We start from the raw sequence: 102,695 nt of genomic DNA, 5'->3' as shown, positions 1-102,695 counted from the left end.
GGGGGGTGGTGGTGGCGTGGGGGGGGGGGGGGGCCGGGGGGGGGTGGCCGGGGGGGGGGTGGGGGGGGTGGGGGGGGGGGGCGGGGGGGGCGGGGGGGGGGGGGGCGGGGGCCGCGCCGGGGGGTGTCCGTCCTCGGAACGGCGCGATCGACTTGCGTACCGACTCACTCCCCGTCGACGCGCCAACCGCTGCGGGCGGACACCCCCCGGCACGGCCCCTTCCGTCGTCCGGCGGGTGCGGGTCCGCTTGGGCTGCGGGCATGCGTGCCGCCCCAGCGGCAGCGCCGCGGTGGCTACAGGCTGACGCCGACCGTCACCGGCTCGTTCACCAGCGTGATGCCGAACGCCTCCTGGACACCGGCCACGACCTCGCGGGCCAGGGCGAGGAGGTCCTCCGTCGTCGCGTCACCCCGGTTCGTCAGCGCCAGCGTGTGCTTCGTGGAGATCCGGGCCGGACCGTCGCCGTAGCCCTTCTCGAAGCCGGCCCTGTCGATCAGCCAGGCCGCGGACGTCTTGGTACGGCCCTCGCCGGCCGGGTACGCCGGCGGCTCCACCCCGTCGCCGAGCCGCTCGCGCACCCGCGCACGGAACGTCTCGAAGTCCGCGTCCGTGAGGATCGGGTTGGTGAAGAACGACCCGGCCGACCAGGTGTCGTGGTCCTCGGGGTCCAGGACCATGCCCTTGCCGGCGCGCAGCTTGAGCACCGTGTCGCGGGCCGAGGCGAGCGGGACGCGGTCGCCGGGCTCCACGCCGAGGGCCCGGGCGGTCTCGGCGTACCGCAGGGGCGCGGACAGGCCGTCGGCGTCCTCCAGGGCGAAGCGGACGCGCAGGACGACGTAGCGCTCGGGGTCGGACTTGAAGCGGCTGTGGCGGTAGGAGAAGGCGCAGTCGTCGTTGGAGAGGGTGACCGTCTCGCCGGAGCGGCGGTCGTAGGCGACGACCTCGGTGATCGTGGCGGAGACCTCCTGGCCGTACGCCCCGACGTTCTGGATGGGCGTCGCGCCGGCCGAGCCGGGGATGCCGGCCAGGCACTCGATGCCGGCCAGGCCCGCCTCGACCGTGCGGGCGACGGCGTGGGTCCACACCTCGCCGGCCGCCAGTTCCAGGCGGGTGCCGTCGAGGGAGAAGCCGCGGGTGGCGATGACCAGGGCGGTGCCGTCGAAGCCCTTGTCGCCGATGACCAGGTTCGAGCCGCCGCCGATGACCAGCAGGGGCGTCCCCGTCTCGTCGGCATCGCGGACGACGGCGATCACCTCGTCGTCCGTCGTGGCGGTGACCAGCCTGGTCGCGGGGCCGCCCAGCCGGAAGGTGGTCAGCGGGGCGAGGGGGGCGTCGTGGAGTTCCTGCACGGGCTCAAGAGTACGAGACGGCGTCGGCGGCTCCCCGCACGCGTGTGTGCGGCCCCCGCCGGACGGACGGGGACCGCACGCGCGCGGGGTGGCGGTCAGGGCAGGCGGCGCAGCGCCTCGGACCAGGAGATCGGAAGGTCCTCGCTGCTCGCCTGCCAGGAGGTGAAGGCCGCGTCCCTCATCTGCGGGGAGAGGCCCCGGGCGGCGGGCCGGTGTGCGCCCGCGCGGGCGAAGGCCTGCAGCGCGTCCTTGGACTCCCAGGCGGACAGGGTCCAGAAGGTCCGCCGGAAGGGCTTCGCCCTCAGCGTGGCCCCGTAGGCGCCGGGGCTGCGGCGGACCTGGCGCCACACGGCGGGCGTGCCGGCGAGGAACTTCAGCGCTCCCCACAGGGTGCGGGTCTCGAACCGGGAGGCGAAGACGTGCACCTCGGTGCCCTGGGGCGGGGTGTTCGGGACGGTCCAGGGGAGGGTGGGCATGGCCGTTTCTCCTTGTCGGGATCCTGAGTCCGAGGGGTCAGCGGGAGGCCGTCTCCAGGACCGGTGCCGGTTCGGCCGGGGCGGCCTGAGGGCCGGTGCGGCGGCGGCCCGGGATCAGCAGGGCCGCGACGCCCGCCAGGGCGACCACCGCGGAGCCCGTGACCAGGGCGGGCCGCATGCCGTCGACGAAGGTCTGGCCGGTCTCGTAGCCGCCCTGGGCGGAGAAGATCGACGCCATGACGGCGATGCCGAGCGCTCCCCCGACCTCGCGCAGGGCGTTGTTCGCGCCGGAGGCGATGCCCTGCTCCTGCGGCCGGACGCTGGACATGACCAGGTGGGAGGCGGGGGCGAAGAACAGGGCCATGCCGATGCCGCTGATGATCAGGGCGGGCAGCTGGGCGGCGTAGGAGGCGTCCGCCGTGGCCACGACGGCCATGTAGCCGAGGCCCAGGGCCTGGAGGAACAGGCCCGCGGCGACGACCGGGCGGCCGCCGACGCGGTCGGCCAGGATGCCGGCGACCGGGGCGACGAGCATCGGCATGCCCGTCCAGGGCAGCATCCTGAGGCCCGCCTCGGTGGGCGAGTAGCCGAGGACGCCCTGCATGTACTGGCTGAGCAGGAAGATCGAGCCGAACATGCCGAGGAACATCAGCAGGCTCGCCGCGTTGATGCCGGAGAAGGCCCGGGAGCGGAACAGCCGCATGGGGAGCATGGGGTTCTTGGCGCGGGTGCTGTAGAGGACGAAGCCGGTCAGCAGGGCCGTGCCGGTGAAGAGGCCGGTGAGGACCATGCCGCCGGTCCAGCCGTCGACGGGGCCGCGGACCAGTCCGTAGACGATGCCGAAGAGGCCGCCGCTGGCGAGCAGGGTGCCGGGGAGGTCGAGGGGGGCTCCGGTGCCGTGGGACTCGGCGAGGCGCAGCCGGGCCAGGGGCAGCAGGGCCAGGCCGAGCGGGACGTTCAGCCAGAAGATCCACTGCCAGGAGATGTGTTCGGTGAGGGTGCCGCCGACCAGCGGCCCGGAGGCGACGGCGAGTCCGTTGACGGCTCCCCAGATGCCGTAGGCCATGCCGCGCTTGGCGGCGGGCACGGCGGCGGTCAGCAGGGTGAGGGTCAGCGGCATCATCACGGCCGCGCCGGCGCCCTGGACCGCGCGGGCGGCGATGAGGGAGTCGATGCCGGGTGCCATCGCGGCGGCGGCGGAGGCGCCGGTGAAGACGGCGAGACCGGCGAGGAAGAGCCGGCGGCGGCCGAAGCGGTCGCCGAGGGCCGCGCCGAACATCAGCAGGACGGCGAAGGTGAGCGTGTAGGCGCTCACGGTCCATTCCAGGTCGTGCAGGCCGCCGCCGAGGTCCTCGCGGATGGAGGGCAGGGCGGTGGTGACGACGAGGTTGTCGAGGGCCGCCATGAATCCGGCGACGCTGGTGATGACGAGGGCCCAGACGGCTCCCCCGCGGCGTGCGGTCTGCTGTGACATCGCTCCCCCAGGAGTGTGTGCGTGTCGCTGCGATGATCGATTAGTTATTGATTACTAACTTTCGCGGTCGCAGAAGAGCGCCGGTTTCCGCTCCCCCCGGTTCAGTGCTCCAGCCGGCCCTTGGCCCGCGCCGAGGGGTACATGCCCTCCCACACGCGGTGGTCGGCCGGGAATCCCATGGCCACCAGGCAGTTGATGAGCATCCCGTACGCCATGAACTGCGTCGTCTCGGCGGCGTCCGCCCCGAGCGGCAGATGGACGGTGTCCCACAGCCGCATCCAGCCGTCGCGCACCGACTCGCCGAACTCGTGGTCGCCCTCCTCCTCGGCGGCCTTCACCGCGACGTACATCTGCATCTGCATCATGAGCCGCTCGGGGTGCTTCTCGATGACCGTGGTGTACGCGTTGCCCATGGCGTGCAGGGCCTCTTCGCCGTGCAGGCCCTCGGACGCCTCTTCGAAGGTGCGGACGGTGTCCTCGATGCAGCGTTCGACCGCCGCGAGGAAGATCGCCTTCTTGCCGGGGAAGAGCCGGAAGAGATACGGCTGCGAGACGCCGACGCGGCGGGCGATCGCCTCGGTCGAGGTGCCGTGGTAGCCACCCCGGGCGAATTCGGTCGTCGCCGCCTGGATGACGCTCTCGCGCCGTTCTTCCGCACTCATCCTGGCCATGCCCAGAAGTTAGTGCTCAATCACTAACTACGTCAAGCGGTCGGCGCCCGGAGGAACCGGAGAGGAGCGCCCCCCTTTTTGGGAGACGCCCCTCACCTGATGTTTCCTCCGGTTCAGGCCAGCCGTACGACCGCCCGCGACATGCCCAGGACCTTCTGCCCGGCGCAGGTCGCCGTCAGGTCCACGCGCACGGTGTTGTCGTCGAGCTTGGCCGCGACCTTGCCGCCGACCTCGATCACGGCGCCCTGGTCGTCGTTCGGGACGACGACGGGCTTGGTGAAGCGGACGCCGTACTCGACGACGGCACCCGGGTCGCCGGCCCAGTCGGTCACCACGCGGATCGCCTCGGCCATCGTGAACATGCCGTGCGCGATGACGTCCGGCAGGCCGACCTCCTTGGCGAACTTCTCGTTCCAGTGGATCGGGTTGAAGTCGCCGGAGGCACCCGCGTACCGGACCAGGGTGGCGCGGGTCACGGGGAAGGTCTGGGCCGGCAGTTCGGTGCCGACCTCGACGTCGGACCAGGAGATCTTCGCCGTCATGGGATCGCTCACGCCTCCTCGGCCGCGCGGGCCACGAGCTTGGTCCAGGCGGTCACGACGTGCTCGCCGGCCTCGTCGTGGACCTCGCCGCGGATGTCCAGGATGTCGTTGCCCGCCAGGGACTTGATCGACTCGATGGTCGAGGTGACGGTGAGCCGGTCACCGGCCCGGACCGGGCGGCGGTAGGCGAACTTCTGGTCGCCGTGCACCACGCGGCTGTAGTCCAGCCCGAGCCGGGGGTCCTGGACGACCTCGCCCGCGGCCTTGAAGGTGATGGAGAACACGAAGGTCGGCGGGGCGATCACATCGGGATGGCCGAGCGCCTTGGCGGCCTCCGCGTCCGTGTACGCCGGGTTGGCGTCCCCGACCGCCTCGGCGAACTCACGGATCTTCTCGCGGTCCACCTCGTAGGGCGCGGTGGGCGGGTACGTCCGCCCCACGAAGGACTGGTCGAGCGCCATGGCTCGGCACCTCCTGGTAGCTCTACTGACCGGTACTGGGTCACTCAACGACGCGAGGCCGCCCCCGATTACTCGGGAGCGGCCTCGTGTACGAGCCTGTTTTATCGCGTTTCGCGGTGCGCGGTGTGCGCGTTGCAACGCGGGCAGTGCTTCTTCATCTCCAGGCGATCCGGGTTGTTACGCCGGTTCTTCTTGGTGATGTAGTTCCGCTCCTTGCACTCCACGCAGGCCAGCGTGATCTTCGGGCGGACGTCGGTGGCAGCCACGTGAGTGCTCCTAAGACGAACGGATGGACTGTTTAACGCAAGAAGAGTAGCCGATCGAAGGACCGACCCCGCAATCGGCTACTGTGAGTAGCGGTGACCGGACTTGAACCGGTGACACAGCGATTATGAGCCGCTTGCTCTACCGACTGAGCTACACCGCTTTGATGTGGTCCGGCCCCGCCTCGCGACGGAACCAGTCACACCAGAGCCCCAAAACGGAATCGAACCGTTGACCTTCTCCTTACCATGGAGACGCTCTGCCGACTGAGCTATTGGGGCGAGCGATGAAGACATTACACGGTCGCCCGCCGTTCGCCCAAATCCGTTTCGGGGCACCTGCCCGGTCCGCCCGCACCACCCTCCCGGCCGCCCCGCCCGTGCCTCCCGCACCCCGTGTTTCCCGCCGTCCGGCACGGCGGACCACGCCGGTACGACTATTGCGCTCCTCCCCGCCCCGGACGGGAGGCCGCCCTAGGCTCGTCTCACTCTGAGTGATCATGCGTCCTCGCGTGCACAGCCCGAGCCCCTGGAGCGCGATGCCCGACAGCCAGCCGCAGCCGCCACGCCCCCCGTCGTCCTCGCCGGGTCCGGTGGAGCCGTCGTCGTTGCTGCTGTGCGGGGCGCGGCTCACCGACGGCAGGACCGTGGACGTACGGCTGGGCGACGGGCGCATCGAGGCGGTCGGCACGGCCGGCAGTCTGGGCGGCACGCGCGCGTGCGGGGCCCGGGTCGATCTGCGGGGCTACCTGCTGCTGCCGGCCCCGGCCGAGCCGCACGCGCACGCCGACACCGCCCTGTCGGCCGACACCGAGGGCCCCGCCTCCCCCGCGCCCCAGGACGTCCAGCGCCGCGCGACCGAGGCGGCGCTGCTCCAGCTCGGGCACGGGGCGACGGCGCTGCGGGCCCACGTGCGCGTGGGGGACGTCCAGGGGCTGTCCGCGCTGGCGGCAGTAATGCAGGCGCGGCGGGCGCTGCGGGGGCTCGTGGAGCTGACGACGGTGGCGATGCCCCGGGTGCTGACCGGGGTGGCCGGGGCGGACGGGCTGGCGGTGCTGCGGGACGCGGTGAAGATGGGCGCCTCGGTGGTGGGCGGCCGGCCCGACCTGGACCCGGATCCGGCGGGGTACGTGGAGGCGGTGCTGGAGGTGGCCTCCGAGCACGGCATTGCCGTGGACCTGCACACGGACGCCGGGGATCCGGCGCGGCTGGCCCGGCTCGCGGCGATGGCGGGCGGGCTGCGCCCCGGGGTGACGCTCAGCCCGTGCGGGGATCTCGGCCGGCTGCCCTCCGAGGTGGCCTCCCGGACGGCGGACCAGCTGGCCGCGGCCGGGGTGGCGGTGGTGTGCCTGCCCCAGGGCGGCTGCTGCGGCGCCGACCGGCGGGGCACGCCTCCGGTACGGCTGCTGCGCGCGGCCGGGGTGCGGGTGGCCGCCGGGAGCGGCGCGCTGCGGGACGTGTCCAACCCGGTGGGGCGCGGAGATCCGCTGGAGGCCGCCTTCCTGCTGGCCTCGCGCCACGGCCTGTCGCCCGAGGAGGCGTACGACGCGGTGAGTTCGTCGGCGCGGGTCGTGCTGGGGCTGCCCGAGGTGCGGGTGGAGGCGGGGTTCCCGGCCGAGTTGCTCGCGGTGCGCGGGGACGGGCTGGCGGGGGCGCTCTCCCTGGCGTACAGCCGGGTGGTCGTGCACCGGGGGCGCGTGGTGGCGCGGACCAGCGCGGTGCGGGAGTACTGCAGTTCGGCCGCCTCGGTGGAACTGGGACTGCCGCGGCAGGGGCGGGGCGAGGTGTCGTAGGGCAGGGGCGGACCGGCCGGGTTTTACGGGCGCGGGTGCGCGGGACGGTCGGACTTCGTGGGCGCGGGTGCGCGGGGCGGGCGGGACGGTCGGGGTGCGGCCCGGGTCGTGCGGCGGGCGGGGCCGTGCGGGCGTACGGTCGGAGACATGCGCATTGTCATCGCTGGTGGTCATGGTCAGATCGCGTTGCGGCTGGAGCGGTTGCTCGCCGGGCGCGGGGACGAGGTGGCGGGGATCATCCGCAAGGCCGGACAGGCCGACGATCTGCGGCAGGCCGGTGCCGAGCCGATCGTGCTCGACCTGGAGTCGGCGTCCGTCGACGAGGTCGCGGAGCGGCTCCGGGGCGCCGACGCGGCGGTCTTCGCGGCCGGCGCGGGCCCGGGCAGCGGGGCGGACCGCAAGGACACGGTGGACAAGGCCGCGGCGGTCCTCTTCGCGGACGCGGCGGTCAAGGCGGGCGTGCGGCGCTTCGTGATCGTGTCGTCGATGGGCGCCGACCCGGAGCACCGGGGCGACGGGATCTTCGACGTGTACCTGCGGGCCAAGGGCGAGGCCGACGCGTACGTGCGCGGGCTGGACGCCCTGGACTGGACGATTCTGCGCCCCGGTCAGCTCACCGACGACGCCGGCACCGGCCTCGTGCGTCTGGAGGCGCACACGGGCCGCGGGCCGGTCCCGCGCGACGACGTGGCCGCCGTCCTCGCGGAGCTGGTGGACACCCCGGCGACGGCCGGGCTCACGCTGGAGCTGATCAGCGGCTCGGCCCCGGTGTCGGTCGCCGTGAAGTCGGTCGCGGGCAACTGAGCAACCCGCGGGCCGGCCCCGGCCGGTCCCCCTAGAACAGCGGGAGTTGGCCCGGGAAGTCCGGAACCGTGTAGCCGTCCAGCGACGGCTGCTCGGGGCCGGGGCGGGCCTGGCGGCGGGAGCCCGGGCACGAGGTGAGTTCGCCGTGCTCGCGGGCGCCGGGCGGGTCGTGGCGCGCGTACCGCCCGGCGACGACGGCGATCTCGCGGCGGCACTCGGGGCACGTTCTGCGACGGGAGGACATGGGGCCAGTGTGCCGCGCGGGCGGCGCCGGTACGCCGCTCCCCTGCCGAGTCCGTCCAGTGCGCCGCCCCTCCGTCATCCAGTTGCTTAAGTCAATCAATTGGCTTAGCTTGGTCGGGTCGCGCTGCCCCTCACGCCCCTCATGGAGGCCCGGCCATGTCCCACGCCCACTCCCGACCCGGCGGCGACGGGAGATCCGCGCCGCCGCGGGCCGACGCCGTCGTCGCGGTGCTGGCCTTCGGCGGGATCGTGGTCTCGCTGATGCAGACCCTGGTGATCCCGATCGTCCCGGAACTCCCCCGGCTGCTGGACGCCCCCGCGTCCGACACCGCCTGGGCCGTCACCGCCACACTGCTCGCCGCCGCCGTCGCCACCCCCATGACCGGACGGCTCGGCGACATGTACGGCAAGCGCCGGATGCTGCTGATCAGCCTCGTGATGCTGGTGGCCGGATCGGTGACCGCCGCGCTCAGCGACTCCCTGGTCCCGATGATCGCCGGCCGGGCGCTGCAGGGTCTCGCCTCCGGCGTGATCCCGCTCGGCATCAGCATCATGCGTGACGAACTGCCCGCCGAACGGCTCGGTTCCGCGACGGCGTTGATGAGCGCCTCGCTCGGTGTGGGCGGCGCCCTCGGACTGCCCGCCGCCGCGCTCATCGCCGACCACTTCGACTGGCACGCCCTGTTCTGGGCCTCGGCGGCCCTGGGCGCCGTCGCCCTGGTGCTGGTGCCGCTGGTCGTGCCGGAGTCGCGGGTGCGCACCGGCGGGCGCTTCGACCTGGTCGGCGGCATCGGCATGGCGGCCGGGCTGGTGTCCCTGCTGCTGGCCATCTCCAAGGGCGCCGACTGGGGTTGGGGCAGCGGCACCACCGTGGGCCTCTTCGCGGCGGCCGTCGTCGTGCTGCTGGTGTGGGGCCGGTGGGAGCTGCGGGTCGCGGAGCCGCTGGTCGACCTGCGGACCACCGCCCGCCGTCAGGTGCTGGTCACCAACCTCGCCTCGATCGCGGTCGGGTTCGCGATGTTCGCGATGTCCCTGGTCATTCCGCAGCTCCTGCAGTTGCCTGAGGCGACCGGCTACGGCCTGGGCAGATCGCTGCTCGTCGCCGGGCTGACGATGGCCCCGTCCGGCCTGGTCATGATGGCCACGGCCCCCCTCTCCGCCGCCCTGTCCAAGTCCCGGGGCCCGAAGATCACGCTGATGGTGGGCGCGCTGGTGGTGGCCGCCGGGTACGGGCTGAACATCGCGCTGATGTCCGAGCTCTGGCACTTCGTGCTGGTCACGTGTGTGATCGGCGCCGGCATCGGCTTCACGTACGGGGCGATGCCCGCGCTCATCATGAGCGCGGTGCCGGCCTCGGAGACGGGTGCGGCGAACAGCCTCAACACGCTGATGCGGTCCATCGGCACGTCGACGGCCAGTGCCGTGGCCGGGGTGATCCTCGCGCAGATGACGACAGCCTTCGGGCCGGCCGAACTGCCCTCCCGGGACGGCTTCGAGGTCGTCCTGGCGATCGGGGCGGGGGCGGCGCTGCTCGCCTTCGCGGTCGCTTCGTTCATTCCGCGGCAGCGGGACGAGGTGCAGTCGGAGCCGGAGTCGGAGTCGGAGTCGGCGGGTGCATCGGCCGCGGGACCGTCCGGAGGTTCGGCCGCGGGTGCGGAGGGCGCCGAGCCGGCTGTGCGGGCGCCGGCTGCCGAGCGTGCCGCCGGGGCCCGGGCCGAGGGCTAGGCCGGGGCCGAGGTCACCGTGCCGGACGTGCGCGGCGACGTACCGGCGACGGAACGGTCCGGCGCCCCGGGCGAGTTCACGGTCACGGCCTGACCCCCGGCCCGGTGACGCCGGCGGTCGGCTCCGCCGAGCACCGGCCACTCGCCCCATGGCCGCGGCGGCCCACCGCCGTGACCGTCGCCGTGGCCGTGGCCGTGGCCGTGGCCAGGGCCCGGGCCAGGGCCAGGGCCAGGGCGGCGGCCACCGCCGTGACCGTTCGCCTCCCCGAGTGCGCTCGCCCGGACCCGTCCGTCACTCCACCGCCGTCACCGCACCGCCGTTCCGCCCGCCTCCGTCCGGTCCACCGCGGTCCCGCCCGCCGCCGTTCCGAACCACCGGGACAACCGGGTGCGCAGGTCCGCCTGGTCCTCGCCCACCCACGCCACATGGCCGTCCGGGCGGAGCAGGACCGCGGGGACGTCCCACTCGCCCCCGGCGTCCACGACGTGGTCGACCCGGTCCTCCCAGCCCGTCACTGACAGGCGCCCGCCGGTCCGGTCCAGCAGCAGCCCGCGGCCCGCGTGCAGCAGCTCGTAGAGGCGCCCGCGCTCCAGGCGTACGTCCCGCAGTCGCCGGCCGAGCAGTTCGTGGTCCTGACCGAAGTCGTAGCGGACGGAGACGGCGGTGACCTTTTCGATGAGGTACCGGTTCACCTCCTCGAACTCCATCAGCTCCGCCAGCAGCCCCCGCACGGCCCGCGGCCCCGGCTCGGGCGTCAGCAGGTGCATCTGCGCGCGGGTGTTGTCCAGCACGGCGGCGGCCACCGGGTGGCGTTCGGCGTGGTAGCTGTCCAGCAGGCCGTCCGGCGCCCAGCCGCGCACCTGGGCGGCCAGTTTCCAGCCGAGGTTGAAGGCGTCCTGGAGGCCGAGGTTGAGCCCCTGTCCGCCGGTCGGCGGGTGGATGTGCGCGGCGTCGCCGGCGAGCAGGACCCGGCCGGTGCGGTAGCGCTCGGCCAGCCGGGTGGCGTCGCCGAAGCGGGAGAGCCAGCGCGGTGAGTGGACGCCGAAGTCGGTGCCCGCGAACGTCCGCAGCTGCTGCCTGAACTCTTCGAGGGACGGCGGGGCCGTGCGGTCCTCAGCCACTCCCGCGGCCGGCACGATGACCCGGTACAGACCGTTCCCGGTGGGCATGGCGCCGAACCGGAAGTGCGTCCTGCGGACCCGCGCCGTCACCGCCGCCAGTTCCTCCGGTGCGGCGGTCAGCTCCATCTCGCCCAGAAGCGTCTCGACCCTGCTGGGCTCGCCGGGGAAGCCGACGCCGAGCAGCTTGCGGACCGTGCTGCGGCCGCCGTCGCAGCCGACGAGGTAGCGCGAGCGCAGGCGTGTGCCGTCGGACAGTTCGGCCGTCACGCCGTCGTCGTCCTGGCTCAGCCCGGCCAGCTCGTGCCCGCGCCGGATCTCGGCACCGGCCTCGGCGGCGTGCTCGGCCAGCAGGCGCTCCGTGACGGTCTGCGGGATGCCGAGGACGTACGCATGCGCGGTGTCCAGCCCGTCGGGCCAGGGCTTGGTGATGCCGGCGAAGAACCCGCCGGTCTCGTACTTCGTGCCGAGCCGCAGGAACCGCTCCAGCAGACCCCGCTGGTCCAGCACCTCGATGCTGCGCACGTGCAGGCCGAGCGCGCGGGTCTGCCCGGTCGGCTCCGTGAGCCGCTCCAGGACGACCACGTCCAGTCCGTGCAGCCGTAGCTCGCCGGCCAGCATCATGCCGGTCGGCCCACCACCGACGATGATCACATCGAACACGACAACCCCCCTGTTTTTTCGCCCGTTCCGGGCTTCGGCGGAGGATTCTGCGTCATGACGGGGGCCTTGCCGCAAGGCCCCCCGTGCGCTATATCTTGAGAGTGGCAGGGAGCACCGGCTCCTTGCCTTTCTGCTTTTCCGTTCTTTTCTTCCCGTTTATCGGCTGGGCCGCCTGTCTGTCTTTTCCGTTGACCGGGTGTTCCCGCGGCCCCGTGTCCGCGCGGTCCCAGATGATCTTCCGCATGGGATCTCGTGTTTCCGAGGTGGAACTGCCGCCTCTTTTCTGCCCGCTGGAATCCGCCGTCCACCCACGTGCCCGGCAGGTCGGGAAACGCGCCGAGGAGTGGATCGAGCGCAGCGGCATGTGCGCGTCACAGGAGGAGCTGGCCTGGGTCGTCGCGACGCACAGCACCGACTTCTACGCCCGGTTCGTCCCCGGCGCCGACGACGACCGGCTGCTCGCGACGGCCCTGTGGGTCTACTGGGGCTTCGGCTTCGACGACGCGCGCTGCGACGGGGGGCCGCTGAGCAGCCGCCCGGCGCAGTTCAACGCGCTGGCCTGCCAGGTGCAGCGGGTGTGCGAGAACGACACGGCGACCGGTGCGGACCCGTACATCGGCGCGCTGCGGGACATCGTGCGGCTGTTCCGGTCGCTCGGGACGCCCGCGCAGGTGGGCCGGTTCGCGCACGCGCACCGGGCCTGGCTGTCGGGCGTGGCCTGGCAGGTCGGCAACCAGGCGCTGGGCCGGATGCCCGGCCTGAACGACTTCCTGACGATGCGGCTGCTGTCGTCCGGCGGCGAGCCGACCTTCGCGATGCTGGAGATCGCGAACGGCGCCGAGGTACCCGACCGGGACCTGTACCGGCCGGCGGTCCAGGCGCTGAAGGAGATGGCCATCCTGGTCGCCGGACTCGACAACGACCGGCACTCGCTGCGCAAGGAACTGGCCCGGGACCAGGCCGACCAGAACATCTACACCGTCCTGATGCACGAGCGGGACCTGACGCTGCAGGAGGCGGTGGACGCGGCGAACGGACTGCGGGACCGCGTCCTGCTGCGGTTCCTGCGGCTGCACGACCGCGTCCGCCCGACGGCGGGCCCGGAGCTCGCCGCCTACCTCCAAGGGCTGCGCCACGGCATCCGCGGCAACAACGAGTGGGGGCTGCGCGTGCCCCGCTACCTCAGCCTCGGACGGTGGCCCGACGCCATGGAGGACACCGCCCTGACCTGGGCGGAGGAGCCGTCCGACACCCGACCGGGCCCACTGGAGGGCGCCCCCGACGTCGCCTGGTGGTGGGACGACGACCTGGCCTGACGACCGCCTAGCGGCCCGTGGCGAGGTCCAGCGTCCACCAGGGGCCGCCGGCACCGGGCGCGACACCGGCCCCCGCGTGGGTGTACCGGCAGGTCAGCAGGATGACCCGGTGCTCGGGGCTGTCGATCCAGGTGCGGACGGCGGCCTCGGGCGTGCGGGGGCCCGCTGCGATGTTCTCGGCGGTGTGTCCGGGGTCGTAGCCGGCGGCCCGCATCCGGTCGGCCGGGCCGCTGCCGTCGCCTCCGGTGTGCGTCAGGCGCTGCCTGCGCGCCATGTCGGCGCTGTGGCTCCGGGCGGCGCGGTTGAGCGAGGCCCGCAGCCGCACGGGGCGGCAGCCGGCCTGGACGCGGTGCCGGTTGACGGCGGCGACGACCTCGGCGGCCGCGCTGTCGGGGGACCGCTCCGGCAGGGCGTACGCCGTGCCGTCCCGCGGTGCGCTGCCGGGGCCGGGCGCGGGCAGGGGCCACGGGGGTGCCTGGTAGTGCGGTGGTGGTGGCGGCACGGGCGGTCCGGTCCACGCGAGGAGAGTGCCTCCCAAGGCGAGCGCGGCCCTGCGCATCCCGGTCATCTTGTCTCTCTTCTTTTCTCTCTTCGCTTCTCTGCGTGCGGCTCGGTGCGGTGCCACCGTACCGATATTCAATTCCGCTGTTGTGTCCAGCCGTTCCTTCGGGGGAAAACGGCATTTCCAGCGCCGGTACAAGTGGCTTTCGCGACTAGGCTGGGACGCGCTCGTTCACTCTTCCCTTTCTGCCCTTCCTGTCCTTCCCTTCCCGCTCTTCCCCTTCTTTTCCTCGTGGAGGTTTCTCATGTCGCTGCGGGTTCGCCGCATCGCTGTCGTGTCGCTCGCCGCACTGGCTCTCACCGCGGGTGGGACGGCGCTGGCCGCCGCCGCTCCGGCGCAGCCGGCGGCCGCCGCCATCGGCAACCCCGGCCCCGACGGTTTCGGGGGCGGCGGCCACGGCCACGACCGGCCGCTGCACTTCGGTCCGTTCGAGTTCCCCCGCTACGGCACCGTCTCGGGCGGCTTCTCCTGGGGCGTGCGCGACTAGCGGGACCTGACCCCGTGCCCAGGGCCGCCCCACGGGGCGGCCCTCGGTCGTCCGCGTGCCTCGGTCCTTCGCGGGCCTGGTCGTTCGCGCCGTGTCCGGGGCAGGGGCGGCCGGTCAGCGCTTCAGGGTGGTGGCGCTGGCCACCAGGACCAGGACCACGCACCCCAGGATGAGCAGCGCGTCGCGGACGAACAGCCCGGTGACCCCGGTGTGCGTGGCGGCCTCGCCCGCGGCCTGGACGGCGTACGTCATCGGCATGGCCTTGGCCACGGCCGACAGGGCGCCGTGCATCTCGTCGCGCGGCACGAACAGTCCGCACACCAGGAACTGCGGCAGCACCCCGGCGGGCAGGAACTGCACCGCCTGGAACTCGTTGCGGGCGAACGCGCTGACCAGCAGCCCCAGGGCCAGTCCGAGCAGGGCGCCGAGCATGGCGATGACCATCAGCAGATACGCGGGGCCCTTGATGTCCAGGCCGAGCGGGCCGATGGACAGCAGCGTGGACAGGACCGCCTGGAGCAGGGCCAGGAAGGCGAAGGCGAGGCTGTAGCCGAGCACGATGTCCAGCCGTCGCACGGGCATCGTCAGCAGTCGCTCGGCGGTGCCGGTGGTGCGCTCCCGCAGTGTCGACACGGACGCCACCAGGTACATCACGATGACCGGGAAGATCCCGAAGACCTGCGGCCCGACCCGTTCGAAGGTGGCCTCGGAGTCGTGGAACATCAGCTTCAGCAGCACCATGAGCATGCACGGGATGCCCAGCAGCAGCGCGGTGCTGCCCTTGTCCCGGGAGATCTGCTGGAGCACCCGGACCGCGGTCGCGCCGGTGATCGTGGGCGAGAACGGCAGCCGCTCGGCCAGTCCGAGGCCGCTCACCGCACCGTGTCCGCGGCGAAGTGGGCCCGTTCCGCCTCGGGGGCGCCGCCCTGGTCGAGCAGGCCGGGCAGCGTGGGCAGCAGGCTCTGCGCCGCCGCCCGCCGCCTGGCGCGCTCCTCGGCCTCGGTCGCGGCCTGCACCAGGTGCATGAACGCCTCTTCCACGTCGTCGCAGCCGGTGTGCTCCAGGAGCGTCTCCCGGTCGGCCCCGGCCAGCAGCCGCCCGGAGCGCATCAGCAGCAGCCGGTCACAGCGGTCGGCCTCGTCCATGACGTGACTGGAGACCAGCAGGGTGGTGCCCTCCTCGGCCAGCCGCTGGAACACCAGCCACAACTCCCGGCGCACCATGGGGTCCAGCCCGACGGTCGGTTCGTCCATCACGAGCAGGTCCGGCTTGTTCAGCAGCGCCACGGCCAGGGAGACCCGCGAGTACTGGCCGCCCGACAGCCGGGCGACCAGCTTGTCCGCGTAGGAGGCCAGGTCGACCTCCTTCACCACGCGCACCACGGCGTCCTCCCGGCGCCAGCCCCGCATGCCGAGGGCGGCGGCGAAGTAGCGCAGGTTCTCCAGCACGGTCAGGTCCGCGTAGACCGAGGGGGCCTGGGTGACGTAGCCGACGCGGGTGCGCAACTGGGGGGCGCCGGCCGCGTAGCCGAGGACCTGGACGTGGCCCGCCGTGGTCTGCTGGACGCCGACCACGGACCGCAGCAGCGTCGTCTTGCCGCAGCCGCTCGGTCCGAGCAGGCCGACGATGCAGCCGCGGGGGACACTGAAGCTGACGTCCTGCAGGACCGTGTGGCGGCCGCGGACCACCCTCAGTCCGTAGGCGGCCACGGCGGGGAGGTTCCCCGGCAGCGCTGGGCTGGTCTCGGTCTGCTGCACGACTCCACTGTGTTTCGTCACGTTCTGTTCCGCTCGCAGCGGCCGGGGCGCCGGGTGGCGCCGCCCGGCTCGGCTGCGGCGGTGGGTCGAGGGCGGTCGGCCAGGGGCTGGTCAGGACGGCCGGCCGAGGGGTGGGGCAGGGTGGCCGGCCAGGAGGTGGGCGCGGCGGCGATGGGCCGCCGCACAGACAACGGCCCACTTGGACCGAAGTCACGGCTTTTGTCCCCATCCGTTCGGACGGCCCACCGCAGCACGCGCAGGTCAGGCCTCGCGGTGGGTCATCGCCCAGGCGATGTCCTGGAGTTGCCGGTAGGTGTCCGGGGTCGGCCGGGCCCAGGACAGCGCCCGCAGCGCGGCCGACACCTGGCGGCGGGCCTCCTGTTCGGCGGCCTCGCGGCCACCGGCCTGCTCCACGAGGGCGCGCGCGAGGGTGACGTCCCGTTCGTCGAGGGGGCGGGCCGTGGCGTACAGCGCGCGCAGCCGCTCGGCCGCCGCGCCCTCGCCGCTCAGGGCCAAGACGACAGGCAGGGACTTCTTGCGCGCCGCGAGGTCGGAGCCGACCGGCTTGCCGCTGCGCGAGGTGCGGCCCCAGATGCCCAGGACGTCGTCGGCGCACTGGAAAGCCACGCCCAGGCGGCGTCCGAACTCCCGCAGCCCTCGCACCCGTTCGGCGTCGGCTCCGGCCAGGATGCCGCCCAGGGCGCACGAACACCCGATCAGCGAGCCGGTCTTGCCCTCCGCCATGGCGAGGTACTGGGCCACCGACACCTCCGGCGCCTTCTCGAACGCCACGTCACGGCTCTGCCCCTCGACCAGTTCCAGCAGGGTCGTCACCAGTTCCTGCACCGCCTCGGCGGCCCGCTGCGCCGGCACGTCGGCGAGTGCCCGCAGCGCCGACACCAGCAGCGCGTCGCCGGTCAGCACCGCCGCCGGGGTGCCGAACACCGACCAGGCGGCGGGCCGGTGGCGGCGCAGCGCGTCGCCGTCGATGACGTCGTCGTGCAGCAGCGTGAAGTCGTGCACCAACTCGACGGCGACCGCGCCCGGTACGGCGAGTTCCGGGCTGCCGCCGACCGCCGCGGCGGCCAGCAGGGACAGGGCCGGGCGAACCGCCTTGCCGGTGCGGGCGGCGGTCTCCACCGGTGTGCCGTCGGCCTCGCACCAGCCGCGGTGGTAGCGCGCCACCCGGTTCTCGGCGTCCGGCAGCGCGGCCACGGCCGACCGCAGGGCGGGGTTCAGCAGGTCGTCGACCCAGCCCAGACGAGGGAACGAGCCGACCGGGGCGGGGATCGGGGCGGGACCGGTGATCTGCGCCATGTACTGCTCCTCAGAACTGCGAAGGGGACCGCGCCGGCAAGGCTGCCGCGTCAGGTGACCCGTCTCAGTCAATCGGTGGCCGCTCGCCCCCGCGAAGCCGCACCGCACCAGCCGCCGAAAGATCACTTGGCCGGACCAGCCCTACTACCGTGCATCAAGCCGACAATCGGCCCATGCCATCGCCGAGTTGGGCAACGAACCGCAGACCTCGTGGTCACAGCGCGTCCGCAGCGCGCCGCGCCGGGGTCGCCGTCAACGCCAGGCTGACGCCCGTCCCGGCGCGGCATCGTTTCTGCATACGGCCGCAGAGTGATCTCCGCGCGCGTCCGACCGGCCCCGTGGACGCCGGGTCGCCCATCCTGCAGGCGTGATCGCTTCCCTGGCACGCGCCTGTGCTGCCGCCCTGATGGGCACCGCCTGCACCTTCGCCCTGTCCTGCCCCGCCCACGCCGCCGCGAGATCCCTGCCGCTGGACCAAGCCGTCGCCGCGCTGCCCCAGGCCGCCGAGTCCCGCGACGGTTACGAGCGCGCCGAGTTCAGGTACTGGAACGCCGGCGCGAACCCCGACGACGACTGCGACACCCGCGCCGAGGTGCTGATCGCCGAGGCGATCGAACCACCGTCCACCGGCCCGGGCTGCAAGCTGAGGGGCGGCACCTGGTCGTCCTACTACGACGCCCGTCAGGTGACCTCCGCCGCGGCCATGGACGTCGACCACATGGTGCCGCTGCCCGAGGCGTGGGACTCGGGCGCGTCCCAGTGGACGGCCGCCCGCCGCGAGGCCTACGCCAACGACCTGGGCGACCCGCGCAGCCTGGTGGCCGTCTCCGCCGCCGCGCACCGCAGCAAGGCGGACCAGGACCCGGCTCAGTGGCTGCCGCCCAACACCAAGGCCACGTGCCGTTACCTGGTCGAGTGGACAGCGGTGAAACTGCGCTGGAGCCTCACCGCGGACACGGAGGAACGCGAATCCCTGACCCGCCTCGCCGAAGCCTGCCCGGACACGACGGTCACGTATACGCCGGCGCCGTAGGGAGGGGAGCCAGCGCCATAGGGAGGGGAGCCGGCTCCTGCGACGGACGCTGCGAGGGGTACGTGAGACACATCACTGCACTCCTCGGGACCACAGCGGCACAACGAAGAGACCCCCTCTCCTCTGCGTCTCGGCAGAGAGGAGGGGGTCTTCCCCAGAGTGGCGGCGCCAGGATTCGAACCTGGGAAGGCTGAGCCGGCAGATTTACAGTCTGCTCCCTTTGGCCGCTCGGGCACACCGCCGGGGTTGCTGCTCGTCGAACCGCTTTTTTCGGCGGTGCTCCGTGGCAACGACGTAAACGATACCCGATGTGGAGGGGTGCTTCGCCACCCGATTGATCGGCGCCCGGAGGGCAGGGGGTGGCTAGGCTTGTCCGGATGCGGCCGGGGCCTGAACGGGCCCGGCGGCCGCCCCGTACGCCGGTACGCAGTGACGCACCCCGATACAAGGAGCCACAGGACATGGCCGACTCCAGTTTCGACATCGTCTCGAAGGTCGAGCGGCAGGAGGTCGACAACGCACTGAACCAGGCCGCCAAGGAGATCTCGCAGCGCTACGACTTCAAGGGCGTGGGCGCCTCGATCGCGTGGTCCGGCGAGAAGATCCTCATGGAGGCGAACTCCGAGGACCGGGTCAAGGCCGTCCTCGACGTCTTCCAGTCCAAGCTGATCAAGCGCGGCATCTCGCTGAAGGCTCTGGACGCGGACGAGCCCCAGCTCTCCGGCAAGGAGTACAAGATCTTCGCGTCGATCAAGGAGGGCATCTCCCAGGAGAACGCGAAGAAGGTGGCCAAGACCATCCGCGACGAGGGCCCCAAGGGCGTGAAGGCGCAGGTGCAGGGCGAGGAGCTGCGGGTCAGTTCCAAGAGCCGTGACGATCTGCAGGCCGTCATCACCCTGCTGAAGGGCAAGGACTTCGACTTCGCGATGCAGTTCGTGAACTACCGGTAGGACCGCCGGGTCCCGCCCTCGGGGGGTGAGACAGGGCGGGGCCTGTGTTGCGGCGCCCGCCCTTCTCCGGCCCGTCGCCCGCGGTCTGCGGACGCGTCGGTCCGCGGGCGCGCCGGAGGCGTGCCGGCCGCGCGTCGGCGGGTGCGGTCAGTCGCGCGAGTTGCCGAACAGCAGGCGGTAGGCGATCAGGAGGACGAGCGATCCGCCGATCGCCGCCGCCCAGGTGGCGCCGTCGTAGAAGTCCTTGGTGATCGGGTGGTCCATCCAGCGGGCGGATATCCAGCCGCCGATGAACGCACCCGCTATGCCGATCAGGGTGGTGCCGATGAGGCCGCCCGGGTCGCGCCCCGGCAGCAGGAACTTCGCGATCGCCCCGGCCAGCAGCCCCAGGATGATCCAGCTGATGACGGTCATGCCGTGAACCTGCCCTTTCCGGCTGTGCCCGCACTGTCCCGGCCCTGTGATCCCGCTCCCCGCAGGCCGGGCCCGTGCGTCGTACGTCGGGCCCGGCGGGTGCGTCGTCCTTGCCGTGCCCGTTCACGCCCTCTTGGTGGGGAGGACGTCCTGGCCGCATCTCCCGGTTGCGCTGATCAGTAAGGTGCGACGTATGACCGCCTCCGGTTCCTCCGGCGCCCCGGGTTCCTCCGGTTCCGCGGATCCCGCGCTGCGCCGCACGCTCGGTGTCGGGGACGCCGTCGTCGTCGGACTCGGCTCGATGGTGGGGGCCGGCATCTTCGCCGCGCTCGCGCCGGCGGCGCACGCGGCCGGCTCCGGCCTGCTCATCGGGCTCGCCGTCGCCGCGGTGGTCGCGTACTGCAACGCCATGTCCTCGGCCCGCCTCGCCGCCCGCAGTCCCGCCTCGGGCGGCACGTACGTGTACGGGCGGGAGCGGCTCGGGGACTTCTGGGGCTATCTCGCGGGCTGGTCGTTCGTGGTCGGGAAAACGGCCTCCTGTGCTGCGATGGCGCTCACCGTGGGCACCTACGTCTGGCCGGGGCAGGCGCACGCGGTGGCGGTCACGGCCGTGGTGGCGCTGACCGCGGTGAACTACGGCGGCATCCAGAAGTCCGCCTGGCTGACGCGGGTGATCGTGGCGGTGGTCCTGGCGGTCCTCTCTCTCGTGGTGGTCGGATGCCTGGTGTCCGACGGGGCCGAGGCCGGCCGGCTGGGCATCGGGACGTCCGGTGGGGCGGGCGGTGTGCTGCAGGCGGCGGGGCTGCTGTTCTTCGCGTTCGCCGGGTACGCCCGGATCGCGACGCTCGGCGAGGAGGTGCGGGACCCGGAGCGCACCATCCCCCGCGCGATCCCGCTGGCCCTGGGCATCACGCTGGTGGTGTACGTGTGCGTGACGGTGGCCGTCCTTTCGGTCCTGGGGTCGGGTGGTCTGGGGAATGCGACGGCACCGCTGGCCGACGCGGTGCGGGCGGCCGGGATGCCCGGGCTGGTGCCCGTGGTGCGGGCGGGGGCGGCCGTGGCCGCACTGGGCTCACTGCTCGCGCTCATCCTGGGGGTCTCGCGCACGACGCTGGCCATGGCCCGGGACCGGCATCTGCCGGGGACGCTGGCGGCGGTGCATCCCCGTTTCCAGGTGCCGCACCGGGCGGAGCTGGCCGTGGGTGCGGTGGTCGCGGTCCTGGCCGCCGCGGTGGACGTCCGGGGCGCGATCGGGTTCTCCTCCTTCGGTGTGCTGGCGTACTACGCGGTGGCCAACGCGTCGGCCTGGACGCTGGATCGGGCACCGGCGGCGCGGGTGGTGCCGGTGGTGGGGCTGGTCGGATGCGCCGTGCTGGCCTTCTCGCTGCCCACGGTTTCCGTGGTGGTGGGCACGGGGGTGCTGCTGGTGGGGGTCGGCGTCTACGGCGTGCGGAGGTGGGTGCGGACCCGGGCGGGGGCCGGTCGGGCCGGTCGGGTGTAGGGGTGCGCGGGTGTTTTGCCGTCGGGTGGGTCGCCGGCCGCCGGTATGCAGGGGGATCGCAGCGTGTCTGCCGGTGCGTGGGGGGACGTACGGCCCCGCGGCCGGCCGGTGTGAGTGCCTGCCAGGGCTCGGGTCTGTGTGTGCTCGTTCGCGGTCATGGGTTCATCATGCAGACCGCCGCAGATCTCCGGGCGGGCCTGTGGATAACCCGTGGGCTGTGGAGAACGGGGCGGATCGAGGCGCGTCCGGCCGGGGATGCGGATGCCGTTCGCGTCGTCAGCGCATCGCGAACGGCTCGTTCGTCCGCACGATGTCGCGGCCCAGCGGGAGCAGCGAGACCGGGATGAGCTTGAAGTTGGCGATGCCCAGCGGGATGCCGATGATCGTGACGCACAGGGCGATACCGGTGGCGATGTGGCCGAGGGCCAGCCACCAGCCCGCGAGGACCAGCCACAGGACGTTGCCGACGCAGGACGGCGCGCCCGCGTCACGGCGTTCGACCGTGGTGTACCCGAAGGGCCACAGCGCGTAGACGCCGATGCGGAAGGCGGCCACGCCGAAGGGGATGCCGATGACGGTGATGCACAGGAGCAGGCCCGCCAGCATGTAGGCGAGGAACAGCCAGAAGCCGCTGAAGACGAGCCATATGACGTTCAGGATGGTCTTCACTGATTCCCACCTGCCATCTTCTCGAGCCGGGCGATGCGTTCCGCCATCGGCGGGTGTGTGGAGAACATCTTCGACAGACCCTGGCCGGGGCGGAACGGGTTGGCGATCATCATGTGGCTGGCGGTCTCGATGCGCGGCTCGGGCGGCAGCGGGAGCTGCTTCGTGCCGTGGTCGAGCTTGCGCAGGGCGCTGGCCAGGGCCAGTGGGTCGCCGGTGAGCTGGGCGCCGGAGGCGTCCGCCTGGTACTCCCGGGAGCGGCTGATGGCCAGTTGGATGAGGGAGGCGGCGAGGGGGCCCAGGATCATGATCAGCAGCATGCCGAGCAGGCCGGGGCCGTCATCGTCGTCGGAGCGTCCGATCGGGATCAGCCAGGCGAAGTTGACCAGGAACATGATCACGGAGGCCAGGGCGCCGGCGACCGACGAGATGAGGATGTCGCGGTTGTAGACGTGGCTGAGCTCGTGGCCGATGACGCCGCGCAGCTCGCGCTCGTCCAGGAGGCGCAGGATGCCGTCGGTGCAGCACACGGCGGCGTTGCGTGGGTTGCGGCCCGTGGCGAAGGCGTTGGGCGCCTCCGTCGGGGAGATGTACAGGCGGGGCATGGGCTGGCGGGCCTGCGTGGACAGTTCACGGACCATGCGGTAGAGGCCCGGGGCCTCGAACTCGCTCACCGGGCGGGCGCGCATCGCGCGGAGGGCCAGCTTGTCGCTGTTCCAGTACGCGTACGCGTTGGTGGCCAGCGCTACCAGGACGGCGATCACGAGCCCCATGCGGCCGAAGAAGCTGCCGATGACGATGATGAGCGCGGACAGTCCTCCGAGGAGGACTGCTGTTCTGAGCCCGTTGTGCCGGCGGTGCACGGTACGCCCTCCAAGTGGTGCGGCAGGGGGACCCTTGCTTGCTGTGCTGCGGTGTCACTGGTGCCGTGATGCCACGTCCAGTGGACCCTCCCGTACTGGTCAACGCCAGGCGGGGAGCACTAGTTCCCTTGTGCGCACGCGGCAGGGCCGTGGGCCGTACGGGTGACGGCCCTGTGCGCGCCGCGCGCGTGCGGGGCCGAGTGCCCACGCGCGCGTGGCGGAAGCGTGCCGGTGCCGCGTCCGGCGGTCGAGCGCACCCACGGCGGATTCCCGCACGCGGGGCGCCTTGTGCTCAGGGTGCCTTGTGCTCGGGCGCCCCGAGCACGGCTCAGAACGGTCGAGCACGGCTCAGAACAGTCCGGCGTCGGTGAACCGCAGGACCAGCTGGGGCGCCCCGGACAGGGCGATGCCGAGGACGCCGGTCAGGGCGAGCGCGGCGGTGAGGGGGACGGGCACGGGGTGCTTCCCGGTCTCGCCCTCGGGGGCGGCGCGGAAGAGCAGGGCCGTCCATTGGAGGTAGTAGAACAGCGCGATCACGACGTTGACGGCCATGATCACGGCCAGCCAGCCGAGGCCGGCGTCGACGGCCGCCGAGAAGACGGTGACCTTGGCGAAGAGCCCGATGATCCCCGGCGGCAGTCCGGCGAGGCAGAGCAGGAAGAACGCCAGGAGCAGCGCGGACAGGGGATTCGAGGCGTAGAGGCCGCGGTAGTCGGCGACGCGGTTGAGCACCTTCGTGCGGCCGACGAGCGCGGCCACGGCGAAGGCTCCGAGGTTCACCGCGCCGTACATCAGGGCGTAGGCGACGGTGGAGCCGATCGACCTCTCGGCGTCCCCGGAGTACGCGGCGGCCGCGATCGGCACCAGCAGGTAGCCGGCCTGGCCGACGGACGACCAGGCGAGCAGGCGCACCGCGCTGTACGCGCGCGTGGCCTGCTGGCGGAGGGCTCCGACGTTGCCGACGGTCATGGTGAGCGCGGCCAGGGCGGCCAGCGCCGGGCCCCAGACGTCGGCGTAGGAGGGGAGCGCCACGACCGTGACGAGGATCAGGCCGCTGAAGCCGACCGCCTTGCCGATGACCGACAGGTAGGCGGCGATCGGCAGGGGCGCGCCGACATAGGTGTCGGGGACCCAGAAGTGGAAGGGCACGGCGGCGGTCTTGAAGGCGAAGCCGACGAGGGTGAGGACGACGCCGGTGTCCGCGAGCGTGGTGAGCCCGCCGTCGACGTCCTGGATGCGGTCGGCGACCTGGGTCAGGTAGAGGGTGCCGGTGGAGGCGTACAGGAAGCTGATGCCCATGAGGCTGACCGCGGTGGCGGTGACCGAGGACAGGAAGAACTTCAGGGCCGCTTCGGAGGACTTCCGGTCGCCGTACTTCAGGCCGACCAGCGCGAAGGCGGGCAGGGACGCGACCTCCAGGGCGACGATCAGGGTGGCGAGGTCGCGGGAGGCGGGCAGGAGGGCGGCGCCGGCCGCGGAGGACAGCAGCAGGAACCAGTACTCCCCCTCGGGCAGCGCCTTGCGGCCGTCCTTGAGGGCGGTGACCGACAGGAGGGCGGCGAGGAGGGCGCCGCCCAGGACCAGGAACTGGATGACCAGGGTGAACCGGTCGGCCGTGTAGCTGCACACGGCGGCGTCGCGGGTCAGGCAGAAGGTGCTGCGGTCGCCGTCCAGGAGGGGCAGCAGCATCAGCGTGGCGGCGGCCAGACCCGCCACCGACGTCCAGCCGAGGAGCGCCTTGCGGTGTTCGGTGACGAACAGGTCGGCGACCAGGACGGCGAGTGCGACGACCGCGGCGATGGTGGGCGGCGCGATGGCGAGCCAGTCGACGGACTGGACGAGCGAGGCGGCCAGGGGCTGGGCCGGGGAGCTCATCGGGTGCCTCCTGCGAGGAGCTGCTGGACGGCCGGGTCGCTCAGGCCGAGGAGGGCCTTGGGCCACAGGCCCGCGACGACGGTGAGGACGACGAGCGGGGTCCAGGCCGCGAACTCGTAACTGCGGACGTCGGTGAGCTTCGGGGCGTCCTGCGGCAGGGCGCCCATGCAGACGCGGCGGACCACGACCAGCAGGTACGCGGCCGTCAGCAGCGTCCCGAACGCGCCGATCGCCATGAAGGTGAGGAAGGCGGGGCGGCTGAGGCCCTCGCCCGGCTGGAACGCGCCGAACAGGGCGAGCATCTCCCCCCAGAAGCCGGCCAGCCCCGGCAGGCCGAGCGAGGCGACGGCGGCGAAGGCGAGGAGACCGCCGAGGCGCGGGGCCTTGCCGTACAGGGCGGCGCCGGTCTCCTGGGCGAGGGTGTCGAGGTCGGTGGTGCCGGTGCGGTCCTTCAGGGCGCCGACCAGGAAGAAGAGCAGGCCGGTGATGAGGCCGTGGGCGATGTTGGCGAACAGGGCGCCGTTCACGCCGGTCGGGGTCATCGTCGCGATGCCGAGCAGCACGAAGCCCATGTGGCCGACGGAGGAGTAGGCGATGAGGCGCTTCAGGTCGCCCTTCGCACCCTGCCGGGCGAGGGCGAGGCAGGCCAGGGATCCGTAGATGATGCCGACGACGGCCAGGGCGGCGAGGTAGGGCGCGAAGGTGCGGAAGCCGTCGGGTGTGATCGGGAGAAGAATACGGACGAATCCGTACGTACCCAACTTCAGCAGGACACCGGCCAGGAGGACCGAGCCGACGGTGGGCGCGGCGGTGTGGGCGTCGGGCAACCAGCTGTGCAGCGGCCACATCGGCGTCTTCACGGCGAGCCCGATCCCGATCGCCAAAGCGGCGATGACCTGCACGGATGTGGTCAGAGACCGGCCGTTGTCAGTGGCGAGTGCCATCATGTCGAACGTGCCCGCCTCCAGCCCGATCAGGAGCAGGCCGAGCAGCATGACCACGGATCCGAGCAGCGTGTAGAGGATGAACCGCCACGCCGCCCGCGTCCGGTCCTCGCCGCCCCAGCGGGCGATGAGGAAGTACATCGGGATGAGGACCATCTCGAAGGCGAGGAAGAACAGCAGCAGGTCGAGGACGGCGAAGGTCGCCAGCGTGCCGGACTCGAGGACGAGCAGCAGGGCGACGAAGGCCTTCGGAGTCGGGCCTTCGGGCAGCTTGAAGTACGAGTAGAGCGCGCAGAGGAAGGTCAGCAGCGCGGTCAGGACCAAGAGGGGAAGGGAGATGCCGTCGATGCCGAGGTGGATGCGTACGTCGAGTGCGGGGATCCAGCTGATGTCGGTGCTGGCCTGCATCTTCGACGGCTGGCCGTGGTCGAAGCCGAGCGCGAGGACGATCGCCGCGACGAGGACGGCGCCGGTCACGGTGACGCCGTGCCGGAGCACGGCCTGCTCGGGTGACTTCCCCTTCAGCCCGGACGGGGCCGGCAGGAGAGCAGCGACGGCGCCCAGGAGCGGGCCGACGACGACGAATGCCAGAAGGAACTGCATCACGGACTCGTTGATATCGATCACGCCTGCTCACGCTCCCGTGGCGACGAGGACGACGGCGACCGCGAGGACGACGGTGCCGGCGAGCAGCGCGCTCACGTAGGTCTGGACGTTGCCGGTCTGGGACCGCCGTACGGCGGTGCCGAGCCAGCGGGGCAGCGCACCCGCACCGCGCACATAGGTCTCGACGACCTCGCGGTCGAGGAACCGGACGAGGCTCGCTCCGGCCCGGACCGGGCGGACGAAGAGGGCCGTGTACACGGCGTCCAGGTGGAAGCCGACGGCCGCGTGCCGGTGCAGGGGCCCGAGCAGCAGCCGTCCCGGGTCCGCGGGGTCGGGTGCGTGGGCGATGTCCCCGTAGGCCGGTTCGTGCGTGGCGATGGCTTCCGCCTCGACCCGGGCGGCGTCGCCGCCGGGGTGGGCCGCGACCGCGCCCAGCGGGACGCGTGCCGCGTGAGCGGTGGTGTGCCGCCAGGCGGCGTAGGTGACGATGCCCCCGGCCACGGCCAGGCCCGTGCCGAGCACGGAGGTGGTCAGGGTCGGGCCGAGGTCACGGCCGTCGAACCAGTCGGGCAGCACGCGGAACGCGAATCCGCCGAGAGCCAGGGAGGGGACGGCCAGCACCCACAGCACCACGGTCATCGTCAGCGGCTGCCGGCCGTGGTCGGGGGCCTCGGTGCCCCGGCCGCGGAAGGCGAGCAGCCACAGGCGCATGGCGTAGGCGGCGGTGAGGACGGCCGTGACCAGACCGGCGACGAGGACGATCCAGCCCGCGGCGGCGGGAGCGTGCTCCGTGTGACCGGTGACGACGTGCTCGGCGACGCCGAGGACGGCCTCCTTGGAGAAGAAGCCGCTGAACGGCGGGATCGCGGCGAGGGCGAGGAGCGCCACGGTCATCGTCCAGTAGGCGTCGGGGATCCGGTCGCGCAGGTTCCGCATGCGGGACATGGCGGCGAGGGAGTTGGTGCCGGCGGCGTGGATGATCACGCCGGCCGCGAGGAACAGCAGCGCCTTGAAGGCGCCGTGGGACAGGAGGTGGAAGACGGCGGCACCGCGGTCGGCGACGGCGAGGGCGCCCGTCATGTAACCGAGCTGGCCGATCGTCGAGTAGGCCAGGACGCGCTTGATGTCGTCCTGGGCGAGCGCGGCGAGGGCCGAGCCGGCCATGGTGACGGCGGCCATGACGGCCATGACCACCATCGCGGCCTGGGAGGCCTCGAAGACCGGGAGGAGACGGGCGATGAAGTAGACACCAGCGGCGACCATCGTCGCGGCGTGGATCAGCGCGGAGACGGGGGTGGGGCCCGCCATCGCGTCGGGGAGCCAGGTGTGCAGCGGGAACTGCGCCGACTTGCCCGCCACGCCCGCGAGGAGCAGCAGGGCGATCAGGGTGGGGTGGTCGAGCCCGCCGCTCGCGACGGTGCCGAGGATGCGGGTGACGTGGAAGGAGCCGGCGTCGGTGGCCAGGGCGAACAGGCCGATGAGGAAGGGGACGTCGCCGAGCTTGGTGACCAGGAAGGCCTTGAGGGAGGCGGCGCGGGCCTGAGGGGTCTCCCAGTAGTGGCCGACCAGGAAGTAGGAGCAGATGCCCATGACTTCCCAGCCGACCAGCAGCACCATCAGGTCGCCGGAGTAGACGACCAGGAGCATCGCGGAGGTGAACAGGGAGACCAGGGCGGCGTAGGAGGGGTAGCGCGGGTCGTCGCGCAGGTAGCCCGTCGAGTAGATCTGCACGCAGGAGGCGACCAGGCCGACCAGGACGGCGACGAGGGCGGCGAAGCCGTCGATGTGCAGGGCGAGTTCGATCGGGACCGAGCCGGTCGGGGTGAGCTCCGTGGCGGCGTCGACGGCCGCGTCACCGCCCTGGCGCACGGCGACCAGCGCGGCGAGCACCAGGGAGGTGAGCGTCGGCAGGACGGCGAGGGGGCGGACGAAGCCGGGGGCCGTGCGGCCCAGGAGCAGCCCGGCGACGGCGCCGAGGAACGGAAGGAGGGGGACGAGGACGGCGAGGGTGGTCGTGGTCACGCGGTGGCCTCAGCCTTCTGGGCCTCGCCGGCCGGGCCGGACGTGCGGGCGTCGCGGCCGGGTCCGTCCGGGCCGTCGGGGTCGTGCCGTTCGGCGGTGTCGCGGAGCTTGTCGATGTCCGAGGTGCCGCGGTTGCGGTGGACAGCGAGGACGATCGCCAGGCCGATGCCGATCTCGGCGGCGGCGATGGCGATGGTGAACAGGGTCAGGGCCTGGCCGGAGTGCAGGGTCTCCTCGGCGGTCCTGCTGAGCCAGACGTCGAAGGCGACCAGGTTGAGGTTGACGGCGTTGAGCATCAGCTCGACCGACATCAGGACCAGGATCGCGTTGCGGCGGGCGAGGACGCCGTACAGGCCGGTGCAGAAGAGGAGGGCGGAGAGCACCGCGGGATAGGCGAGGTGCATCAGCGGGTCCCTTCCGTGTCGCGCCGGGTGTCGGCGCCGCCCGGGGTGGTCGCCTCGGCCTTGGCCTTGCGGGAGAGGACGATCGCGCCGACCAGGGCGGCGAGGAGGAGGACGGAGAGGGCCTCGAAGGGGAGGACCCAGTTCTGGAAGAGGCTCGCGCCGGTGACCTCGGTGGAGCCGGCGGCCGGGCCGTCCAGATCGATCCAGGTGGTGCGGAACGCGTCGACGACGACCCACACCAGCGCGGCGGCCGAGGCGACGGCCACGGTGAGGGCCGCCCACCGGTTGCCGGAGTCGGCGTCCGGGGAGCGGCCGATCGGGGCCCTGGTGAGCATCAGACCGAACAGGAGGAGGACGACGACGGAACCGACGTAGATGAGGACCTGCACCCAGGCGATGAACTCGGCCGTGAGCAGGAGGTACTCCACGGCCAGGCCGCCGAGGGCGACCACGAGCCAGAGGGCGGCGTGCACCAGTTGCCGGGTGGTGACGGTGACGATCGCGGCGCCGAAGGTGACCAGGCCGACGAGGAGGAAGGCGATCTCGACACCGGTCGGGGAGAGGAAGCCGTGGGTTTCGGCGGCGGCGGTCGGGGTGTGAGCCGTGAGGTGGGCGGCTGCTGTCGCGAGGGTCATGGCGTGCCCCCCTGCCCCGGCTCCTGCTCCTGCTCCTGCTGCGCCGGTTTCGGCTGGTCCGTCTGCTGTTGGGAGTCGCCGTGCGGGCGGGTGGGGCGTTCGGCCGCACGGGCTTGCTCGTCGGCGTGGGCTTCCGTGGCCGGCGGGGTCTGCTGGGCGGCCAGCTTCTCGGCGGCCTTGCGGGCGGCGGTGAGTTCCTTCGGTTCCTCCGCGCCGGGGTCGAGGGCCGGCGGGGCCGGGACGGTCCACATCCACTCCCGGAGCTTGTCGCGCTCGTGGGTGAGGTCGCGGATGTCGGTCTCGGCGTACTCGAACTCCGGGGACCAGAACAGGGCGTCGAAAGGACACACCTCGATGCAGATACCGCAGTACATGCAGAGGGAGAAGTCGATGGCGAAGCGGTCGAGGACGTTGCGGCTGCGTTCGCGGCCACCGGGGGTCGCGGGCGGGACGGTCTCCTTGTGGGAGTCGATGTAGATGCACCAGTCCGGGCACTCGCGGGCGCACAGCATGCAGACCGTGCAGTTCTCCTCGAACAGGCCGATGACACCGCGGCTGCGCGGCGGGAGGTCGGGCTGGGTGTCCGGGTACTGCGCGGTGACGGACTTCTTCGTCATCGTGCGGAGGGTGACGGCCAGGCCCTTGGCCAGGCCACTTCCTGGGATCGGGGCCATGGTTACTGGATCACCACCTTGACGATGCCGGTGAGGGCGATCTGGGCGAGGGAGAGGGGGACGAGGAGGGTCCAGGACAGTTTCTGGAGCTGGTCCTCGCGCAGCCGCGGGTAGGTGACGCGCAGCCAGATGACGAGGAAGGCGAGGACGGCGGTCTTCAGCAGGGTCCAGACCCAGCCGAGGCCGTCGGCGCCCCAGGGGCCGTGCCAGCCGCCCAGGAAGAGGACGGTGGTCAGGCCGCACAGGACGACGATCCCGGCGTACTCGGCGAGGAGGAACAGGGCGAAGCGGAGGCCGGTGTACTCGGTGTAGGCGCCGAAGATGATCTCCGAGTCGGCGACGGGCATGTCGAAGGGCGGACGCTGGAGTTCGGCAAGGCCGGCGACGAAGAAGACGATCGCGCCGACGATCTGCCAGGGCAGCCACCACCACTCGAAGGCGTCGAGGATGCCGGGCAGCGAGACGGTGCCGGCCGCCATGGCCACCGAGGCGGCGGTCAGCAGCATCGGCAGTTCGTAGGCGAGGAGCTGGGCGGCGGTGCGCAGGCCGCCGAGCAGGGAGAACTTGTTCGCGGAGGCCCAGCCGGCCATCAGCGAGCCGAGGACGCCGACGCCCATGACGGCCAGGACGAAGAAGACGCCGGCGTCGACGACCTGCCCGACGGCTCCCTCGCCGGGGCCGATCGGGATGGCGAGCAGGACGAGGAGGTAGGGCAGGAGGGCGACGGCGGGGGCCAGTTGGAAGATGCGGCGGTCGGCGCCCGCGGGGACGACGTCCTCCTTCTGCGCGAACTTCACGCCGTCGGCGATCAGCTGGGCCCAGCCGTGGAAGCCGCCGGCGTACATGGGGCCCAGGCGGCCCTGCATGTGGGCCATGACCTTGTGCTCGGTCTGGCCGATGATCAGGGGGAAGGTGAGGAAGACGACGAAGACGATCAGGAGTCGCAGGGCGACGTCGAGCACGTCGTTCACTGCGGGCCTCCTGTGGATTCTGGGGAGTCAGTGGGGGGCTTGGGGGTCGCCGGGTCCGTCGGGCCCGTCGGGTTCGCCGGGTCCGTCGGGCCCGTCGGGTTCGCCGGGTCCGTCGGGTCGGTGGGCTTGTTGGGGCCCGTGGGGTTGGTGGTGTCCGTGGGGACGTCGGAGTCGGCCGTGGGGTCCGCAGGGACGTCGGAGTCGGCCGGTTCCGCGTCCGTCGGCGGGGACTGTTCGTCGTACGCGGGGCGGGCGTGGTGCCACGGGGCGTCCGTGCTGCGCGGAGCGCGCGAGGGCCGGCCCGGCTCGGTGCCGGCCCGGTCGGAGGCGGCCCGCTGGCTCGTACTGCCCTCCGACGCGCTGCGCGCCCGGCGCGGCGAGGCCGGGCCCGGTGCCGCCGGTTCGGAGCCGGGCGCCGGGGATCCGCCTTCCGGTGACGGCGGTTCGGCGGCGCGGGACGTCTGGCCGGCGGAGCCTTCCGCGGCGGTGCGGGTCCGGCGCGGCCCGGAGGGAGCCGCAGACGTCGACTCACCGGGAGCGGACTGGCTCGCCGAGCCCTCCGACGCCGAGCGGGTACGACGGGGTACGGACGGAGACGGCGTGGCTGTCTCGCCCGAGGCTGGCGCCTGGCTCGCCGAGCCCTCCGATGCCGAGCGTGTGCGGCGCACCGGGCGGTCCCCCGCCGCGCGCACCGGGCGGTCCCCCGCTGCCCGGGCTGGGCCGCGGGCCGGGCGGGTGGGGGCCGGGGGGAGTTGGCCCTTCAGGGGGCCCCATTCGTTCGGGTCGGGGACACCGGGCGGGAGCATCTGGCGGCGCTTGGGGCCGCCGTGTTCCGGCTCGCCGGGTTCCTTCGCGCCGGGCCAGGCCTTGGCGACCCGGGCGGCGAGGACGAAGTCCTTGCGCAGGGGGTGGCCCTCGAAGTTCTCGGGGAGGAGCAGGTGGTCCAGCGCCGGGTGGCCCTCGAAGGTGACGCCGAACATCTCGTGCGTCTCGCGTTCGTGCCAGGCGGCACCCGCGTAGACGCCGACGGCCGACGGCAGGGCCGGGGCGTCGTGCGGGACCGTCGTGCGCAGCAGCAGGCGGCGGACCGGGGACAGCGCGGCGACATGGGCCGAGACGTGGAAGCCCGTGCCGGGTTCGTCGACCGCGCTCAGCCAGTCGAAGTAGGTGCAGCCGAGGCGGTCGCGGGCGGTCTCCAGGGCGGTGATCCAGGAGGCCGGCGGCACGTCGACCGTCAGGACCTCGTAGGACTCCTCGGCGGTGGCGTCCGGGCCGAAGAGTTCCTCGACGTCGGCGGGGAGCCAGCCGACCACGGTCATCGTCCCTCCCCGGACGTCGAACCGGATGTCGTACCGGACGTCGAACCAGATGCGGAACCGGAGTCAGGACCGGAACCCGGCGCCGAACCCGAACCCGAACCCGCACCCGAGCCTGAGCCTGAGCCCGGCGCCGAACCCGAGCCTGAGCCTGAGCCCGGCGCCAAACCCGAGTCCGAGCCCGGCGCCGAACCCGAGCCTGAGCCCCGCGCGGAATCCGAGCCGGAGCCCGAGCCGGAGCCCCCGGAGCCCCCGGAGCCCTCCGAGCCCGGCGGCTGTACCAGGCCGCTCTGCAGTGCCGCCGTCGAAGGGCGCCCCGCAGGGGTCCCGTACCGCTCCCCCAGCGACTCCCGGGCGATCTTCTCCTGGAGCTTGAGGATGCCCTGGAGCAGCGCCTCGGGGCGGGGCGGGCAGCCGGGGACGTAGACGTCGACGGGGATGATCTGGTCGACGCCCTTGGTGACGGAGTAGGAGTCCCAGTAGGGGCCGCCGCAGTTGCTGCACGCGCCGAAGGAGATGACGTACTTCGGCTCGGGCATCTGCTCGTAGAGCCGCTTCACGGCCGGGGCCATCTTGTCCGTGACCGTGCCGGAGACGACCATCAGGTCGGCCTGGCGGGGCCCGGGCGCGAAGGGGATGACGCCGAGGCGGATGAAGTCGTGGCGGGCCATCGACGCGGCGATGAACTCGATCGCGCAGCAGGCGAGTCCGAAGTTGAAGACCCAGAGCGAGTAGCGGCGGCCCCAGTTGAGGATCACCTTCATCGGCTCGGGCGCGAGGCGCGCGAGGGCGCCGAGCCGCTTCGGCTCGGGCAGGGACACGGGCTCGGGGGTCACGTCCATGCCAGGACGCCCTTCTTGTAGGCGTAGAGCAGGCCCACGGCCAGGAAGCCGAGGAAGATGAACATCTCCACCAGGGTCGTCGCGCCGTAGCCGGGGGCGGCGAAGACGGTGGCCCAGGGGAACAGGAAGATCGAGTCGACCGCGAAGATCACGTAGAGGAACGCGTAGACGTAGTAGCGGACCTGGGTGTGCGCCCAGCCCTCGCCGACCGGGTCGACGCCGCACTCGTACGTCAGCAGTTTCTCCGGCGTGGGCACCACGGGCCGCAGCAGGCGGCCGGCGCCGAAGGCGACGGCGACGAACAGCACGCCGACGACGGCGAGCAGCCCGACGACCGAGTAGGACTGGAAGTAGTCCGCCGCGACGACGGTCGTGGTGACGACGGTCGGTTCCGGCACGTCCGTCCCTCGCTCCCTGAACTCGGACTGGATTGCGCGACGCGGCGACCCGGCCCGACCCGGTCCGGCCGGAGACGCGGACGCCGCTGTTCGACGATCTGTACGCACGGGAGTCTAGGCCCTGATAAGGGCAGGGTAAGCAGCCCGTCACACCCCGGCACGCGAGGGTGGGGTTTTCCTCAGTCCATCCTGGCGGTCCACCTCATGGCGCACTGCCGCGCCGCCCGGCACGCTTACGCGTATGACCGAACGCTTCCCGTCCCCCGGCCTCCCCGAGGGCACGCCGGCGGCCGGGCGGGACGACCGCCCGCCGCCGCCCCGTCTCGCCTACGACCGGCACACCTGGAAGGAGATCGCGCATCTCCTGGCGAACCTTCCGGTCGCGCTGCTCGGCTTCACCTATGTCGTGACGGTGCTGTTCACCGGACTCGGGCTGACCCTCACGGTGGTCGGGTTCCCGCTGCTGGCGGCCGGGCTCATCGGGGCGCGGCAGCTGGGCAGGATGGAGCGGGCGCGGGCCCGGGCGCTGCTCGGGGTGCGGGTGGACGAGCCGAGCCGGCTGCGGTTGCGCGGCGAGGGCGGTTTCGTCCAGCGGCTGTGGATGCAGCTGAAGGATCCGGTGGGCTGGCGCACGGTGCTGTACGAGTTCATCCGGCTGCCGTGGGGGGTGTTCACGTTCGCCTTCACGCTGACCTCGCTGTTCGTGCTGTGGCCGGTGCTGCCGTACGTCGCGCGGGGCCTGACGAACGTGGACCGGGCGATGGTGCGGGGCCTGTTGTCGCCCTCGGACGAGCTGGAGAAGCGCATCGCGGAGCTGGAGTCGGACCGGGGCGTGGTCGTCGACACGGCGGCGGCGGACCTGCGGCGCATCGAGCGGGACCTGCACGACGGGGCGCAGGCCCGGCTGGTCAATCTGGCGATGGGGCTGGGCCTGGCGAAGGAGAAGGTGCTGGAGGATCCGGACGCGGCGGCGGCGATGGTCGAGGAGGCGCACGGCGAGGTGAAGCTGGCGCTCCAGGAGCTGCGGGACCTGGCCCGGGGCATCCACCCCGCGGTGCTGACCGACCGCGGCCTGGACGCGGCCCTGTCCTCGGTCGCCTCGCGGTGCACGGTCCCGGTCAAGGTGACGGTCGACCTGTCCGAGCGGCCGGCCGCGGCGATCGAGGGGATCGCCTACTTCACCGTCTCGGAGCTGCTGCAGAACGTCAGCAAGCACAGCCGGGCGAAGTCGGCGTCGGTGGAGGTGTGGCGCGCGGAGGACCGGCTGCTCATCCAGGTGTGGGACGACGGCCGCGGGGGTGCCCGTCTCGACGGCGGTACGGGGATGAAGGGGCTGGCCGACCGGCTGGACGCCGTCGACGGCCTGTTCGTCCTGGAGTCCCCCGAGGGCGGCCCGACGACGGTCACGGCGGAACTGCCGTGGCGCGACCGCACGGGCGCGCGGGAACCGGACGCCCACCGCTAGCCCCGCCCGAGCCGGCCGGCGGCGCACCGCCCGCGTGCCTGGCCCGGACACCCACCGCTAGCCCCGCCCGAGCCGGCCGGCGGCGCACCGCCCGCCTGTCTGGCCCCGGCCGCCCACCCACCCCGCGGCAGAGCGCTCACACCGACCGTCAACCGCCCGGCCCGGCCCCTTTCCGGTGCCGGGCGGCGCTCGTTCCTCCGCGCCCGGCGACGGGGGTGGGGAAAACCCCCCGTCCAAGACGCCGACGGACTCCATGGTCCGCCGACCTGCGGCGGAGCAGGGTGGAGGTACGAGGGAACAGCCGCAGGACGAGGAGAAGGACGACGCCGATGGCCACGGAGTACGGACAGGGATACGGGCTCGACAGCGGGCCCGCCTTCCCCGGAAGCACCGAACGGCGGCACCGGCTGCCCGCCGCGCTGCGCGCGCCGGTCGAGGGCCGCACCTGGCGCGAGCTCGGATACGTGCTGCTGAGCCTGCCGATCAGCGTCCTGCTGTTCACCTACGCGGTCACGATGGTGTCGCTGGGGGCGGGCCTGCTGGTGACGTTCCTCGGCATACCGGTCCTCGCGGGGGCGCTGGCCGGCTGCCGCGGCATCGGGGCGCTGGAGCGGACGCGGGCCAGGGCGCTGCTGGGCCTGGACGTGGCCGACCCGGAGCCGTTGCGGATGAAGCGGCAGGGCGCCATGGCGTGGATGGGCGCCGTCCTCAAGAGCGGCACCTCCTGGCGGGCGTTGCTCTACTCGGTGCTGCACCTGCCCTGGGCGGTGTTCTCGTTCGTCGTCACCGTGAACGTGTGGGCGCTGGGCTGGGGGCTGCTGACGTACCCGCTGTGGTTCTGGGTGTTCCCGGCCTACGCCGGGCAGGACGGGATGCAGCTGTACGGGGACGAGACGCACCGGGTCTACCTGGACAACCCGTTCGAGATCACGGTGACGGCCCTGGTGGGTCTGCTGTTCACGATCGCCATGCCGTGGATCGTGCGGGCGCTGACGATGGTGGACCGGCTGCTGGTGCACGGGCTGCTGGGGCCCTCGCGGCTGGCGTCGCGGGTGGTGGAGCTGGAGTCGGACCGGGGGGTCGTGGTCGACACGGCGGCGGCCGACCTGCGGCGCATCGAGCGGGACCTGCACGACGGGGCGCAGGCCCGGCTGGTGGCGCTGGCCATGGATCTGGGCCTGGCGAAGGAGAAGCTCCAGGAGGATCCGGAGGCCGCCCAGCGGATGGTCGACGAGGCGCACGGCGAGGTGAAGACGGCGCTGCAGGAGCTGCGGGACCTGGCCCGGGGCATCCACCCGGCGGTGCTGACCGACCGCGGCCTGGACGCGGCCCTGTCGGCGGTGGCCTCACGGTGCACGGTGCCGGTGCGGGTCGAGGTCGACCTGGCCGAGCGGCCGGCGCCCGCGATCGAGGGGATCGCGTACTTCACGGTGTCGGAGCTGCTGCAGAACATCAGCAAGCACTCCCGGGCGACCTGGGCGGACGTCGAGGTGTGGCGGACGGAGAACCGGCTGATGCTGCAGGTCGTGGACAACGGCGTGGGCGGGGCGGAGGTGTCCGGGGGGTCCGGGCTCGCGGGTCTGGCGGAGCGGCTCGACGCGGTGGACGGGATCCTGGTGGTCGACTCGCCGGCGGGCGGGCCGACCCGGGTGACGGCGGAGCTGCCGTGGCGCGGGGAGCACGTGCGGTGAGCCGTGCGGGGGCCAGGCTCCCGGGCATGCGGTAACCGGCCGGAGGGCAGCGCCCTCCGGCCCTTCGGGTGCCCCTCACCACCCGGATCGGCCGGCCGGGAAGCCGGTGTTGCTCCCATGGACGGCCCGGGCCTGAAATGCTGGACCCGTCGCACGGGTGGGCGCGAGCCGTTGTGGGCCGCGGACGGGCGGCACCGGGCTGTGGGGGGCCGAACAATCGTGGAGGACAGGGTGCGGGTGGTCATCGCCGAGGATTCCGTGCTGCTCAGGGAGGGCCTGACCCGGCTGCTGACCGACCGGGGGCACGAGGTCGTCGCCGGGGTCGGCGACGGCGAGGCGCTGATCAAGACCATCACGGAGCTGGACGCGCAGGGCGAGCTGCCGGACGTGGTCGTGGCCGACGTGCGGATGCCTCCGACGCACACCGACGAGGGGGTCCGTGCGGCGGTGCAGCTGCGCAAGGCGCACCCCGGGCTGGGCGTGCTGGTGCTGTCGCAGTACGTGGAGGAGCGCTACGCGACGGAGCTGCTCGCGGGCTCCAGCCGGGGCGTCGGCTATCTGCTGAAGGACCGGGTGGCGGAGGTCCGGGAGTTCGTCGACGCGGTGGTGCGGGTGGCCGGGGGCGGGACGGCCCTGGACCCGGAGGTGGTCCAGCAGTTGCTGGGCCGCAGCCGTAAGCAGGACGTGCTGGCGGGGCTCACCCCGCGTGAGCGGGAGGTGCTGGGGCTGATGGCCGAGGGGCGGACGAACTCGGCGATCGCCCGGCAGCTGGTGGTCAGCGACGGGGCGGTCGAGAAGCACGTCAGCAACATCTTCCTCAAGCTGGGCCTGTCCCCGAGCGACGGCGACCACCGCCGCGTGCTGGCCGTGCTGACGTACCTCAATTCGTGAAACCGCCGACATGCCGGTCAAGGCACCGATACGTCTCAAAGTCGTGTCCAACATGCGAATGACCCACGGAAGGCGATCCTCGCGGTCGTAGGGTTGAGCTGGGAGGGCCTGCGGGAAGGTCTGTCCCGGACAGCCGCCTCTAGGGAGGTCCAGTTCAGTGACCAGCCAGGTCAGTAGCCCAGCGGAGCAGGCCGACGGAGCAGTCGTAGGAGAGCAGCGCGAAGCGGCGGGCGCGAAGGACGTCCGGCGCCTGGACCGGGTGATCATCAGGTTCGCGGGGGACTCGGGTGACGGTATGCAGCTCACCGGTGACCGTTTCACCTCGGAGACGGCGTCGTTCGGCAACGATCTGTCGACGCTGCCGAACTTCCCGGCGGAGATCCGGGCGCCGGCCGGGACGCTGCCGGGTGTGTCGTCGTTCCAGTTGCATTTCGCCGACCACGACATCCTGACGCCGGGGGATGCGCCGAATGTGCTGGTGGCGATGAATCCGGCGGCGCTGAAGGCGAACATCGGCGATCTGCCGCGTGGTGCGGAGGTGATCGTCAACACGGACGAGTTCACCCGGCGGGCGATGCAGAAGGTGGGCTACGAGAGGTCCCCGCTGGAGGACGGGTCGCTGGACGGCTATCACGTGCATCCGGTGCCGCTGACCACGCTGACGGTGGAGGCGCTGAAGGATTTCGACCTCACCCGCAAGGAGGCCGAGCGCAGCAAGAACATGTTCGCGCTGGGGCTGCTGTCGTGGATGTATCACCGGCCCACGCAGGGCACGGAGAGGTTTTTGCAATCGAAGTTCGCCAAGAAGCCCGATATCGCGGCGGCCAACATCGCCGCGTTCCGGGCGGGCTGGAACTTCGGTGAGACGACGGAGGACTTCGCGGTCTCCTACGAGGTGGCGCCGGCGGCGACGGCGTTCCCGCCGGGTGTCTACCGCAACATCTCCGGCAACCTGGCCCTGTCCTACGGGCTGATCGCGGCGTCGCGGCAGGCGGATCTGCCGTTGTATCTGGGCTCGTACCCGATCACTCCGGCCTCGGACATCCTGCACGAGCTGAGCCGGCACAAGAATTTCGGGGTGCGCACGTTCCAGGCGGAGGACGAGATCGCCGGGATCGGGGCGGCGCTGGGCGCGGCGTTCGGCGGTTCGCTGGCGGTGACCACGACCAGTGGGCCGGGGGTGGCGCTGAAGTCGGAGACGATCGGGCTGGCGGTGTCGCTGGAGCTGCCGCTGCTGATCGTGGACATCCAGCGCGGCGGGCCTTCGACGGGTTTGCCGACCAAGACCGAGCAGGCGGATCTGCTGCAGGCGATGTTCGGCCGCAACGGCGAGGCCCCGGTGCCGGTGGTCGCCCCGCGCACTCCGGCGGACTGTTTCGACGCCGCGCTGGAGGCGGCCCGGATCGCGCTGGCCTACCGCACGCCGGTGTTCTTGCTCTCCGACGGCTACCTGGCCAACGGCTCCGAGCCCTGGCGCATCCCGGAGCTTGAGGAACTGCCGGATCTGAGGGTGCAGTTCGCGCAGGGCCCCAACCACACCCTGGACGACGGCACCGCAGTGTTCTGGCCCTACAAGCGCGACCCGCACACCCTGGCCCGTCCCTGGGCCGTCCCTGGCACCCCGGGTCTGGAACACCGTATCGGCGGCATCGAGAAGCAGGACGGCACGGGCAACATCTCCTACGACCCGGCCAACCACGACTTCATGGTCCGCACCCGCCAGGCGAAGATCGACGGCATCGACGTGCCCGACCTGCACGTCGACGACCCGGACAGCGCCCGCACCCTCGTCCTCGGCTGGGGCTCCACCTACGGACCGATCACCGCCGCCGTCCGCCGGATCCGCAAGGAAGGCGGCCGGATCGCCCAGGCCCACCTGCGCCACCTCAACCCCTTCCCGCGGAACCTGGGCTCCGTGCTGGAGCGTTACGACAAGGTGGTGATCCCCGAGATGAACCTCGGGCAGCTCGCCACGCTCATCCGGGCGAAGTACCTGGTCGACGCCCACTCGTACAACCAGGTCAACGGCATGCCGTTCAAGGCGGAGCAGCTCGCCTCGGCTCTGAAGGAGGCCATCGATGACTGAGGCACTGAACCTGGTCCCCAAGGCCGAGGCCAAGCAGTCCATGAAGGACTTCAAGTCCGATCAGGAAGTGCGCTGGTGCCCGGGCTGCGGTGACTACGCGATCCTCGCCGCCGTGCAGGGCTTCATGCCCGAACTGGGGCTGGCGAAGGAGAACATCGTCTTCGTCTCCGGCATCGGCTGCTCCTCCCGCTTCCCGTACTACATGAACACCTACGGGATGCACTCCATCCACGGCCGCGCCCCGGCCATCGCCACGGGCCTGGCCAGCAGCCGCCGCGACCTGTCGGTATGGGTGGTCACCGGCGACGGCGACGCCCTGTCCATCGGCGGCAACCACCTCATCCACGCCCTGCGCCGCAACGTCAACCTCAAGATCCTGCTGTTCAACAACCGCATCTACGGCCTGACCAAGGGCCAGTACTCCCCGACCTCCGAGGTCGGGAAGATCACCAAGTCGACGCCGATGGGCTCGCTGGACGCGCCGTTCAACCCGGTGTCGCTGGCGATCGGCGCGGAGGCGTCGTTCGTGGCCCGGACGGTGGACTCCGACCGCAAGCACCTGACGGAGGTGCTGCGCCAGGCCTCCGCCCACCAGGGCACGGCGCTGATCGAGATCTACCAGAACTGCAACATCTTCAACGACGGCGCCTTCGACGCCCTGAAGGACAAGCAGCAGGCCGAGGAGGCCGTGATCCGGCTGGAGCACGGCAAGCCGATCCGCTTCGGCGCCGACCAGGCCAAGGGCGTCGTGCGGGACGAGCTGACCGGGGATCTGAAGGTGGTCGCCGTGACGCCGGAGAACGAGGGACGGATCCTCGTCCACGACGCGCACTCCCCGTCGCCGACGACGGCGTTCGCGCTGTCCCGGCTCGCCGACCCGGACACCCTGCACCACACCCCGATCGGCGTGTTCCGCTCGGTCGAGCGGCCCGTCTACGACACGCAGATGGCCGACCAGCTGGACCAGGCCGTCGAGCAGCACGGCAAGGGCGACCTGGCCGCGCTGCTGGCGGGCGGCGACACCTGGACCGTCGTCGGCTGACCGGCCGCGCACAACGGCCGGGCACAGCGGCCGCGCACCTCGGCCGCGCGCAGCGGCCACGCACCTCGGCCGCGCGCAGCGGCCACGCACCTCGGCCGCGCACCTCTCGGGCCCGGGACCGCTACGAGGCGGCCCGGGCCTCGTCGTACGCCCGGCGCGCCCGCTCCACGTCGTCCATGCGGCGCTGTGTCCACCGCGCGAGGGCCCGGACCTGCTCGGCGGCCTCACGGCCGAGGCCGGTGAGGGAGTAGTCGACGCGGGGCGGGATGACGGGCCGGGCGTCCCGGTGGACCAGGCCGTCGCGCTCCAGGGTCTGGAGGGTCTGGGTGAGCATCTTCTCGCTGACGGCGCGGCCGCCCTGCGCGCCGATCGCCCGGCGCAGCTCGCTGAAGCGGTGCGGGCGGTCCAGGAGCGCGATCAGCACGAGCACGCCCCAGCGGCTGGTGACGTGCTCGAGGACGAGCCGGTGCGGGCACAGCGCCTCACTGCTACTTACTGCCATGCCAGTACCTTACTTCAAAGTGGGTACTTTCCCTAAGTTAGCGCTTCTCCTATGGTTAGTGCCAACGCACCCCACAAGGAGAGTCCTCACCATGAGCATCGTCGTCACCGGAGCCACCGGACACCTCGGCCGTCACGTCGTGGAGCAGCTGCTGGAGAAGGTCCCGGCCGGGCAGATCACCGCGGTCGTGCGCGACGCCGGCAAGGCCGCCGATCTCGCGGAGCGCGGCGTGCGGATCGCCCTCGCCGACTACAACACCCCCTCCTCCTTCGACGGCCTGTTCGCGCCCGGTGACAAGGTGCTGCTCATCTCCGGCAACGAGTTCGACAAGGGCCGGGTGCAGCAGCACAAGGTCGTCATCGACGCCGCCCGGGCGGCCGGTGTGGCCCTGCTCGCCTACACCAGCGCCCCGGGCACCCTGACCGCCGCGCTCGCCGACGACCACCGCGGCACCGAGGAGCTCCTGCTGGACTCCGGCGTGCCCTACGCGCTGCTGCGCAACGGCTGGTACCACGAGAACTACACCGAGAACCTCGCCCCGGTGCTGGAGCACGACGCGGTCGTCGCCGCGGCCGGCGAGGGCAGGGTCTCCTCCGCCTCCCGGGCCGACTACGCCGCCGCCGCCGTGGCCGTGCTGACCGGTGAGGGCCACGAGAACACGACGTACGAGCTGGGCGGCGACACCGCCTGGAGCTTCGCCGAGTACGCGGCCGAGCTGAGCCGGCAGACCGGCCGGGAGATCGCCTACCAGCCCGTCTCCACCGAGGCCCTGACCTCGATCCTGACCGGCGCGGGCCTGCCGGAGCCGGTCGCGCGGATGCTCGCGGGCGTCGACGCCTCCATCGAGAAGGGCGAGCTGGTCGTCTCCACCGGCGACCTGTCCCGGCTGGCCGGCCGCCCCACCACTCCGCTCTCCGAGGCCGTCGCCGCCGCGCTCCGCAACTGACGCCCCGCGCGGCTCCGGGCCCCCGGCCCCCGCCTGTCATGACCGTATGCCGATACGGGCATGACAGGCGGGGGCGCTCGGCGTTACCGTCGAGCACGCGGACAGGACGTGCGAAGGAGGGGCCCGTGACGCGCAAGCCGAGGGGTGAGCGGCACATAGGACTGCTGAACGGCTTCGCGGCCTACGGCATGTGGGGTCTGGTCCCCCTGTACTGGCCCCTGCTCAAGCCGGCGGGAGCGACGGAGATCCTGGCCCACCGGATGGTGTGGTCACTGGTGTTCGTCGGGGCCGCCCTGCTCGTGCTGCGCCGCTGGGCCTGGGCGGGCGAACTGCTGCGGCAGCCGCGCAAGCTGGGCCTGATCGCGGTCGCCGCGACGGTGATCACCGTCAACTGGGGCCTGTACATCTGGGCCGTGAACTCCGGGCACGTCGTCGAGGCCTCACTCGGGTACTTCATCAACCCGCTGGTCACCATCGCGATGGGCGTGCTGCTGCTGAAGGAGCGGCTGCGGCCGGTGCAGTGGGCGGCGGTCGGCACCGGCTGCGCGGCGGTCGTGGTGCTGACCATCGGCTACGGCCGGCTGCCGTGGATCTCCCTGTGCCTCGCCTTCTCCTTCGCCACGTACGGGCTGGTGAAGAAGAAGGTGAACCTCGGCGGCGTCGAGTCGCTGGCCGCCGAGACGGCGATCCAGTTCCTGCCCGCGCTCGCCTTCCTGGTGTGGCTGAGCGCGCGGGGCGGGGCCACCTTCACCGCCGAGGGCCCGGGGCACGCCGCGCTGCTCGCCTCGGCCGGGATCGTCACCGCGCTCCCCCTGGTCTGCTTCGGCGCGGCCGCCATCCGCGTGCCGCTGTCCACCATCGGCCTGCTGCAGTACATGACGCCCGTCTTCCAGTTCCTGCTCGGCGTCTTCTACTTCCACGAGGAGATGCCGCCGGAGCGCTGGGCCGGCTTCGCGCTGGTCTGGCTGGCGCTGGCGCTGCTCACCGGGGACGCGCTGCGCACCGCCCGCCGCACCTCGCGCACGCTGACCACCGAGATCAGCGCGCCCAGCACCACCAGGACGACCGGCACGATCAGCGCCGCGCGGAAGGCCGAGAGCGTGGCCTCGGGACCGGACCCGGTGGACGCCAGGCCGTAGACCGCGGTCACCGCCGAGATGCCGATCGCGGAACCGAACTGCGTCGCCGTGGTCAGCAGCCCGCCGGCCAGGCCCTGCTCCGACTCCTCGACCCCGTCCGTCGCCGCGATCGTCAGCGGCCCGTAGGCCAGGGCGAACGCCAGGCCGGACAGCAGCAGCGTCGGCAACATCATCGCGTAGGACCAGTCCGTGCCGACCGGCAGGAACAGGGCGTAGGCGGCCCCGCCCAGGAGGAAACCGCCGAGGATCACCCGGGCGTCACCGAAGCGGGCGACCAGGCGCCCAGGCACGCGTGCCCATGAACCGACCCTCCTCCGGTGGGGGCCGGCCACGCAAACGGGATTCGGTCCGCTCGTCGGCTCCCCGGCCGCTGCGCCTTCGGTGCCGTGGCGGCCCGCGTGCAGTACATGTGGTCGCATGACGCAGACACCGGCATCAGCCACCCCCGTGCACTGGAAAGTGGTCATCGACGCGAACGACCCGCACGCGCAGGCCGACTTCTGGGCCGCCGCGCTGCGGTACGAGGTCGAGGACAACAGCGCCCTCATCGAGCGGCTGCTCGGCTTCGGCGCGCTGCCGGAGGAGGCCACGGTCGAGTTCCACGGCCGCCGCGCCTTCCGCGACCTGGTCGCCGTACGGCACCCCGCGGACCCGTTCGAGGAGGAGAGCGGGACCGGGCTCGGGCGACGGCTGCTGTTCCAGCGGGTGCCGGAGGCCAAGGCGGGCAAGAACCGGCTGCACCTCGATCTGCACCCGGGTGCGGGGCGGCGCGAGGAGGAGGCCGCACGGCTGGAGAGGCTCGGGGCGCGGGTGCTGCGGCGGGTGGCGGAGCAGGGCGGCGAGTGGCTCGTGATGGCGGACCCGGAGGGCAACGAGTTCTGCGTGCAGTGACGGCGAGCGGGACTCCCCTCCCGGCCCGGGGCGCCAACGCCGTGGCCGGTTCGATGTCTTGACGGAGAGTCAGTACCAGCTTCACCATCCAGGCACCCCATTCACTGTGGGCCGCCCGTGGAACCCGCGGGCGGCCCCAAGGGAATCCGGAGCCCCCACATGAAGCTCTCCGTTTCCGCGCGCGCCGTCGCCGCGGCCGGCATGGCGACCGCCATGCTGCTGACCGGCGGTGCCGTGGCCGGTGCCGCGTCCTCCGCTCCCACCCGAGCGGCCGCCGCGCCGGACATACCGGTGGCGAACGTCAAGGCCCACCTGTCCCAGCTGCAGTCCATAGCCACCGCCAACGGCGGCAACCGCGCGCACGGCCGCGCCGGCTACAAGGCCTCGCTCGACTACCTCAAGGCCAGACTGGACGCCGCCGGTTACACCACCACCGTCCAGCAGTTCACCGCCTCCGGCCGCACCGGCTACAACCTGATCGCCGACTGGCCCGGCGGCGACGCCGGCCAGGTCGTGATGGCCGGCTCCCACCTCGACAGCGTCTCCTCCGGGCCCGGCATCAACGACAACGGGTCCGGCTCGTCCGCCGTCCTGGAGACGGCCCTGGCCGTGTCCCGGGCGCAGTACAAGCCCACCAAGCACCTGCGGTTCGCCTGGTGGGGTGCCGAGGAACTCGGTCTGGTCGGCTCCCGGTACTACGTCAACCGGCTGGCCACCGGCGACCGTTCACGGATCAGCGCGTACCTGAACTTCGACATGATCGGCTCCCCGAACCCCGGCTACTTCGTCTACGACGACGACCCGGCGATCGAGAAGACGTTCAAGGACTACTTCACCGGCATCGGCGTCCCGACGGAGATCGAGACCGAGGGCGACGGCCGCTCCGACCACGCGCCCTTCAAGAGCGCGGGCGTTCCCGTGGGCGGCCTGTTCACCGGGGCCGGCCGCGTGAAGACGGCGGCGCAGGCGGCCAAGTGGGGCGGTACGGCGGGGCAGGCCTTCGACCGCTGCTACCACTCCTCCTGCGACACCACGGCCAACATCAACGACACGGCCCTGAACCGCAACAGCGACGCCGTCGCCCACGCGGTGTGGGCGCTGTCGCAGTAGCCTCCGGTCCTGCCTCACCGCGCGCGGGCGCGTGCGGTGAGGCGGCCCATGCGGGCGCGGGCGGACTCCAGTTCCTCGATCTCCTCGGCGGCGGGGCCGCCGGCGGAGGCCAGCTCGGTCCACAGGCCGACCAGGTCGCGGCCGAGTTCCAGTCCCAGGGCCGGATCGCGCACCGCCCGCCAGGCGGTGGCCGCGCTGCGCACGTTGCCGTAGGCGCCCTCCGCGTCACCGGCCCGGCGCCGCGCACCGGCCAGGTCGAGCGAGAGGTGGAAGGCGCGGAGCGGGTCACCGGCCAGGTAGGCGATGTACGCGGTCAGTTCGCGCAGCCGGAGCACCTCCGGGTGCTCCGGTCCCAGCGTCTCCGACGCCTGGGCGACGGTCCGGTCCGCCAGGTCGGCCGCCGCCTCGATCCGGCCCTCCTTCACGGCCTCGTTGATCCGCGCGACCGGCTCCGCGAGGAGCGCGGGTGCGGCGGGGTCGCCCGGGGCGCCGAGGGGTTCGTCCCCGAGCACGGCCTCCGCGACGGCGTCGAAGCCGCGGGCGGGGGTGGGCTTGGGGTCGGGATCGGCGGCGAGCAGGGCGGCGTCCGGCACCGGCTCGGGCCGGGGCCCGGGCCCGGGTCCGGCCCCCGGAACGGGGAGCGGCCGCGCGTCCATGGACGGCGGCGGACCGAACGCCCCGGTGGGCACCCCGACGGTCCCGTCCGACCCCGCACTCGAGGACGGGGCCGGGGACGTCGAGCCCTGCGGCACGGAGGAGACCGGGCCGTGCGGGGTCGCGTACGTGCCCTTCAGCGCATCGGAGGACGGGTCCTGCGGCACGACCGGACGCGAGGCCGAGGGTGCGGCCGGGGGTGTGGCCTGCGGTGCGGCGGGACGCGAGGCGTCAGGTGCGGCCGGGGGTGTAGCCGGGGGTGCTGCCTGCGGTGCGGCCGGACGCGAGGAGTCAGGTGCGGCCGAGGGTGTAGCCGGGGGTGCGGCCTGCGGTGCCGGAGGCGTGTCCCGCGGCGAGCCGGGGCGCGCGTCCTGCGGGGCGGTCGAAGACGCGCCGTGCGGGGAGCCGAAGGGCGCATCCTGCGGCGCGACCGGGCGCGAGGCCTCGGGTGCAGCCGAGGGTGCGGCCTGCGGTGCCGGAGGCGTGTTCCGCAGCGAGCCGGGATGCGCGTCCTGCGGGGCGGTCGAAGACACGCCGTGCGGCGAGCCGAAGGGCGCATCCTGCGGCGCGGCCGGGGGCGAGGCCTCCGGTGCGGCCGAGGGTGAGGCCTGCGGTGCCGGAGGCGTGTCCCGCGCCGAGCCGGGGCGCGCATCCTGCGGCGCGGTCGAAGACGCGCCGTGCGGCGAGCCGAAGGGCGCATCCTGCGGCGCAACCGGGCGCGAGGCCTCCGGTCCGGCCGAGGGTGCGGCCTGCGGTGCGGCCGGACGCGAGGCCTCGGGTGCGGCCGAGGGTGTAGCCGGGGGTGCCGGAGGCGTGTTCCGCGGCGAGCCGGGGCGCGCGTCCTGCGGGGCCGTCGGAGGTGTGCTCTGTGATGGGTCGGGGAGCGCGTCCTGCGGGGCAGGGGGTTGCTGTACCGCGCGCAGCTCGAACGTCGGCACGGGCTGGTCCGCCGGCTCCGGCTCGGGCACCGCCCGCAGCGGAAACGTCGGGGTCGTGCCGCGCGCCGGATCCGGCGCGGGGCGCAGGACGTGCGTGGCCCGGTCACCCTCGTGGCGCTCCCGTCCGGCCGGGGGCGCGGCCAGCGGCTCGGCGGGGTTCGGGACCGAGGTCTCGGCGGAAGCCGGACGCGAGGGCCCGGCCGGCGCCGCGTGCACCGGCCCCGCCGGGGGCATGGACGTCGCCCCGGGCGAAAACGCCTGCGCCGGTCCGGCCGGAGGCGTGTGCGTCGGGGGTGGTGGAGGGGGGCCGGTCGGCGTCGGTGGGGTCGTGCGGGTCGGTTCCGCGGTGAAGTGGCTGGAACCGTCCGGGTCGACGCGGAGCGGGACGACGTAGCCGATCCGCTCGTCGTGGACCGTGGCGAGGACGGCATGGCCCGTGGCCAGGGCGATGTGGTGCAGGCGGCCGAGGACGGCCTGCTGGATCTCCTCGCCGGGGGCCGCGAAGACGCGGACGCCGCCGACCGAGGCCCCCTCGGACACCGCGCTCGCTCCGGCCCCGGGGACGTGGACGTCGATCGGCGCCGCCGGGGTCGCCGCGTGTGCGGCCTGCTTCTGTTCCCGCTTCTTCTCGCGGCTGAGTCGCGACATCGTCCCCTCACTGGGCGTCGTACACCTAGTGTCGAGTGTGTCCGCTCGCCCCCGTTTCTCACGTCACCGGGGTGTCACAGGCTCGTCCCAAGGCCCGTGCGCCCGAACGGGTCGTTCGGCAGGGCATGAGGACCGGGTGCACGAGGGAGGAGAAGGGCATGCACACAGGCATGCGACAGGGTCCGGAGATCTGGCTGAGACCCCCGGTGGCCGCCCCGGGTCCCGGCGCCCCCGAGCCCGCGCACGACCGTGCCGCGGCACGCCGTTTCTCCTGGGTCGGCACGCACGGCGGGGCAGGCGTCTCCACGCTCGCCGCGGTCTACGGCGGTCATGACAGCGGCCGCGCCTGGCCCGCTGCCGGTGCCCCGCCGTCGGTGCTGCTGGTGGCCCGGACGCACGCGGCCGGTCTCGACACGGTCGCCGGCGCGGTGGAGGCGTTCCGCCGCGGTCAGGCTCCCCCGGAACTGGACCTCGACGCCGTCGTCCTGGTGGCGGACGCCCCGGGCCGGCTGCCGCGTCCGCTGGCCCAGCGGGTGAAGTCCCTGGAGTCGGTCATCGACGTGTACCGCGTGCCGTGGGTGCCGGCGTGGCGGCTCGGTGAGCTCGGCCGTCCGCCGCGTGAGACGGCGGCCCTGGCCCGGCTGACCGGAGCGGTGCACTGACGGCCGTCACGCCGACGGCCGGGGAACTCGCCGCGGGCGTCCGTGCCCGGCAGCTGCGCGCGGTCGACGTCGTCGCGGCGGCGCTGGAACGGATCGACCGGGCCGACCGGACGCTGTGCGCGTTCGTCGAGGTGTGGCACGAGGAGGCGCTGCGCCGGGCGGCGGAGCTGGACGCGCTGCTGGACGCGGGCGGGGGCGGGGCGCTGCCGCTGGCCGGTGTGCCGGTCGCCGTGAAGGGGCGGCGCGGGCTGCGCGCGGCGGGCCCGCTGCTCACCGCCGGTGCCGTCGCCGTGGGGGCGACCTCGGTGCCCGGGCCGGGAACGCCGTGGCAGACCTGGGGACTCGGGGCCCGGGGCCGGACCGTCAACCCGTGGCGGGCCGACCGTACGCCGGGTGGCTCGTCGGCCGGGGCCGCGGTCGCGGTGGCGGCCGGGCTGGTGCCGCTGGCGACGGGCGGCGACGGGGCCGGGTCGGTGCGGATCCCGGCGGCCTGGTGCGGGGTGCTCGGGCTGAAGGCCACGAACGGACGGCTGCCCTCCGCCGACCGCTCGGGACTGGCCGCCCCGGGCGTGCTCGCGCGCTCGGCGGCGGACGCGGCGATGTGGTGGCAGGCGGTGTCGGGCGAAGCGGCGGTGGCCCGTCCGCCCCTGCCCGTGGCCGCCGGCTGGTCGCCCGACCTCGGTTTCGCCGGGCCCGACCCGGAGCCCGTCGCCCTGGCCCGGGCCCTGGCCGAGCGGCTCGCGGCGGCGGGTGTCGTACGGCTGGTGCGGCCGCGGACGCCGGTGCGGCTGAGGGATCCCGCGCCCGCCTGGCTCGCCCTGCGCGCCCTGCACGCCCTGCGCGCCCCTGGTGCCGTGTCGCCCGGGAACACGCCCGAGCCGGATCCCGGGCGCGCCGCGGCGCACCGCGTCCGGGCGGAGAACGACCGGCGGCTGGCCGGCGCGTTCAGCGAGGCCCCCCTCCTGCTGACGCCGACGGCCCCGACCGCCCCGCACGGCCACGACGGACCCGGCGACCGCTACTCCACCTCGCTCACCTGGGCGTTCAACCTCAGCGGGCATCCGGCCCTGAGCCTGCCCGCCGGCTTCGGCCGCGACGGCTGCCCGGCCGGCCTGCAACTCGTCGCCCCGCACGGGCGGGAGGCGCTGCTCCTGGCCGTGGCACGGGAGGCGGAAGCACGCGGCGCCGGCCGCTGACGGGCCGCAGAGGGCACGCCGGCGCCCTCATGCCCCCGGGAGGGACGTACTTACCCCGGCGCGGCCCGGCGCCCCTTGGCACATTTAGTTGCGTACGCATATGATGCAAGCGCGCATAATTGATGCACGCCGACCATTCAAGGGGACCGCCATGACCCGCCGCTTCCTTTTCGTCCTGGGCAGCTCCCGTGCCGACGGCAACACCGAGCTGCTGGCCCGGCGGGCAGCCGAGCAGCTGCCGCCGGGCGTCGCCCAGCAGTGGATCGACCTGCGGGAACACCCGCTCCCCGAGTTCGAGGACCTGCGGCACGACAGCGACCACGTCCGCCCCACCGAGGGCAGCACGGCCCTGCTGCTCGACGCCACGCTCGCGGCGACGGACATCGTGATCGCCTCGCCCCTGTACTGGTACTCGGTCTCCGCGCAGACCAAGCGCTACCTGGACCACTGGTCGGGCTGGCTGCGCACGCCCGGGATCGACTTCAAGGCGACCCTGGCCGGACGCACGCTGTGGGGCGTCACCGCCCTGGCGCACGAGGAGGAGGTCGTCGCCGACCCGCTGATCGGGACGCTCGGCAACTCCGCCGCCTACATGGGGATGCGCTTCGGCGGGGTGCTGCTCGGCAACGGCAGCAAGCCCGGTGACGTGCTGAACGACACCGAGGCCCTGGCCCGCGCCAAGACGTTCTTCGCGCAGGAGGCACCGCTCGCCCGCTTCCCGTACGAGCAGTGAGGTCCGCCCCCGGCCGGTCCGGCTAGGCCGTGACGTCCTTCGTCGTGAAGCGCGCCCAGGCCGCCGTGCCGAACACCGCCGCGTACAGGGCCTGCAGGCCGAGGTTCTTCGCCAGCTCGTCCCAGTAGACCGGCTCGCGCATGAGGTCGGCGAAGGACAGCCAGTAGTGGGAGAAGAAGTACGGCTGGAGGGCGTGCAGTTGCGGGATCTGGTCGAGGATCTGGACCGTGATCAGCAGGCCCACCGTCGTCGCCATCGCCGCGATGCCGCTGTTGGTCAGCGTCGACACGAACAGGCCGAGCGCCGCCACGCCGATCAGTGAGGCGGCGACGGCCAGGGAGATCAGCAGGGCTCTGCCCAGACCCTCGGCGAAACTGATCCGCGTACCCGAGATGGTCGTCAGGTCGCCGAGCGGGAAGAGCAGCGCGCCGGCCACCAGGGCCGAGACGGCGACCACGAGGGTGGCCGCCAGGCAGAACAGGACGACCGTCGCGTACTTGGTGAGCAGCAGCCGGGTGCGGCCGGCCGGGGCGACCAGGAGGTAGCGCAGCGTACCGGCGTTGGCCTCCCCGGCGATCGCGTCGCCCGCGACGACACCCACCGCCATCGGCAGGAAGAACGGCAGGGTGGCGGCCAGGGCGGTGAAGACCAGGAACAGGCCGTTGTTGGTGATCTGCGAGATGAAGGCCGGACCGCCGCCCCCGCCGGGCGAGGAACCGTCGCTCGTCTCGATCCTGACGGCGATGCCGACCAGGACCGGCACGCCCGCCAGGACGGCCAGCAGCGCCAGGGTGCGCCAGCGCCGGAAGGTGATGGTCAGTTCGTTGCGCAGCAGCCCGAAGGTCCACAGCGGGTTCGCCGGCCCCTCGGTCCGCGTGACGTCAGCCCGCGACATCGAAGCCCTCCCCGGTCAGTGCCACGAACGCGTCCTCCAGCGAGGCTCGTTCGGCCGTGAAGCCGCGCACCCGCACCCCTGCCGCGACCAGCGCGGCGTTCAGCTCGGCCAGGTCGCGGTCCGGGACCTCACCGGTGACCCGGTCGCCGGCGACGGAGAGGTCGCCGACGCCCTGTTCCTTCAGCACGCGGGCCGCCTCCGCCGCGTCCGGCGTGGTCACCACCAGCCGGCCGCGCGCCCCGGCGGCCAGCTCGGCGACCGGGCCCTGGGTGAGGAGCCGGCCCTGCGCCATCACGGCCGCGTGGGTGCAGACCTGCTCGATCTCGTCGAGGAGGTGCGAGGAGAGGAAGACGGTCGTGCCGTCGGAGGCGAGTTCGCGGATCAGGGTGCGGATCTCGCGCATGCCCTGCGGGTCCAGGCCGTTGGTCGGTTCGTCGAGGACCAGCAGCCTGCGCGGCCGGAGCAGGGCGGCGGCCAGGCCCAGGCGCTGCTTCATGCCGAGCGAGTACGCCTTGGCCTTCTTGCCCGCCGCGGCCGTCAGGCCCACCCGGTCCAGGGCGGCGGCGACCCGGGCCCGCCGGGTGCGCGGATCGGCGGCCGGGTCGGCGGCGTCGTAGCGCAGGAGGTTGTCGCGGCCGGAGAGGAAGCCGTAGAGGGCGGGGCCCTCGATGAGGGCGCCGACCTGCGGGAGCACGGCGCGGGTGGCCCTGGGCATGGGGCGCCCGAGGACCCGCGCCGTGCCGGAGGTGGGCTCGATCAGGCCCATCAGCATGCGGATGGTGGTGGTCTTGCCGGAGCCGTTGGGGCCGAGGAAACCGAAGACGCTGCCCGCCGGGACGGTCAGGTCCAGACCGTCGACGGCGAGCTGTCCGCCGCGGTAGCGCTTGGTGAGCGCGCGGGTGGCGATGACCGGTTCCCCGGTCTGCTCGCCCGGCTGCTCCGGCTCCGCGGCGGACGGTTCGCCCATCGGCTTCCTCGTTCTCTTCGCGTCCCGCGCGGTGCGGGGCCGGCTGCCCCGCGCGCGGACGGGACTCACTTCCCGGCGTCGGCCGCCTTCACGAGCGCGTCCTTGGTGACGGCGCCCACGTAGACCTTGCCGTCGTCGGTGACCAGGGCGTTGATCAGACGGGTCGAGAAGACCGTGCCCGAGCCGAAGTCGCCGGTGACCTTGTCGCCGAGCGAGTCGAGGAAGCCGCCGAACTGGCCGGCCGCCTCGCCGGAGGGCACGCCCTCGCCGCCGGTGTCGAAGGTCGCTATGGCGTTCCAGCCCTCGCCGATGGTCTTCACGCCCGCGGGGCCGTCGCCGAGGCCGGCGCCGGGCTTCGGGGCCTTCTCCGCGTGCCCGCGCGCCCCGCCCTTCTCGAAGTCCTTGCCGAAGTCCTTGCCGAATTCCTTGCCGAAGTCCTTTCCGGCGTCCTTCTCCTCGGTGACCTTCGCGCCCTTCGGCGGGGTGAAGTCGAAGGTCGAGGCGGCCGGCTTGGCGAAGCCGACCTGGGTGAAGCCCACGTCGACGACGGCGGCGCCGCCGCTCGACGGGGTCAGCGTGAACTTCAGCGGCGTACCCGTCTCCGCGTCCACCGCGACGGTGATCGCGCCGACGGTCGAGCCGGACTGCTTCGGCTCGACCAGCAGCTTGTAGGCGTCCCGGCCGGCGACCTGGGCGGTGCCGTCCACGGTCACGGAGGTCGTGTCGCCGACGGCCTTCAGGGCCTCCTCGGCGAAGTCCTTCGGCGTGGCCGGCGGCTGCCGGTCCTTGTCGCGCTCCGGGCCGGCGGAGGCGGTGCCGTGGTAGACCTCGTTGGACTTGCTGTCGTAGGCCCAGACGTCCTTGCCGTTGTGGACGATGCTGTACTCGGCGGCGTTCTCCAGCAGCGACAGCTTCTGCCGGTCGGGGCCGTCGGCGGCGACGCGCAGGGTGTGCGTGCCGGAGGCCAGTTCGGTGAGCTTGGCCGTCGGGTCGGCGGAGGAGGAGCCCTCGCCCCCGCCCGCGGCGCCGGACAGCAGGCCGGACTCCAGGCCGCCGAGGTTCGGCAGGCCGAGGTCGGTGCTGATCTTCACCGTGCCGGAGAACTGCTCGGTGTCCGACTCGGCGATCTTCTGGATGAGCTGCTCTGCGGTGATCTTCGGAAGGTCGGGGTCACCGGAGTCGGCGAGTGCGGGGACCAGGCCGATCGTCGCGGCCGCCACCCCCACCACCGTCACCGGGACGACGTACCGCGCGGCCTTGCGCCGCCGGGAGTTCCGCTCGTCGACCTCCCCGCCGGTCGTGCTGTCGTCGGATGCGTACGGTGCCATGTGTGCCCTACCTCCGTGGTCGGCGGCGGCTGTCCGTGTCGTGCACGCACTCGTCCCTGAGCCGCCATTCTCACCCGAACAGGTGAGGAGTGGTGTTTTCCGTGGTTTCCATCTGACCAAATCGGCCAGGCAGATACGTCAGACCCCGGACTCAACTCGGCGTACTGCTGGGGTATGACACGGGAGGGCGGCTCCTCCCCCGACCCGTAGGGGTCGGGGGGGGCGGCGGGCGGTCAGCCGGCCCGGTGCACCACCGCGTCGCACAGTTCCACCAGGGCCGTCTTCGCGGCGCACTCGGGCAGCGGTGCCAGCGCCGAGCGGGCGTCCTCGGCGTAGCGGACGGTGTCCCGGCGGGCCTGTTCGAGCGCCGGGTGGGCGCGCAGCAGGCGCAGGGCCTCGGCGTGCCGGGCGTCGTCGGTGAGGTCGGAGTCCAGCAGCTCGCACAGGGCGACGTCCTCGGCGAGCCCGAGCCGGGCCGCCCGCTCGCGCAGCCGCAGCACCGGCAGGGTGGGGATGCCCTCGCGCAGGTCGGTGCCGGGGGTCTTGCCGGACTCGTGGGAGTCGGAGGCGATGTCCAGGACGTCGTCGGCGAGCTGGAAGGCGACGCCGAGCCGCTCGCCGTACTGGGTCAGCACGTCCACGACCGTCTCGTCGGCGCCGGACATCATCGCGCCGAACCGGCAGGAGACGGCGACCAGCGAGCCGGTCTTGCCGCCCAGCACGTCGAGGTAGTGCTCGACGGGGTCGCGGCCGTCCTGCGGTCCGGCCGTCTCCAGGATCTGGCCGGTGACCAGCCGCTCGAACGCCTCGGCCTGCACCCGCACGGCCTCCGGGCCGAGGTCGGCCAGGATGTGCGAGGCGCGCGCGAAGAGGAAGTCGCCGGTGAGGACCGCGACGGAGTTGCCCCAGCGGGTGTTGGCGCTGTCCACCCCGCGGCGCACGGCGGCCTCGTCCATCACGTCGTCGTGGTACAGCGTGGCGAGGTGGGTCAGCTCCACGACCACGGCCGACGGCACGATGCCGGGCGCGTGCCGGTCGCCGAACTGGGCGGCGAGCATCACGAGCAGCGGCCGGAACCGCTTGCCGCCGGCCCGCACCAGATGCTGGGCGGCCTCCGTGATGAAGGGCACCTCACTCTTGGTGGCCTCTAGCAGGCCTTCCTCGACAGCCGCCAGTCCGGCCTGGACATCGGCCTCCAGAGCCTGGTCCCGCACGCTCAGCCCGAACGGCCCGACGTCGGTCACGAGGGGTCTCCTGTCTGCTGGTGTCTGCCGGTGCTTACGCGGATTGTCGATAGGTCGCTGCCATCACTCGGATCAGCGTATCCGGTCACGTTTCGATCACCGCCAGCGCCCATGGTTACAGGCCGGGTGGTATCCGATCACGACCGCTATGTTTTCGATCAGCTCATAAGAACAGACATGTTCCGACTTACCGGGAATTCGCGACCTATGCGAGATTTGCGGCATTAACGAAGCAAATTCCTCTTGCGGGACATTGCGCCCCGGGTCGTGATCAGTGAATTGAATCACTTCGGCCCTTCCCCGGCCCCACCGGGGCACCGGGCGGTTTCGCCTTCCGCCGAAAGCGAGTTGAGGCTTGGCTCGCGCAAAGGATCAAGCGGTCCGATCCCCCCGGACCAAGGTCGAACAGTGCCTGGTGTGACTCCGGTGCTTGTTCCCGGCATGTGCTCTCGCATACGTTCCGGCCCAGTCCGGCGGACCGCCGAATCCTGCCGCCGCCCGGACTCCCCACACACACCGACTCACTCACGCAGGGCAGGAGCGGGGGACCCAGGTAAGTCGCCGGTCCGCACGACAGCGGAACGGCTCGGGGTGAAGCCGCGCACGACAGCAGCACGCCGTGTGCGGCCGGGCACCTCCCGGCCCGAACCCGACAGCTCACCTCGCAGGCGCCGGAGAGGAACATCGCCATGCCCGGACGAGGTAAGCACCGTCGCCCCAGCAGGAACCCGATCACCCGTGGTGTCGTCGCCGTCGGAACCGGCGGAGCGGCACTGACCCTGCCGCTCCTCGGCGCCACGCACGCGAGCGCCGCCGAGCCCCAGAGCGCGCCCGCCGCGCAGACCGTGCCGGCCGCGCAGACCGTGCCGCAGGCGGCCCAGCCCGCCACGTCGCTCACGTACACCGTGGCCAAGGGCGACACGCTGTACGGCATCGCGGAGAAGTACGACGTCTCCGGCGGCTGGAAGCAGCTCTACAAGGCCAACCGCGCCGCCGTCGGCGACGACCCGGCGGTGATCCACGCGGGTCTGAAGCTCAAGGTGGCCACGGCCAAGGCCGCCGCCGAGAAGAAGGCCACGCAGTCGTCCGCCCCGGCCGAGCCGGCCGGTGGCGTGACCCGGGCCACCCCGGCCGCCGCGAAGACCTACGCGAACAACCTCGACGGATGGATCCGCGAGGCGCTCGACATCATGGCCCAGCAGGGCATCCCGGGCTCGTACGACGGCATCTACCGCAACATCATGCGGGAGTCGTCCGGCAACCCGCAGGCGATCAACAACTGGGACTCGAACGCCGCCAAGGGCACCCCGTCCAAGGGCCTGCTCCAGGTCATCGACCCGACCTTCGCCGCCTACCACGTGCCCGGCACCCCCTACGACCCGTACGACCCGGTCGCCAACATCACGGCGGCCTGCAACTACGCGGCCGACCGCTACGGCTCGATCGACAACGTCAACGGCCCGTACTGAGCCGTCCCGCCCAGCAGTCGTTCGAGGACGACGGCGATGCCGTCGTCCTCGTTCGACAGCGTGATCTCGTCGGCCACGGCCTTGAGTTCGGGATGGCCGTTGGCCATCGCGACGCCGTACGCCGCCCAGTCGAACATCGGGATGTCGTTGGGCATGTCACCGAAGGCGATGGTGTCCGCGGGCCGCAGCCCCAGGTGCTCGGCGGCCAGCGCCAGCCCCGTCGCCTTGGTGACACCGCACGGCTGCAGCTCGACCGTGCCCGGCCCCGACATCGTCACCGTCGCCAGTGACCCCACCACCGAGCGGGCCGTCGCCGCCAGTTCGTCGTCCGACAGACAGGGGTGGCGCAGCAGCACCTTGCTGATCGGCTCGCCCCACAGCTCGTCGCGCCGGTCGACCCGCACCGCGGGCAGCGTCGGGTGCGGCATGAGGTAGCCCGGCTCGATGAGCGTGAGCCCGTCGACCCCGTCCTGGTCGACCGCCGCGTACACCTCCCCCACCTCGGCCTCGATCTTCCCGAGGGCCGTCTCGGCCAGCTCCCGGTCGAGCGTGACGGACCACAGCATCCGGTGCGCGCCGGCGTCGTACACCTGCGCGCCCTGCCCGCACACCGCGAGCCCCGTGCACCCCAGGTCGTCCAGGAGCGGCCGCACTCTCGGCGCCGGGCGGCCCGTCACCACGAGGTGCTGGGCACCGGCGTCCGCCACCCGCGCGAGTGCGGCGAGGGACCGGTCGGACAGGGTGTCGTCGCCGCGCAGCAGCGTCCCGTCCAGGTCGGTGGCGATGAGTGAATATGCGAGGGGTGCGGCCATGATCAGAGAATACGGACAACGCGCCCGTTCGTTTCATCGCACGGCGCACGCCGATTGCCGGGCGCACGCCGATTGCCCGGTTGAAGGCCTCTGCACCAGTTGGCAACAACATGGTCCGCTACCTACCCGAGGGGCCGCATCGAGCGGTACCTTCCATGTGTCCAGGGGGACTTGATCGGGGGGTCAGGTTGAGCAGTGGGCGCATCCGCGTGGCCGGGCCCGGGGAGCTCGGCGAGCAGGAGAGGGAGCGCTGGCGCGCGCTGCGCGCCGCCTCAGAGGCACCGCGCAACCCTTTCATGGAACCGGAGTTCACCGAGGCCGTCGGTCTGGTGAGGCCGCGGGCCCGGGTCGCGGTCGTCTACGACGGCCGGGAGCCGGCCGGCTTCCTGCCCCATGAACGGGGCCCGTTGGGACAGGGCCGGGCCATCGGGCTCGGCGTCTCGGATGCGCAGGGCGCGATCCTGCGGGCCGGCCTGGACCTGGAGCCGGGCGAACTGCTGCGGGCCTGCTCGCTGTCGTCCTTCGCCTTCGACAACCTGGAGGCGGAGCAGCGGCTGTTCGTCCCGCACGCGGCGGAGGAGCACGCCACCTACGTCGTCGACGTGGAGAAGGGCTACGAGACCTACGAGTCGGGCTTGCGCGCCCAGTCGCCCAAGTTCCTGAAGACCACCCTGGCCAAGGAGCGCAGGCTGGGCCGGCAGGTCGGCGAGGTGCGGTTCGTGTTCGACGAACGCGACCCGGCCGCGCTGCGCACGCTCATGGAGTGGAAGTCGGCGCAGTACCGCAGGACCGGCCGCCGGGACCGGTTCGCGCAAGAGTGGATCACCCGGCTCGTCGGGCACCTGGCCCGCACCCGGGCGCCGGAGTGCAGCGGCACCCTGTCCGTGCTGTACGCCGGGGACCGGCCCGTCGCCGCGCACTTCGGGCTGCGCTCGGCGTCGGTGCTGGCCTGCTGGTTCCCGGCCTACGAGCCGGAGTTCGCGAGGTTCTCGCCCGGTCTGGTGCTGCACCTGCGCATGGCCGAGGCGGCGGCCGCCGCGGGCATCGCCACGCTCGACCTGGGGCGGGGCGCGGCCGAGTACAAGGACGCGCTGAAGACGGGCGAACTGCCCGTGTACGAGGGCGCGGTGATCCGGCCGGGGGCGGGCGCGGCACTGCACTGGCTGAGCCGCGAGCCGGCGCGCCGCGCGCACAGCTTCGTCCGCGCCCGGCCGCGGCTCGCGGCGCTGGCCGCGCGGACCCTGAAGGGCGCGGCCCGGCTGCGCCGTACCTGACGACGAGGGGGGAGGGCGCATGGTCCGTTCGGCGCGTGCGCAGGAGGAGATTCGGCGGTTCCTGGCCATCGGTGCCGTCCAGGTCGCCGAGCTGGACCTGGACGGCGAGGAGGCAGTGCTCAGCCCCGGCCCGGGGAGCCCGCCGGTGACCCACGGCGAGGTGTTCGTCCTGGTCAGACGGCAGGGCCGCCCGGTGGGCACGCTGCTCGGGCACATACCGGAGGGGGCGGACGCGCGGGCCGTGCTGGCGGCCCGGGCGCGGGCGGAGTGCCCCGCGGTGGAGCGCCCCGCGGTGGAGGCCGTCGCGACGGGGGCGGTCGCGGCGAAAGCTGCCGCGGCGGATGCCGTCGCAACGGAGGCCGTCGCGGCGGATGCCGCCGCGCCGGTGGAGCCGCCGTACGCCAGTGTCGTCGTGGCCACCCGGGAGCGGGCCGGGCAGTTGGCCCGGGCGCTGGACTCGCTGCTGGCCCAGGACCATCCGCGGTTCGAGATCGTCGTGGTGGACAACGCGCCCGTGACGGACGAGACGCGGGAGCTGGTCGAGCGGAAGTACGCCGAGCGCGTGCGGTACCTGTGCGAGCCCGTGCCGGGCCTGGCGGTCGCGCACAACGCGGGCCTGGCCGCCGTGCGGGGCGAGGTGGTCGCCTTCACGGACGACGACGTGGTGGCCGACCCGCGCTGGCTGACCGAGCTGACCGCGCCCTTCGCCGCCGACGCCGCACTGGGGTGCGGCACCGGGCTGATCCTGCCCGCCCGGCTGACGACACCGGCCCAGGTGCTCCTGGAGAGCCACGGCGGCTTCGCCAAGGGCTTCACTCCAAGGACGTACGACCCGGCGGACCCGCCGGTCGACGAGCCGCTGTTCCCGTTCACGGCCGGGCGGTTCGGCTCGGGCGCGAACATGGCGTTCCGTACGGAGGTCCTGCGTTCCGTCGGCGGTTTCGACCCGGCGACCGGCGCGGGGACGGCCGCCCGCGGCGGGGACGACCTCTACGGCTTCGTCCGGGTCCTGGCCGAGGGGTACCGGCTGCGCTACACGCCGTACGCCCTGGTCTGGCACCACCACCGGGAGACCTGGCGGGATGTGGAGACCCAGGCGTACGGCTACGGCGCCGGCCTCACGGCGTACCTCACCGCGGTACTGGTGAACCGGCCCGCGCTGCTGCCGGCGTTCCTCGCCCGGCTGCCGCGCGGCCTGGCGCACGCGCGGGCGCTGACGGCCGCGCGCGAGACGCGGGGCGGGGGGACACCGGGCGACCACGACGTGCGTACGCACCCCTGGCCGCGGCGCCTGTCGCGCCTGCAGCGCAGGGGGATGGTGTACGGACCGGTCGGCTATCTGAAGGCGCGGCGGGCGCTGCGCGCGAGTGTGCGGGGGGCGGGATGAGGACACCGACGAGCAGGCGGGGCGAGGGCCGGGGAGGCGGCAGAGGCCGGGCGGAGCGGGGAACGCGGGACGGGGAGGGGCCGATAGCCCCGGCCGGCACCGGCCGTGCGCGCGACGGCGAGGTCCGCGGTGACATGACCCGGGCCCCGGCGGGCACGGCGGAGGACGCCGGCTCTCCGGCCGTCCCGGTCCTCCTGTACCACTGCGTGATGGACGACCCGCCCGGCTGGATCGCCGAGTTCACGGTCACGCCCGCGCAGTTCGCCGCGCAGCTGGACGCCGTGGCGCGCAGTGGGCGTACGCCCGTCACCATCAGCGCGATCGCCGATCATCTGGCCGGGCGGGCGCCCCTGCCGCCCCGGCCCGTGCTGCTCACCTTCGACGACGGGTTCGCCGATCTGCCCGGACCCACCGCCGAGGCGCTGGCCGAGCGGGCGCTGCCCGCCACCGCCTATCTCACCACCGGCGCCATCACCCCGGGCGGCCGCAGTCTGCTGCCGCCCGCCCCGATGATGACCCTGGCAGGCGTGGCGGAGCTGGAACGTTCCGGCATGGAGATCGGCAGCCACACGGTGACGCACGCGCAGCTCGACACGCTGCCCGCGAAGGACCTGACCCGCGAACTGCGCACCTCCAAGGCCGTCCTGGAGGACGCCCTCGGGCACGAGGTCCGCCACCTCGCCTACCCGCACGGCTACAACAGCCCGCGCGTGCGCGCCATGGCGGCCCGGGCCGGCTACGAGACGGCGACCGCCGTCCGGCACGCCCTCAGCTCCGGCCACGACGAGCGGTACCGCATCGCCCGGCTCATCGTCCGCCGCGGCCACACCGTCGCCGACGTCGAGGGCTGGCTGGCCGGGACGGGGGCACGCGTCGCGCCCTACCGGGACGGGCCGAGGACGATCGCCTGGCGGTGGTACCGGCGGGCCCGCGCGCGGGTGCGCGGGCCCGAGTTCGCCGGCTGACGCGGCACCCCGGCTACTTCATCGGCTGGTTGAGATACGGGTCGGCCACCGCCTCGCGCAGGCTGTCCCAGGCCGCGTCGTCGGCCAGGGCGAGATTGCAGTGCGGTCCGGGGTCGCGGTAGTTCCACTGGAGGGCCGCCTTCACGCCCTCCAAGCCCTTCAGCACCCCGGGCACCTGCGCGTACCACTCGGCCTGCCGCCGCGGGCGGGCCGGGTCCGCCGCCGTGCCGAACTCGGAGAGCATCAGCGGCTTGTCGTCGGAGATGTTCTTCCGGATCCACTCGTGCGTGGCCTGCTGCGTCTGCGCGAAGGTGAGCCAGCCGGTGTCGTGGCAGCGGTAGTAGTTGTACTGGTTGTAGCCGACCCAGTCGACGTACTCGTCGCCGGGATACATCTTCCTGATCACGTCACCGTGGTCGAGGTAGCCGGTGGTGATCCACGTCCACACCACGTTGTCGACGCCCAGCTCGCGGAACCGGTCGTGGATGTGCCGGTAGGCCCGCACGAAGTCGGCGGGCGTGCCGTTGGCCGGGGTGCGGGTGTCCATCTCCAGGTCGAACGAGAGGAACACCTTCCGGCCGTAGTCCTTGATGCGCCGCGCCTGGACGTCGATGACCTTCTCGTCCAGCTCGCCGGCCGCGATCTGCTTCCAGGTCGGCTGCTGCCGCTTCGTGCCGCCCCACCACTTGCTCTCCCAGGAGAGCAGCAGCAGGTGGTCCTCGCCGACGCGCTGTTCCTCCGGCGTGAGCAACTGGCCCTCGCGGCGGGTGCCCTCGGGCAGCGACATGTCGTGGTACGTGTACACGATGTCGAGCGGGCGGCCGACGCGCTTCTCGTAGGCCCGCACCTTCTCGGGGAGATCGTCCCGCTCGTGCGGCACGAACGCGCCGAACCAGGCGCCGCAGGGCGGTTCCAGGAGTTCCGTGGGGCGGCAGTCCGCCCTGGCACCGGCTGCTCCCTGGTCCTGCGGCCCGGAGGCGTCCCGCAGGGCGAGGACGGCGACCAGGACCGCGCTGACGACCGTCGCCGACGTGATCAGCAGCCGGCGCCGGCTCGACGCGAACGGGCCGGCGGCCCGCCGCTCCTCCTGCGGTGGCCTGCGGTGCCGGCCGGCCGGGTGCTCGCCGGCCGGATGCTGCCCGGCCGGGTGCTGCCCGGTCGGGTGGTGCCCGCGGCGGAAGGGGCGGTGGGGACGGTTGAACTTCACGGAGCGGAACCCTTCGGTGTCCTCGGCGTCGTCCGCGCCGGCGGGGAGGCGCGCAGCGGCGGACAGAACGCGGCGAGTGTGGTCAGCAGCGTCAGCGTCAACAGCACCCGCTGCGCGCTGAAGGTGTGCGTGGCGATCAGCACGGTCGCCACCAGCATCACGGCGACGATGCTCAGCAACAGCGTCAGCATCAGCCGTTCCAGCAGGTCGGAGTGGCGGGCGAAGTCGGGGTCCCGGCGCTCGACGGGCTCTTCCGCGGGGCGCGCCGCGAACGCCGGCGCGCACACCCTGACCAGCGCCGCGCCCGGCCCCGCCGCCAGGAAGAGCACGACAGCGGCGCCGCGCAGCGGCGATCCGCCCGGCAGGGCGAGCGCGGCGAGCGCCAGCCACCCGCCGAACGGCGGCAGCATCCGGACCACGAGTTCCTGCGGTGTCATCGCTCCGCTCCCCCCGTCTGCCTCAGTTCGTAGAGCCATCCGGCACCGTTCTCCGCGACGAGCCGGAACCGCGGCGAGGCCGCGACCGCGTCCCGCACCCGGTCCAGCTGCGCCCCGGTGAGCTGCCCGTTCATCTCGGAGTTGGCCAACTGCCCCTGGGTGAGCAGGAAGTACGCCCGGGCCGGCCGCTCCACCCCGGCCATGTCGGCGGCGAGGGTGGCGGCCGGGTCCCGCACGATCCGGTCGACATGGCTGCGGGCGTCGTCCAGGAACCAGTAGTGGCCGACGCTCCCGTAGGAGTCGTAGGCGAGCGGGTAGTTGCGGTTGGCGGCCACGACGAGCGAACCCGGGGGCGCCTGGTCGAACAACTGCCGTACGAGGGCGACCTCCTGCGGCGGGAAGTAGTTGATCCGGTCCTTGCCCGAGTAGGCCGGGACGAACGCCAGCGTGCCGCCGAGCAGCGCGGCCAGCGGCACCCAGGTGCTGGCCCGCCCCCGCCCGCCGCGGGCGGGGGCGGGCCGGCGGCCGTACCCTGCCCGGGCGGCGGCTTCGGCGGTCTCGGCGGCTTCGGCGGCTTCGGCGGCGGCGAGCGTGCGGACCTTGGGCAGGATCGCCGCGGCGGCGAAGAAGGCGGCCCCCGGCAGCATGAACAGCAGCACCCGGAAGATCATCTCGCTGCCGTAGCTGCTCGCCGCGAACATCGGCAGCGGGGCCGCCGCGATCAGCAGCAGGGGCCGGGCCCGGTGGCGCAGCACCCGCTGGCGCAGCACCCCGGCGGCCGCGAGCAGCAGGACCGAGCCGGACAGCAGCCGGGCCGCCCAGGAGGTCGCGATGGCTCCGGTGCCGGTCGGGGTGGCGCCGTAGCCGGTCTCGACGTTGGCGCCGATGTCACCCACCGAGCGGATCATGTCGGGCATCGCGGCGGACAGGAAGGGCAGCGCCGCCGTCAGGCACCAGGCCAGGAAGATCACCACGGTCGTGACCACCGGCACCCAGTCGCGGTAGCGGCGGCTCAGGCACAGGGCGAGCAGGCAGACGGCCAGCATCCCGGGCGTGAGCTGGTGGGAGATGACGATCGCCGTGATCAGGAGCGTGAGCACCACCGTCCACACCGCCTGCCGGGGCCGCCCGCGCCGGCCGGCGGACCGGCCGAAGCGGCGCAGGACGACGGCGAGGACCCCGACGTGCAGCGCGTAGGCCACCGACTGCGGCGAGAAGTAGTCCTGCCCGACCCAGTTGGCGACGTAGAACAGCCACACCGCGGTCCAGATCAGCCGCCGGTCCTCGGTGAAGGTGCGGTAGATCAGCAGCAACGGGAGCAGCAGCATCAGACTGGAGGCCAGGGGCCACCAGGCCATGAACATCGCCGACGACTCCACCCCGAGCAGCCGCACCAGGGCGGCCTGGGCGGCGAAGAAGCCCGGCCACTGGTCGTACACCGCCATGTCGCCGACCTGCTCGGCCGTCTGCAGACCGCCGGCCGTCAGCAGGTGGTCGATGACCGCGTCGTGCTTCCACGCCCAGGCGTACAGCGGGGTCGGGTAGAGCACGGCCTGGGTGGCCCGCTCGAAGACCAGCAGGCCGAGGACGTACGCCGCCGCCCAGGCGCCCGGCCGGCGCGGATCGCGGACCGTGAACCAGAAACCGGCCGTGAGCACCACCAGTCCGGCCCAGAACGCCGGGTGGAGCGCGGTGACCAGGCCGTAGTCGTCGAGCCGCGAGACGTCCGTGTGCCGGACCGCGAACGCCCACAGCGCGAGCGCGGTGAGCAGCGGGAGGCCGGGCCAGGCGAGCGCGCTGCGGCCCGGCCGGACCGGGCTCAGGTCGGCCAGGTCCGTCACGTGCTCGTGTGCCGCGCTCGACGACTCCGAGGACGACGGGCTGGAGGACTGGCTGGCGGTCTTGGGGAGGCCGGCGGAGGAACTGCCGGGCGTGCCAGCGCCGTCCCGGGCCGGTGTGGGTTCTGGCGTGGGTCTCTCCTTCGGCGTTACTGGCGGACGCACGGTGGTTCCCCCCTGGCGGTTCGGCTCTTCGCGGCTCTGTGCGGCCGGTTCGTCTCTCGGTCTGGTCAGTCGCCGGGCCGTCTGTCGACGCTGTGCTCGGCTGCGCGCCCGGCAGCGCGGCCGGACGGACGGTCGGCTCTGTGCTCGGACGGGCGCTCGGCTGGGTGCCCGGCACTGCGGTCGGACGGGCGCTCGGCTGCGTGCCCGGCACTGCGGTCGGACGGACGGTCGGTCGTGTGCCCGGCGGTGCGGTCGGCTGTGCGGGTGGCGGCGGTGGCTCGGGGGAGGCGGGACGGGACCCGTGCCGACGCGGCACGGCGGCCCGGCGACAGGAGCGGGACGAGGACGGCCAGTACGGCGAGGCCGGCCAGCAGGGGCGGCGCGACGGGCGCCAGCGTCTCCCGCCACACCCAGCCGCCGACCCCGGCGAGATACACGACCCCCCAGCGCCCCGGCCAGGTCAGCCGCCCGCCCGCGCGCGCCAGCAGCAGCCACAACGGGACGAGGCACAGCAGCTGGCAGACCGGCGGCGCCCAGCGCAGCAGCGGCTCGGGCCCGTCGAGCCCGAGTGCGTCCGCGAGGAAGCCGGCCGTCCTGTCGTACAACGCCCCGTCCACCGGCCGCGGTGCCCGTCCGAGGGCGACCGGAGCGGTGTACAGCGCGAGCAGGGCGGCACCCAGCGCCGTCCCCGGCAGCCAGACCTCGCGCCGGGCGCACAGCGTGACGGCGGCGGTGAACACCACGAGCAGCAGGCCGCCCGCCGCCAGCGACGGCAGCGGCAGCCCCGTCAGCAGCTGACGCCCGGTCAGTGCGGCGTCGGACGCGCGGTCCAGCCAGGGCAGGTCCCGCAGCGGCGCGACGAAGAACACCACGGCCACACCGAGCAGGCTCCACAGGGCGCCCCTGAGCCGCCGCTCCCCCGGCTCCTGATCCTGCTCCTGGTCCTGGTCCTGGTCCTGGTCCCAGGGCGGCTCCGTGGGCGCCGGCGGCGGCTCCCGGGTGGGTCCCTCCGGCCGGGGTCCCTCCGGTCGAGGGCCCTCCGACCGGGGTCCCTCCGGCCGCACGATCAGGGCCAGCGTGTCCGCCTGGAGCGCCTCGCGTTCGTAGCCGGGGCGCCCGATGAACAGCGTGACCGTGTCCTGGTCGCCGTCCGTCGGCTGGTACGCGGCCTTGCGGGCCCAGGTCGTGCCGTACCCGGCGGTGGCGTTCAGCTTCGCCCAGCGGGTGCCGTAGGCGGTGTCGGTGGGGCCGGCGGGTGCGCGGGCGGGGAGTGCACGGGCGGCGGCTGCGCGGGCGCCCGGTGCGCCGTCGTCGTGGCGCAGGGCCGCGCGCAGTCCGGCCGTGGAGACGACGGCGATCAGGGTCATGCTGAGCAGCACCGCCCAGCCCGCCCCGGCGATCCCGGCCGGGGTGAACAGCACGGCCGCGCTGCCCAGCACCAGGGCGCACATGGCGCCCTGGAGCGCGGCGAGCACGCCGGTGCGCCCCTGGACGCGCAGGACGCCGATGTACAGCTCCACCACGACCCTGGGCAGCGCGCCGAGCGCGAGCAGCCGCAGCACCGTCGAGCCGTGCTCGGCGTAGTCCGGGCTGAAGGGCGTGAGGATGTACGGGGCGAACAGGACGAGGACCAGCACCACCGGGACCAGCAGCAGCGTCATGCGCCGCAGGGCCCCTTTGACGCCGTCGGCGAGCTGGCGGGGGTCGTGCGAGGCGTGCGCGGTGAGGGAGGAGGCCATGTTGATGGCCATGAACTCCATCGTGCCGCCGACGGTGTAGGCGACGTAGAAGTAGCCGTTCTCCGCGGCGCTGAAGCGGACCGCGACCATCACCGGCAGCAGGTTGATCATCGCCAGGCTGAACAGCGCGCCCAGCGAGTCCCCGGCCAGGAAGCGGCCCATGTCCCGGATCTTCGGGGGCTCCTTGTCGCGGTCGGCCTCCGCCTGGCGCGGGATGAGCCGGCGGAAGATCAGCCAGCCCAGCGGCAGGGTGGAGAAGGCGATCGCCACCGCCCAGGAGACGAAGATGCCGAGGACGGGCAGCGTGCCGGCGAAGACGGCCAGCAGGGCGAGCTTGCCGACCGAGAACACCGCGTTCCCGGCCGGTACCCACTCCGCCTTGCGCAGCCCGGTGAGCACCCCGTCCTGGAGGGTGAGCAGCGCCCAGGCCACGCACGCGGCGACGAAGACCGCTCCCGCCATGGGCGTGCCCAGCGGCGCGTAGGACGCCCCCCACGCGTCGAGCGTGAGCAGGAAGACGGCCGCGGCGAGCGCCACGACCAGCGAACTGGCCACGTACGTGCCCCACACCAGCCGTCCGGTCTCCCGTCCCGCGCGCGGGACGAAGCGGACGACGGCGCCGATCATCGTCGTCGCCGTGATGCTGGCCAGCAGCCGCATCGCGGCGATGGCCGCGGAGCCCTGGCCGACGGCCTCCTCCGTGTAGTAGCGGGCGGCGACCAGCCAGAAACCCAGGCCCAGCACGGCCGATACCCCGGTGCTGAGCATGAGGAAGTAGGCGTTCTTGAAGAGCGAGTCGTGCGTGTGCTCGCTGTCGGCAGGCTTCGGTCCGCCTCCGGCGCGCGCGGTGGCGGGCTCGTGCACCTGGATCTCGGCCACGGGACTATCCCAGCCCTCCCGGTGTCGGCCCGCTCCGGGACAGCCGTCCCGGGGCGTCGACCGGCCGGGCCCCGGACCGCTCCAGCACCTCCACGACCGTGCGCGCCCGCAGCGGGTCCACGGGCAGCGCGTGCCGGGCGAACCAGCGGGCCGCCTCGGGGGCCGGTGAGGGGTCGGTGAACTCCGCGCCCGCGTATTCGTCCAGCGGCGGGTCGTAGAGGTAGCCGACGATCACGCCCCGGTCCGCCAGGGCCGCGATCGCCGCGTCCCGGTCCTCGACGAACAGCGGGACCCGAAACAGCGGTTGGGTGCCGGAGGCGTCGCGCGGCTTGGCCCAGGGCGTGGCCCGCAGCAGCTCCGTGCCCGCCCGGCAGGCGTCCAGCACCTCGTCCAGCCGGTCGAGCCGGCGTCCGATGCGGCCCAGCCGCAGCCGGCCGGACTCCAGGCGGTAGTCGTGCATGTCGACGCGCAGCCACGGGTGGTGGGAGTCCAGCCCGGGCGCCTCGCGGGCGGCCAGCGCGAGCTGGTGCGGGCGCAGCGGCATCCGGATGTCCTCCCGGTCGGCCAGCCCGAGCAGCCGGATCGCGGCCCAGGCGGCCCTGCGCAGCCGCAGACCGCGCACCGCCGCCTCGGCGAACGGCCGCACCGCGAAGCCCAGTTCCGAGCCGAGGCGGCCCGGGGTGAGCAGCCCCGCGCGGGTCTCCTCCACGGCCCGGCGCAGCCCCGCGTCGGCGAGGGACAGCATGCCGCCCGCCTTGGCGCCAACGTGCTTGGACAGGCTGAACACCGAGGCCTCGCCCCACGCCCCGACCGGCCGGCCCCCGACCCGGCTGCCGATGGCGTGCGCCGCGTCCTCGAACAGCGGGATGCCCAACGCGTCGCACGTGTCCCTCAGGCGCGGCGCCGGATCGGGGTTGCCGTAGAGGTTCGTGGTGAGCACGGCCGACACCGAGCCCCACACCTCGTCCGGCACGGCATCGATGTCGATGGACGCGTCGAGCGGGTGCAACGGCGCCTGCACCGGGCGCAGTCCGGCGGCGAGCACCACGAAGAAGATCACGTCGTCGTTGACCGGCGACATCAGCACGCGCCCACCGGGCGGGCACCAGTGGCGCAGCGCCACGTACAGCCCGAAACGGCACGACGGTACGTACACACATTCCCGGCCGAGCCGCAGGCGCATGGTCTCTTCCAGCCGCTTCGGCCGTGAACCATGCCGCACCGAGCCCGGACCGGCCTCCCCAATGGCCATCCGCCCCCCTGGTGTGCCGTCGGAACGCCCCCTCCCCGAGGCCTTCCGGCACCCGCCCAGAGTCGCCCCGTTCGCACCGCTCCGTCAAGATTGCGTCGCGTCCTGTGGATAACTTCCGGCACGTACGCATGTGCGACCCCGTCCGCCGCGCCGGTCACCGCCGGCCGGTCCGCCCGGTCGCACCCGGGCCCACCTGCCCCGTTCCTCCCGTCCGCCTCCTCGGACCCTGCCCAGGACCCGTGTGTCACCCGTAACGTGTGGCACGACCACGGACACGTGGCGACGACATGGCGCACCCGAAAGCGAGGCAGCACCCGATGCCCCCCTTCGATGTCCCCGAGGGCGACCCCTTCGGTCCGCACAACCTGCCGTACGGCGTGTTCTCCCTGCCCGGCTCCGCCCACCGGACCGTCGGCGTCCGGCTCGGCGACCATGTGCTGGACGCGGGCGCGGCCGCCCACGCGCTCGGCTCCCCGTACGCCTCCCTGCTCGCGCGGCCGAGCCTCAACCCGCTGCTGGCGGCGGGCCGCACCGCCTGGTCGGACGTCCGCCGGGCGCTGACGGCCTGGGTGACCGTGCCCTCCCACCGCGAGACCGTCGAGAAGCTGTTCCACCCGCTGTCCTCGGTGGAACTGCACCTGCCCTTCGAGGTCGCGGACTACGTCGACTTCTACGCCTCCGAGAACCACGCCCGGAACGTCGGGCAGATCTTCCGGCCCGACGCCGAGGACTCCCTGACCCCCAACTGGAAGCACCTGCCGATCGGCTACCACGGCCGCTCCGGCACGGTCGTGGTCTCCGGCACGGACGTGGTCCGCCCCTCGGGTCAGCGCAAGGCGCCCTCCGACGCCGCCCCGGTCTTCGGCCCCTCCGTCCGGCTGGACATCGAGGCCGAGGTCGGCTTCGTCGTCGGCGTGCCGTCCCGCATGGGCCGGCCGGTGGCGCTCGGCGACTTCCGCGAGCACGTCTTCGGCCTGTGCCTGCTCAACGACTGGTCCGCGCGGGACATCCAGGCCTGGGAGTACGTGCCGCTCGGCCCGTTCCTCGGCAAGTCCTTCGCCACCTCCGTCTCGGCCTGGATCACCCCGCTGGACGCCCTGGAGGAGGCTCTCGTGGCGCCTCCGGCCCGGACGCACCGGCTGCTGCCGTACCTGGACGACACCGACGAGGAACCCGGCGGCTACGACCTGCGGATCAGCGTCGCCGTCAACGGTCACGTCGTCTCCGAGCCGCCCTTCTCCACCATGTACTGGACGGCCGCCCAGCAGCTGGCCCACATGACCGTCAACGGCGCGTCCCTGCGCACGGGCGACCTGTACGGCTCCGGCACGGTCAGCGGGCCGTCGGAGCGCGAGCGCGGCTCGCTGCTGGAGCTGACCTGGAACGGCCGCGACCCGCTGGAACTCCCGGACGGCAAGCGGACGTTCCTGGAGGACGGCGACGTGGTGACCCTCTCGGCCTGGGCGCCCGGGCCCGACGGCGTCCGCGTGGGGCTGGGTGAGGTGACGGGGCGGGTGGTCCCGGACTGACCCGCGTGCCCGGTCCGGGCGGCCCGGGCTCGCCCGCACCTGTCGCCCCTCAGGGCCCTTCCCGCCCTCGCGTCGGCGTCCGGCTCCTGACGCACACCGCCCGGGCCCGTCATACTGGGCCACGGGCGGTGTGCCCGTACCCGCGTGGTGCACGGCACGTCGGCCGCGCCCGTCGTGGTCACGGGTGCGCACGGCAGCCGGATCCGCGATGGGCACGGCGACCGCGCCACCGGCGCGCACGGCGACCGGGTCACCGGCGCCTGCGGTGTCCGGACCGCCGGTGCCGACGGTGTCCGGACTGCCGGCGTTCGCGGTGTCCGGGTCACCGGTGCTCACGGTGCCGGCGGCACGGGTGCGCGCCGTGGCCGCAGCATCCGCGCGCACGGCGGCCGCCCGCCCCCGCACAACCCGTAGCCGCACCTTTTCCGACCAGGAACCGGAGCCCGTGGCCATGACCGTCTGCCTGCTCCTGCTCAGTGTTGTCGCCGTGACGGCCGCCGTCCCCGTCCCCCGGGCGCTGACCCGGGCCACGTGGCCGGAGCGGGAACCGGTGGTCGCGCTGTGGGTGTGGCAGTGCCTGGTCGCCACCGTCCTGCTGTGCTGCGTGACGGCTCTCGCGCTGGGCGCCGCCGCCGTGTTCGGCACGGTCCGCGCGCAGCTGTTCGCCCCCGCGCCGCCCGCGGTGACGGCCGCGTACGACCTGTCCACCGCGCCGCCCTGGGCCGCCGCCCTGACCGTGCTGCTGGCCTGCGGCGCGGCCTGGACGACGGCGATGCTCGCGAGGGAGCTGGTCGAGGCCCGCAGGCGCCGCGCCCAGGCCCGCGCGCACCTGCGCGAGCGCGCCCCCGACCTGCCGGCCGGACTGCCCGCCGCCAAGGGCCCGCTGCTGGTGCTGGAGGACGAGTACCCCGACGCCTGGTGGATGCCCGGCAGCCCGCCCCAGCTGATCGTCACCACGGGCGCCCTGCACCGTCTGACCGGCCACCAGCTGGACGCCGTCCTCACCCACGAGCGCGGCCACGCCCGGGCCCGCCACGACTGGCTGCTGCACCTGTCCACCGCCCTGGCCACCGGCTTCCCGCGCGTCCCGCTGTTCGCCCACTTCTGCGACCAGACCCACCGCCTGGTCGAGCTGGCCGCCGACGACACCGCCTCCCGCCGCTGCGGCCATCTGACCACCGCCCTGGCCCTGATCGAGCTCAACCAGCACCGCGGCGTGCTGTCCTGCGCCTCCAGCCACCGGCTGCTGGGCGAGCGGGTCGACCGGCTCCTCGAACCGCCGCCGCGGCTCGGCCGCAGGCACCGCGCCCTGACGACCACCACGGCCGCGCTCGTCCCCCTGCTGCCCCTGCTGATCACCTTCGCGCCGGGCCTGACGGCGCTGTCGTAGCGGCGCCGGCCCGCCGGCGGCCGGTGGCGGGCCTGACCCCCGTGGGAACAGAACGACTGCGCACCGCGGCACTCCCGCACGACGGCGCGACAGCGCCACGGCGCCACGGCGCCCCGGCCGAGCCCAACACGCCCGAGACCGGTCCCAGCCCCGCGCCACACCGGGCCCCGCGGCACTCCCGCACGAAGGCGAAACAGTCGAGGCCGCAGCATCCCAGGGCGACCCGATCGGAGACGCCGTGGCCGGGCTGCTCGACGATCCCGATGCCCTGGTGCGTGCCACGGCCTACGGGGCGCTCGGTACGACCGGTTGCCCCGCGCCCCTGACCGCACGCGCCGTCGCCGCTCTTGCGGAGCCGGCCTGGCAGGTGCGGGCCGGTGCCGCCACGGCGCTGTCCGTCGCCGACCCGGACGTGGCCGTCCCCGCCCTCACCAAGGCCCTGGCGGACTCCGACGCCGACGTCCGCAAGGCAGCCCTCCTGGCGCTGATCCGGCACGGTGCCTCACCGGAGGCGCGGGCGGCGCTGGCCACGGCGACGACGGACCCCCACGCGGACGTCAGGGCGTACGCGGCGCGGGCGCTGTGACCTGACCGCTCCCTTCCGGACCGCAGGGCCCCGGCCGGTCCAGGAGCCATCCGGTCCGGCCGGGGCCTACGGAGTGACACGGCCCGGCAGAAGCCCGGGCCGGCCGCACGGCCCGGTCGGGGCCCGGCCTATATCCAGTCCTCGGGCTCCGGCTCCTCGTCCATCTCGGGCCAGTCGTCCGGCATGCCCGTGTCCTGGCCGGGTGCCTGGCCCGGGGCCGGGTCGGCTGCCGGAGCCGGGTCGGCTGCCGGGGCCGCCCCGGGCGGTCCGCCCAGGGAGGCCAGCACCTTCAGCACACCCTCTCCGTAGGTCACGAGCTTCTTCTCTCCGACCCCGCTGATGCCGCCCAGCTCGCTCACCGACGTGGGCCATGCCAGGGCGATCTCCCGCAGCGTCGCGTCGTGGAAGATGACGTACGCCGGGACGCCCTGCTCGCGAGCCTGTTCGGCCCGCCAGGCGCGCAGGGCCTCGAACGCCGGCAGCAGCCCCTCGGGCAGCTCGGCCGCGGCCGTTCTGGCCTTGCGCTCGCGCCCGGAGCCGGAGGACGACGAGCCCGACCGGGAGGTCACCGGCTTCTTCGGCTCCTTGCGCAGCGGCACCTCCCGCTCCCGCCGCAGCACCGCCCCGCTGGCCTCGGTCAGCACCAGCGTGCCGTACTCGCCCTCCACCGCGAGCAGACCCTGCGCGAGCAACTGCCGTATGACGCCACGCCATTCGCCCTCGGTCAGGTCCTCTCCGATGCCGAAGACCGACAGCTGGTCGTGGTCGAACTGGATGACCTTGGCCGTGCGCCTGCCCAGCAGGATGTCGACGATCTGCACCGCGCCGAACTTCTGCCCGCGCTCCCGCTGCAGCCGCACCACCGTCGACAGCACCTTCTGCGCCGCGACCGTGCCGTCCCAGGTCTCCGGCGGGGTCAGGCAGGTGTCGCAGTTGCCGCAGCCGGCCGGGTCCGGGTCCTGGCCGAAGTAGGCGAGGAGCTGGCTCCGGCGGCACTGGGCCGTCTCGCACAGCGCCAGCATCGAGTCGAGGTGGGCCTGGGCCCGCCGGCGGAAGGCCTCGTCACCCTCGCCGGACTGGATGAGCTTGCGCTGCTGGATTACGTCGTTGAGCCCGTAGGCCATCCAGGCCGTCGACGGCAGCCCGTCGCGCCCGGCCCGGCCCGTCTCCTGGTAGTAGCCCTCGACCGACTTGGGCAGGTCCAGGTGGGCGACGAAGCGCACGTCCGGCTTGTCGATGCCCATGCCGAAGGCGATGGTCGCCACCACGACCAGACCGTCCTCCCGCAGGAAGCGGGACTGGTGGGCCGCGCGCGTCCCCGCGTCCAGGCCCGCGTGGTAGGGCACGGCCTCGATGCCGTTGCGGCTGAGGAACTCGGCGGTCTTCTCCACGGAGTTGCGCGACAGGCAGTAGACGATGCCCGCGTCGCCCGCGTGCTCCTCGCGCAGGAAGGCCAGCAGCTGCTTCTTCGGGTCGGCCTTGGGCACGATCCGGTACTGGATGTTGGGCCGGTCGAAGCTGGCCACGAAGTGGCGGGCCGCCGGCATGTTCAGCCGCTCGGTGATCTCCCGGTGCGTCGCCCGGGTGGCGGTCGCCGTGAGCGCGACGCGCGGGACGTCCGGCCAGCGCTCGCCGAGCAGCGACAGGGCCAGGTAGTCGGGCCGGAAGTCGTGGCCCCACTGGGAGACGCAGTGCGCCTCGTCGATGGCGAAGAGGGAGATCTTGCCGCGCGAGAGCAGATCCAGGGTGCTCTCCAGCCGCAGCCGCTCCGGCGCCAGGTACAGCAGGTCCAGCTCGCCGGCGAGGAACTCGGCCTCCACCATCCGGCGCTCGTCGAAGTCCTGCGTGGAGTTCATGAACCCGGCCCGCACGCCCAGGGCCCGCAGCGCGTCCACCTGGTCCTGCATCAGGGCGATCAGCGGGGAGACGACCACGCCCGTACCCGGTCTGACCAGGGACGGGATCTGGTAGCACAGGGACTTGCCGCCACCGGTCGGCATGAGCACCACGGCGTCGCCGCCGGCGATCACGTGCTCGATGACCGCTTCCTGCTCGCCGCGGAAGGCGCCGTAGCCGAAGACCCGGTGCAGCGCGGTCAGCGCCTCGCTCGCGTCGGCTCCCAGCGGCCCGGCCGAGCCATCGCCGGCCCCGAGGGGCCCGGCGGAACCACCGCCGGCTCCGGGCAGCCCGGCCGGGCCGCCGTCGGCACCCGGCCCCTCGCCGGTCTCGGTACCGGTCGCCGTGTCCCGTTCCGTCATCACACCCGTCCCGCCCGTAGCGCCCATCGTTGCGTCCCCCGTGCGTCGCGCCTCGACCACTGCGTCCACCATAGGCGCCCGCACCGACAGCCCCGGAGTTGTCCACAGGTCTCGTCCGGTGGACATGCCGTGCCCACACTCGCGTTCGACTCAGCCCAATGGACGGCCCGCCTGGCACAGCCCCACCGGCCGGGCGATGCTGCTCACGCGGCCCGGGCAAGGGCCGTACCCCCTGGCCCCTGGCCCCCGTCCGCCCCTCCCCCAGCGGGCACCACCGTGCCCACCCGACGGACACCACCGGGCACCCACCGGACGCACGCCGGACGGGCGCGCGTCCGCGGGCGCCCGCACCCCTCCCCGCAAGGAGCGACTCCACATGTCCCCGCGCACGACACTCCGGACCACCGGCGCCCTCGCCCTGGCCACGGCCCTCGCCCTCGCCGCCGCTCCCGCCCACGCCGGACACGGACACGGCCACGGCCACGCCCACGGCGCCGGACACGGCCACGACTCGGAGCCCGAGCTCGTCCAGACCTACGCCGCCACCCGCCACTACCAGCACGTCAAGCGCGCCCTGGCGGACGGCTATCTGCCCGCCGGGCCGTGCGCCGCCCTGCCCGGTCAGGGCGGCATGGGCTACCACTACGTCAAGCAACGGCTGATCAACTCCACCGATCCGGTGAAGCCGGCCGCGGTCGTCTACCACAAGGACGGGCACGGCAAGCTGCGCGCCGGAGCGGTGGAGTGGATCGTCCGGGACGCCGACCAGAAGGTGGAGACGGACCGGGACCGGCCGGTCATGTTCGGCGACCGCCGCTTCGAGGGGCCGGAGGAGATCCCCGGCCTGGGCGTCGTCTACACGCTGCACGCCTGGATCTTCAAGGACAACCCCAGGGGCGTGTTCCACCCCTGGAACCCCCGGGTGCAGTGCCCCTGACCCGTCCGATCCGCACCCGTACGCGAAGGGACCCGGCCTCCGAGGAGACCGGGTCCCACGCTCGCGGCGACGCTCAGCGGACGAACACGCCCGCCTGCCCCGCCAGGTCCAGGAAGTACTGCGGCGCCACACCGAGCACCAGCGTGACCGCCACGCCCACGCCGATCGCCGTCATGGTCAGCGGCGACGGCACGGCAACCGTCGGGCCCTCCGGCCGCGGCTCGCTGAAGAACATCAGCACGATGACGCGGATGTAGAAGAAGGCCGCGATCGCCGACGAGATGACACCGATGACGACGAGCGGGGCGGCCCCGCCCTCCGCCGCCGCCTTGAACACGGCGAACTTGCCCGAGAAGCCGGACGTCAGCGGAATGCCCGCGAAGGCGAGCAGGAACACCGCGAACACGGCCGCCACCAGCGGCGAGCGGCGGCCGAGCCCGGCCCACTTGGACAGGTGCGTCGCCTCACCGCCCGCGTCGCGCACCAGCGTGACCACCGCGAAGGCGCCGATCGTCACGAACGAGTACGCGGCCAGGTAGAAGAGGACGGACGAGACGCCGTCGGGTGTGGTCGCGATGACACCGGCGAGGATGAACCCGGCGTGCGCGATCGACGAGTACGCCAGCAGCCGCTTGATGTCGGTCTGCGTGATCGCCACGATCGCACCGCCCAGCATGGTGACGATCGCCACGGCCCACATCACCGGCCGCCAGTCCCAGCGCAGGCCCGGCAGGACGACGTACAGCACCCGCAGCAGCGCGCCGAAGGCCGCCACCTTGGTCGCCGCCGCCATGAAGCCGGTCACCGGGGTCGGCGCGCCCTGGTAGACGTCCGGGGTCCACATGTGGAACGGCACCGCGCCCACCTTGAACAGCAGGCCCATCACCACCAGCGCGGCGCCGACCAGGAGCAGCGCGTCGTTGCCCATGGTGTCGGCGAGCGCCGGGTTGACGTCCTGGACGGTGCCGTCGACGACCTGCGCGATCGTCGCGTACGACATCGAGCCCGCGTAGCCGTACAGCAGCGCGATGCCGAACAGGGTGAACGCGGAGGCGAACGCGCCGAGCAGGAAGTACTTGACCGCCGCCTCCTGGGACATCAGCCGCTTGCGGCGGGCCAGGGCGCACAGCAGGTACAGCGGGAGGGAGAAGACCTCCAGGGCGACGAACAGCGTCAGCAGGTCGTTGGCCGCCGGGAAGATCAGCATGCCGGCCACGGCGAACATCAGCAGCGGGAACACCTCGGTGGTGGTGAACCCGGCCCTGACCGCGGCCTTCTCGCTCTCGCTGCCCGGCACGGAGGCGGCCTGGGCCGCGAAGGAGTCGACGCGGTTGCCGTGCGCCGCCGGGTCCAGGCGCCGCTCGGCGAAGGTGAACAGGCCGACCAGGGCCGCCAGCAGGATCGTGCCCTGCAGGAACAGGGCCGGTCCGTCGACGGCGATCGCGCCCATCGCCGCGATGCGCGCCTTGGTCGTGCCGTAGCCGTCGGCCGCTAGGGCGACGACCGCGGCGAACGCGGCCGCCAGGGCGACGACGGAGACGAACATCTGGACGTAGTAGCGGGATTTGCGCGGGACGAACGCCTCGACCAGGATCCCGACGATCGCCGCTCCCACGACGATCAGGGTCGGCGCCAGCTGGCCGTACTCGAACTTCGGCGCGTCGATCTTGGTGATCGGGTCGGCCGCGGTTGTCCACAGGCTGTGGACGGCTGATGCGCTCACTTGGCCGCCTCCACCTCGGGCTGGGGGTCCTTCTTCTGTACGTCGGACATGGTCTGCTCCACCGCGGGGTTGACGATGTCCGTGACGGGCTTCGGGTAGACGCCCAGGAAGATCAGCAGCACGACCAGCGGCGCGACGACCACCACTTCCCGCACTTTGAGGTCGGGCATGGCGCTGACCTCCGGCTTCACCGGGCCGGTCATCGTCCGCTGGTAGAGGACGAGGGTGTAGAGCGCGGCGAGGACGATGCCGAAGGTGGCGATGATGCCGATGACCGGGTAACGCGTGAACGTGCCGACCAGCACCAGGAACTCACTGACGAACGGCGCCAGTCCCGGCAGGGAGAGCGTCGCGAGGCTGCCGATCAGGAACGTGCCGGCGAGCACCGGGGCGACCTTCTGCACCCCGCCGTAGTCGGCGATGAGCCGCGAGCCGCGCCGGGAGATCAGGAAACCGGCGACCAGCATCAGCGCGGCCGTCGAGATGCCGTGGTTGATCATGTAGAGCGTCGCGCCGGACTGGCCCTGGCTGGTCATCGCGAAGATGCCCATGATGATGAAGCCGAAGTGGGAGATCGACGCGTACGCCACCAGCCGCTTGATGTCGCGCTGGCCGACCGCGAGCAGCGCCCCGTAGATGATGCTGATCAGCGCCAGGACGAGGATCGCGGGCGTGGCCCACCTGCTGGCCTCCGGGAAGAGCTGGAGGCAGAAGCGGAGCATCGCGAACGTGCCGACCTTGTCGACGACCGCCGTGATGAGGACCGCGACCGGGGCCGTCGACTCCTGCATCGCGTTGGGCAGCCAGGTGTGCAGCGGCCACAGCGGCGCCTTCACCGCGAAGGCGAAGAAGAAGCCGAGGAACAGCCAGCGTTCGGTGCCCGTCGCCATGTCCAGCGTGCCGTTGGCGCGGGCCTCGGAGATCTCCTGGAGCGAGAAGTTCCCGGCGGCCACGTACAGGCCGATCACCGCGGCCAGCATGATCAGGCCGCCGGCAAGGTTGTAGAGGAGGAACTTCACCGCGGCGTACGAGCGCTGCGTCGCCGCCGCCTTCTCGCCGTGCTCGTGGGCCCGGTCACCGAAGCCGCCGATGAGGAAGTACATCGGGATGAGCATGGCTTCGAAGAAGATGTAGAAGAGGAAGACGTCGGTGGCCTCGAAGGAGAGGATCACCATCGCCTCGACGGCCAGGATCAGGGCGAAGAAGCCCTGCGTCGGCCGCCACCGGCTGCTGCCGGTCTCCAGGGGGTCGGCGTCGTGCCAGCCCGCCAGGATGATGAACGGGATGAGCAGCGCGGTCAGCGCGATGAGCGCCACGCCGATGCCGTCCACGCCCAGTTCGTAGCGGACGCCGAAGTCGGCGATCCAGGCGTGCGACTCGGTGAGCTGGTAGCGGTCGCCGCCCGGGTCGAAGCGGACCAGGACGACGATCGCCAGGACGAGCGTGGCGAGCGAGAAGAGCAGCGCGAGCCACTTGGCGGCCGTGCGCCGCGCGGCCGGTACGGCGGCCGTGGCGATCGCCCCGATCGCCGGGAGCGCCGCTGTCGCTGTCAGCAGGGGAAAGGACATCGGTATCAGACCGCCCTCATCAGCAGGGTCGCGGCGACGATGACCGCCGCGCCGCCGAACATCGAGACCGCGTAGGAGCGGGCGAAGCCGTTCTGCAGCCTGCGCATCCGCCCGGAGAGGCCGCCGACCGAGGCCGCCGTGCCGTTGACGACGCCGTCGACCAGGGTGTGGTCGACGTAGACCAGGGACCGCGTGAGGTGCTCGCCGCCGCGGACCAGGACGACGTGGTTGAAGTCGTCCTGGAGCAGGTCGCGGCGGGCGGCCCGGGTGAGCAGCGAGCCGCGCGGGGCGACGGCCGGGACCGGGCGGCGTCCGTACTGCGCCCAGGCGAGGGCGACGCCGATGACCATCACGGCGACGGTGGACAGCGTGACCGTGAGGGCGCTGACCGGCGGGTTGCCGTGGTCGTGCCCGGTGATCGGCTCCAGCCAGTGCAGGAAACGGTCGCCGATGCTGAAGAACGCGCCGCCCGCGACCGACCCGACGGCCAGCACGATCATGGGGATCGTCATGATCTTGGGCGACTCGTGCGGGTGCGGCGGGGTGTACTCGCCGCGAGTCTCGGCCGCGGGCTCCACGTCCGGCTCGGCCGGGGACGCCGTCGGCGCGTGCCGCCAGCGCTCCTCACCGAAGAACGTCATCAGCATCACGCGCGTCATGTAGAACGCGGTGATGGCCGCGCCGAGCAGGGCGCAAGCGCCGAGGATCCAGCCCTCGGTGCCGCCCTTGGCGAACGCCGCCTCGATGATCTTGTCCTTGGAGAAGAACCCGGACAGGCCCGGGAAGCCGATGATCGCCAGGTAGCCGAGGCCGAAGGTGACGAACGTGACCGGCATGTACTTCCTCAGGCCGCCGTACCTGCGCATGTCGACCTCGTCGTTCATGCCGTGCATGACCGAACCGGCGCCGAGGAAGAGGCCGGCCTTGAAGAAGCCGTGCGTCACCAGGTGCATGATCGCGAAGACGTAGCCGATGGGGCCGAGGCCCGCGGCGAGGATCATGTAGCCGATCTGCGACATGGTCGAGCCGGCCAGCGCCTTCTTGATGTCGTCCTTCGCGCAACCGACGATCGCACCGAACAGGAGCGTGACCGCGCCGACGATGGTGACGACCAGCTGCGCGTCCGGCGCGCCGTTGAAGACGGCGCCGGAGCGGACGATCAGGTAGACGCCCGCGGTCACCATGGTCGCGGCGTGGATCAGGGCCGAGACCGGGGTCGGGCCCTCCATGGCGTCCCCGAGCCAGGACTGCAGCGGCACCTGGGCGGACTTGCCGCAGGCGGCGAGCAGCAGCATCAGGGCGATCGCCGTCAGCTTGTCCTCACCGGCGGCGCCGGCGAGCCCGGCCTCCTCGTGGCTGCCGAGCACCGGCCCGAAGGCGAAGGTGCCGAACCACAGGAACATCAGCATGATCGCGATGGACAGGCCCATGTCGCCGACGCGGTTGACCAGGAAGGCCTTCTTCGCGGCCGTGGCGGCGCTGGGCTTGTGCTGCCAGAAGCCGATCAGCAGGTAGGAGGCGAGACCGACGCCCTCCCAGCCGACGTACAGCAGCAGGTAGTTGTCGGCGAGGACGAGGATGAGCATCGCCGCGAGGAACAGGTTCAGATAGCCGAAGAAGCGGCGGCGCCGCTCGTCGTGCTCCATGTACCCGACGGAGTACAGGTGGATCAGCGATCCGACGCCCGTGATCAGCAGGACGAACGTCATGGACAGCTGGTCGAGCTGGAAGGCGACGTCCGCCTGGAAGCCCTCGACCGGGATCCAGCTGAACAGGTGCTGGCTCATGACGCGGTGCTCGGCGTCCTGCGCCAGCATGTCGCTGAACAGCACCAGGCCGAGCACGAAGGAGACGGCCGCGAGCAGCGTGCCGAGCCAGTGGCCGACGGCGTCCAGCCGGCGTCCGCCGCACAGCAGGACCGCCGCTCCGAGCAGGGGCGCCGCCACCAGCAGCGCAATCAGGTTCTCCACTTTTCTCCCGACCCCTTACAGCTTCATCAGGCTGGCGTCGTCGACCGAGGCCGAGTGGCGGGCACGGAACAGGGACACGATGATCGCGAGCCCCACCACGACCTCCGCGGCGGCGACGACCATCGTGAAGAAGGCGATGATCTGGCCGTCGAGGTTGCCGTGCATCCGGGAGAAGGCGACGAACGCGAGGTTGCAGGCGTTGAGCATCAGCTCGATGCACATGAACACCACGATCGCGTTGCGCCTGATCAGCACGCCGGTGGCGCCGATCGTGAACAGCAGGGCCGCGAGATAGAGGTAGTTGACCGGGTTCACTTCGATGCCTCCTCGGGCCGCTTGAACGTGGCCGGCTCGACGGCCTTGCGCTCCAGCCGCTCCTCGGCCCGCTGCTCCAGGGCCCGCAGATCGTTGAGCGCCTCCTGCGACACGTCCCGGACCTGGCCCCGCTCGCGCAGCGTCTTGCTGACGGTGAGGTCGGAGGGGGTGCCGTCGGGCAGCAGGCCCGCGATGTCGACCGCGTTGTGCCGGGCGTAGACACCGGGCGCCGGCAGCGGCGGCAGATACGTGCCCGTGCGCACGCGCTCCTCGGCGAGTTCGCGCTGGGTCTTGGCGCGCTCGGTGCGCTCGCGGTGGGTGAGCACCATGGCGCCGACCGCGGCCGTGATGAGCAGGGCGCCGGTGATCTCGAACGCGAAGACGTACTTGGTGAAGATGAGGGCGGCGATGCCCTCCACGTTGCCGCCGGCGTTCGCCTGGCCGATGCCGTTGAACTCCTTCAAGGACGCGTTGCCGATCCCGGCGATCAGCAGCACGCCGAAGCCGAGTCCGCACAGCAGGGCCAGCCAGCGCTGGCCCTTGATGGTCTCCTTCAGGGAGTCCGCCGCGGTGACGCCGACGAGCATCACCACGAACAGGAACAGCATCATGATCGCGCCGGTGTAGACGACGATCTGGACGACGCCCAGGAAGTACGCGCCGTTGGCGAGGTAGAACACCGCCAAGATGATCATGGTCCCGGCCAGGCACAGCGCGCTGTGCACGGCCCGCCGCATCAGGATGGTGCACAGGGCGCCGATCACCGCGACGGTGCCGAGGATCCAGAACTGGACGGCCTCTCCGGTGGAGGTGGAGTAGGCGGCGAGCTGGGCGGTCATCGGCCGATCACCTTCTCCGACGCCGGTTCGCTCTCGCCGAAGGACGAGTCGGCCTCCTGCACCACCTCGCCCTTGGAGTGGGCGACCTGGCGCTCGGTGCCCGGAGCGGCTTCCGTCACCAGGCCCCGGTAGTAGTCCTGCTCGTCCGTGCCCGGGTAGATGGCGTGGGGGGTGTCGACCATGCCCTCCTCCAGACCGGCGAGCAGCTGCTCCTTGGTGTAGATGAGGTTGGCGCGGCTGGAGTCGGCCAGCTCGAACTCGTTGGTCATGGTCAGCGCGCGCGTGGGGCACGCCTCGATGCACAGCCCGCACAGGATGCAGCGGGCGTAGTTGATCTGGTAGACGCGGCCGTACCGCTCGCCGGGCGAGTAGCGCTCCTCTTCGGTGTTGTCCGCGCCCTCCACGTAGATCGCGTCGGCGGGACAGGCCCAGGCGCACAGCTCGCAGCCGACGCACTTCTCCAGGCCGTCCGGATGGCGGTTGAGCTGGTGCCGTCCGTGGAAGCGCGGGGCCGTGGTCTTCGGCTGCTCGGGGTACTGCTCGGTCAGCCGCTTCTTGAACATGGCCTTGAAGGTCACGCCGAAACCGGCCACCGGGTTCATGAAGCCGGGCTTGGTGTCCTTCGGTTCCTCGGCCTGCGAACGCTCGAGTTCCTCAGCCATCGGACGCCTCCTTTCCATCCGTAGATCCGCCCTGAGATCCGTCACTGTGAGTATCGGGCCCACCACTGACAATCAGCTCCCGCTCCCGGCGCGAGGGCCGGCGCGGAACGGGCGGAAGTTCCTGTCCCGGCAGGGGCGGTACGGGGAATCCGCCCGCCATCGGGTCGAAGGCGGCCGGGGCCTCGGCCGGCTGCTCGGCCTGCCTGGTCTTCTCGCGGAACATGTCGGCGACGAAGGAGAGCAGCAGCAGGGCCAGCACGGCGCCGCCGACGTAGAGGGCGATGTCGGCGAAGTCGTAGCCCTCGTTGCGCAGGGCCCGGACGGTCGCGACGAGCATCAGCCACACCAGCGAGCCCGGGATGAGGACCTTCCAGCCGAGCTTCATCAGCTGGTCGTAGCGCACGCGCGGGAGGGTGCCGCGGATCCAGATGAACATGAACAGCAGCAGCTGGACCTTGACGGTGAACCACAGCAGCGGCCACCAGCCGTGGTTGGCGCCCTCCCAGAAGGTGCTGATCGGCCAGGGGGCCCGCCAGCCGCCGAGGAAGAGCGTGGTGGCGACGGCCGAGACGGTCACCATGTTGACGTACTCGGCGAGCATGAACATCGCGAACTTGATCGACGAGTACTCGGTGTTGAAGCCGCCGACCAGGTCGCCCTCGGACTCCGGCATGTCGAAGGGCGCGCGGTTGGTCTCGCCGACCATCGTGACGATGTAGAGGATGAAGGAGACCGGCAGCAGCAGGATGTACCAGCGGTCGGTCTGCCCCTCGACGATCGTCGACGTCGACATCGAACCGGAGTAGAGGAACACGGAGGCGAAGGCGGCGCCCATCGCGATCTCGTAGGAGATCATCTGGGCGCACGAGCGCAGGCCGCCCAGCAGCGGGTACGTCGAGCCGGAACTCCAGCCCGCCAGGACGATGCCGTAGATGCCGACCGAGGCGACCGCGAGGATGTAGAGCATCGCGATCGGCAGGTCGGTGAGCTGCATCGTGGTGCGCTGGCCGAAGATCGAGATCTCGTTGCCGGCCGGGCCGAAGGGGATCACCGCGATCGCCATGAAGGCCGGGATGGCCGCGATGATCGGCGCGAGGACGTACACCGCCTTGTCCGCGCGCTTGACGATCACATCCTCCTTCAGCATCAGCTTGATGCCGTCGGCGAGCGACTGGAGCATGCCCCAGGGGCCGTGCCGGTTGGGGCCGATGCGCAGCTGCATCCAGGCGACGACCTTGCGCTCCATGACGATGGAGATCAGCACGGTCACCATCAGGAAGGCGAAGCAGAACACCGCCTTGATGACGACCAGCCACCAGGGGTCGGTGCCGAACAGCGAGAGGTCTTCAGCAGCGAGGTACGACGGGCTCATGCCTCCACCTCCTTGGGGGCCTCGCCGGCGAGCGTCGCCGGGCCGATGCGGACGAGGGAGCCGGGCCGCGCCCCGGTGTCGGAGGCGACGCCCCCTCCGGTGGAGTTGAGCGGCAGCCACACCACCCGGTCGGGCATGTCGCTGATCTGCAGCGGCAGGGCGACGGCGCCCTCGGGGCCGGTGACCGCGAGGAGGTCGCCGTCCTTGACGCCCGCCTCGGCGGCCGTCGCGGCCGATACACGCGCGCGTGCGGCGTGCCGCGTTCCGGCGAGGGCCTCGTCGCCCTGTTGCAGGAGGCCCTGGTCGAGCAGGAGCCGGTGCCCGGCGAGCACGGCCTCCCCGGCCGCCGGGCGGGGCAGCGCGGCCGCCGTCTCCCGGGGCTCGCCGGCCCGGGAGCCGTCCCAGGCACCGAGCCGGTCGATCTCGGCGCGCACGGTGCGCAGATCCGGCAGCCCCAGGTGGACGTCCATGGCGTCGGCGAGCATCTGCAGCACGCGCGCGTCGGTGGGCGCGAGGGTGCGGGTCATCTGGTCGGGCTTGAGCGCCGCCTCGAAGGAGCGCACCCGGCCTTCCCAGTTGAGGAAGGTGCCGGCCTTCTCGGCGACCGCCGCCACGGGCAGCACCACGTCGGCCTTGCGGGAGACCTCACTGGGCCGCAGTTCGAGCGAGACCAGGAAGCCCACCTCGTCGAGCGCGGCACGCGCGCGTGCCGGGTCGGGCAGGTCGGCGATCTCCACGCCCGCCACCAGCAGGGCCTGGAGTTCGCCGGTCGCGGCGGCCTCCACGATCTGGCCGGTGTCGCGGCCGTAGCGGTGCGGCAGGCCGGCGACGCCCCAGACGGCGGCGACCTCGTCCCGCGCGCGCGGGTCGGTGGCCGGGCGCCCGCCCGGCAGCAGCGAGGGCAGCGCGCCCGCCTCGACGGCGCCGCGCTCCCCGGCCCGGCGCGGGATCCACACCAGCCGGGCGCCGGTGGCGGCGGCGGTGCGGACGGCGGCCGTCAGCCCACCGGCCACCGCGGCCAGCCGCTCGCCGACCACGATCACCGCGCCCTCGGCGCGCAGCGCCTCGGCGGCGAGCGCACCCTCGTCCTCCAGGCCGACCCCGCTCGCGAGCGCGTCCAGCCACTCGGTCTCGGTGCCGGGAGCCGCCGGGAGCAGGGTGCCGCCGGCCTTCTCCAGGCCCCGCGTGGTGTGCGTGGCGAGCGCGAAGGTCCGCTGCCCGTGCTTGCGCCAGGCCTTGCGCAGCCGCAGGAAGACGCCGGGCGCCTCCTCCTCGGCCTCGAACCCGACCAGGAGGACGGCCGGGGCCTTCTCCAGCGCGGTGTACGTGACGCCCGTGCCGTCGAGGTCCCGGCCGCGGCCGGCGATCTGCGCCGCGAGGAAGTCGGCCTCCTCGCTGCTGTGCACGCGCGCGCGGAAGTCGATGTCGTTGGTGTCGAGCGCCACGCGCGCGAACTTGCTGTACGCGTAGGCGTCCTCGACGGTGAGGCGGCCGCCGGTCAGCACGCCGGTGCGGCCCCGGGAGGCCAGCAGCCCCTGGGCCGCGATCTGCAGCGCCTCGGGCCAGGAGGCCGGTTCCAGCTCGCCCTCGGCGTTGCGCACCAGGGGCGTCGTCAGCCGGTCGCGCTGCTGGGCGTAGCGGAAGGCGAACCGCCCCTTGTCGCAGATCCACTCCTCGTTGACCTCGGGGTCCTCGGCCGCGAGGCGCCGCATGACCTTGCCGCGCCGGTGGTCGGTGCGGGTGGCGCAGCCGCCGGAGCAGTGCTCGCACACCGACGGGGAGGAGACCAGGTCGAAGGGCCGGGAGCGGAATCGGTACGCCGCCGAGGTCAGCGCTCCCACCGGGCAGATCTGGATGGTGTTGCCGGAGAAGTACGACTCGAACGGGTCGCCCTCGCCGGTGCCGACCTGCTGCAGCGCGCCCCGCTCGATCAGCTCGATCATCGGGTCGCCCGCGACCTGGTTGGAGAAGCGGGTGCAGCGGGCGCACAGCACACAGCGCTCGCGGTCGAGCAGCACCTGCGTGGAGATCGGGACCGGCTTCTCGTAGGTCCGCTTGCGGCCCTCGAAGCGGGACTCGGCGTCGCCGTGCGACATGGCCTGGTTCTGCAGCGGGCACTCGCCGCCCTTGTCGCAGACCGGGCAGTCCAGCGGGTGGTTGATGAGCAGCAGCTCCATCACACCCTTCTGGGCCTTCTCCGCGACCGGGGAGCTGAGGTGCGTCTTGACGACCATGCTGTCGGTGCAGGTGATGGTGCAGGAGGCCATCGGCTTGCGCTGGCCCTCGACCTCGACGATGCACTGGCGGCAGGCGCCGGCCGGGTCCAGGAGGGGGTGGTCGCAGAACCGGGGGATCTCGATGCCGAGCTGTTCGGCGGCCCGGATGACCAGGGTGCCCTTGGGCACGCTGATCTCGGCGCCGTCGATCGTCAGCGACACGAGGTCCTCCGGCGGGACCGCCGCCTCTCCCCCGCCGGAGGGAGAGCTGGTGGTCACGGTCATGCGTTCACCTCCGTGCGGTCGGCCCAGGCCGTCGACCTGGCCGGGTCGAAGGGGCAGCCCCGGCCCGTGATGTGCTGCTCGTACTCCTCGCGGAAGTACTTGAGCGAGGAGAAGATCGGCGAGGCGGCGCCGTCGCCGAGGGCGCAGAAGGACTTGCCGTTGATGTTGTCGGCGATGTCGTTCAGCTTGTCGAGGTCGGACATGCGTCCCTTGCCGGCCTCGATGTCGCGCAGCAGCTGCACGAGCCAGTACGTCCCCTCGCGGCAGGGCGTGCACTTGCCGCAGGACTCGTGGGCGTAGAACTCCGTCCAGCGCGTGACGGCACGGACCACACAGGTCGTCTCGTCGAAGCACTGGAGGGCTTTGGTGCCGAGCATGGAACCCGCGGCGCCCACTCCTTCGTAGTCGAGGGGGACGTCGAGGTGCTCGTCGGTGAACATCGGGGTCGAGGAGCCGCCCGGCGTCCAGAACTTGAGGCGGTGCCCCGGGCGCATCCCGCCGCTCATGTCGAGGAGCTGGCGGAGCGTGATCCCGAGCGGCGCCTCGTACTGACCGGGGCTGGCGACGTGGCCGGAGAGGGAGTAGAGCGTGAAGCCGGGCGACTTCTCGCTGCCCATCGACCGGAACCAGTCCTTGCCCCGGTTCATGATCGCGGGAACCGACGCGATCGATTCGACGTTGTTCACCACAGTCGGGCACGCGTAGAGGCCCGCGACGGCGGGGAAGGGGGGACGGAGCCGCGGTTGACCCCGGCGGCCTTCGAGCGAGTCGAGCAGTGCGGTCTCCTCACCGCAGATGTACGCGCCCGCGCCCGCGTGCACCGTGATGTCGAGATCGAGTCCGCTGTCGAGGATGTTCTCGCCGAGGAAGCCCGCCGCGTACGCCTCGCGTACGGCCGAGTGCAACCGCCGCAGCACGGGGACGACTTCACCCCGCAGATAGATGAAGGCGTGCGACGACCTGATCGCGTAGCACGCGATGATCATGCCCTCGATGAGGCTGTGCGGGTTCGCGAAGAGGAGCGGGATGTCCTTGCACGTCCCCGGCTCCGACTCGTCGGCGTTGACAACCAGATAGTGCGGCTTTCCATCGCCCTGCGGGATGAACTGCCACTTCATGCCGGTCGGGAAGCCGGCGCCGCCGCGTCCGCGCAGACCGGACTCCTTGACGTACGCGATCACGTCGTCCGGCGACATGGCGAGCGCCTTGCGCAGCCCCTCGTAGCCGTCGTGCCGCCGGTACACGTCCAGCGTCCAGGACCTGTCCTCGTCCCAGAAGGCCGACAGCACCGGTGCGAGCAGCTTCTCCGGGCTCATGTCCTTCAGTTCGGCTGCCAAGGTCATCACTCCCCCTCCTCGGCGGTCGGCCCGGCCGGGTGGGCCGGGTCGGAGGCCGACGTGTCCTGCGGCGCGTCGTGCGAACTCAGGTGCTCCGTCGGCGACGGCTCGTGCGGCGCCCCGGTGCGGGCGGCCTCACCGCGCGGGTGCACCACGCGCGCGGGGGACGCCTCGCCCTTGGCGAGCTTCAGGCCGACCAGGGAGGCCGGTCCCGCGCTTCCCCCGGACTCCACGGCGCCGTCCCGCTCGTCGGGGAAGCCGGCCAGGATGCGGGCGGTGTCCTTGAAGGTGCACAGCGGCGCCCCGCGCGTGGGCGTGACCGGGCGTCCGGCGCGCAGGTCGTCGACGAGGCGCTTGGCGCTGGCGGGGGTCTGGTTGTCGAAGAACTCCCAGTTGACCATCACGACCGGCGCGAAGTCGCAGGCCGCGTTGCACTCGATGTGCTCCAGGGTGACCTTGCCGTCGTCGGTGGTCTCGCCGTTGCCGACGCCGAGGTGCTCCTGGAGCTCCTCGAAGATCGCGTCCCCGCCCATGACGGCGCACAGGGTGTTGGTGCACACCCCGACCTGGTAGTCACCGCTCGGCTTGCGCCGGTACATGGTGTAGAAGGTCGCGACGGCGGTGACCTCGGCCGTGGTCAGGCCGAGCACGTCCGCGCAGAACCGCATGCCGGTGCGTGTGACGTGACCCTCCTCCGACTGGACGAGGTGCAGCAGCGGCAGGAGGGCGGAGCGGGAGTCCGGGTAGCGGGCGATGATCTCGCGCGCGTCGCTCTCCAGCCGGGCCCGGACGTCGTCCGGGTAGGCGGGTGGGGGCAGTTCGGGCATGCCCAGGCCGACGCCCCGCTCGGAAGACGAAGTGGTCACCGGTCGACGCCTCCCATCACGGGGTCGATGGACGCGACGGCGACGATGACGTCGGCGACCTGGCCGCCCTCGCACATCGCCGCCATCGCCTGCAGGTTGGTGAAGGACGGGTCGCGGAAGTGGACCCGGTAGGGGCGGGTGCCGCCGTCGGACACGACGTGCACCCCGAGTTCGCCCTTGGGCGACTCGACCGCCGCGTAGGCCTGTCCCGGCGGGACGCGGAAGCCCTCGGTGACCAGCTTGAAGTGGTGGATCAGGGCCTCCATGGAGGTGCCCATGATCTTCTTGATGTGGTCGAGGGAGTTGCCGAGCCCGTCGGGGCCCAGGGCGAGCTGGGCGGGCCAGGCGATCTTCTTGTCGGCGACCATGACCGGCCCGGGCTGGAGCCGGTCCAGGCACTGCTCGATGATCCGCAGCGACTGGCGCATCTCCTCCAGGCGGATCAGGAAGCGGCCGTAGGAGTCGCAGGTGTCGGCGGTCGGGACGTCGAAGTCGTACGTCTCGTAGCCGCAGTACGGCTGGGCCTTGCGCAGGTCGTGCGGCAGGCCGGTGGAGCGCAGGATCGGGCCCGTGGCACCGAGGGCCATGCAGCCGGCCAGGTCCAGGTAGCCGATGTCCTGCATACGGGCCTTGAAGATGGGGTTCCCGGTGGCGAGCTTGTCGTACTCCGGGAGGTTCTTCTTCATCTTCTTCACGAACTCGCGGATCTGGTCCACGGCGCCGGGCGGCAGGTCCTGGGCGAGGCCGCCGGGGCGGATGTAGGCGTGGTTCATCCGCAGGCCGGTGATCAGCTCGTAGATGTCGAGAATGAGTTCACGATCACGGAAGCCGTAGATCATGATCGTGGTGGCGCCGAGTTCCATGCCGCCGGTGGCGATGCACACCAGGTGCGAGGACAGCCGGTTCAGCTCCATCAGGAGCACGCGGATGATCGAGGCGCGGTCCGGGATCTGGTCCTCGATGCCGAGGAGCTTCTCGACGCCGAGGCAGTACGCCGTCTCGTTGAAGAACGGCGTCAGGTAGTCCATGCGTGTCACGAACGTCGTGCCCTGCGTCCACGTCCGGTACTCGAGGTTCTTCTCGATGCCGGTGTGCAGGTAGCCGATGCCGCAGCGGGCCTCGGTGACGGTCTCGCCCTCGATCTCCAGGATCAGGCGGAGCACGCCGTGCGTGGACGGGTGCTGCGGGCCCATGTTGACGACGATGCGCTCGTCGTCGGCGCGGGCGGCGGACTGGACGACCTCGTCCCAGTCGCCGCCGGTGACCGTGTAGACGGTGCCTTCGGTGGTCTCCCGGGGGGAGGCGTGGGAAGTGCTCATGAGTACGACCTCCGCTGGTCCGGAGCCGGGATCTGGGCGCCCTTGTATTCGACGGGGATGCCGCCGAGGGGGTAGTCCTTGCGCTGCGGATGGCCCTGCCAGTCGTCCGGCATCATGATCCGGGTCAGGGCGGGGTGGCCGTCGAAGACGATGCCGAAGAAGTCGTACGTCTCGCGCTCGTGCCAGTCGTTGGTCGGATAGACCGAGAACAGCGACGGGATGTGCGGGTCGCTGTCGGGGCAGCTGACCTCCAGGCGGATCACCCGGTTGTGGGTGATCGAGCGCAGGTGGTAGACGGCGTGCAGCTCGCGGCCCTTGTCGTTCGGGTAGTGCACGCCGCTGACGCCGGTGCACAGCTCGAAGCGCAGGGCCGGGTCGTCGCGCAGGGTGCGGGCGACGCGGACCAGGTGCTCGCGCTCGATGTGGAAGGTCAGCTCGTCGCGGTCGACGACCGTCCGCTCGATGGCGTTCTCGGGCAGCAGGCCCTGTTCCTCCAGGGCCCCCTCCAGCTCGTCGGCGACCTCGTCGAACCAGCCGCCGTAGGGGCGGTTCGCCGGTCCCGGGAGCCGGACCGAGCGGACCAGGCCGCCGTAGCCGGAGGTGTCGCCGCCGTTGCGGGCGCCGAACATGCCGCGCTGGACGCGGATCTCCTCGCCGCCCCGGCCGCGCTGGCCGGGGAGGTTCTCCGCGGAGAGGTCCTTCTCGGGATTGACACCGTTGCCGTTCGCGTCGCTCACCGCAGCAGCCCCTTCATCTCGATCGTGGGCAGGGCCTTGAGCGCCGCCTCCTCCGCCTCGCGGGCCGCCTCCTCGGCGTTCACGCCGAGCTTGGAGGACTGGATCTTCTGGTGGAGCTTGAGGATGGCGTCCATCAGCATCTCCGGCCGTGGCGGACAGCCGGGGAGGTAGATGTCGACCGGCACGATGTGGTCGACGCCCTGGACGATCGCGTAGTTGTTGAACATGCCGCCCGAGGAGGCGCAGACCCCCATGGAGATCACCCACTTGGGGTTCGGCATCTGGTCGTAGACCTGCCGCAGCACCGGCGCCATCTTCTGGCTGACCCGGCCGGCGACGATCATCAGGTCCGCCTGGCGCGGCGAGCCCCGGAAGACCTCCATGCCGAAGCGCGCCAGGTCGTAGCGGCCGGCACCGGTGGTCATCATCTCGATGGCGCAGCAGGCGAGGCCGAACGTGGCGGGGAAGACCGACGCCTTGCGCACCCAGCCCGCGGCCTGCTCGACGGTGGTCAGCAGGAAGCCGCTCGGCAGCTTTTCTTCGAGTCCCATGACTTGTGGCCCCTCAGTCCCATTCCAGGCCGCCGCGCCGCCATACGTACGCGTACGCGACGAAGACGGTGAGCACGAAGAGCAGCATCTCCACGAGCCCGAAGATCCCCAGGGCGTCGAAGGTGACGGCCCAGGGGTAGAGGAAGACGATCTCGATGTCGAAGACGATGAAGAGCATCGCCGTCAGGTAGTACTTGATGGGGAAGCGCCCGCCGCCGGCCGGCGTGGGGGTCGGCTCGATACCGCACTCGTAGGCCTCGAGCTTGGCCCGGTTGTACCGCTTGGGCCCGATCAACGTGGCCATGACCACGGAGAAGATCGCAAAGCCTGCCCCGAGGGCTCCCAGTACGAGGATGGGCGCATAAGCGTTCACCGCTCCTCGCTCCTCTCAGTCGGCACTGACTGCTGGCGGTTTGCGTCGGGCTCACGTCCGTCTCACCCGTCCCGCGAACCCCGCCCGCCCCGGCGAAGATCGGGAACATGTGAAGCAGGTCACAAGCCCAACCGCGTGCATCTTATGCCCGACGCTCTGTGATCTGCGACACGGGGTATTGCACAAGCTTTGTGATCTCCACCACCTGACGATCGATCATGAAGTCGGATGAGCGGTGATCTTCACACGCGAAGCGTCCGAGTGATCACCAGAGGTGACATTTTGGCTCGTCAGTGCAGCTCGGAAGGCGCGTCTCAATATCAAGAGAGTTCGCGTGCATGCAAATTGGCGGTGGACTCGATCTCTTGATAGAGGCGCGTTCACACCTCCGGGGTCGTCCAGGGCGGGGTGTGGACGCGTGCACGCGTTCACGATCTCCGCGAGGTCGTGATCCGGCCGTGACCCGCGCGCCGGGACGCGGCCGCCGGACCAGCCGTTCCGTGACCTCCGCCACATTGATGAGAGGAGCGTGAGAACGGGGCTTGGCCAATCAAGCCAACCAGTGGTAGGCGCGGGGCAATTCGGGCGTATTGATCAAACGCCGTGATCACAGGCCGGTCACACCGCGCCCGCAATGTCCGTTACGGCGTCAATAAAGGGCCTCGTTCGGGGGTTTTGGGCGCCCGATTGAACAACTGTGGCGCAGGACACGTTTCTTGAAGATATGAAGGAGCCCCTGGTACCGGTTGTTCCCATGTCCCACACCGCTCACATACGCAGCCACCGGAAGCCCCGCCGCAGCGCGACCTCTTCGATCGCCGTGCGTGCCGGAGTTGCCGGTGGCGTTCTCAGCATGGCAGCGGCGGGTGCGTCGGCCTCGGCGAGTGCCGCCGAGCCGGTGACGCAGACCATCGAACTGCCCACCCTGACGGCCGACATGTCCGCCGCGGTCGCCCAGTCGGCGGCCGCCACGCAGCAGGCCGCCGCGAACTACGAGCTGCGCGCAGAGCGTGACGCGGCCGCCGCCGAGGCCGCCGCCGAGGCCAAGAAGGACCTCGCCGAGGCGAAGAAGGCCGAGGCCAAGAAGAAGGCCGCCGAGGCCGCCCGCAAGGCCGCCGCCGAGCGTGCCGAGCGCAGCGCCGAGCGTGCCACCCTGTCCGCGTCGACGTCCGCGTCCGCCTCCGCCGCCACGTCGGTCTCGGCGCCCGCCAGCGGCAGCGTCGCCACCGTCATCGCCTTCCTCAAGGCCCAGCTGGGCGACGCCTACGTCATGGGCGCCACCGGTCCCAACGCCTGGGACTGCTCCTCGCTGGTGCAGGCCGCGTACAAGCAGGTGGGTGTGGAACTGCCCCGCATCTCGCAGGACCAGTCGATGGTCGGCACGGACGTCCCGCTCTCCAGCGTCCAGGTCGGCGACATCCTGTACTGGGGCGGCAAGGGCTCCGCGTACCACGTGGGTGTCTACATCGGGAACGGCCAGTACCTGGACGCGGCCAACCCGTCCAAGGGCGTCGTCATCCAGGACCTGTCCGGCTACCCGGCGTCGGGCGCGGTGCGCGTCCTCTGACGTCACGTCCGCACTGAAGCGCGCATAAGGGGCAAGAGGGCCGCTGCCACTCGGGGCAGCGGCCCTCCCGGCCTGTCCGGGCCCGCCCCGCGCACCCCGGCACGCCCACACGCCTCTCCAGGGCCCCTGTGAGCGCCTCGCCGGGGCCGGACGCATCCGGGCGGCCCGAACCGGAGCCGCGGCTCGTCCACGCGCTTCAGGGCCGTCGGCCCCGGCGGTCGGCACGATCCCCGGCCTCGACGGCACCCTATGCCCTGATTGTCCCCGCATGGTGATGCCTTGACGGGACGTGAGAAGCCGACGGCGCGCGGCCGTGCCGGGGCAGCCGGCGGACCGGCCGTGCCGGGGCAGCCGGCGGACCGGCCGTGCCGGGGCAGCCGGCGGACCGGCGCGACGAGGTGTGCGTGCGCCGCGCCGCCGGCCCGGCTCCCCCGGGCGGCCGGTCAGGCCTTCGGGGCGACCTTGCTCAGGCCGTTGATGATCCGGTCCATCGCGTCGCCGCCCGTCGGGTCGGTGAGGTTCGCCAGGAGCTTCAGCGTGAACTTCATCAGCAGCGGGTGCGTGAGACCGCGCTGGGCGGCGATCTGCATGACCTTCGGGTTGCCGATGAGCTTCACGAACGCGCGGCCGAGGGTGTAGTAGCCGCCGTAGGTGTCCTTCAGCACGCGCGGGTAGCGCTGGAGCGCCAGCTCCCGGCCGGCCGGGGTGGAGCGCGCGTGGGCCTGCACGATGACGTCGGCGGCGATCTGGCCGGACTCCATGGCGTAGGCGATGCCCTCGCCGTTGAACGGGTTCACCAGCCCGCCGGCGTCTCCGACCAGCAGCAGGCCCTTGGTGTAGTGCGGCTGGCGGTTGAAGGCCATGGGGAGCGCGGCGCCGCGGATCGGCCCGGTCATGTTGTCGGGGGTGTAGCCCCAGTCCTCCGGCATGGAGGCGCACCAGGCCTTCAGGACCTCGCGCCAGTCCAGCTCCTTGAAGGACTCGGAGGTGTTGAGCACGCCCAGGCCGACGTTGGAGGTGCCGTCGCCCATGCCGAAGATCCAGCCGTAGCCCGGCAGCAGACGGTCCTGGGCGCCGCGGCGGTCCCACAGTTCCAGCCAGGACTCCAGGTAGTCGTCCTCGTGGCGGGGGCTGGTGAAGTACGTGCGGACGGCCACGCCCATCGGGCGGTCCTCACGGCGGTGCAGGCCCATCGCGAGGGAGAGCCGCGTGGAGTTGCCGTCGGCGGCGACGACCAGCGGCGCGTGGAAGGTGACCTCGCGCTTCTCCTCGCCGAGCTTGGCGTGCACTCCGGTGATGCGGCCGGTGCGGTCGTCGACGATCGGCGCGCCCACGTTGCACTTCTCGAACAGCCGGGCGCCTGCCTTCTGGGCCTGCCGGGCGAGCTGCTCGTCGAAGTCGTCCCGCTTGCGGACCAGGCCGTAGTCGGGGAAGGAGGCGAGATCCGGCCAGTCGAGCTGGAGACGGACTCCCCCGCCGATGATCCGCAGCCCCTTGTTGCGCAGCCAGCCGGCCTCTTCCGAGATGTCGATGCCCATCGCCACGAGCTGCTTCACCGCGCGCGGGGTGAGGCCGTCACCGCAGACCTTCTCGCGCGGGAACTCGGTCTTCTCCAGGAGCAGTACGTCGAGTCCGGCCTTGGCGAGGTGGTACGCGGTCGTGGAGCCGGCTGGCCCCGCGCCGACGACGATGACATCGGCGGTGTTTTCGGAGAGGGGCTCGGTCACGGCGGGATCTCCCCAAGGTTCGAAGTCTGCGTGCCGACGGGCACAGGACACGGGCAGTCTATTCAGCGCTCGTGATCACCCGATCGAAGGGCCGCCCCGGCGCGACACGGCCGGTGACGCTCCGTGGTCGACTGTCACAGAAAGACACCTGCCGCTTCCGGCCGCCGCGGGCCCGGAGTTACCCTTCCCGTACCGCTGGGGGTGACATCTGTGCACATGTCCCGCGAAACACCCGAGGTGCGGGTTCCCCGCCTGGTCGGTCTGATGGCCGTGGACGCGCGCGAGGCGGCCCGGGCCCGGGGGCTGCTCCTCAACGCGCCGGACCGGCCCGACCTCCACCTCGCCGTCGTCGACTACGTCGTCCGCCAGTACCCGCAGCCCGGCGCCGAGGTGCCGCGGGAGTCGATGGTCCACGTGTGGTTCGGCCCCGGGCCGGGCGAGGGCGGCGGGGGCGTGCACGAGCCGCGCCTCCCGGGTCCGCCCCGGGGCGGACTGCGACGGGAGCTGGACGAGCCGGGCGACCCGCACATGGCGCTCAGCGACCGCTAGACCCGACGGTCCGACGGTCCGACCGCCGGGGCCCGAGGGGTTCAGCTCTCCTTGAAGCCGCGGTGCAGGGCGACGATCCCGCCGCTCAGGTTGCGCCAGGCCACCCGCGACCAGCCGGCCCCGCCCAGCCGCCCGGCCAGCGCGGCCTGGTCGGGCCAGGCGCGGATGGACTCGGCGAGGTAGACGTAGGCGTCGGGGTTGGAGGACACGGCCCGGGCGACCGGCGGCAGGGCGCGCATCAGGTACTCGGTGTAGACCGTGCGGAACGGCGTCCACGTCGGGTGCGAGAACTCGCAGATCACGATCCGCCCGCCGGGCCGGGTCACCCGGTGCATCTCGCGCAGCGCCGCGTCCGTGTCCTGCACGTTGCGCAGCCCGAAGGAGATGGTGACGGCGTCGAAGCTGTCGTCCTTGAACGGCAGCCGCGTCGCGTCGCCGGCGGTGTAGGGCAGCCAGGGCTGCCGCTGCTTGCCGACCCGGAGCATGCCCTGGGAGAAGTCGCAGGGGACGACGTAGGCGCCGGTGCGGGCGAAGGGCAGGGAGGAGGTGCCCGTGCCCGCGGCCAGGTCGAGGATCTTCTGCGCCGGGCGCGCGTCCACCGCCCTGGCGACCTCCTTGCGCCATCGCCGGTCCTGGCCGAGGGACAGCACGTCGTTGGTCAGGTCGTACCGTTCCGCCACGTCGTCGAACATCGAGGCGACTTCGTGCGGCTGCTTGTCCAGGGATGCGCGGGTCACGGGCCCATTGTTGCAGTACGCCCTCACGGCAGGAGCCGGGGTGCGCGCCGCGCCGCCACGTCCTCCACCCAGCCGCACAGCAGCACGAACACCGCGATCAGCACCCAGGCCACGCCGAACAGGAACCACTGGCTGTCCAGGGGCAGATACGCCTCGAAGGCCGGCACGTCCCAGCACCGGTCGATCAGCGGTACGGCCAGGATCAGCGCGATCTCGTGCCACAGGTAGATCGTCACCGCGCGGGCGTTGACGACCGTCACCAGCCGGTCGAGACGCCGGTGCCGGGCCAGGCCCGCGAAGCCGGTCCCGAGACGGGCCTTGGCGTACAGCAGCAGCGCCACGAACCCGGCCGACCAGAAGGCCTGCGCGAGCGGGTTCTCGTCCAGGTCGTACGTGCCGTACTCGGCCCGGTGCGCGAGGGCGTACCAGGCGCCGAACGCCAGGGCGGCCAGGGCGGGCGGGAGCAGCGACGCGGGTTTCAGCCGGGCCAGGACGCCCTCGTGGTGGGCGAAGCCGAGGAGCCAGCAGCACAGGAAGGTCGCCAGGTCCGTGAGGGCGGTGCCGAACCGGCCGTCCGGCGGCTGCCGGACCTGTGTGAGCACGACGACCGGGGCGAGCGAGGACAGCAGCACCGGGACGGGCGCCCGCCGGAACAGGCGCAGCAGCGGCGGGGAGAGGAGCACGAACCACAGGTAGGTCCGCAGGTACCAGAGGATCTCCCAGGCCTGTTCGCCCCGGGCGCTGCCGGGCGGATCGCCGAGCGGCACGACCCAGTAGACGATCTGCCACCCCGGCATCCAGCCGTGCACCAGCATCGCGCCGGTCACGAACAGGCCCCAGAACCAGAAGGGCGGCAGCAGCCGCCGGAACCGGTTCGCGACGACACCGGGCGCGGGGCGCGCGAGCGACCTGGCCATGAGGGTGCCGGCCAGGCCGAACATCACGCCCATGGAGGGGAAGACCAGTCCGGCCCAGGCCCACTCGAAGGTGTGGTAGGCGACGACCCGGACCAGGGCGAGCGCGCGGAGTGTGTCGAAGTAGCGGTCGCGGCCGGCCGGCGCCGTGGCCCCGGTCCGGTCCGCGACCGCGGCGCCGGTCCGGTGCGCGCCCGCGGCGCCGGTCCGGGCCGCGACCGCGGCGCCCTTGCGGTGGGCCCCCATCAGCCCGTCCCGACCGGGGTCCCGACCTCGCCGGTCCGCTTCAGTTTCTGCCAGCGCAGCCGGCCGCCGGTGAGGGCGGTGACACAGGAGTGGATGAGGACGAGGTACATCATCTGCCGGTAGGCCAGCTGCTGCAGCGGCATCATCAGCAGGTACCGGTACTTCTCGCCGTCCAGGCGGAAGGCGTAGGCCGCGCACAGCAGCTGGACGGCGAGCACGGCCGCCCACGCGAGCAGGGACGCCCGCAGGTCGACGAAGACCATCGCGTAGAGGGTGAAGACGTCGATGAGCGGCGCGAAGACCGGCGTGACGATCTGGAACAGCACCACCAGCGGCATGCCGACCCGCCCGAAGCGGCCCGAAGGCCCCCTGTCCGTGAGGGACTTGCGGTGCTTCCACAGGGCCTGCATGGTGCCGTAGGACCAGCGGTAGCGCTGGGACCACAGCTGCTTGAGCGAGCCCGGCGCCTCCGTCCACGCGCGGGCGTGCTCCTGGTAGACGACCCGCCACCCGGCGCGGTGCAGCGCGATGGTGATGTCGGTGTCCTCGGCGAGCGTGTCCTCGCTCATGCCGCCCACCTGGAGCACCGCCTCGCGGCGGAACGCCCCGATCGCGCCGGGGATGGTGGGCATGCAGCGCAGCAGGTCGTACATGCGGCGGTCGAGGTTGAAGCCCATCACGTACTCGATGTGCTGCCAGGCGCCGATGACGGTGGTGCGGTTGCCGACCTTGGCGTTGCCGGCGACCGCGCCGACCTCCGGGTCGGCGAAGGGCTGCACCAGCTGCCGCACCGTGTCCGGCTCGAAGACGGTGTCGCCGTCCATCATCACGACGAGGTCGTGACGGGCGCTGCGCACCCCGGTGTCGAGCGCGGCCGGCTTGCCCGCGTTGGCCTGGCGGATGACGCGGACGTTGGGCATGCCGAGGGACTCGGCGATGTCGGCCGTGCCGTCCGTCGAGCCGTCGTCGACGACGATGATCTCGATGGGGTGGGTGCTGCGGGCCAGGGAGCCGAGGGTGTTGGCGATGCACTCCTTTTCGTTGTAGGCCGGGACGATCACGCTCACCGGCCGTGTCACCGGCGGACCCCAGCGGAACCGGCGCCGGTTGCGCTGTCTGTGGTGGCGGCGGGCGAGGACCAGCATCATCCCGAAGCGGCCCAGGACGGCGACGCCGACCACCATGAGGGCGACGGACAGCGTCGGCACGACGGCCTCGGCGACGGCGACGGCGGCGATCAGGGCCTTGCCCTCGTAGAGGAGGGTGCCGGTGGCCTCGCGGTGGGCGGCCTGCAGCCGCGTCTGCCCGGCGCCCTGGGCGACAGCGGGTGCCTGCTGGGGCTGTTGCTGGTCCACGACGCCGCTGACGGTGGTGAAGGTGTAGCCCTTCGCCCGCATCTTCTCGATGTACTTCGGCAGCGCGGCGATGGTCTGGGAGCGTTCGCCGCCCGCGTCGTGGAAGAGGACCGAGGCGCCCTCGTCCTTCTCCGGCGTGGCCCACTGGACGATCTTCGCCACGCCCGGCCGCTTCCAGTCGTCGCTGTCGGTGTCGACGAAGACGCTGGTGTAGCCGTCCTGGCCGAGCTTCTTGTAGACGGGCCAGCTGTAGTTGTCGATGGCGTCGGTCTGCGAGGAGTAGGGCGCCCGGAACAGGGTGGTCGTGATGCCGGCGGCGCCCGCGAGCGCGAGCTGCGTCTGTTCCGTCTCGCGCCGGACGCGGGTCTCGCTCTGGTAGGACAGGTCGACGTGCGTGAAGGTGTGGATCCCCACCTCGTGGCCCTGCTCGACCATGTCGGCCACGATGCCCGGGTGGCGCGACACCATCGAGCCGACCAGGAAGAAGGTGGCGGGCACGGAGTACTTCTCCAGGACGGCCAGCACCTGGGGCGTCCACGTCGGGTCGGGGCCGTCGTCGAAGGTGAGCACGATGGTCTTGTCCGGGACCGAGACGGTCGTGGCCTGTCCGCCGCGGAAGGTGAGGATCGGCCCGCCGTCCAGGATCTCGTCCGGTACGTCCCCGGCACTGGCGCCGGTGCGCACACGCTGGTCGCCGCCGACCTCGGCGCGCAGATAGCCGTCGAGGAGCATCACGCAGACCAGCGCGAGCAGGAGCAGCAGGGCGAGGACGACACGCGGCCGCTGCAGCGCGGCGGCCTTGCCCGCGGCCCGTTCCATCCGGGAGGGTGCGCGGCGGCGGCCGCGGGAGGGGGTGGTCGTGGTCATACGGCGGCCCCGGTCATCCGGCGACCGCGGCGGCGGACGCCGAGGCCGCGGCCGTGGCAGAGGTGGAGGGCGAGGCGGACGGCAGCGGGGTGGGAACGCCGGTGCCGGCCGCGGCCCCGGGCGGCACCGCCGGCGCCCCCGTCACGGCCGGGTCCGCCGGCGTCCCCGTCCCGGCCGGGTCCGTCGGCGTCCCCGTCCCGGCCGGGTCCGTCGGGGCCGCTGTGCCGGCCGGGGCCGTCGGGAGTCCTCGGCCGGCCGGGCCGCCGGGGCCGCCGCCGGGCCCCGCACCCGCGAACGGGAGCAACCGCGCCGGTGTCAGCGCGGTGCCCCAGCCCAGGAAGGCCGCGCCGAGCACGGCCGCGTAGCCGAGGCAGACGGCCCCCACGGCAAGGCCGATCCGGCGCAGCAGCCGGGCGCGGCGTCCGGAGGTGTCGACGAACACGGGCCCTTCGGGGGACCCGTTGCCGCGTTTGCGGCGGCGACCGTGAGGGGTGCGGTTCTCGATGGCGGGCTCGGAATGCATTCACCGGACACTAGAGCCGCTTCTGTGCCATAAACTCGGGTTTCCCTGTGGGAGAGCGATGAGAAACGGCCCAGGCTGTCCATTCTCTGAGAGTTCTCTCCCCTGCCGACGGAACGCGCCATGTGCCCCCACCCTCGTGAGACGTTTGCGGCCGGGAAACGTACTGAGTCCTCGACCCCTGGGACGTCACGAGAACGGGAGCGCGTGTCATGAGGAGTTCGCGAAGGCCGGCCGCCGGTCTCGGCTGTCTGATCGCCCTCGCCCTGGCCGCCGCGGGCTGTTCGGGCCAGGACGGCCCGGCCCGCGCGACCCCCTCGGCGACGGCCGGGCCCGGCACCTCGTACGCCCCGTACGTCAGCGCCACCGACGCCGCCGCCACCGACACGGCCGGCTCGCCCACGACGTACAACCTGGCTTTCGTCATCGCCGAGGGCAGCGACTGCACACCGCGCTGGAACGGCACCCACGCCCTCGACGACCCGGCGGTCGCCGCCCGCGTCGCGGCGCTCAAGGAGGACGGCGGCCGGGTCCGGGTCTCCTTCGGCGGCGCCTCCGGGAAGGAACTCGCGGCGAACTGCGGCAGTGTCTCCGCACTGGCTGCGGCCTACGGCGCGGCCCTGGACGCGGCCGGCACCACCCTGGCCGACTTCGACATCGAGGGCGACGACCTGTCCGACTCCGCGTCCGTCGCGCTGCGTTCGCGGGCGATCGCACGGCTGCAGGAGCAACGGGACGGCCTGGAGGTCTCGTTCACGCTGCCGGTGATGCCGTCGGGCCTGGACGAGGACGGCCTGGCCCTGCTCGCCTCGGCCAACGACCACGGTGTGCAGGTCTCCACGGTCAACCTGATGACGATGAACTACGGCTCGTCCTACGACGGCGACATGGGCGGCTACGCGCTCACCGCCGCCAGGGCCGCGCACACGCAGCTGCGGCAGGTCTTCGGCACGTCGGACGCCGAGGCCTGGCAGGGCATGGCGCTCACCTCGATGATCGGCGTCAACGACGTCGCGGGCGAGACCTTCACGCTCGCCGACGCGGCCGAGGTCCGGGCCTTCGCCGAGGAGCGGGGCATCGCCTGGGTGTCGATGTGGTCGACGGCCCGGGACCGGCAGTGCGCGGCCGGCCGCGGGACCGGCCGGGCGGCGACCGACTGCAGTGGTGTGACGCAGGGTTCGGGGGCGTTCGGCGAGGCGTTCGGGGCCGTCGCGGGCTGAACCCGTCGGCCTCAGCGGGCCCGGTACACCAGCCGGCCGGCCAGCACGGTCGCCACGCAGGTGACCGCGCCGCGCTCGCGCAGGGCCGTCTCGTCGGGCACGTCGAACACGGCCAGGTCGGCCCGGCCGCCGATGGTGAGCGGGCCGTGGACCGTGCCGCGCAGGTCGTGGCCCTCGGCGAACGGATCGAGGTCGGGCCGCTCACCGAGCAGGGTGCCGGGGGCGTTGGTGGTGCCGACGACGGTCAGGCCGGACCGGGCGACGGCCATGGCCACCAGCGGGTCGCGGAAGCGGGCCCCGGGCGAGGCGACCGCCGTGGTGCCGTAGCGCAGCATCCGCTGCACGCCGCGCCGTACGCTGCCCGCCCAGCGGGTCTCGCCGAGTTCGCCGAGCGCGGCCAGCCGCTCGCCCCACAGGGGCTGTTCGCCCAGTTCACCGGCCTCCCGCGGGTCGGGGTGGTAGCACTGGCGCAGCAGCCACAGCGGGTGCCACTGGCGCAGGCCCGGCGTGAGCACGCCCGGCCAGCGCCGTATCCGCGCGCCGGGCGTCTCCTCGGCGACGTCCTCGTACGGTCCGACGGCCGTGATCCGGTCGCCGTCGACCGCGACCGCGCCGTCCGCGACGGGGTCCGCGCCCGCCGGGAGGACCAGCGGGGCGGCGTGAATCGTCAGCACCGTCGGATCAGTTGGACGCCAGCAGCTTCAGCTCGGGGTGAGCCGTGCCGCCCTCGATGGCCGTGGAGGAGATGTGCGAGACGACGCGGTCGTCGACGGGGTCGTTCGCCGGGTCGTCGTGCACGACGAGGTGCTCGTAGGTGGTGGAGCGCTGGGCCGGGACCCGGCCCGCCTTGCGGATGAGGTCGATGATCTCCATCCGGTTCGACCGGTGCTTGGCGCCGGCCGACGACACCACGTTCTCCTCCAGCATGATCGAGCCGAGGTCGTCGGCGCCGTAGTGCAGGGAGAGCTGGCCGACCTCCTTGCCCGTGGTGAGCCACGAGCCCTGGATGTGGGCGATGTTGTCCATGAACAGCCGGGCGACGGCGATCATCCGCAGGTACTCGAAGAGCGTCGCCTGCGTGCGGCCCTTCAGGTGGTTGTTCTCGGGCTGGTACGTGTACGGGATGAAGGCGCGGAAGCCGCCCGTGCGGTCCTGCACGTCCCGGATCATGCGCAGGTGCTCGATGCGCTCGGCGTTGGTCTCACCGGTGCCCATCAGCATCGTGGAGGTGGACTCCACGCCCAGGTTGTGCGCGATCTCCATGATCTCCAGCCAGCGCTCGCCGGACTCCTTCAGCGGGGCGATCGCCTTGCGGGGCCGCTCGGGCAGCAGCTCGGCGCCGGCACCGGCGAAGGAGTCGAGGCCGGCGGCGTGGATGCGCTGGATGGCCTCCTCCACGCTTACCTTGGAGATGCGGGCCATGTGCTCGACCTCGGAGGCGCCGAGGGAGTGGATCACCAGCTGCGGGAAGGCGTCCTTGATGGCCCTGAAGTGCTTCTCGTAGTACTCGACACCGTAGTCGGGGTGGTGCCCGCCCTGGAACATGATCTGGGTGCCGCCCAGCTCGACCGTCTCCGCGCAGCGGCGCAGGATGTCGTCGAGGTCGCGCGTCCAGCCCTTGGCGGTGTCCTTCGGCGCGGCGTAGAAGGCGCAGAACCGGCACGCCGTGACGCAGACGTTCGTGTAGTTGATGTTGCGCTCGATGATGTACGTCGCGATGTGCTCGGTTCCGGCGTACCGGCGGCGGCGCACCGCGTCGGCGGCGGCGCCCAGGGCGTGCAGCGGGGCGTCCCGGTACAGCGCGAGCGCCTCGTCCGGGGTGATCCGCCCACCGGCGGCAGCACGGTCGAGGATGGGCTGAAGGTCGGCCTTCTCGGTCACCGGGCGTCCCTTTCGTAAGGGTTGTGGACGGACCCGCCCAGCGTACGCCAGGGGTCGGGAGGGCCGGACGTCAGGCCGTGTACGCCCCCACCAGCAGGCCCAGGAGGGCGCCCGTGATCAGGAACGGGCCGAACGGGATGGCCGTCTTGCGGGTGGCCCGGCGGGTCAGGACCAGGGCCGCGCCGTACAGGGCGCCCAGGAGGAAGCCGGCGAAGGTGCCGAGCATCACCGTGGACCAGCCGTACCAGCCGAGGGCGGCGCCCGCGCCGAGGGCGAGTTTGACGTCGCCGAAGCCCATGCCCGACGGATTGACGAGGAAGAGGACGAAGTAGCCGCCGCCGAGGGCCAGGGAGCCCAGCAGGGCGGTCGTCCACTGCCCCGCGTGTTCGGGGACGAGCGCGGTGAGGCCGAGCAGGGCCAGGGCGGCCGCGGCGAAGGGGAGGGTGAGCGGGTCGGGCAGGCGCCGGACCCGGAAGTCGACCACGGTGAGCAGGACCCCGACCGGGGCGAGCAGCAGCCAGACCCCGGCCTCGGGGCGGGTGCCGGTCGCGGCGGCGAGGGCGGCGCAGACGGCCGCCGTGGCCAGGGCCAGGGGGATCGCGCGCGGACCGTACCCGGGCTCCGCGCAGTCCCGGCAGGAGGCCGGGCCCAGCCAGCCCTTGACCGCGTGCCCGCCGGGGCACTGACGCCGC

General features: G+C 72.6%; 91 protein-coding genes, 3 tRNA genes, 3 pseudogenes and 1 riboswitch (1 of these 98 only partly in view). Of the genes and pseudogenes, 31 read left to right on the top strand and 66 right to left on the bottom strand.

Translation table 11 applies throughout. The features are described from left to right. Window positions 1–293: 293 nt before the first annotated feature. From ACIGAN_RS28810 to ACIGAN_RS28770, 9 genes are all read right to left on the bottom strand, one after another. On the bottom strand, window positions 294–1,349 hold the full coding sequence (locus ACIGAN_RS28810; protein ID WP_399861953.1) for a UDP-N-acetylmuramate dehydrogenase: 1,056 nt from the start codon (window positions 1,347–1,349) through the stop codon (window positions 294–296). 95 nt (window positions 1,350–1,444) lie between these two features. After that, window positions 1,445–1,825 carry a DUF3291 domain-containing protein gene (locus ACIGAN_RS28805; protein WP_365092437.1) on the bottom strand — a complete coding sequence of 127 codons (381 nt, stop codon included), beginning with the start codon at window positions 1,823–1,825 and terminating at the stop codon, window positions 1,445–1,447. A gap of 37 nt (window positions 1,826–1,862) precedes the next feature. Then, window positions 1,863–3,299, bottom strand: a complete 1,437-nt coding sequence (locus ACIGAN_RS28800; RefSeq protein ID WP_365735692.1) for an MFS transporter — start codon at window positions 3,297–3,299, stop codon at window positions 1,863–1,865. A gap of 101 nt (window positions 3,300–3,400) precedes the next feature. Next, complete coding sequence (locus tag ACIGAN_RS28795; protein WP_399861951.1) at window positions 3,401–3,970, bottom strand: TetR/AcrR family transcriptional regulator; 570 nt, start codon at window positions 3,968–3,970, stop codon at window positions 3,401–3,403. 113 nt (window positions 3,971–4,083) lie between these two features. Beyond that, a complete protein-coding gene (locus ACIGAN_RS28790; RefSeq protein ID WP_365735756.1) occupies window positions 4,084–4,512 on the bottom strand; it encodes a MaoC family dehydratase in 429 nt (142 codons plus the stop codon). 8 nt (window positions 4,513–4,520) lie between these two features. Then, window positions 4,521–4,973: an FAS1-like dehydratase domain-containing protein gene (locus tag ACIGAN_RS28785; RefSeq protein ID WP_399861949.1), complete on the bottom strand. Its 453-nt coding sequence runs from the start codon at window positions 4,971–4,973 to the stop codon at window positions 4,521–4,523. A gap of 101 nt (window positions 4,974–5,074) precedes the next feature. Next, window positions 5,075–5,239, bottom strand: coding sequence for a 50S ribosomal protein L33 (gene rpmG / locus ACIGAN_RS28780; RefSeq protein WP_003948671.1), 165 nt, complete (start codon window positions 5,237–5,239; stop codon window positions 5,075–5,077). Between the two features lie 88 nt (window positions 5,240–5,327). After that, window positions 5,328–5,400: transfer RNA gene (locus tag ACIGAN_RS28775), tRNA-Met, on the bottom strand. A gap of 45 nt (window positions 5,401–5,445) precedes the next feature. Next, window positions 5,446–5,518 (bottom strand) — tRNA-Thr (locus tag ACIGAN_RS28770). 257 nt (window positions 5,519–5,775) lie between these two features. Here ACIGAN_RS28770 and ACIGAN_RS28765 point away from each other — a divergent pair. After that, a complete protein-coding gene (locus ACIGAN_RS28765) occupies window positions 5,776–7,029 on the top strand; it encodes an amidohydrolase family protein (RefSeq protein ID WP_399861947.1) in 1,254 nt (417 codons plus the stop codon). Between the two features lie 147 nt (window positions 7,030–7,176). After that, entirely contained in the window at window positions 7,177–7,833 is a 657-nt protein-coding gene (locus ACIGAN_RS28760) for an NAD(P)H-binding protein (protein WP_365735699.1), read from the top strand. A gap of 31 nt (window positions 7,834–7,864) precedes the next feature. Here the strand turns inward: ACIGAN_RS28760 and ACIGAN_RS28755 are convergent, their stop codons facing one another. Next, window positions 7,865–8,077, bottom strand: coding sequence for a hypothetical protein (locus ACIGAN_RS28755; RefSeq protein ID WP_351405549.1), 213 nt, complete (start codon window positions 8,075–8,077; stop codon window positions 7,865–7,867). A 155-nt stretch (window positions 8,078–8,232) separates the two neighbouring features. On the opposite strand from ACIGAN_RS28755, the gene ACIGAN_RS28750 reads away from it, so the two are divergent. Beyond that, a complete protein-coding gene (locus ACIGAN_RS28750) occupies window positions 8,233–9,801 on the top strand; it encodes an MFS transporter (protein WP_399861944.1) in 1,569 nt (522 codons plus the stop codon). Between the two features lie 82 nt (window positions 9,802–9,883). Here ACIGAN_RS28750 and ACIGAN_RS28745 read toward each other — a convergent pair whose 3' ends face one another. Then, on the bottom strand, window positions 9,884–10,045 hold the full coding sequence (locus tag ACIGAN_RS28745) for a hypothetical protein (RefSeq protein ID WP_399861942.1): 162 nt from the start codon (window positions 10,043–10,045) through the stop codon (window positions 9,884–9,886). Between the two features lie 61 nt (window positions 10,046–10,106). Next, window positions 10,107–11,582, bottom strand: coding sequence for a rifampin monooxygenase (gene rox, locus ACIGAN_RS28740; RefSeq protein ID WP_399861940.1), 1,476 nt, complete (start codon window positions 11,580–11,582; stop codon window positions 10,107–10,109). Window positions 11,583–11,824: 242 nt separating this feature from the next. Between rox and ACIGAN_RS28735 the strand changes: the two genes are divergently transcribed. Next, window positions 11,825–12,898: a terpene synthase family protein gene (locus ACIGAN_RS28735; protein WP_399861938.1), complete on the top strand. Its 1,074-nt coding sequence runs from the start codon at window positions 11,825–11,827 to the stop codon at window positions 12,896–12,898. Window positions 12,899–12,905: 7 nt separating this feature from the next. Here the strand turns inward: ACIGAN_RS28735 and ACIGAN_RS28730 are convergent, their stop codons facing one another. Further along, window positions 12,906–13,466 carry a CAP domain-containing protein gene (locus ACIGAN_RS28730; protein ID WP_365735706.1) on the bottom strand — a complete coding sequence of 187 codons (561 nt, stop codon included), beginning with the start codon at window positions 13,464–13,466 and terminating at the stop codon, window positions 12,906–12,908. A gap of 238 nt (window positions 13,467–13,704) precedes the next feature. On the opposite strand from ACIGAN_RS28730, the gene ACIGAN_RS28725 reads away from it, so the two are divergent. Next, window positions 13,705–13,947, top strand: coding sequence for a hypothetical protein (locus tag ACIGAN_RS28725; RefSeq protein WP_365092408.1), 243 nt, complete (start codon window positions 13,705–13,707; stop codon window positions 13,945–13,947). A 114-nt stretch (window positions 13,948–14,061) separates the two neighbouring features. On the opposite strand, the gene ACIGAN_RS28720 is transcribed toward ACIGAN_RS28725, so the two are convergent. The 3 genes from ACIGAN_RS28720 to ACIGAN_RS28710 all read right to left on the bottom strand — a co-directional run bounded on the left by ACIGAN_RS28720 (window position 14,062) and on the right by ACIGAN_RS28710 (window position 17,021). Next, window positions 14,062–14,823 (bottom strand): ABC transporter permease, encoded by a 762-nt coding sequence (locus ACIGAN_RS28720; RefSeq protein WP_311680370.1) that lies wholly within the window; start codon window positions 14,821–14,823, stop codon window positions 14,062–14,064. Further along, on the bottom strand, window positions 14,820–15,704 hold the full coding sequence (locus ACIGAN_RS28715; protein WP_365735710.1) for an ABC transporter ATP-binding protein: 885 nt from the start codon (window positions 15,702–15,704) through the stop codon (window positions 14,820–14,822). Before ACIGAN_RS28715 ends, ACIGAN_RS28720 begins: the two co-directional genes overlap by 4 nt. Before the next feature lie 261 nt (window positions 15,705–15,965). Then, a complete protein-coding gene (locus ACIGAN_RS28710) occupies window positions 15,966–17,021 on the bottom strand; it encodes a polyprenyl synthetase family protein (RefSeq protein ID WP_399861935.1) in 1,056 nt (351 codons plus the stop codon). Between the two features lie 367 nt (window positions 17,022–17,388). Here ACIGAN_RS28710 and ACIGAN_RS28705 point away from each other — a divergent pair, with 367 nt between their 5' ends. Beyond that, on the top strand, window positions 17,389–18,054 hold the full coding sequence (locus ACIGAN_RS28705) for an HNH endonuclease family protein (protein ID WP_365092400.1): 666 nt from the start codon (window positions 17,389–17,391) through the stop codon (window positions 18,052–18,054). Between the two features lie 160 nt (window positions 18,055–18,214). Here the strand turns inward: ACIGAN_RS28705 and ACIGAN_RS28700 are convergent. Next, window positions 18,215–18,296 (bottom strand) — tRNA-Tyr (locus tag ACIGAN_RS28700). 219 nt (window positions 18,297–18,515) lie between these two features. Here ACIGAN_RS28700 and ACIGAN_RS28695 point away from each other — a divergent pair. Further along, complete coding sequence (locus ACIGAN_RS28695; protein ID WP_365092397.1) at window positions 18,516–19,004, top strand: YajQ family cyclic di-GMP-binding protein; 489 nt, start codon at window positions 18,516–18,518, stop codon at window positions 19,002–19,004. A 147-nt stretch (window positions 19,005–19,151) separates the two neighbouring features. Here the strand turns inward: ACIGAN_RS28695 and ACIGAN_RS28690 are convergent, their stop codons facing one another. After that, window positions 19,152–19,418 carry a GlsB/YeaQ/YmgE family stress response membrane protein gene (locus tag ACIGAN_RS28690; protein ID WP_311680375.1) on the bottom strand — a complete coding sequence of 89 codons (267 nt, stop codon included), beginning with the start codon at window positions 19,416–19,418 and terminating at the stop codon, window positions 19,152–19,154. A 193-nt stretch (window positions 19,419–19,611) separates the two neighbouring features. On the opposite strand from ACIGAN_RS28690, the gene ACIGAN_RS28685 reads away from it, so the two are divergent. Then, window positions 19,612–20,919 carry an APC family permease gene (locus tag ACIGAN_RS28685; protein WP_399861933.1) on the top strand — a complete coding sequence of 436 codons (1,308 nt, stop codon included), beginning with the start codon at window positions 19,612–19,614 and terminating at the stop codon, window positions 20,917–20,919. A gap of 276 nt (window positions 20,920–21,195) precedes the next feature. Here ACIGAN_RS28685 and ACIGAN_RS28680 read toward each other — a convergent pair whose 3' ends face one another. The 12 genes and pseudogenes from ACIGAN_RS28680 to ACIGAN_RS28625 form a co-directional block, all read right to left on the bottom strand. Continuing rightward, on the bottom strand, window positions 21,196–21,588 hold the full coding sequence (locus tag ACIGAN_RS28680; protein ID WP_365735714.1) for a YccF domain-containing protein: 393 nt from the start codon (window positions 21,586–21,588) through the stop codon (window positions 21,196–21,198). Next, a complete protein-coding gene (gene htpX, locus ACIGAN_RS28675; RefSeq protein WP_365735716.1) occupies window positions 21,585–22,448 on the bottom strand; it encodes a zinc metalloprotease HtpX in 864 nt (287 codons plus the stop codon). Before htpX ends, ACIGAN_RS28680 begins: the two co-directional genes overlap by 4 nt. A 348-nt stretch (window positions 22,449–22,796) precedes the next feature. Next, window positions 22,797–24,323 carry an NADH-quinone oxidoreductase subunit N gene (locus tag ACIGAN_RS28670; RefSeq protein WP_399861930.1) on the bottom strand — a complete coding sequence of 509 codons (1,527 nt, stop codon included), beginning with the start codon at window positions 24,321–24,323 and terminating at the stop codon, window positions 22,797–22,799. Further along, window positions 24,320–25,894 carry a NuoM family protein gene (locus tag ACIGAN_RS28665; protein WP_399861928.1) on the bottom strand — a complete coding sequence of 525 codons (1,575 nt, stop codon included), beginning with the start codon at window positions 25,892–25,894 and terminating at the stop codon, window positions 24,320–24,322. Before ACIGAN_RS28665 ends, ACIGAN_RS28670 begins: the two co-directional genes overlap by 4 nt. Window positions 25,895–25,900: 6 nt before the next feature. Continuing rightward, window positions 25,901–27,895: an NADH-quinone oxidoreductase subunit L gene (locus ACIGAN_RS28660; RefSeq protein WP_399861926.1), complete on the bottom strand. Its 1,995-nt coding sequence runs from the start codon at window positions 27,893–27,895 to the stop codon at window positions 25,901–25,903. Further along, the gene (nuoK, locus tag ACIGAN_RS28655; protein WP_365092378.1) at window positions 27,892–28,299 is read right to left on the bottom strand and encodes an NADH-quinone oxidoreductase subunit NuoK; all 408 of its coding nucleotides are present in this window, start codon (window positions 28,297–28,299) and stop codon (window positions 27,892–27,894) included. Before nuoK (ACIGAN_RS28655) ends, ACIGAN_RS28660 begins: the two co-directional genes overlap by 4 nt. Next, on the bottom strand, window positions 28,299–28,934 hold the full coding sequence (locus ACIGAN_RS28650; RefSeq protein ID WP_399861924.1) for an NADH-quinone oxidoreductase subunit J: 636 nt from the start codon (window positions 28,932–28,934) through the stop codon (window positions 28,299–28,301). Before ACIGAN_RS28650 ends, nuoK (ACIGAN_RS28655) begins: the two co-directional genes overlap by 1 nt. Next, window positions 28,931–29,608: a NuoI/complex I 23 kDa subunit family protein gene (locus ACIGAN_RS28645; protein WP_399861922.1), complete on the bottom strand. Its 678-nt coding sequence runs from the start codon at window positions 29,606–29,608 to the stop codon at window positions 28,931–28,933. The genes ACIGAN_RS28650 and ACIGAN_RS28645 overlap by 4 nt, the downstream gene beginning before the upstream one ends. 2 nt (window positions 29,609–29,610) lie before the next feature. After that, on the bottom strand, window positions 29,611–30,579 hold the full coding sequence (locus ACIGAN_RS28640) for a complex I subunit 1/NuoH family protein (RefSeq protein WP_365735728.1): 969 nt from the start codon (window positions 30,577–30,579) through the stop codon (window positions 29,611–29,613). Next, the gene (locus tag ACIGAN_RS28635) at window positions 30,576–31,898 is read right to left on the bottom strand and encodes an NADH-quinone oxidoreductase subunit C (RefSeq protein ID WP_399861920.1); all 1,323 of its coding nucleotides are present in this window, start codon (window positions 31,896–31,898) and stop codon (window positions 30,576–30,578) included. The genes ACIGAN_RS28640 and ACIGAN_RS28635 overlap by 4 nt, the downstream gene beginning before the upstream one ends. A gap of 188 nt (window positions 31,899–32,086) precedes the next feature. Next, a pseudogene (locus ACIGAN_RS28630) lies at window positions 32,087–32,737 on the bottom strand (NADH-quinone oxidoreductase subunit B); the annotation flags it as partial. Next, window positions 32,728–33,135 (bottom strand): NADH-quinone oxidoreductase subunit A, encoded by a 408-nt coding sequence (locus ACIGAN_RS28625; RefSeq protein WP_010041427.1) that lies wholly within the window; start codon window positions 33,133–33,135, stop codon window positions 32,728–32,730. The pseudogene ACIGAN_RS28630 and the gene ACIGAN_RS28625, both read right to left, overlap by 10 nt. Before the next feature lie 241 nt (window positions 33,136–33,376). Between ACIGAN_RS28625 and ACIGAN_RS28620 the strand changes: the two genes are divergently transcribed. The 5 genes from ACIGAN_RS28620 to ACIGAN_RS28600 all read left to right on the top strand — a co-directional run bounded on the left by ACIGAN_RS28620 (window position 33,377) and on the right by ACIGAN_RS28600 (window position 40,310). Beyond that, complete coding sequence (locus tag ACIGAN_RS28620; RefSeq protein WP_399861918.1) at window positions 33,377–34,600, top strand: sensor histidine kinase; 1,224 nt, start codon at window positions 33,377–33,379, stop codon at window positions 34,598–34,600. Between the two features lie 329 nt (window positions 34,601–34,929). Next, complete coding sequence (locus ACIGAN_RS28615; RefSeq protein ID WP_399861916.1) at window positions 34,930–36,291, top strand: sensor histidine kinase; 1,362 nt, start codon at window positions 34,930–34,932, stop codon at window positions 36,289–36,291. Between the two features lie 231 nt (window positions 36,292–36,522). Next, on the top strand, window positions 36,523–37,182 hold the full coding sequence (locus ACIGAN_RS28610; RefSeq protein WP_365735758.1) for a response regulator transcription factor: 660 nt from the start codon (window positions 36,523–36,525) through the stop codon (window positions 37,180–37,182). Between the two features lie 157 nt (window positions 37,183–37,339). Further along, window positions 37,340–39,268: a 2-oxoacid:acceptor oxidoreductase subunit alpha gene (locus ACIGAN_RS28605; RefSeq protein ID WP_399861914.1), complete on the top strand. Its 1,929-nt coding sequence runs from the start codon at window positions 37,340–37,342 to the stop codon at window positions 39,266–39,268. Then, window positions 39,261–40,310, top strand: coding sequence for a 2-oxoacid:ferredoxin oxidoreductase subunit beta (locus ACIGAN_RS28600; protein WP_399861912.1), 1,050 nt, complete (start codon window positions 39,261–39,263; stop codon window positions 40,308–40,310). Before ACIGAN_RS28605 ends, ACIGAN_RS28600 begins: the two co-directional genes overlap by 8 nt. A gap of 121 nt (window positions 40,311–40,431) precedes the next feature. Here ACIGAN_RS28600 and ACIGAN_RS28595 read toward each other — a convergent pair whose 3' ends face one another. Continuing rightward, window positions 40,432–40,812: a winged helix-turn-helix transcriptional regulator gene (locus ACIGAN_RS28595; RefSeq protein WP_365088770.1), complete on the bottom strand. Its 381-nt coding sequence runs from the start codon at window positions 40,810–40,812 to the stop codon at window positions 40,432–40,434. A 91-nt stretch (window positions 40,813–40,903) separates the two neighbouring features. Between ACIGAN_RS28595 and ACIGAN_RS28590 the strand changes: the two genes are divergently transcribed. Together ACIGAN_RS28590 and rarD are read left to right on the top strand one after the other, a co-directional pair. Further along, window positions 40,904–41,758 carry an SDR family oxidoreductase gene (locus tag ACIGAN_RS28590; protein WP_365741607.1) on the top strand — a complete coding sequence of 285 codons (855 nt, stop codon included), beginning with the start codon at window positions 40,904–40,906 and terminating at the stop codon, window positions 41,756–41,758. A gap of 188 nt (window positions 41,759–41,946) precedes the next feature. Continuing rightward, window positions 41,947–42,897 carry an EamA family transporter RarD gene (rarD, locus tag ACIGAN_RS28585; protein WP_365741710.1) on the top strand — a complete coding sequence of 317 codons (951 nt, stop codon included), beginning with the start codon at window positions 41,947–41,949 and terminating at the stop codon, window positions 42,895–42,897. On the opposite strand, the pseudogene ACIGAN_RS28580 reads toward rarD, so the two are convergent. Beyond that, window positions 42,813–43,316: pseudogene (locus ACIGAN_RS28580) on the bottom strand (hypothetical protein); the annotation flags it as partial. The gene rarD and the pseudogene ACIGAN_RS28580 sit on opposite strands and share 85 nt — an antisense overlap. Between ACIGAN_RS28580 and ACIGAN_RS28575 the strand changes: the two are divergent. Further along, window positions 43,315–43,788 carry a VOC family protein gene (locus tag ACIGAN_RS28575; RefSeq protein WP_365741609.1) on the top strand — a complete coding sequence of 158 codons (474 nt, stop codon included), beginning with the start codon at window positions 43,315–43,317 and terminating at the stop codon, window positions 43,786–43,788. The pseudogene ACIGAN_RS28580 and the gene ACIGAN_RS28575 overlap by 2 nt on opposite strands. A 159-nt stretch (window positions 43,789–43,947) precedes the next feature. Then, window positions 43,948–44,898 carry a M28 family metallopeptidase gene (locus ACIGAN_RS28570; RefSeq protein WP_399861910.1) on the top strand — a complete coding sequence of 317 codons (951 nt, stop codon included), beginning with the start codon at window positions 43,948–43,950 and terminating at the stop codon, window positions 44,896–44,898. A gap of 14 nt (window positions 44,899–44,912) precedes the next feature. Here the strand turns inward: ACIGAN_RS28570 and ACIGAN_RS28565 are convergent, their stop codons facing one another. Continuing rightward, window positions 44,913–47,138: a hypothetical protein gene (locus tag ACIGAN_RS28565; RefSeq protein ID WP_399861908.1), complete on the bottom strand. Its 2,226-nt coding sequence runs from the start codon at window positions 47,136–47,138 to the stop codon at window positions 44,913–44,915. A 158-nt stretch (window positions 47,139–47,296) separates the two neighbouring features. Between ACIGAN_RS28565 and ACIGAN_RS28560 the strand changes: the two genes are divergently transcribed. The 3 genes from ACIGAN_RS28560 (at window position 47,297) to ACIGAN_RS28550 (ending at window position 49,729) form a co-directional block, all read left to right on the top strand. Beyond that, complete coding sequence (locus ACIGAN_RS28560) at window positions 47,297–47,800, top strand: DUF6668 family protein (RefSeq protein ID WP_365741614.1); 504 nt, start codon at window positions 47,297–47,299, stop codon at window positions 47,798–47,800. A gap of 53 nt (window positions 47,801–47,853) precedes the next feature. Next, on the top strand, window positions 47,854–48,996 hold the full coding sequence (locus tag ACIGAN_RS28555; protein WP_399861959.1) for an amidase family protein: 1,143 nt from the start codon (window positions 47,854–47,856) through the stop codon (window positions 48,994–48,996). Window positions 48,997–49,147: 151 nt separating this feature from the next. Then, a complete protein-coding gene (locus ACIGAN_RS28550; RefSeq protein ID WP_365741616.1) occupies window positions 49,148–49,729 on the top strand; it encodes a flavodoxin family protein in 582 nt (193 codons plus the stop codon). A gap of 22 nt (window positions 49,730–49,751) precedes the next feature. Here ACIGAN_RS28550 and ACIGAN_RS28545 read toward each other — a convergent pair whose 3' ends face one another. The 4 genes from ACIGAN_RS28545 to ACIGAN_RS28530 form a co-directional block, all read right to left on the bottom strand. Further along, on the bottom strand, window positions 49,752–50,624 hold the full coding sequence (locus ACIGAN_RS28545) for an ABC transporter permease (protein ID WP_365088758.1): 873 nt from the start codon (window positions 50,622–50,624) through the stop codon (window positions 49,752–49,754). Beyond that, window positions 50,611–51,591 (bottom strand): ATP-binding cassette domain-containing protein, encoded by a 981-nt coding sequence (locus tag ACIGAN_RS28540; protein ID WP_399861905.1) that lies wholly within the window; start codon window positions 51,589–51,591, stop codon window positions 50,611–50,613. The genes ACIGAN_RS28545 and ACIGAN_RS28540 overlap by 14 nt, the downstream gene beginning before the upstream one ends. 65 nt (window positions 51,592–51,656) lie before the next feature. Further along, window positions 51,657–52,919, bottom strand: coding sequence for a LolA family protein (locus ACIGAN_RS28535; protein ID WP_399861903.1), 1,263 nt, complete (start codon window positions 52,917–52,919; stop codon window positions 51,657–51,659). A 233-nt stretch (window positions 52,920–53,152) separates the two neighbouring features. After that, complete coding sequence (locus ACIGAN_RS28530; RefSeq protein ID WP_399861901.1) at window positions 53,153–54,163, bottom strand: polyprenyl synthetase family protein; 1,011 nt, start codon at window positions 54,161–54,163, stop codon at window positions 53,153–53,155. Between the two features lie 504 nt (window positions 54,164–54,667). After that, window positions 54,668–54,849: riboswitch (cyclic di-AMP (ydaO/yuaA leader) on the top strand. Between the two features lie 3 nt (window positions 54,850–54,852). On the opposite strand from ACIGAN_RS28530, the gene ACIGAN_RS28525 reads away from it, so the two are divergent. Next, window positions 54,853–55,632 carry a transglycosylase SLT domain-containing protein gene (locus tag ACIGAN_RS28525; protein ID WP_399861899.1) on the top strand — a complete coding sequence of 260 codons (780 nt, stop codon included), beginning with the start codon at window positions 54,853–54,855 and terminating at the stop codon, window positions 55,630–55,632. On the opposite strand, the gene ACIGAN_RS28520 is transcribed toward ACIGAN_RS28525, so the two are convergent. Further along, window positions 55,596–56,444: an HAD family hydrolase gene (locus ACIGAN_RS28520; RefSeq protein WP_399861897.1), complete on the bottom strand. Its 849-nt coding sequence runs from the start codon at window positions 56,442–56,444 to the stop codon at window positions 55,596–55,598. The genes ACIGAN_RS28525 and ACIGAN_RS28520 overlap by 37 nt on opposite strands. A 155-nt stretch (window positions 56,445–56,599) precedes the next feature. Between ACIGAN_RS28520 and ACIGAN_RS28515 the strand changes: the two genes are divergently transcribed. From ACIGAN_RS28515 to ACIGAN_RS28505, 3 genes are all read left to right on the top strand, one after another. Beyond that, a complete protein-coding gene (locus ACIGAN_RS28515; RefSeq protein ID WP_399861895.1) occupies window positions 56,600–57,718 on the top strand; it encodes a GNAT family N-acetyltransferase in 1,119 nt (372 codons plus the stop codon). 19 nt (window positions 57,719–57,737) lie between these two features. Next, on the top strand, window positions 57,738–59,105 hold the full coding sequence (locus ACIGAN_RS28510; RefSeq protein ID WP_399861893.1) for a glycosyltransferase: 1,368 nt from the start codon (window positions 57,738–57,740) through the stop codon (window positions 59,103–59,105). Window positions 59,106–59,239: 134 nt separating this feature from the next. Further along, window positions 59,240–60,070, top strand: a complete 831-nt coding sequence (locus tag ACIGAN_RS28505) for a polysaccharide deacetylase family protein (protein WP_399861891.1) — start codon at window positions 59,240–59,242, stop codon at window positions 60,068–60,070. 13 nt (window positions 60,071–60,083) lie between these two features. Here the strand turns inward: ACIGAN_RS28505 and ACIGAN_RS28500 are convergent, their stop codons facing one another. From ACIGAN_RS28500 to ACIGAN_RS28480, 5 genes are all read right to left on the bottom strand, one after another. Next, a complete protein-coding gene (locus tag ACIGAN_RS28500; protein WP_399861889.1) occupies window positions 60,084–61,277 on the bottom strand; it encodes a glycosyl hydrolase in 1,194 nt (397 codons plus the stop codon). Continuing rightward, a complete protein-coding gene (locus ACIGAN_RS28495) occupies window positions 61,274–61,714 on the bottom strand; it encodes a hypothetical protein (RefSeq protein ID WP_365088742.1) in 441 nt (146 codons plus the stop codon). The genes ACIGAN_RS28500 and ACIGAN_RS28495 overlap by 4 nt, the downstream gene beginning before the upstream one ends. Beyond that, a complete protein-coding gene (locus ACIGAN_RS28490; RefSeq protein WP_399861888.1) occupies window positions 61,711–63,555 on the bottom strand; it encodes a glycosyltransferase in 1,845 nt (614 codons plus the stop codon). The genes ACIGAN_RS28495 and ACIGAN_RS28490 overlap by 4 nt, the downstream gene beginning before the upstream one ends. 227 nt (window positions 63,556–63,782) lie before the next feature. After that, window positions 63,783–66,335 (bottom strand): lipopolysaccharide biosynthesis protein, encoded by a 2,553-nt coding sequence (locus ACIGAN_RS28485; protein ID WP_399861887.1) that lies wholly within the window; start codon window positions 66,333–66,335, stop codon window positions 63,783–63,785. Between the two features lie 4 nt (window positions 66,336–66,339). Further along, a complete protein-coding gene (locus ACIGAN_RS28480; protein ID WP_399861886.1) occupies window positions 66,340–67,587 on the bottom strand; it encodes a DegT/DnrJ/EryC1/StrS family aminotransferase in 1,248 nt (415 codons plus the stop codon). Window positions 67,588–67,904: 317 nt separating this feature from the next. Between ACIGAN_RS28480 and fahA the strand changes: the two genes are divergently transcribed. From fahA to ACIGAN_RS28465, 3 genes and pseudogenes are all read left to right on the top strand, one after another. After that, window positions 67,905–69,116 (top strand): fumarylacetoacetase, encoded by a 1,212-nt coding sequence (gene fahA, locus ACIGAN_RS28475; protein WP_365088736.1) that lies wholly within the window; start codon window positions 67,905–67,907, stop codon window positions 69,114–69,116. A gap of 451 nt (window positions 69,117–69,567) precedes the next feature. Next, window positions 69,568–70,506: a M56 family metallopeptidase gene (locus ACIGAN_RS28470; protein ID WP_399861957.1), complete on the top strand. Its 939-nt coding sequence runs from the start codon at window positions 69,568–69,570 to the stop codon at window positions 70,504–70,506. Between the two features lie 235 nt (window positions 70,507–70,741). Continuing rightward, a pseudogene (locus tag ACIGAN_RS28465) lies at window positions 70,742–71,092 on the top strand (HEAT repeat domain-containing protein); the annotation flags it as partial. A gap of 128 nt (window positions 71,093–71,220) precedes the next feature. Here ACIGAN_RS28465 and recQ read toward each other — a convergent pair. After that, on the bottom strand, window positions 71,221–73,350 hold the full coding sequence (gene recQ / locus ACIGAN_RS28460) for a DNA helicase RecQ (protein WP_399861884.1): 2,130 nt from the start codon (window positions 73,348–73,350) through the stop codon (window positions 71,221–71,223). 376 nt (window positions 73,351–73,726) lie between these two features. Here recQ and ACIGAN_RS28455 point away from each other — a divergent pair, with 376 nt between their 5' ends. Continuing rightward, window positions 73,727–74,287, top strand: a complete 561-nt coding sequence (locus ACIGAN_RS28455; RefSeq protein WP_399861882.1) for a hypothetical protein — start codon at window positions 73,727–73,729, stop codon at window positions 74,285–74,287. Between the two features lie 73 nt (window positions 74,288–74,360). Here ACIGAN_RS28455 and nuoN read toward each other — a convergent pair whose 3' ends face one another. Genes nuoN through ACIGAN_RS28385 form a run of 14 tightly spaced genes read right to left on the bottom strand, consistent with a single transcriptional unit; the run spans window position 74,361 to window position 90,420 of the window. After that, entirely contained in the window at window positions 74,361–76,010 is a 1,650-nt protein-coding gene (gene nuoN / locus ACIGAN_RS28450) for an NADH-quinone oxidoreductase subunit NuoN (RefSeq protein ID WP_399861880.1), read from the bottom strand. Next, window positions 76,007–77,578: an NADH-quinone oxidoreductase subunit M gene (locus ACIGAN_RS28445; RefSeq protein ID WP_399861878.1), complete on the bottom strand. Its 1,572-nt coding sequence runs from the start codon at window positions 77,576–77,578 to the stop codon at window positions 76,007–76,009. The genes nuoN and ACIGAN_RS28445 overlap by 4 nt, the downstream gene beginning before the upstream one ends. Before the next feature lie 5 nt (window positions 77,579–77,583). Further along, window positions 77,584–79,548 (bottom strand): NADH-quinone oxidoreductase subunit L, encoded by a 1,965-nt coding sequence (nuoL, locus tag ACIGAN_RS28440; RefSeq protein WP_365088727.1) that lies wholly within the window; start codon window positions 79,546–79,548, stop codon window positions 77,584–77,586. A gap of 15 nt (window positions 79,549–79,563) precedes the next feature. After that, a complete protein-coding gene (nuoK, locus tag ACIGAN_RS28435) occupies window positions 79,564–79,863 on the bottom strand; it encodes an NADH-quinone oxidoreductase subunit NuoK (RefSeq protein ID WP_003992252.1) in 300 nt (99 codons plus the stop codon). Next, window positions 79,860–80,702, bottom strand: a complete 843-nt coding sequence (locus ACIGAN_RS28430) for an NADH-quinone oxidoreductase subunit J (protein WP_365741651.1) — start codon at window positions 80,700–80,702, stop codon at window positions 79,860–79,862. The genes nuoK (ACIGAN_RS28435) and ACIGAN_RS28430 overlap by 4 nt, the downstream gene beginning before the upstream one ends. Further along, the gene (gene nuoI / locus ACIGAN_RS28425; protein WP_365741653.1) at window positions 80,699–81,364 is read right to left on the bottom strand and encodes an NADH-quinone oxidoreductase subunit NuoI; all 666 of its coding nucleotides are present in this window, start codon (window positions 81,362–81,364) and stop codon (window positions 80,699–80,701) included. Before nuoI ends, ACIGAN_RS28430 begins: the two co-directional genes overlap by 4 nt. After that, window positions 81,357–82,736: an NADH-quinone oxidoreductase subunit NuoH gene (gene nuoH, locus ACIGAN_RS28420; RefSeq protein ID WP_399861876.1), complete on the bottom strand. Its 1,380-nt coding sequence runs from the start codon at window positions 82,734–82,736 to the stop codon at window positions 81,357–81,359. The genes nuoI and nuoH overlap by 8 nt, the downstream gene beginning before the upstream one ends. After that, the gene (locus tag ACIGAN_RS28415) at window positions 82,733–85,237 is read right to left on the bottom strand and encodes an NADH-quinone oxidoreductase subunit G (RefSeq protein WP_399861874.1); all 2,505 of its coding nucleotides are present in this window, start codon (window positions 85,235–85,237) and stop codon (window positions 82,733–82,735) included. Before ACIGAN_RS28415 ends, nuoH begins: the two co-directional genes overlap by 4 nt. Further along, window positions 85,234–86,583 (bottom strand): NADH-quinone oxidoreductase subunit NuoF, encoded by a 1,350-nt coding sequence (nuoF, locus tag ACIGAN_RS28410; protein ID WP_399861872.1) that lies wholly within the window; start codon window positions 86,581–86,583, stop codon window positions 85,234–85,236. Before nuoF ends, ACIGAN_RS28415 begins: the two co-directional genes overlap by 4 nt. Further along, window positions 86,580–87,440, bottom strand: coding sequence for an NADH-quinone oxidoreductase subunit NuoE (gene nuoE, locus ACIGAN_RS28405; RefSeq protein WP_365088717.1), 861 nt, complete (start codon window positions 87,438–87,440; stop codon window positions 86,580–86,582). Before nuoE ends, nuoF begins: the two co-directional genes overlap by 4 nt. Beyond that, window positions 87,437–88,759, bottom strand: a complete 1,323-nt coding sequence (locus tag ACIGAN_RS28400; RefSeq protein ID WP_365088716.1) for an NADH-quinone oxidoreductase subunit D — start codon at window positions 88,757–88,759, stop codon at window positions 87,437–87,439. The genes nuoE and ACIGAN_RS28400 overlap by 4 nt, the downstream gene beginning before the upstream one ends. Further along, complete coding sequence (locus tag ACIGAN_RS28395; protein WP_365088715.1) at window positions 88,756–89,496, bottom strand: NADH-quinone oxidoreductase subunit C; 741 nt, start codon at window positions 89,494–89,496, stop codon at window positions 88,756–88,758. Before ACIGAN_RS28395 ends, ACIGAN_RS28400 begins: the two co-directional genes overlap by 4 nt. Further along, window positions 89,493–90,047 (bottom strand): NuoB/complex I 20 kDa subunit family protein, encoded by a 555-nt coding sequence (locus tag ACIGAN_RS28390; RefSeq protein ID WP_007383964.1) that lies wholly within the window; start codon window positions 90,045–90,047, stop codon window positions 89,493–89,495. Before ACIGAN_RS28390 ends, ACIGAN_RS28395 begins: the two co-directional genes overlap by 4 nt. A gap of 13 nt (window positions 90,048–90,060) precedes the next feature. Beyond that, window positions 90,061–90,420 carry an NADH-quinone oxidoreductase subunit A gene (locus ACIGAN_RS28385; protein WP_003992243.1) on the bottom strand — a complete coding sequence of 120 codons (360 nt, stop codon included), beginning with the start codon at window positions 90,418–90,420 and terminating at the stop codon, window positions 90,061–90,063. A 724-nt stretch (window positions 90,421–91,144) separates the two neighbouring features. On the opposite strand from ACIGAN_RS28385, the gene ACIGAN_RS28380 reads away from it, so the two are divergent. Next, window positions 91,145–91,987: a C40 family peptidase gene (locus tag ACIGAN_RS28380; RefSeq protein WP_365088714.1), complete on the top strand. Its 843-nt coding sequence runs from the start codon at window positions 91,145–91,147 to the stop codon at window positions 91,985–91,987. Between the two features lie 443 nt (window positions 91,988–92,430). Here ACIGAN_RS28380 and ACIGAN_RS28375 read toward each other — a convergent pair whose 3' ends face one another. After that, window positions 92,431–93,714 (bottom strand): geranylgeranyl reductase family protein, encoded by a 1,284-nt coding sequence (locus tag ACIGAN_RS28375; RefSeq protein ID WP_365088713.1) that lies wholly within the window; start codon window positions 93,712–93,714, stop codon window positions 92,431–92,433. 216 nt (window positions 93,715–93,930) lie between these two features. On the opposite strand from ACIGAN_RS28375, the gene ACIGAN_RS28370 reads away from it, so the two are divergent. Further along, the gene (locus ACIGAN_RS28370) at window positions 93,931–94,263 is read left to right on the top strand and encodes a PASTA domain-containing protein (protein WP_399861869.1); all 333 of its coding nucleotides are present in this window, start codon (window positions 93,931–93,933) and stop codon (window positions 94,261–94,263) included. 41 nt (window positions 94,264–94,304) lie between these two features. Here the strand turns inward: ACIGAN_RS28370 and ACIGAN_RS28365 are convergent, their stop codons facing one another. From ACIGAN_RS28365 to ACIGAN_RS28350, 4 genes are read right to left on the bottom strand one after another with little or no spacing between them, the layout of a single operon-like run. Beyond that, a complete protein-coding gene (locus tag ACIGAN_RS28365) occupies window positions 94,305–95,000 on the bottom strand; it encodes a demethylmenaquinone methyltransferase (protein WP_399861867.1) in 696 nt (231 codons plus the stop codon). Window positions 95,001–95,023: 23 nt separating this feature from the next. Further along, window positions 95,024–96,160 (bottom strand): acyltransferase, encoded by a 1,137-nt coding sequence (locus tag ACIGAN_RS28360; RefSeq protein ID WP_399861865.1) that lies wholly within the window; start codon window positions 96,158–96,160, stop codon window positions 95,024–95,026. Further along, on the bottom strand, window positions 96,160–98,382 hold the full coding sequence (locus ACIGAN_RS28355) for a bifunctional polysaccharide deacetylase/glycosyltransferase family 2 protein (RefSeq protein ID WP_399861863.1): 2,223 nt from the start codon (window positions 98,380–98,382) through the stop codon (window positions 96,160–96,162). Before ACIGAN_RS28355 ends, ACIGAN_RS28360 begins: the two co-directional genes overlap by 1 nt. A gap of 13 nt (window positions 98,383–98,395) precedes the next feature. After that, window positions 98,396–98,905 (bottom strand): hypothetical protein, encoded by a 510-nt coding sequence (locus ACIGAN_RS28350; protein ID WP_399861861.1) that lies wholly within the window; start codon window positions 98,903–98,905, stop codon window positions 98,396–98,398. A 209-nt stretch (window positions 98,906–99,114) separates the two neighbouring features. Here ACIGAN_RS28350 and ACIGAN_RS28345 point away from each other — a divergent pair, with 209 nt between their 5' ends. Then, a complete protein-coding gene (locus ACIGAN_RS28345; protein ID WP_399861858.1) occupies window positions 99,115–100,122 on the top strand; it encodes a chitinase in 1,008 nt (335 codons plus the stop codon). Window positions 100,123–100,133: 11 nt separating this feature from the next. Here ACIGAN_RS28345 and ACIGAN_RS28340 read toward each other — a convergent pair whose 3' ends face one another. The 3 genes from ACIGAN_RS28340 to ACIGAN_RS28330 form a co-directional block, all read right to left on the bottom strand. After that, window positions 100,134–100,796: an imidazolonepropionase-like domain-containing protein gene (locus ACIGAN_RS28340; RefSeq protein WP_365741672.1), complete on the bottom strand. Its 663-nt coding sequence runs from the start codon at window positions 100,794–100,796 to the stop codon at window positions 100,134–100,136. A 7-nt stretch (window positions 100,797–100,803) separates the two neighbouring features. Beyond that, window positions 100,804–102,003, bottom strand: coding sequence for a cyclic dehypoxanthinyl futalosine synthase (gene mqnC, locus ACIGAN_RS28335; protein WP_399861855.1), 1,200 nt, complete (start codon window positions 102,001–102,003; stop codon window positions 100,804–100,806). Between the two features lie 70 nt (window positions 102,004–102,073). Beyond that, window positions 102,074–102,695, bottom strand: partial view of an A24 family peptidase gene (locus ACIGAN_RS28330; protein ID WP_365088704.1) — the 3' portion only. 107 nt of this gene lie beyond the right edge of the window; the window shows 622 of its 729 coding nt (coding positions 108–729); its start codon lies off the right edge, out of view; it ends in the stop codon at window positions 102,074–102,076.

Origin of the sequence: Streptomyces sp. NPDC085931 (genome assembly GCF_044540565.1) — a bacterium.
Classification (GTDB): domain Bacteria; phylum Actinomycetota; class Actinomycetes; order Streptomycetales; family Streptomycetaceae; genus Streptomyces.
The sequence above is the reverse complement of the archived record's forward strand: the minus strand, read 5'-3'. Positions and strand labels throughout refer to the sequence as shown.

Excerpts from the sequence above, each read along its gene's own strand:
- ACIGAN_RS28590 (WP_365741607.1), top strand. The coding sequence starts at position 40,904 with ATGAGCATCGTCGTCACCGGAGCCACCGGACACCTCGGCCGTCACGTC.
- rarD (WP_365741710.1), top strand. The coding sequence starts at position 41,947 with ATGTGGGGTCTGGTCCCCCTGTACTGGCCCCTGCTCAAGCCGGCGGGA.
- ACIGAN_RS28430 (WP_365741651.1), bottom strand. The coding sequence starts at position 80,702 with ATGACCGCCCAGCTCGCCGCCTACTCCACCTCCACCGGAGAGGCCGTC.
- ACIGAN_RS28785 (WP_399861949.1), bottom strand. The coding sequence starts at position 4,973 with ATGGCGCTCGACCAGTCCTTCGTGGGGCGGACGTACCCGCCCACCGCG.
- ACIGAN_RS28505 (WP_399861891.1), top strand. The coding sequence starts at position 59,240 with ATGACCCGGGCCCCGGCGGGCACGGCGGAGGACGCCGGCTCTCCGGCC.
- ACIGAN_RS28670 (WP_399861930.1), bottom strand. The coding sequence starts at position 24,323 with ATGAGCTCCCCGGCCCAGCCCCTGGCCGCCTCGCTCGTCCAGTCCGTC.
- fahA (WP_365088736.1), top strand. The coding sequence starts at position 67,905 with ATGCCCCCCTTCGATGTCCCCGAGGGCGACCCCTTCGGTCCGCACAAC.
- ACIGAN_RS28600 (WP_399861912.1), top strand. The coding sequence starts at position 39,261 with ATGACTGAGGCACTGAACCTGGTCCCCAAGGCCGAGGCCAAGCAGTCC.
- ACIGAN_RS28560 (WP_365741614.1), top strand. The coding sequence starts at position 47,297 with ATGCACACAGGCATGCGACAGGGTCCGGAGATCTGGCTGAGACCCCCG.
- ACIGAN_RS28350 (WP_399861861.1), bottom strand. The coding sequence starts at position 98,905 with ATGCATTCCGAGCCCGCCATCGAGAACCGCACCCCTCACGGTCGCCGC.
- ACIGAN_RS28570 (WP_399861910.1), top strand. The coding sequence starts at position 43,948 with ATGAAGCTCTCCGTTTCCGCGCGCGCCGTCGCCGCGGCCGGCATGGCG.
- ACIGAN_RS28765 (WP_399861947.1), top strand. The coding sequence starts at position 5,776 with ATGCCCGACAGCCAGCCGCAGCCGCCACGCCCCCCGTCGTCCTCGCCG.
- ACIGAN_RS28735 (WP_399861938.1), top strand. The coding sequence starts at position 11,825 with ATGGGATCTCGTGTTTCCGAGGTGGAACTGCCGCCTCTTTTCTGCCCG.
- ACIGAN_RS28445 (WP_399861878.1), bottom strand. The coding sequence starts at position 77,578 with ATGTCCTTTCCCCTGCTGACAGCGACAGCGGCGCTCCCGGCGATCGGG.
- ACIGAN_RS28525 (WP_399861899.1), top strand. The coding sequence starts at position 54,853 with ATGCCCGGACGAGGTAAGCACCGTCGCCCCAGCAGGAACCCGATCACC.
- ACIGAN_RS28650 (WP_399861924.1), bottom strand. The coding sequence starts at position 28,934 with ATGACCCTCGCGACAGCAGCCGCCCACCTCACGGCTCACACCCCGACC.
- ACIGAN_RS28730 (WP_365735706.1), bottom strand. The coding sequence starts at position 13,466 with ATGACCGGGATGCGCAGGGCCGCGCTCGCCTTGGGAGGCACTCTCCTC.
- ACIGAN_RS28470 (WP_399861957.1), top strand. The coding sequence starts at position 69,568 with ATGACCGTCTGCCTGCTCCTGCTCAGTGTTGTCGCCGTGACGGCCGCC.
- ACIGAN_RS28390 (WP_007383964.1), bottom strand. The coding sequence starts at position 90,047 with ATGGGACTCGAAGAAAAGCTGCCGAGCGGCTTCCTGCTGACCACCGTC.
- nuoI (WP_365741653.1), bottom strand. The coding sequence starts at position 81,364 with ATGGCTGAGGAACTCGAGCGTTCGCAGGCCGAGGAACCGAAGGACACC.
- nuoH (WP_399861876.1), bottom strand. The coding sequence starts at position 82,736 with ATGAGCCCGTCGTACCTCGCTGCTGAAGACCTCTCGCTGTTCGGCACC.
- ACIGAN_RS28520 (WP_399861897.1), bottom strand. The coding sequence starts at position 56,444 with ATGGCCGCACCCCTCGCATATTCACTCATCGCCACCGACCTGGACGGG.
- ACIGAN_RS28575 (WP_365741609.1), top strand. The coding sequence starts at position 43,315 with ATGACGCAGACACCGGCATCAGCCACCCCCGTGCACTGGAAAGTGGTC.
- ACIGAN_RS28360 (WP_399861865.1), bottom strand. The coding sequence starts at position 96,160 with ATGGGGGCCCACCGCAAGGGCGCCGCGGTCGCGGCCCGGACCGGCGCC.
- ACIGAN_RS28535 (WP_399861903.1), bottom strand. The coding sequence starts at position 52,919 with ATGGCACCGTACGCATCCGACGACAGCACGACCGGCGGGGAGGTCGAC.
- ACIGAN_RS28685 (WP_399861933.1), top strand. The coding sequence starts at position 19,612 with ATGACCGCCTCCGGTTCCTCCGGCGCCCCGGGTTCCTCCGGTTCCGCG.
- ACIGAN_RS28595 (WP_365088770.1), bottom strand. The coding sequence starts at position 40,812 with ATGGCAGTAAGTAGCAGTGAGGCGCTGTGCCCGCACCGGCTCGTCCTC.
- ACIGAN_RS28750 (WP_399861944.1), top strand. The coding sequence starts at position 8,233 with ATGTCCCACGCCCACTCCCGACCCGGCGGCGACGGGAGATCCGCGCCG.
- ACIGAN_RS28515 (WP_399861895.1), top strand. The coding sequence starts at position 56,600 with ATGTGTCCAGGGGGACTTGATCGGGGGGTCAGGTTGAGCAGTGGGCGC.
- ACIGAN_RS28620 (WP_399861918.1), top strand. The coding sequence starts at position 33,377 with ATGACCGAACGCTTCCCGTCCCCCGGCCTCCCCGAGGGCACGCCGGCG.
- ACIGAN_RS28510 (WP_399861893.1), top strand. The coding sequence starts at position 57,738 with ATGGTCCGTTCGGCGCGTGCGCAGGAGGAGATTCGGCGGTTCCTGGCC.
- ACIGAN_RS28355 (WP_399861863.1), bottom strand. The coding sequence starts at position 98,382 with ATGACCACGACCACCCCCTCCCGCGGCCGCCGCCGCGCACCCTCCCGG.
- ACIGAN_RS28635 (WP_399861920.1), bottom strand. The coding sequence starts at position 31,898 with ATGACCGTGGTCGGCTGGCTCCCCGCCGACGTCGAGGAACTCTTCGGC.
- ACIGAN_RS28455 (WP_399861882.1), top strand. The coding sequence starts at position 73,727 with ATGTCCCCGCGCACGACACTCCGGACCACCGGCGCCCTCGCCCTGGCC.
- ACIGAN_RS28790 (WP_365735756.1), bottom strand. The coding sequence starts at position 4,512 with ATGACGGCGAAGATCTCCTGGTCCGACGTCGAGGTCGGCACCGAACTG.
- ACIGAN_RS28345 (WP_399861858.1), top strand. The coding sequence starts at position 99,115 with ATGAGGAGTTCGCGAAGGCCGGCCGCCGGTCTCGGCTGTCTGATCGCC.
- ACIGAN_RS28545 (WP_365088758.1), bottom strand. The coding sequence starts at position 50,624 with ATGTCGCGGGCTGACGTCACGCGGACCGAGGGGCCGGCGAACCCGCTG.
- ACIGAN_RS28695 (WP_365092397.1), top strand. The coding sequence starts at position 18,516 with ATGGCCGACTCCAGTTTCGACATCGTCTCGAAGGTCGAGCGGCAGGAG.
- ACIGAN_RS28690 (WP_311680375.1), bottom strand. The coding sequence starts at position 19,418 with ATGACCGTCATCAGCTGGATCATCCTGGGGCTGCTGGCCGGGGCGATC.
- ACIGAN_RS28495 (WP_365088742.1), bottom strand. The coding sequence starts at position 61,714 with ATGACACCGCAGGAACTCGTGGTCCGGATGCTGCCGCCGTTCGGCGGG.
- ACIGAN_RS28710 (WP_399861935.1), bottom strand. The coding sequence starts at position 17,021 with ATGGCGCAGATCACCGGTCCCGCCCCGATCCCCGCCCCGGTCGGCTCG.
- ACIGAN_RS28550 (WP_365741616.1), top strand. The coding sequence starts at position 49,148 with ATGACCCGCCGCTTCCTTTTCGTCCTGGGCAGCTCCCGTGCCGACGGC.
- ACIGAN_RS28760 (WP_365735699.1), top strand. The coding sequence starts at position 7,177 with ATGCGCATTGTCATCGCTGGTGGTCATGGTCAGATCGCGTTGCGGCTG.
- ACIGAN_RS28380 (WP_365088714.1), top strand. The coding sequence starts at position 91,145 with ATGAAGGAGCCCCTGGTACCGGTTGTTCCCATGTCCCACACCGCTCAC.
- ACIGAN_RS28480 (WP_399861886.1), bottom strand. The coding sequence starts at position 67,587 with ATGGCCATTGGGGAGGCCGGTCCGGGCTCGGTGCGGCATGGTTCACGG.
- recQ (WP_399861884.1), bottom strand. The coding sequence starts at position 73,350 with ATGACGGAACGGGACACGGCGACCGGTACCGAGACCGGCGAGGGGCCG.
- ACIGAN_RS28755 (WP_351405549.1), bottom strand. The coding sequence starts at position 8,077 with ATGTCCTCCCGTCGCAGAACGTGCCCCGAGTGCCGCCGCGAGATCGCC.
- ACIGAN_RS28805 (WP_365092437.1), bottom strand. The coding sequence starts at position 1,825 with ATGCCCACCCTCCCCTGGACCGTCCCGAACACCCCGCCCCAGGGCACC.
- ACIGAN_RS28370 (WP_399861869.1), top strand. The coding sequence starts at position 93,931 with ATGTCCCGCGAAACACCCGAGGTGCGGGTTCCCCGCCTGGTCGGTCTG.
- ACIGAN_RS28800 (WP_365735692.1), bottom strand. The coding sequence starts at position 3,299 with ATGTCACAGCAGACCGCACGCCGCGGGGGAGCCGTCTGGGCCCTCGTC.
- ACIGAN_RS28540 (WP_399861905.1), bottom strand. The coding sequence starts at position 51,591 with ATGGGCGAACCGTCCGCCGCGGAGCCGGAGCAGCCGGGCGAGCAGACC.
- ACIGAN_RS28565 (WP_399861908.1), bottom strand. The coding sequence starts at position 47,138 with ATGTCGCGACTCAGCCGCGAGAAGAAGCGGGAACAGAAGCAGGCCGCA.
- ACIGAN_RS28795 (WP_399861951.1), bottom strand. The coding sequence starts at position 3,970 with ATGGCCAGGATGAGTGCGGAAGAACGGCGCGAGAGCGTCATCCAGGCG.
- nuoK (WP_365092378.1), bottom strand. The coding sequence starts at position 28,299 with ATGCACCTCGCCTATCCCGCGGTGCTCTCCGCCCTCCTCTTCTGCACC.
- ACIGAN_RS28615 (WP_399861916.1), top strand. The coding sequence starts at position 34,930 with ATGGCCACGGAGTACGGACAGGGATACGGGCTCGACAGCGGGCCCGCC.
- ACIGAN_RS28400 (WP_365088716.1), bottom strand. The coding sequence starts at position 88,759 with ATGAGCACTTCCCACGCCTCCCCCCGGGAGACCACCGAAGGCACCGTC.
- ACIGAN_RS28415 (WP_399861874.1), bottom strand. The coding sequence starts at position 85,237 with ATGACCGTGACCACCAGCTCTCCCTCCGGCGGGGGAGAGGCGGCGGTC.
- ACIGAN_RS28725 (WP_365092408.1), top strand. The coding sequence starts at position 13,705 with ATGTCGCTGCGGGTTCGCCGCATCGCTGTCGTGTCGCTCGCCGCACTG.
- ACIGAN_RS28645 (WP_399861922.1), bottom strand. The coding sequence starts at position 29,608 with ATGGCCCCGATCCCAGGAAGTGGCCTGGCCAAGGGCCTGGCCGTCACC.